This is a genomic window from Parendozoicomonas sp. 209JJ7-1, from assembly GCF_058147085.1.
The window spans coordinates 115,344-230,686 of the sequence record NZ_JBYVJU010000005.1 but is presented as its reverse complement, the minus strand read 5'-3'; the positions used below and the strand labels follow the sequence as shown (position 1 = coordinate 230,686).

At 50.5% G+C, this 115,343-nt stretch carries 102 protein-coding genes, 3 tRNA genes and 1 pseudogene (2 of these 106 cut by a window edge); 66 read left to right on the top strand and 40 right to left on the bottom strand.

Translation table 11 applies throughout. The features are described 5' to 3' along the window. From ACY2RQ_RS07250 to ACY2RQ_RS07235, 4 genes are all read left to right on the top strand, one after another. Nucleotides 1–198: the end of an NAD(P)-binding protein gene (locus ACY2RQ_RS07250; RefSeq protein ID WP_490112288.1), read on the top strand. It extends 1,749 nt beyond the left edge of the window; the window shows 198 of its 1,947 coding nt (coding positions 1,750–1,947); its start codon lies beyond the left edge, outside the window; it ends in the stop codon at nucleotides 196–198. A 21-nt stretch (nucleotides 199–219) separates the two neighbouring features. Then, nucleotides 220–2,211: an NAD(P)-binding protein gene (locus ACY2RQ_RS07245; protein ID WP_490112287.1), complete on the top strand. Its 1,992-nt coding sequence runs from the start codon at nucleotides 220–222 to the stop codon at nucleotides 2,209–2,211. A 146-nt stretch (nucleotides 2,212–2,357) separates the two neighbouring features. After that, a complete protein-coding gene (locus ACY2RQ_RS07240; RefSeq protein WP_490112286.1) occupies nucleotides 2,358–2,765 on the top strand; it encodes a DUF4345 family protein in 408 nt (135 codons plus the stop codon). A 52-nt stretch (nucleotides 2,766–2,817) separates the two neighbouring features. Next, nucleotides 2,818–3,702, top strand: coding sequence for an SDR family NAD(P)-dependent oxidoreductase (locus ACY2RQ_RS07235; protein ID WP_490112285.1), 885 nt, complete (start codon nucleotides 2,818–2,820; stop codon nucleotides 3,700–3,702). Between the two features lie 323 nt (nucleotides 3,703–4,025). Here ACY2RQ_RS07235 and ACY2RQ_RS07230 read toward each other — a convergent pair whose 3' ends face one another. Further along, on the bottom strand, nucleotides 4,026–4,667 hold the full coding sequence (locus tag ACY2RQ_RS07230; RefSeq protein WP_490112284.1) for a class I SAM-dependent methyltransferase: 642 nt from the start codon (nucleotides 4,665–4,667) through the stop codon (nucleotides 4,026–4,028). Nucleotides 4,668–4,899: 232 nt separating this feature from the next. Between ACY2RQ_RS07230 and ACY2RQ_RS07225 the strand changes: the two genes are divergently transcribed. The 3 genes from ACY2RQ_RS07225 (at nucleotide 4,900) to ACY2RQ_RS07215 (ending at nucleotide 7,772) form a co-directional block, all read left to right on the top strand. Beyond that, complete coding sequence (locus tag ACY2RQ_RS07225; RefSeq protein ID WP_490112283.1) at nucleotides 4,900–5,430, top strand: hypothetical protein; 531 nt, start codon at nucleotides 4,900–4,902, stop codon at nucleotides 5,428–5,430. A gap of 311 nt (nucleotides 5,431–5,741) precedes the next feature. Further along, complete coding sequence (locus tag ACY2RQ_RS07220) at nucleotides 5,742–6,107, top strand: diacylglycerol kinase (RefSeq protein WP_490112282.1); 366 nt, start codon at nucleotides 5,742–5,744, stop codon at nucleotides 6,105–6,107. Between the two features lie 9 nt (nucleotides 6,108–6,116). After that, entirely contained in the window at nucleotides 6,117–7,772 is a 1,656-nt protein-coding gene (locus ACY2RQ_RS07215) for a phosphoethanolamine transferase (protein ID WP_490112281.1), read from the top strand. A 399-nt stretch (nucleotides 7,773–8,171) separates the two neighbouring features. Here the strand turns inward: ACY2RQ_RS07215 and ACY2RQ_RS07210 are convergent, their stop codons facing one another. Continuing rightward, nucleotides 8,172–8,507, bottom strand: coding sequence for a hypothetical protein (locus tag ACY2RQ_RS07210; RefSeq protein WP_490112280.1), 336 nt, complete (start codon nucleotides 8,505–8,507; stop codon nucleotides 8,172–8,174). Nucleotides 8,508–8,846: 339 nt separating this feature from the next. Here ACY2RQ_RS07210 and ACY2RQ_RS07205 point away from each other — a divergent pair, with 339 nt between their 5' ends. Then, the gene (locus ACY2RQ_RS07205) at nucleotides 8,847–8,978 is read left to right on the top strand and encodes a terminase gpA endonuclease subunit (protein WP_490112307.1); all 132 of its coding nucleotides are present in this window, start codon (nucleotides 8,847–8,849) and stop codon (nucleotides 8,976–8,978) included. Nucleotides 8,979–8,997: 19 nt separating this feature from the next. On the opposite strand, the gene ACY2RQ_RS07200 is transcribed toward ACY2RQ_RS07205, so the two are convergent. Further along, nucleotides 8,998–9,861, bottom strand: coding sequence for an ankyrin repeat domain-containing protein (locus tag ACY2RQ_RS07200; protein WP_490112279.1), 864 nt, complete (start codon nucleotides 9,859–9,861; stop codon nucleotides 8,998–9,000). A 599-nt stretch (nucleotides 9,862–10,460) separates the two neighbouring features. Here ACY2RQ_RS07200 and ACY2RQ_RS07195 point away from each other — a divergent pair. Then, complete coding sequence (locus ACY2RQ_RS07195; RefSeq protein WP_490112306.1) at nucleotides 10,461–10,592, top strand: terminase gpA endonuclease subunit; 132 nt, start codon at nucleotides 10,461–10,463, stop codon at nucleotides 10,590–10,592. 19 nt (nucleotides 10,593–10,611) lie between these two features. Here ACY2RQ_RS07195 and ACY2RQ_RS07190 read toward each other — a convergent pair whose 3' ends face one another. Beyond that, nucleotides 10,612–11,859 carry an ankyrin repeat domain-containing protein gene (locus ACY2RQ_RS07190; protein ID WP_490112278.1) on the bottom strand — a complete coding sequence of 416 codons (1,248 nt, stop codon included), beginning with the start codon at nucleotides 11,857–11,859 and terminating at the stop codon, nucleotides 10,612–10,614. 43 nt (nucleotides 11,860–11,902) lie between these two features. On the opposite strand from ACY2RQ_RS07190, the gene ACY2RQ_RS07185 reads away from it, so the two are divergent. Both ACY2RQ_RS07185 and ACY2RQ_RS07180 read left to right on the top strand, forming a co-directional pair. Beyond that, on the top strand, nucleotides 11,903–12,043 hold the full coding sequence (locus ACY2RQ_RS07185) for a hypothetical protein (protein WP_490112277.1): 141 nt from the start codon (nucleotides 11,903–11,905) through the stop codon (nucleotides 12,041–12,043). Between the two features lie 32 nt (nucleotides 12,044–12,075). Next, the gene (locus ACY2RQ_RS07180; protein ID WP_490112276.1) at nucleotides 12,076–12,915 is read left to right on the top strand and encodes a hypothetical protein; all 840 of its coding nucleotides are present in this window, start codon (nucleotides 12,076–12,078) and stop codon (nucleotides 12,913–12,915) included. A 703-nt stretch (nucleotides 12,916–13,618) separates the two neighbouring features. Here ACY2RQ_RS07180 and ACY2RQ_RS07175 read toward each other — a convergent pair. Next, a complete protein-coding gene (locus tag ACY2RQ_RS07175) occupies nucleotides 13,619–15,679 on the bottom strand; it encodes a hypothetical protein (RefSeq protein ID WP_490112275.1) in 2,061 nt (686 codons plus the stop codon). A gap of 133 nt (nucleotides 15,680–15,812) precedes the next feature. Between ACY2RQ_RS07175 and ACY2RQ_RS07170 the strand changes: the two genes are divergently transcribed. The 11 genes and pseudogenes from ACY2RQ_RS07170 to ACY2RQ_RS07120 all read left to right on the top strand — a co-directional run bounded on the left by ACY2RQ_RS07170 (nucleotide 15,813) and on the right by ACY2RQ_RS07120 (nucleotide 28,596). Then, nucleotides 15,813–16,262, top strand: coding sequence for a ferritin-like domain-containing protein (locus ACY2RQ_RS07170; RefSeq protein WP_490112274.1), 450 nt, complete (start codon nucleotides 15,813–15,815; stop codon nucleotides 16,260–16,262). A gap of 1,267 nt (nucleotides 16,263–17,529) precedes the next feature. Continuing rightward, nucleotides 17,530–18,450, top strand: coding sequence for an AAA family ATPase (locus ACY2RQ_RS07165; protein ID WP_490112305.1), 921 nt, complete (start codon nucleotides 17,530–17,532; stop codon nucleotides 18,448–18,450). Between the two features lie 11 nt (nucleotides 18,451–18,461). After that, nucleotides 18,462–19,391, top strand: coding sequence for a DUF58 domain-containing protein (locus ACY2RQ_RS07160; protein WP_490112273.1), 930 nt, complete (start codon nucleotides 18,462–18,464; stop codon nucleotides 19,389–19,391). 2 nt (nucleotides 19,392–19,393) lie between these two features. Continuing rightward, complete coding sequence (locus tag ACY2RQ_RS07155; RefSeq protein ID WP_490112272.1) at nucleotides 19,394–19,870, top strand: DUF4381 domain-containing protein; 477 nt, start codon at nucleotides 19,394–19,396, stop codon at nucleotides 19,868–19,870. Next, entirely contained in the window at nucleotides 19,867–20,889 is a 1,023-nt protein-coding gene (locus ACY2RQ_RS07150) for a vWA domain-containing protein (protein WP_490112271.1), read from the top strand. Before ACY2RQ_RS07155 ends, ACY2RQ_RS07150 begins: the two co-directional genes overlap by 4 nt. After that, nucleotides 20,886–22,970, top strand: a complete 2,085-nt coding sequence (locus tag ACY2RQ_RS07145) for a vWA domain-containing protein (protein ID WP_490112270.1) — start codon at nucleotides 20,886–20,888, stop codon at nucleotides 22,968–22,970. Before ACY2RQ_RS07150 ends, ACY2RQ_RS07145 begins: the two co-directional genes overlap by 4 nt. Nucleotides 22,971–22,986: 16 nt before the next feature. Then, a pseudogene (locus ACY2RQ_RS07140) lies at nucleotides 22,987–23,595 on the top strand (BatD family protein); the annotation flags it as partial. A 39-nt stretch (nucleotides 23,596–23,634) separates the two neighbouring features. Beyond that, nucleotides 23,635–24,756 (top strand): hypothetical protein, encoded by a 1,122-nt coding sequence (locus ACY2RQ_RS07135; protein WP_490112308.1) that lies wholly within the window; start codon nucleotides 23,635–23,637, stop codon nucleotides 24,754–24,756. Between the two features lie 108 nt (nucleotides 24,757–24,864). Further along, the gene (locus ACY2RQ_RS07130) at nucleotides 24,865–25,389 is read left to right on the top strand and encodes an HdeD family acid-resistance protein (protein WP_490112269.1); all 525 of its coding nucleotides are present in this window, start codon (nucleotides 24,865–24,867) and stop codon (nucleotides 25,387–25,389) included. A 179-nt stretch (nucleotides 25,390–25,568) separates the two neighbouring features. Next, on the top strand, nucleotides 25,569–26,960 hold the full coding sequence (gad, locus tag ACY2RQ_RS07125) for a glutamate decarboxylase (RefSeq protein ID WP_490112268.1): 1,392 nt from the start codon (nucleotides 25,569–25,571) through the stop codon (nucleotides 26,958–26,960). Nucleotides 26,961–27,117: 157 nt separating this feature from the next. Further along, nucleotides 27,118–28,596, top strand: a complete 1,479-nt coding sequence (locus tag ACY2RQ_RS07120; RefSeq protein WP_490112267.1) for an amino acid permease — start codon at nucleotides 27,118–27,120, stop codon at nucleotides 28,594–28,596. A 111-nt stretch (nucleotides 28,597–28,707) separates the two neighbouring features. Here ACY2RQ_RS07120 and hemN read toward each other — a convergent pair whose 3' ends face one another. The 11 genes from hemN to ccoN form a co-directional block, all read right to left on the bottom strand. Then, a complete protein-coding gene (gene hemN / locus ACY2RQ_RS07115; RefSeq protein ID WP_490112266.1) occupies nucleotides 28,708–30,093 on the bottom strand; it encodes an oxygen-independent coproporphyrinogen III oxidase in 1,386 nt (461 codons plus the stop codon). Nucleotides 30,094–30,336: 243 nt separating this feature from the next. Beyond that, nucleotides 30,337–32,151: a hypothetical protein gene (locus ACY2RQ_RS07110; RefSeq protein ID WP_490112265.1), complete on the bottom strand. Its 1,815-nt coding sequence runs from the start codon at nucleotides 32,149–32,151 to the stop codon at nucleotides 30,337–30,339. A gap of 70 nt (nucleotides 32,152–32,221) precedes the next feature. Continuing rightward, nucleotides 32,222–33,022, bottom strand: coding sequence for a sulfite exporter TauE/SafE family protein (locus tag ACY2RQ_RS07105; protein WP_490112264.1), 801 nt, complete (start codon nucleotides 33,020–33,022; stop codon nucleotides 32,222–32,224). A 6-nt stretch (nucleotides 33,023–33,028) separates the two neighbouring features. Further along, nucleotides 33,029–33,199 carry a cbb3-type cytochrome oxidase assembly protein CcoS gene (gene ccoS, locus ACY2RQ_RS07100; RefSeq protein WP_490112263.1) on the bottom strand — a complete coding sequence of 57 codons (171 nt, stop codon included), beginning with the start codon at nucleotides 33,197–33,199 and terminating at the stop codon, nucleotides 33,029–33,031. Continuing rightward, nucleotides 33,196–35,670 (bottom strand): heavy metal translocating P-type ATPase, encoded by a 2,475-nt coding sequence (locus tag ACY2RQ_RS07095; RefSeq protein ID WP_490112262.1) that lies wholly within the window; start codon nucleotides 35,668–35,670, stop codon nucleotides 33,196–33,198. The genes ccoS and ACY2RQ_RS07095 overlap by 4 nt, the downstream gene beginning before the upstream one ends. A 4-nt stretch (nucleotides 35,671–35,674) precedes the next feature. Next, complete coding sequence (locus tag ACY2RQ_RS07090) at nucleotides 35,675–36,238, bottom strand: FixH family protein (RefSeq protein ID WP_490112261.1); 564 nt, start codon at nucleotides 36,236–36,238, stop codon at nucleotides 35,675–35,677. Between the two features lie 10 nt (nucleotides 36,239–36,248). Further along, nucleotides 36,249–37,646 carry a cytochrome c oxidase accessory protein CcoG gene (ccoG, locus tag ACY2RQ_RS07085; protein WP_490112260.1) on the bottom strand — a complete coding sequence of 466 codons (1,398 nt, stop codon included), beginning with the start codon at nucleotides 37,644–37,646 and terminating at the stop codon, nucleotides 36,249–36,251. A 122-nt stretch (nucleotides 37,647–37,768) separates the two neighbouring features. Then, entirely contained in the window at nucleotides 37,769–38,680 is a 912-nt protein-coding gene (ccoP, locus tag ACY2RQ_RS07080) for a cytochrome-c oxidase, cbb3-type subunit III (protein WP_490112259.1), read from the bottom strand. Further along, complete coding sequence (locus ACY2RQ_RS07075; RefSeq protein WP_490112258.1) at nucleotides 38,673–38,885, bottom strand: cbb3-type cytochrome oxidase subunit 3; 213 nt, start codon at nucleotides 38,883–38,885, stop codon at nucleotides 38,673–38,675. The genes ccoP and ACY2RQ_RS07075 overlap by 8 nt, the downstream gene beginning before the upstream one ends. Nucleotides 38,886–38,896: 11 nt before the next feature. Continuing rightward, nucleotides 38,897–39,505 (bottom strand): cytochrome-c oxidase, cbb3-type subunit II, encoded by a 609-nt coding sequence (ccoO, locus tag ACY2RQ_RS07070; protein WP_490112304.1) that lies wholly within the window; start codon nucleotides 39,503–39,505, stop codon nucleotides 38,897–38,899. Between the two features lie 15 nt (nucleotides 39,506–39,520). Further along, the gene (ccoN, locus tag ACY2RQ_RS07065) at nucleotides 39,521–40,942 is read right to left on the bottom strand and encodes a cytochrome-c oxidase, cbb3-type subunit I (protein WP_490112257.1); all 1,422 of its coding nucleotides are present in this window, start codon (nucleotides 40,940–40,942) and stop codon (nucleotides 39,521–39,523) included. A gap of 335 nt (nucleotides 40,943–41,277) precedes the next feature. On the opposite strand from ccoN, the gene ACY2RQ_RS07060 reads away from it, so the two are divergent. Continuing rightward, complete coding sequence (locus ACY2RQ_RS07060; RefSeq protein ID WP_490112256.1) at nucleotides 41,278–41,910, top strand: alpha/beta family hydrolase; 633 nt, start codon at nucleotides 41,278–41,280, stop codon at nucleotides 41,908–41,910. On the opposite strand, the gene ACY2RQ_RS07055 is transcribed toward ACY2RQ_RS07060, so the two are convergent. Further along, nucleotides 41,888–43,132: a protein kinase gene (locus ACY2RQ_RS07055; RefSeq protein ID WP_490112255.1), complete on the bottom strand. Its 1,245-nt coding sequence runs from the start codon at nucleotides 43,130–43,132 to the stop codon at nucleotides 41,888–41,890. The genes ACY2RQ_RS07060 and ACY2RQ_RS07055 overlap by 23 nt on opposite strands. A 156-nt stretch (nucleotides 43,133–43,288) precedes the next feature. Between ACY2RQ_RS07055 and rlmM the strand changes: the two genes are divergently transcribed. The 6 genes from rlmM (at nucleotide 43,289) to ACY2RQ_RS07025 (ending at nucleotide 49,425) form a co-directional block, all read left to right on the top strand. Next, complete coding sequence (gene rlmM, locus ACY2RQ_RS07050; RefSeq protein WP_490112254.1) at nucleotides 43,289–44,377, top strand: 23S rRNA (cytidine(2498)-2'-O)-methyltransferase RlmM; 1,089 nt, start codon at nucleotides 43,289–43,291, stop codon at nucleotides 44,375–44,377. Nucleotides 44,378–44,501: 124 nt separating this feature from the next. Next, entirely contained in the window at nucleotides 44,502–45,560 is a 1,059-nt protein-coding gene (locus ACY2RQ_RS07045; protein WP_490112253.1) for a hypothetical protein, read from the top strand. Continuing rightward, entirely contained in the window at nucleotides 45,554–46,966 is a 1,413-nt protein-coding gene (locus tag ACY2RQ_RS07040; protein ID WP_490112252.1) for a hypothetical protein, read from the top strand. The genes ACY2RQ_RS07045 and ACY2RQ_RS07040 overlap by 7 nt, the downstream gene beginning before the upstream one ends. Before the next feature lie 84 nt (nucleotides 46,967–47,050). Continuing rightward, nucleotides 47,051–47,503, top strand: a complete 453-nt coding sequence (locus tag ACY2RQ_RS07035) for a hypothetical protein (RefSeq protein ID WP_490112251.1) — start codon at nucleotides 47,051–47,053, stop codon at nucleotides 47,501–47,503. A 1-nt stretch (nucleotide 47,504) separates the two neighbouring features. Then, nucleotides 47,505–47,945, top strand: a complete 441-nt coding sequence (locus ACY2RQ_RS07030) for a DUF6160 family protein (protein WP_490112250.1) — start codon at nucleotides 47,505–47,507, stop codon at nucleotides 47,943–47,945. 133 nt (nucleotides 47,946–48,078) lie between these two features. Further along, nucleotides 48,079–49,425 (top strand): MATE family efflux transporter, encoded by a 1,347-nt coding sequence (locus tag ACY2RQ_RS07025; RefSeq protein WP_490112249.1) that lies wholly within the window; start codon nucleotides 48,079–48,081, stop codon nucleotides 49,423–49,425. Between the two features lie 24 nt (nucleotides 49,426–49,449). Here the strand turns inward: ACY2RQ_RS07025 and ACY2RQ_RS07020 are convergent, their stop codons facing one another. Next, nucleotides 49,450–49,731, bottom strand: coding sequence for an antibiotic biosynthesis monooxygenase family protein (locus ACY2RQ_RS07020; RefSeq protein ID WP_490112248.1), 282 nt, complete (start codon nucleotides 49,729–49,731; stop codon nucleotides 49,450–49,452). A gap of 109 nt (nucleotides 49,732–49,840) precedes the next feature. Between ACY2RQ_RS07020 and tusA the strand changes: the two genes are divergently transcribed. Then, nucleotides 49,841–50,083, top strand: a complete 243-nt coding sequence (tusA, locus tag ACY2RQ_RS07015; protein ID WP_490112247.1) for a sulfurtransferase TusA — start codon at nucleotides 49,841–49,843, stop codon at nucleotides 50,081–50,083. Between the two features lie 28 nt (nucleotides 50,084–50,111). Here tusA and ACY2RQ_RS07010 read toward each other — a convergent pair whose 3' ends face one another. Continuing rightward, the gene (locus ACY2RQ_RS07010) at nucleotides 50,112–50,855 is read right to left on the bottom strand and encodes a hypothetical protein (protein ID WP_490112246.1); all 744 of its coding nucleotides are present in this window, start codon (nucleotides 50,853–50,855) and stop codon (nucleotides 50,112–50,114) included. 472 nt (nucleotides 50,856–51,327) lie between these two features. On the opposite strand from ACY2RQ_RS07010, the gene ACY2RQ_RS07005 reads away from it, so the two are divergent. The 7 genes from ACY2RQ_RS07005 (at nucleotide 51,328) to ACY2RQ_RS06975 (ending at nucleotide 60,972) form a co-directional block, all read left to right on the top strand. Beyond that, on the top strand, nucleotides 51,328–51,633 hold the full coding sequence (locus ACY2RQ_RS07005; protein ID WP_490112245.1) for a DUF4345 family protein: 306 nt from the start codon (nucleotides 51,328–51,330) through the stop codon (nucleotides 51,631–51,633). 77 nt (nucleotides 51,634–51,710) lie between these two features. Then, nucleotides 51,711–52,625: an SDR family NAD(P)-dependent oxidoreductase gene (locus tag ACY2RQ_RS07000; protein ID WP_490112244.1), complete on the top strand. Its 915-nt coding sequence runs from the start codon at nucleotides 51,711–51,713 to the stop codon at nucleotides 52,623–52,625. A 123-nt stretch (nucleotides 52,626–52,748) separates the two neighbouring features. Continuing rightward, nucleotides 52,749–54,704 (top strand): FAD-dependent oxidoreductase, encoded by a 1,956-nt coding sequence (locus ACY2RQ_RS06995; protein ID WP_490112243.1) that lies wholly within the window; start codon nucleotides 52,749–52,751, stop codon nucleotides 54,702–54,704. A 66-nt stretch (nucleotides 54,705–54,770) separates the two neighbouring features. After that, nucleotides 54,771–56,747 (top strand): NAD(P)-binding protein, encoded by a 1,977-nt coding sequence (locus tag ACY2RQ_RS06990; protein ID WP_490112242.1) that lies wholly within the window; start codon nucleotides 54,771–54,773, stop codon nucleotides 56,745–56,747. A gap of 47 nt (nucleotides 56,748–56,794) precedes the next feature. Next, entirely contained in the window at nucleotides 56,795–57,637 is an 843-nt protein-coding gene (locus ACY2RQ_RS06985) for an SDR family NAD(P)-dependent oxidoreductase (protein WP_490112241.1), read from the top strand. 118 nt (nucleotides 57,638–57,755) lie between these two features. Beyond that, nucleotides 57,756–58,472 (top strand): Rossmann-fold NAD(P)-binding domain-containing protein, encoded by a 717-nt coding sequence (locus ACY2RQ_RS06980; RefSeq protein WP_490112240.1) that lies wholly within the window; start codon nucleotides 57,756–57,758, stop codon nucleotides 58,470–58,472. Nucleotides 58,473–58,839: 367 nt separating this feature from the next. Beyond that, entirely contained in the window at nucleotides 58,840–60,972 is a 2,133-nt protein-coding gene (locus ACY2RQ_RS06975) for a TonB-dependent receptor (RefSeq protein ID WP_490112239.1), read from the top strand. Between the two features lie 387 nt (nucleotides 60,973–61,359). Here the strand turns inward: ACY2RQ_RS06975 and ACY2RQ_RS06970 are convergent, their stop codons facing one another. Together ACY2RQ_RS06970 and ACY2RQ_RS06965 are read right to left on the bottom strand one after the other, a co-directional pair. Then, nucleotides 61,360–61,908, bottom strand: a complete 549-nt coding sequence (locus ACY2RQ_RS06970) for a TonB-dependent receptor domain-containing protein (protein ID WP_490112303.1) — start codon at nucleotides 61,906–61,908, stop codon at nucleotides 61,360–61,362. 177 nt (nucleotides 61,909–62,085) lie between these two features. Then, complete coding sequence (locus ACY2RQ_RS06965) at nucleotides 62,086–62,664, bottom strand: TetR family transcriptional regulator C-terminal domain-containing protein (protein ID WP_490112238.1); 579 nt, start codon at nucleotides 62,662–62,664, stop codon at nucleotides 62,086–62,088. 328 nt (nucleotides 62,665–62,992) lie between these two features. On the opposite strand from ACY2RQ_RS06965, the gene ACY2RQ_RS06960 reads away from it, so the two are divergent. The 5 genes from ACY2RQ_RS06960 to ACY2RQ_RS06940 all read left to right on the top strand — a co-directional run bounded on the left by ACY2RQ_RS06960 (nucleotide 62,993) and on the right by ACY2RQ_RS06940 (nucleotide 70,012). Continuing rightward, nucleotides 62,993–64,939, top strand: coding sequence for an NAD(P)/FAD-dependent oxidoreductase (locus ACY2RQ_RS06960; RefSeq protein WP_490112237.1), 1,947 nt, complete (start codon nucleotides 62,993–62,995; stop codon nucleotides 64,937–64,939). Nucleotides 64,940–65,057: 118 nt separating this feature from the next. Continuing rightward, nucleotides 65,058–65,471: a hypothetical protein gene (locus ACY2RQ_RS06955; RefSeq protein ID WP_490112236.1), complete on the top strand. Its 414-nt coding sequence runs from the start codon at nucleotides 65,058–65,060 to the stop codon at nucleotides 65,469–65,471. A gap of 56 nt (nucleotides 65,472–65,527) precedes the next feature. Then, entirely contained in the window at nucleotides 65,528–67,477 is a 1,950-nt protein-coding gene (locus ACY2RQ_RS06950; protein WP_490112235.1) for an NAD(P)/FAD-dependent oxidoreductase, read from the top strand. Between the two features lie 15 nt (nucleotides 67,478–67,492). Beyond that, nucleotides 67,493–69,448, top strand: a complete 1,956-nt coding sequence (locus ACY2RQ_RS06945; protein WP_490112234.1) for an NAD(P)-binding protein — start codon at nucleotides 67,493–67,495, stop codon at nucleotides 69,446–69,448. A 138-nt stretch (nucleotides 69,449–69,586) separates the two neighbouring features. Continuing rightward, on the top strand, nucleotides 69,587–70,012 hold the full coding sequence (locus ACY2RQ_RS06940) for a DUF805 domain-containing protein (protein WP_490112233.1): 426 nt from the start codon (nucleotides 69,587–69,589) through the stop codon (nucleotides 70,010–70,012). 134 nt (nucleotides 70,013–70,146) lie between these two features. On the opposite strand, the gene ACY2RQ_RS06935 is transcribed toward ACY2RQ_RS06940, so the two are convergent. Both ACY2RQ_RS06935 and ACY2RQ_RS06930 read right to left on the bottom strand, forming a co-directional pair. Beyond that, a complete protein-coding gene (locus ACY2RQ_RS06935; protein WP_490112232.1) occupies nucleotides 70,147–70,314 on the bottom strand; it encodes an SDR family NAD(P)-dependent oxidoreductase in 168 nt (55 codons plus the stop codon). 2 nt (nucleotides 70,315–70,316) lie between these two features. Next, a complete protein-coding gene (locus ACY2RQ_RS06930) occupies nucleotides 70,317–70,442 on the bottom strand; it encodes a CBU_0592 family membrane protein (protein WP_490112231.1) in 126 nt (41 codons plus the stop codon). Nucleotides 70,443–70,604: 162 nt separating this feature from the next. On the opposite strand from ACY2RQ_RS06930, the gene ACY2RQ_RS06925 reads away from it, so the two are divergent. Further along, nucleotides 70,605–71,828: a cytochrome P450 gene (locus ACY2RQ_RS06925; RefSeq protein WP_490112230.1), complete on the top strand. Its 1,224-nt coding sequence runs from the start codon at nucleotides 70,605–70,607 to the stop codon at nucleotides 71,826–71,828. Between the two features lie 114 nt (nucleotides 71,829–71,942). Next, nucleotides 71,943–72,815, top strand: a complete 873-nt coding sequence (locus ACY2RQ_RS06920; RefSeq protein ID WP_490112229.1) for a methyltransferase domain-containing protein — start codon at nucleotides 71,943–71,945, stop codon at nucleotides 72,813–72,815. A gap of 121 nt (nucleotides 72,816–72,936) precedes the next feature. On the opposite strand, the gene ACY2RQ_RS06915 is transcribed toward ACY2RQ_RS06920, so the two are convergent. From ACY2RQ_RS06915 to ACY2RQ_RS06875, 9 genes are all read right to left on the bottom strand, one after another. Beyond that, on the bottom strand, nucleotides 72,937–74,592 hold the full coding sequence (locus ACY2RQ_RS06915; protein ID WP_490112228.1) for an HAD family acid phosphatase: 1,656 nt from the start codon (nucleotides 74,590–74,592) through the stop codon (nucleotides 72,937–72,939). An 88-nt stretch (nucleotides 74,593–74,680) separates the two neighbouring features. After that, on the bottom strand, nucleotides 74,681–75,577 hold the full coding sequence (gene speB / locus ACY2RQ_RS06910; protein ID WP_490112227.1) for an agmatinase: 897 nt from the start codon (nucleotides 75,575–75,577) through the stop codon (nucleotides 74,681–74,683). A gap of 160 nt (nucleotides 75,578–75,737) precedes the next feature. After that, nucleotides 75,738–76,904 (bottom strand): carboxynorspermidine decarboxylase, encoded by a 1,167-nt coding sequence (gene nspC / locus ACY2RQ_RS06905; RefSeq protein ID WP_490112226.1) that lies wholly within the window; start codon nucleotides 76,902–76,904, stop codon nucleotides 75,738–75,740. A 146-nt stretch (nucleotides 76,905–77,050) separates the two neighbouring features. After that, nucleotides 77,051–78,247: a saccharopine dehydrogenase family protein gene (locus tag ACY2RQ_RS06900; protein ID WP_490112225.1), complete on the bottom strand. Its 1,197-nt coding sequence runs from the start codon at nucleotides 78,245–78,247 to the stop codon at nucleotides 77,051–77,053. 33 nt (nucleotides 78,248–78,280) lie between these two features. Further along, complete coding sequence (speA, locus tag ACY2RQ_RS06895; protein ID WP_490112224.1) at nucleotides 78,281–80,188, bottom strand: biosynthetic arginine decarboxylase; 1,908 nt, start codon at nucleotides 80,186–80,188, stop codon at nucleotides 78,281–78,283. Between the two features lie 225 nt (nucleotides 80,189–80,413). Then, nucleotides 80,414–81,154 carry a YciK family oxidoreductase gene (locus ACY2RQ_RS06890; RefSeq protein ID WP_490112223.1) on the bottom strand — a complete coding sequence of 247 codons (741 nt, stop codon included), beginning with the start codon at nucleotides 81,152–81,154 and terminating at the stop codon, nucleotides 80,414–80,416. Between the two features lie 23 nt (nucleotides 81,155–81,177). Then, nucleotides 81,178–81,888, bottom strand: a complete 711-nt coding sequence (locus ACY2RQ_RS06885) for an HAD family hydrolase (RefSeq protein ID WP_490112222.1) — start codon at nucleotides 81,886–81,888, stop codon at nucleotides 81,178–81,180. An 80-nt stretch (nucleotides 81,889–81,968) separates the two neighbouring features. Continuing rightward, nucleotides 81,969–82,739 carry a bifunctional 2-polyprenyl-6-hydroxyphenol methylase/3-demethylubiquinol 3-O-methyltransferase UbiG gene (gene ubiG / locus ACY2RQ_RS06880; RefSeq protein ID WP_490112221.1) on the bottom strand — a complete coding sequence of 257 codons (771 nt, stop codon included), beginning with the start codon at nucleotides 82,737–82,739 and terminating at the stop codon, nucleotides 81,969–81,971. Between the two features lie 9 nt (nucleotides 82,740–82,748). Then, complete coding sequence (locus tag ACY2RQ_RS06875) at nucleotides 82,749–84,098, bottom strand: TRZ/ATZ family hydrolase (RefSeq protein ID WP_490112220.1); 1,350 nt, start codon at nucleotides 84,096–84,098, stop codon at nucleotides 82,749–82,751. A gap of 186 nt (nucleotides 84,099–84,284) precedes the next feature. Between ACY2RQ_RS06875 and ACY2RQ_RS06870 the strand changes: the two genes are divergently transcribed. From ACY2RQ_RS06870 to nusG, 16 genes are all read left to right on the top strand, one after another. Then, nucleotides 84,285–85,208 (top strand): hypothetical protein, encoded by a 924-nt coding sequence (locus tag ACY2RQ_RS06870; RefSeq protein ID WP_490112219.1) that lies wholly within the window; start codon nucleotides 84,285–84,287, stop codon nucleotides 85,206–85,208. A 399-nt stretch (nucleotides 85,209–85,607) separates the two neighbouring features. Further along, nucleotides 85,608–88,226, top strand: a complete 2,619-nt coding sequence (gyrA, locus tag ACY2RQ_RS06865) for a DNA gyrase subunit A (RefSeq protein ID WP_490112218.1) — start codon at nucleotides 85,608–85,610, stop codon at nucleotides 88,224–88,226. Between the two features lie 243 nt (nucleotides 88,227–88,469). Continuing rightward, on the top strand, nucleotides 88,470–89,930 hold the full coding sequence (locus ACY2RQ_RS06860) for a hypothetical protein (RefSeq protein ID WP_490112217.1): 1,461 nt from the start codon (nucleotides 88,470–88,472) through the stop codon (nucleotides 89,928–89,930). A gap of 12 nt (nucleotides 89,931–89,942) precedes the next feature. Beyond that, nucleotides 89,943–91,535: a hypothetical protein gene (locus tag ACY2RQ_RS06855; RefSeq protein WP_490112216.1), complete on the top strand. Its 1,593-nt coding sequence runs from the start codon at nucleotides 89,943–89,945 to the stop codon at nucleotides 91,533–91,535. Nucleotides 91,536–91,626: 91 nt separating this feature from the next. Further along, nucleotides 91,627–92,091, top strand: a complete 465-nt coding sequence (gene bcp / locus ACY2RQ_RS06850) for a thioredoxin-dependent thiol peroxidase (RefSeq protein ID WP_490112215.1) — start codon at nucleotides 91,627–91,629, stop codon at nucleotides 92,089–92,091. Nucleotides 92,092–92,420: 329 nt separating this feature from the next. Next, nucleotides 92,421–93,503 carry a 3-phosphoserine/phosphohydroxythreonine transaminase gene (gene serC, locus ACY2RQ_RS06845; RefSeq protein ID WP_490112214.1) on the top strand — a complete coding sequence of 361 codons (1,083 nt, stop codon included), beginning with the start codon at nucleotides 92,421–92,423 and terminating at the stop codon, nucleotides 93,501–93,503. A 76-nt stretch (nucleotides 93,504–93,579) separates the two neighbouring features. Continuing rightward, the gene (gene pheA, locus ACY2RQ_RS06840; protein ID WP_490112213.1) at nucleotides 93,580–94,683 is read left to right on the top strand and encodes a prephenate dehydratase; all 1,104 of its coding nucleotides are present in this window, start codon (nucleotides 93,580–93,582) and stop codon (nucleotides 94,681–94,683) included. Nucleotides 94,684–94,693: 10 nt separating this feature from the next. Beyond that, entirely contained in the window at nucleotides 94,694–95,815 is a 1,122-nt protein-coding gene (gene hisC, locus ACY2RQ_RS06835) for a histidinol-phosphate transaminase (RefSeq protein ID WP_490112212.1), read from the top strand. After that, nucleotides 95,812–98,064, top strand: coding sequence for a bifunctional prephenate dehydrogenase/3-phosphoshikimate 1-carboxyvinyltransferase (locus ACY2RQ_RS06830; protein WP_490112211.1), 2,253 nt, complete (start codon nucleotides 95,812–95,814; stop codon nucleotides 98,062–98,064). Before hisC ends, ACY2RQ_RS06830 begins: the two co-directional genes overlap by 4 nt. Before the next feature lie 10 nt (nucleotides 98,065–98,074). Then, complete coding sequence (gene cmk, locus ACY2RQ_RS06825) at nucleotides 98,075–98,758, top strand: (d)CMP kinase (RefSeq protein WP_490112302.1); 684 nt, start codon at nucleotides 98,075–98,077, stop codon at nucleotides 98,756–98,758. 285 nt (nucleotides 98,759–99,043) lie between these two features. Then, nucleotides 99,044–100,723 carry a 30S ribosomal protein S1 gene (rpsA, locus tag ACY2RQ_RS06820; RefSeq protein WP_490112210.1) on the top strand — a complete coding sequence of 560 codons (1,680 nt, stop codon included), beginning with the start codon at nucleotides 99,044–99,046 and terminating at the stop codon, nucleotides 100,721–100,723. Between the two features lie 297 nt (nucleotides 100,724–101,020). Beyond that, nucleotides 101,021–101,332 (top strand): integration host factor subunit beta, encoded by a 312-nt coding sequence (gene ihfB / locus ACY2RQ_RS06815; protein WP_490112209.1) that lies wholly within the window; start codon nucleotides 101,021–101,023, stop codon nucleotides 101,330–101,332. A 68-nt stretch (nucleotides 101,333–101,400) separates the two neighbouring features. Then, nucleotides 101,401–101,724, top strand: a complete 324-nt coding sequence (locus ACY2RQ_RS06810; RefSeq protein ID WP_490112208.1) for a LapA family protein — start codon at nucleotides 101,401–101,403, stop codon at nucleotides 101,722–101,724. Further along, entirely contained in the window at nucleotides 101,725–102,900 is a 1,176-nt protein-coding gene (gene lapB, locus ACY2RQ_RS06805) for a lipopolysaccharide assembly protein LapB (RefSeq protein ID WP_490112207.1), read from the top strand. It begins immediately after the preceding gene. Between the two features lie 123 nt (nucleotides 102,901–103,023). Next, nucleotides 103,024–103,719: an orotidine-5'-phosphate decarboxylase gene (gene pyrF, locus ACY2RQ_RS06800; RefSeq protein WP_490112206.1), complete on the top strand. Its 696-nt coding sequence runs from the start codon at nucleotides 103,024–103,026 to the stop codon at nucleotides 103,717–103,719. A gap of 18 nt (nucleotides 103,720–103,737) precedes the next feature. Next, nucleotides 103,738–104,211, top strand: coding sequence for a transcription termination/antitermination protein NusG (nusG, locus tag ACY2RQ_RS06795; RefSeq protein WP_490112205.1), 474 nt, complete (start codon nucleotides 103,738–103,740; stop codon nucleotides 104,209–104,211). A 31-nt stretch (nucleotides 104,212–104,242) separates the two neighbouring features. Here the strand turns inward: nusG and uvrB are convergent, their stop codons facing one another. Next, nucleotides 104,243–106,261 (bottom strand): excinuclease ABC subunit UvrB, encoded by a 2,019-nt coding sequence (uvrB, locus tag ACY2RQ_RS06790; protein WP_490112204.1) that lies wholly within the window; start codon nucleotides 106,259–106,261, stop codon nucleotides 104,243–104,245. Between the two features lie 115 nt (nucleotides 106,262–106,376). Here uvrB and ACY2RQ_RS06785 point away from each other — a divergent pair, with 115 nt between their 5' ends. Continuing rightward, on the top strand, nucleotides 106,377–107,558 hold the full coding sequence (locus ACY2RQ_RS06785; RefSeq protein ID WP_490112203.1) for a pyridoxal phosphate-dependent aminotransferase: 1,182 nt from the start codon (nucleotides 106,377–106,379) through the stop codon (nucleotides 107,556–107,558). 110 nt (nucleotides 107,559–107,668) lie between these two features. Next, nucleotides 107,669–107,744 (top strand) — tRNA-Asn (locus ACY2RQ_RS06780). Between the two features lie 212 nt (nucleotides 107,745–107,956). Here the strand turns inward: ACY2RQ_RS06780 and ACY2RQ_RS06775 are convergent. After that, nucleotides 107,957–108,235, bottom strand: coding sequence for a ComEA family DNA-binding protein (locus ACY2RQ_RS06775; protein WP_490112202.1), 279 nt, complete (start codon nucleotides 108,233–108,235; stop codon nucleotides 107,957–107,959). Nucleotides 108,236–108,424: 189 nt separating this feature from the next. Here ACY2RQ_RS06775 and ACY2RQ_RS06770 point away from each other — a divergent pair. From ACY2RQ_RS06770 to ACY2RQ_RS06760, 3 genes are all read left to right on the top strand, one after another. After that, nucleotides 108,425–108,501 (top strand) — tRNA-Val (locus ACY2RQ_RS06770). Between the two features lie 20 nt (nucleotides 108,502–108,521). Then, nucleotides 108,522–108,598, top strand: a tRNA-Val gene (locus ACY2RQ_RS06765). 143 nt (nucleotides 108,599–108,741) lie between these two features. After that, nucleotides 108,742–108,999 (top strand): hypothetical protein, encoded by a 258-nt coding sequence (locus ACY2RQ_RS06760; protein WP_490112201.1) that lies wholly within the window; start codon nucleotides 108,742–108,744, stop codon nucleotides 108,997–108,999. A gap of 17 nt (nucleotides 109,000–109,016) precedes the next feature. On the opposite strand, the gene ACY2RQ_RS06755 is transcribed toward ACY2RQ_RS06760, so the two are convergent. Further along, nucleotides 109,017–109,832, bottom strand: a complete 816-nt coding sequence (locus tag ACY2RQ_RS06755) for a type 2 periplasmic-binding domain-containing protein (RefSeq protein WP_490112200.1) — start codon at nucleotides 109,830–109,832, stop codon at nucleotides 109,017–109,019. A gap of 356 nt (nucleotides 109,833–110,188) precedes the next feature. On the opposite strand from ACY2RQ_RS06755, the gene ACY2RQ_RS06750 reads away from it, so the two are divergent. Then, complete coding sequence (locus ACY2RQ_RS06750; protein WP_490112199.1) at nucleotides 110,189–111,211, top strand: DsbA family protein; 1,023 nt, start codon at nucleotides 110,189–110,191, stop codon at nucleotides 111,209–111,211. A gap of 110 nt (nucleotides 111,212–111,321) precedes the next feature. Here the strand turns inward: ACY2RQ_RS06750 and ACY2RQ_RS06745 are convergent, their stop codons facing one another. From ACY2RQ_RS06745 to ACY2RQ_RS06725, 5 genes are all read right to left on the bottom strand, one after another. Further along, entirely contained in the window at nucleotides 111,322–112,731 is a 1,410-nt protein-coding gene (locus ACY2RQ_RS06745) for a diacylglycerol kinase family protein (RefSeq protein ID WP_490112198.1), read from the bottom strand. A gap of 175 nt (nucleotides 112,732–112,906) precedes the next feature. Then, nucleotides 112,907–113,224, bottom strand: coding sequence for a pyrimidine/purine nucleoside phosphorylase (ppnP, locus tag ACY2RQ_RS06740; RefSeq protein WP_490112197.1), 318 nt, complete (start codon nucleotides 113,222–113,224; stop codon nucleotides 112,907–112,909). A gap of 212 nt (nucleotides 113,225–113,436) precedes the next feature. After that, nucleotides 113,437–114,369, bottom strand: a complete 933-nt coding sequence (locus ACY2RQ_RS06735; protein WP_490112196.1) for a 5-oxoprolinase subunit C family protein — start codon at nucleotides 114,367–114,369, stop codon at nucleotides 113,437–113,439. Further along, entirely contained in the window at nucleotides 114,366–115,067 is a 702-nt protein-coding gene (gene pxpB, locus ACY2RQ_RS06730; protein WP_490112195.1) for a 5-oxoprolinase subunit PxpB, read from the bottom strand. The genes ACY2RQ_RS06735 and pxpB overlap by 4 nt, the downstream gene beginning before the upstream one ends. Beyond that, nucleotides 115,064–115,343 carry the end of a 5-oxoprolinase subunit PxpA gene (locus ACY2RQ_RS06725; RefSeq protein WP_490112194.1) on the bottom strand. The gene runs 494 nt beyond the window's last position, so the window shows 280 of its 774 coding nt (coding positions 495–774); the start codon falls outside the window, past its right edge; the stop codon is at nucleotides 115,064–115,066. The genes pxpB and ACY2RQ_RS06725 overlap by 4 nt, the downstream gene beginning before the upstream one ends.

Genomic DNA, 115,343 nt, shown 5'->3' with positions numbered 1-115,343 from the left:
AACCGCTGGGCCCACGGTTGGGTGCTGCCTGATGAACCGATTGGTGCGGATTATGAAGAAGGTCAAAGCCCAATGGAAATTGGCCGTCGGCCTCTGGGACGGGTGGCTATTGCCAACTCTGACGCTGGGAGACTGGGCTTAGTGCAGGGCGCGGTGGATCAGGCCTGGCGGGCCATCTCTGAATTGCCCAAGAGTTAAGTAACAAGTAAAGGCAGCATTATGAACGAGACAGATAAAAAGCTGGGCATGGATCGGCAGATTTCCCGCCGGGATTTTGTTCACGGTTTGGGTAAAGCAGCTGGTCTGGCAGCCTTGGCGGGTTCTGGTGCGATCTCCCTCACAGGTTGCTCCTCAGAAAAACCTCATCCCGAAGGTTTATTGTCTGGCGGACCTATTCCTGTGCCCCGTACCCCGGAACAATATCCGCCCTTACGTCAGGGCCTGCGCGGTAGCCAGCCCGGGGTGGAAAAAATCGGCCATAAGATGGGCTGGGAGCGTTTTCGTGACTGGGGCAAACCCGAGATCAGCGAAGAATATGACCTGGTGATTGTCGGCGGCGGCGCCGGTGGTTTGTCGGCGGCCTATTTTTATCTGCAGAAAAAACCGGATGCCAAAATCCTGATTATCGAAAACCATGATGACTTCGGTGGTCATGCCCGCAGAAACGAGTTTGAGGCCAATGGTCGTATGTTTATGGCCCATGGCGGCAGTGCCAACTATATGCCATTGGAAGAGGGGCACAGTGATGCCTCCTACGACATGCTGTCCGATCTCGGTGTGGAAATGGAGATCTTTGAAGAAACCTATGATGAGGATTTCTTTGACCGTCATAATTTAAAGGCGATGTACTACTTCGATAAACAAGCCTATGGCGCAGACAAACTGGTCCATGGACATTCCCACAACTTTTTAAATCCGGCACCCTTTGACGAGAGTGTCAGCTTTGAAGAGTCCGTTGCGCAAATGCCTTTCTCTGCGCAAGGGAAAAAGGAATTGCTGAACCTCTATACCATGAGCGAAGACATGACGCCGGGCGGCATCTTCGCAGAATACGACTTCCTGAGCAGCATTACCTACCGTGATTTCCTAACCAAATACGGTGGTATTAGCGACCCTGAGCTACTGGAATGGCTGTGTAAAATGTCTGCAGGCACAGGTAATCCGGGTAGCATCTGGCCGGCCTCCCTGGCGTTGTTGATGGCACTGCCTGGTATGGGGGCGACCAGCTTTCGCTGGATTAAAGAAAAGCGCTTCCAGAAGCTGATTAAAATGGCAAAGATGCACACCCAGCACTTCCCTGATGGCAATGCCACCATTACCCGGTTGCTGGTGCGCCGCATGATTCCCCACTCGGCGATGATTGGCAGCGACAAAATGGAAGATATCGCCGTTGAACGCTTTGATTACACCAAAATGGATGTTGAGGGCACCCCTTTACGGCTTCGCTTGAACAGTACCGTGGTCAATGTTGAACACGACGGTGACCCTGAAACAGCCGACAGCGTGTTAGTGAGTTATGTGCGTGATGACGTGACCTACAGAGTAAAAGCTAAAGACTGTATTCTGGCCTGTTATCACCATGTGATTCCCCACATGTGGCATGAAATGCCAGAAGAACAGGCCGAAGCCATGCGCGATACGGTGAAGCTGCCAGTGATTAGCGCCAACGTGCTGCTGCGTAACTGGGAGCCTTGGTACAAAGCCGGTGTTGGTGGCACCTACCATGGCAGTGAGAGCAGTATTTTTGGGCCTTCGCATATTGAATTTCCAGTCAGCCTGGGTGAGTACAACGCCACCCAGCGCCCGGAAGATCCGACCACCTTGTTTATGATGGGCTTGCCGCCGACGGATTCCTCTCTGACCCAGCGAGAACACATGAAGCAGGCGCGCTATAAAATGCTGGCTTTAAGCCTGGAAGATGTAGAGCGGGATATTCGACAACACTTATCAGGCATGATGGGGCCTTATGGCTTTGATCCAGCGGAAGACATTCTTGGCATTACCGTCAATCGTTGGCCACACGGTTATGTTTATCCGGCCAGTGTGATTTTTGACGGTGAATTTCCCGAAGGGAAGATGCCCCATGAAATCGCCCGTAAAGGATTGGGTCGAATTGCCGTGGCTAATGTTGACGCTTTTGCCTTTCCTTCCATGCCTGGCTCAATTACTGAGTCCTTCCGTGCAGTTAACGAAGTACTAGGAAGCAACTAGCAACTTGTTATTCAAAAGCTTCCCAACCCCCAACAGTCAATGAGGTACTGCTCTGCCCATTTCATAGGCGGTCAGTTTTCAGCTTGGCAACAGGGGGTAACCGTTATGCGTAATAGTGTCACTAATTTAATAATTGGAGTCATTTGATGTATTCAAAAACCTTAAAAACTGTTCTTGGTGTTTATATCCTGTTTGGTTTGGCTGCTATTCCTCTCCTGTTTGGAGGGGATCTGTATGAGTGGAAACCGGGCATGGCCGACGTGCTGGACCCAGAAGCCTTTGCCCGGTTCAGCGACGAAGCACGTTATTACTATGGGATGGCTGCGGCACTGCCGTTCATCTTTTTCTGGGGAATTTTAAAGCCCCTGGCTCGCCAGGAAGTTCTGTACACTGCCTTTTTTGTCGGCTTTGTCGGTGGCCTGGGTCGCATGAGTTATATGAGCCTTGAGCACATGCTGGAAGCTTACAATTTGTTTGTTGCGTTTTTGCAAGTGGGAATGCCCGCCATTGGTGCCTGGGCGTTATATAAGCTGTCTGAACAAGAGGCTGCCTGAATAGGCATGGCAACTGAATAGTACTTCTTCAATGATCAGGGCCAAGGGGATTATGGGTAATAACGATTTTAACGGTAAAGTCGCGCTAGTCACGGGTAGCACCGATGGTATCGGTCAGGGGATTGCCCTGGAGCTGGCCAGGCGCGGTTGCACTATTCATGCGATGGGCCGTACTCCCAGCCGGGGTGAGGCGATGTTGCAGCAGTTGCAGGAAATCAGCCCGGATAAAGACCACAAGCTGTTCCTTCTGGATCTGTCTTCCATTGAAGACAATCGTAAATTCCTCAATGACTATGTTGCAGAATATAAGCGGTTGGATTACCTGATCATGGGGGCTAACTACTTTATCGAACCAACCCCTTCGGTGGATGGTATTGATCGGCTATTTGTCACCGGAGCTCTATCCAAGTATATGTTTGGTGTGCGGCTCAATCCGCTACTGGCGAATACACCAGGCTCACAGGTATTTTACGTTAGTAGCCTGTCTCCGGTGTTTCAGTTGGCGCCGATTGAGTACGATAAGCTGTCTAATCCAGATTACAACACTTACAAATCGATCCGTCAGGTTGGTTTGGCCTGTGCCTTGATGTGCCTGTTTTATCAGCAAAACAACATCACACCCGTGCCCCATACCTTCTTTAATCCTGGCATGGTGAAGACCAGGGTAATGCAGGAAAAAGATTGGTTCACCCGTTTCTGGACTTCGTTATTTATGCCTAAGTCGCCTGCGCAAATCGGTACCATCGTCGTCGACTATTTTATGGCGACACAACCCGAGGATGAGGCAGGAAAAAACTACTTTGTCCGCAAAGAGCACAAAATGCCGAAGATCATCGCCCAAGGTGAAGCCTTATACGATAAGTTTATTGTTTATGCCGAAAGTAAGACGGGTATAAAACTTAACGAGATGAACGCAAGTCAAAGTCCAGAGAGCTGAGTATGACTTATCTGAGTATTTTCTTTTTAGGAATTCTTGATATTTTTCTGCCGCTTCCCGTGATTGCTGCAATGGAATGGTGGTGGGTGTGCAGTTATGGACATTGATTTACTACATTGCCTTTATTACCGGTAGTGCGCTGATCGATTCCGCCTTAGCCTAAGCTGATTCAACAAAACAAAGAACAATATAAAAACTTAGGCCTTACGCATTGGCAGCATGTTCTGAAATCTGATAATCGGCAAAAATGATTGTTTTTCAGGGGTGAAAGATTTGTCGTGGTGGAAACTGGTGCCGGTTCGATAATTGATCGCCTGTCCTGATCAACGTTTTCTAACGAGTGTCAGGCCATCCGCTACCGGTAAAAGGCTGATGTCTACACGTTCATCCACCAGTAATTGTTGATTTATCGCCCTGATGGCAAGGGTATCCTCGTCTTGGCAGTCAGGGTGAATAACGTTACCGCCCCACAGAACATTATCGATGACGATTAAGCCGCCCCCGCGGATCAGTTTCAGGCAAAGTTCATAATACTCTTGATAGCTGGCTTTGTCGGCATCTATAAAGGCGAAGTCAAATGTCTCTTGCTGGTTATCGGAAAGCAGCTGCTCCAGCGTTTGCAGTGCGGGAGCCAAATGCAGGCTGATTTTTTCACTGACCCCTGCCTGCTGCCAGTAACGCCTGGCAATGTCGGTAAACTCCTGACTGATATCGCAAGCTATAACTTCCCCATTTTCTGGCAAAGCAAGGGCCACGGCCAGCGTGCTGTAACCGGTAAAAACACCAATTTCAAGTGTGCGGCGTGCGTTGATCAGTTTGACCAGGAAGCTTATAAACTGACCCTGCTCAGGGGGAATTTGCATGCGAGCTTCTGACATGCTCTGGGTTTCTTCTCGAAGTTGTTTTTGCACCTTCGTTTCCCGGAGCGAGTGATTCAAGAGATATTGGTGAAGTGCATTGGTCATAATGAGTTTCTGGGTGAGCATGGTCATATCCCGACGAAGATAGGGATTCCTAACCATAGTGAAGGCAGGATCAGAATAACAGCTGGCTGGCCCCTGCTATCTCAAAATCAACGGTCGGGTGGTATATAGCCTGACGGATATCGAACCCCATATGGGCTCTGTTCACAATAAATGTTAGTAGCATGAGCTACACTTCTCTCCACCGGTTTCTGTCGTATATGGAACCATCGTCATGCAGCAGACACAATTTGAAGAGTTTCTGACATCTCTCAACACATTATCCCCTGAACAGCTGACCTGTTTGCACAACACCTTGCCGCCATGCCCGAAGGGGCCAGAAAGTGCGAACCACAGCCGCCTTCTTGAACGGCTGAAATATTATTTTGATCAGCATCCACGCTGTCCCCATTGTTCCTGTGAATCCCGCAAAGGACAGCGGGGATTGGGTGAAGAAGCCCGTAAACGGGGAGGCCGATCGAGGCGTAAGAAAAAGCCTGCTAATAAAGCAGAGAAAGCCAAAGCCGTAAGAAAAGTGCCGGTTATGGTGGCCTGCGACCGCCAGGATCATGTGACGGATGCTGTTCTTGAACATGTCAGCAACGATGAACTCTTTACGCAACTTGCCGAACGGATTTTTCCGGGGAGCACGTTGTGCACGGATGCTCATATGTCCCATGAAAAACTGGCCGATCAGCTCAATGTTACGTTGAAAGAGAATTCTGTAAAAACTATCACAAGCTTTTTGCTGATGAAGATTCTTTAAAAGGTATTTTTACTCCAACCTCCAAAAAAGCTTGTTGAACAATTTTTATAGTACCTGGCGACTGGATGTAGTTAGCCGCCAAAGGCGTCTTATCTAGACAACATAACAAATAGAAACAAGCACACAAGAACAGTTATACAGCTAATCATTTCACAGAAACAGAAACACAAAACATACACAAGAAACACAAAATACACACAAGAAACACTAGGATACAAAAAACTGTAGAAACCGAAGACGACAGCGTCAGTTATAGTTATTTATAATCCCGGCCCCTGAATTCACAAACTAAAATACTAAACAAATCTCTTATGAAGCCAGGAAAAACAGGATTCACGCGTATCCTGCATGCAACAGGATATTCCTGGAAAGGCATTCAAGCAGCTTGGAAATATGAAGCCGCGTTTCGGCAGGAAATTCTTCTGCTTATTATTGGAATGACCGTTTCATTCCTCCTTCCCATCAATAGGTACGAAGCCCTGGCCCTTATTGCCTGCTTTTTACTTGTAATTATCACCGAACTATTAAACTCCGCTATAGAAGCTGTTGTCGACAGGGTTGGCAGCGAATGGAATGAGTTAAGTGGCCGGGCCAAAGACATGGGTTCCGCTGCAGTTTCGGTATCTATAATCCTCGCTATATTTACCTGGCTTACAATTCTCGGTAATTTATTCTAATGGTGCTGTATGTATAAGTTTGGCAATAAGATTTTTAATAATAAGCTTTTTAATAAGAAATACACTTATGCAACCGTAACACTTTTACTTGCACTCTATTACACATTTGTTTTTAACTTTCCCGTTCTGTGGAAAATTAAAGAAATTCTTGAAGGTCTGGAAGCCTACAGCCTGGCTTTTGCCATATCCCTTCCATTCTTTTTCTTCTTCTTTCTCAGTTTTATTTTTAATCTGTTTACCTGGCCTTATATAACCAAGCCGATTTTTATTTTCCTTATTATAACAAGCAGTATGGTTCTCTATGCCACCGTCAACTATGGCATTTATTTTGACAGCGGTATGATTGAAAACATTGCTGAAACCAACAGCAGTGAAGCCACATCCTATATAAGCCTTTACTCTATCAGCTGGATTCTATTGGCCGGTGGTATTCCCTCACTCTTGCTGCTAAAGACTAATTTAACCATAGGAAAAAGCTTTCCACGTTTTCTGCTGGCCAAACTGGGAATTGCTGTACTGTCCATAGGCGGCATCCTGGTAATTGCCTCCTTTAGTCTGAAAGACTACTCCTCAATAGGACGCAATAACTCCTATTTAAGGAAGATGATGATTCCCACTCAGTATATGAATAGCGGAATCAAGTACATTAATGCCACCTATCTGACAACTCCACCGGCTTATAAAAAAATCGGTGAAGATGCTGTCGTAGAAAAGAGAAACCCTGCAACCAAACCAACACTCTTTGTTTTTGTTCTGGGTGAAACCGCTCGTGCACAGAACTACCAGTTAATGGGCTACTCAAGGCCGACTAACCCATTCACTGAGCAATACGATATAGTGCCATTCCAGTACGTAACCTCCTGCGGCACGGCAACAGCGCTCTCTGTCCCCTGTATGTTTTCACAACTGCCAAAAAGTGACTACGACAAGCAGACAGCCAATAACCAGGACAACTTCCTGGATATTATGAAACGGGCAGGCATCTCTCTGCTATGGCTGGAAAATGATGGCGGTGATAAGGGTGTTGCACGAAACATAAAGAACATTGAAATCAACCATCATGAGAAGAATGAGTTCTGCAATGGTAATACCTGCTACGATATGGCTTTATTGCAGGGCTTTGACGAAAATGTACAAAGCATGAAAGGTGATAAACTGATTGCCCTTCACCTGATTGGCAGTCATGGCCCAACCTATTTCCAGCGCTATCCAAAAGAGATGGAGGCATTTACTCCTGCCTGTGATCGGAGTGATATAGAGAACTGCAGTAATGAGCTGATTACCAACACTTACGATAACACCATCCGCTATACGGATTATGTTCTGTCAGAAGTGATCAAAAAGCTGAAAGCTTATGAAGGCAAGTACAATGTTGGCCTGTTCTATATCTCCGATCATGGTGAATCCCTGGGAGAAAATGGCCTGTATCTTCATGGTATGCCCTATAAGCTGGCTCCAGAACATCAAACCAATATTCCAATGATCACCTGGTTCTCCAAAGGGTTCGCCCAGCAGAAAAATATTGATATGCAGTGCCTGAGGAAAGCGGCTGCAACGCAGCAATACTCCCAGGATAATTTGTTCCATTCCATGCTGGGCATTATGGATATCAAGACAAGCGCCAAAGATCCAGATCTGGATATATTCAACGCCTGCAGACAGTAAACTCGCCTCTGTCTATGGGCTATGGGAACACCTCGACTTTTGCTGTTGGGGTGTTCCCGCAATAAAGTCCAGAACTTCACCGTTCCAGCAAATCCTTTCGAAACAATCAATAATCGCGGATGAGATGTGCGTTTGCTGTCATAAATTAGCATATGTACAGCTCCATCATCAGCCCGTGGTACTGTGCGGCTGTATTTTCGGCCAAGAATCCGAAACTTGTGAGCTCCGGCTTTAAGAGGCAGTTCCACCCGATACTGGTTTTTACCGAGAAACGTAAACTCATGAGATTCAATCAGACTGCCGGTCAGCTTCAACCGTTTATGTCTGGGTTTGCCCGGCCGCCCATCTTTTAACAGCTTTTCTAATCGAGCCATTTCCTTACGGGCATAGGCAATGGTTTCACGATCCAGCGCATCTCAGGCTGTGCTCGGCCATACGCAGGGACAGTTCCGCCCGCTCACTGCCCTTACCCGTCAACTGTTTCTGCCGGGCTTGCTGATACAGGGTTTCAGCCGCTCTCAGGCGCTGCCGGTCAGGATCGAATTTTTCCTGGACGCGAATGCGCTTGTACTGGTAGGCATGATGTTCATTCTCCAGCACTTCCAGTTCTGAGAGATGGTTTTCCATGGCTTGCTGATAACGGTCAAGGGCATCCTGTTCCTGCACCAGGCTTGCAGATAAAACCGCAGATAAACAGAACCCCGCAGGTGCGGGGTTCAGATTCTCGGTCAGCATTTTGTTCTTCTTATTATTTTTCTTATTCTTTTTTCTTATTGTTGTTCTGTTTGTTGTTTTTCTAATTGCCTTTGAATCTTGTTACTCGGGTCCTACTCTTGGGGAAGTTTTTCTTGTAACCCGTCTGGCAAGATTCTCTTCCGGAATCTTTTGCCTGTTTGCACTCTGTCTATTGCAGGCGGTGTGCCAGAAACCCTGTTTCCTTTGATACCAGGGTCTGCAGCCGAATCCGGAATGGTTCCGTTATCAGAACACTGTTACATAGATCACAAAGTGCTACCGCAGGTGTTACACGTCAGGTGTAGCAGGTAACACACGTGCGTACCAAGTCAGGCAGGAATTCCCCTGGACATCACTCTGAATGAAACATTATGCCCATGGCCGGTTGAAACCCTCACCTGCGGGGTGGATGTTCAGGATGACCGGATTGCGTTTGAAGTGGTGGGCTGGGGCGCGGGAGAGGAGAGCTGACCGTGGCACCAGCCGTAAATCAGCGATGCTTACCGTGAAGTGTCAGCCGTTTCATTAACGATATTAATCCATTTGGGAGACTGGATCTGGATATAGAATCAACTATCGGATCAAAGCAGCTCGTAGAGTGACATTCTTTTTCTACCATCAGTTTTCTTTCCAATTTCCACTGGTTTGCAGATAATTTCAAAAGATCGATGATTGACTGGTAAGAATCATATCTTTCAGGGTTGGATATTCTCAGGAAGGGCTGACCCTGTCTGGCTGCTGTCCGAGGGCTTTTACTGAAAACATAACCAAAGCGCCATTTTATTGTTGGATCAGCCCCGGCTTCTATAAGAACCTTGACCACATCGGCATGCCCATTCAGGCTGGCTATATACAGAGACGTTACGCCCTCATCTGTGATTTGGTTAAGATCTGCATTACCCTTGATAAGATAATCCACCACCTCAGCGTGCCCATTCTGACTGGCCCTATATAGAGCCGTTGTACCATTATCTGCGGCCTGGCTAACATTTGCGCCAGCCTTGATAAGGAGACTTACCACCTCAAAATGGCCTTCCTGAGCCGAAACAGAAAGACCTGATAACTTATTCCCGGTTCGGCCACTAATAAATTCCTCGTTTGGGTTAAAGTTTTCCTGCGCTAACCAATATTCTGCAATATCAACACGCCCTTGCCGACAAGCGGCCAGGAACTGGTGTTCCCGGTACTTCTGTTCGAAAGCAGGTTCATCATCCCAGTCTGGAGCGTTCTTCCACCCCGCCTGAGCAGGCAGAGCGACACAGAGGCTGAGAAAAAACCAGAGGCTGAGAAAAAACCAGAGGCTGAGAAAAAATAGTGCATAGGAAAATACACCTTGTGCATGGTTTTTTTTCATAGACCTCCACTCCTCTATGCATACTGAAAAAGGACAGAAGGTATGGCCATTAACAAAGAAAAAAACAAGTTATTTGAATCCCAAAGGCTCTCCGACGAGGACGGCGGCTGGGCCAAGAGGCGCGACTGGACTATGAGGAGCTGGAAGAGACTCTGAAAGCGCTGATGACACACTCCAGATAAAACCGCAGATAAACAAAACCCCGCAGATGCGGGGTTCAGATTCTCGGTCAGCGTTTTGTTCTTCTTATTATTTTTCTTATTCTTTTTTCTTATTGTTGTTCTGTTTGTTGTTCTGTTTGTTGTTTTTCTAATTGCCTTTGAATCTTGTTACTCGGGTCCTGCTCTTGGGGAAGCTTTTCTTGTAACCCGTCTGGCAAGATTCTCTTCCGGAATCTTTTGCCTGTTTGCACTCTGTCTATTGCAGGCGGTGTGCCAGAAATCCTGTTTCCTTTGATACCAGGGTCTGCAGCCGAATCCGGAATGGTTCCGTTATCAGAACACTGTTACATAGATCACAAAGTGCTACCCCAAGTGTTACTGAAAACGTTACACGGCACCTGTAGCAGGTAACACACGTGCGTACCAAATCAGGCAGGAATTCCCCTGGACATCACTCTGAATGAAACATTATGCCCATTGCTTGCTGAAACCCTTACCTGGAGGGTGGATGTTCAGGATGACCGGATTGCGTTTGAAGTGGTGGGCTGGGGCGCGGGAGAGGAGAGCTGACCGTGGCACCAGCCGTAAATCAGCGATGCTTACCGTGAAGTGTCAGCCGTTTCATTAACGATATTAATCCATTTGGGAGACTGGATCTGGATATAGAATCAACTATCGGATCAAAGCAGCTCGTAGAGTGACATTCTTTTTCTGCTATCAGTTTCCTTTCCAATTTCCACTGGTTTGCAGATGATTTCAAAAGATCGATGATTGTCTGGTAAGAATCATATTTTGCAGGGTTGAGTGTTCTCAGGAAGGGCTGGCCTAGCCTGGCTGCTGTCCTAGGGCTTTTACTGAAACCATAACCATAGTGCAATTTCATTGTTGGATCAGTCCCGGCCTCAACAAGTATGCGGACGACCTCGGCATGGCCATTCTGACTGGCCTGGAACAGAGGTGTGGCTCCGTTCCAGGTTTGATTCAGATCAACCCCATCGGCAGCAAGAAGACGCCTGAGCACCTCGATATGACCGTTATTACTGGCCATGAGCAGAGGTGTGGCTCTGTCATTGCGGGCCTGATTCACATCAACCCCGGCATCAACAAGTATGCGAACGACCTCGGCATGGCCCTTCTGAGCGGCTATAAACAGAGGCGTTACACCAGTAGTCTTGGCTTGATTCAGATCAGCCCCACCTTTAACAAGTGCATCAACAAGTATTTGAACGACCTCGAGATGGCCATTCTGACTGGCCTGGAACAGAGGTGTGGCTCCGTTCCAGGTTTGATTCAAATCAGCCCCGGCAGCAACAAGTATGCGAACGGCATCAGCATGGCCATTCTGACTGGCCTGGAACAGAGGTGTGGCTCCCTTCCAGGTTTGATTCATATCAGCCCCGGCATCAACAAGTATGCGGACGATCTCGGTATGACCATTCTGACTGGCCAGGAACAGAGGTGTGGCTCCCTTCAAGGTTTGATTCACATCAACCCCACCGGCATCAACGAGTATATGAACGACCTCAGAATGACCACAATTAACCGCCATATACAGACCTGATCTCTTTTCCTTGCTTGCGCCGCTGACAAACTCCTCACTGGGGTTAAAACCCTCCTGAGCCAACCAGTATTTCACAATATCAACACGCCCTTTCCGACAGGCGGCCAGGAACTGGTGCTCTTGAGGGTATGTCTGATTGAAATCAGGCTCCCCTTCCCAATCTGGCGCACCCCTCCAGTCGGCTCTCCCAAGCCCGGCCTGCATCAAAAGAACCGCCAACAAACCGAGGAAAAATAGCGCATAGGAACATGCAGCCTGTGAACCAACTCTTTTCATAGCACTCCTCTTCACCACACTTATGTTAAAAGGGACAGAAGGTATGGCCATCAATCAGGAAAATATCAAGTTGTTCGAATCCCAAAGGCTCTCCGGCGAAGACGGCGGCCGGGCCACCGGTGATGTGGTGGATGGGCAGGTGAACAATCTGTTTCGGGGCAATAGCATGACTATTCTCAGCTGATTTCCTGAAGCTATCTTTCTGTGAGGCAGAACATGTTTGGGAAGAAAGCGACTGCTGTATTACTCCTTGTTTTTATTTATTTTTTTATTATATCTGCGCAGGCAGGTATTCAGCCCACTGACCTGGATGGCCATCCTGTCCCTGAAGGTCGGCCGCTGGTCATCAGTACCGACTGGTCATACCGGACATGGGTAAAATATTTTCCGGTGATGAAGGAAGACGCAAACCTTGTAGGATTCCTTAACATACTGGCCATCGATAAGTCCCATGGTAACGAGGTACTGATGAACCCGGAAAGTTCTGATGAAATCAACGCGGAAAAGTCATCTATTCGAAGGACCAGGGCTCAGATCGAACTTATAACAAGGGGTGATAATCCTCTGTCATTCAATGGCAGAGTAGTGATTGATGCCCACGGGGATGAGAGTGGCTCAATTACCATGGGCATAGATGGTGAGCCCCTGAAGTATGGAGGAAAAGAGTTCGGTAACCTTCTGGGGCAATTTATAAAAGACGCAGGGCTGAAAGTCAGCAGACTGGACTTTATGACCTGCCATGGAAAAGCCGTTTCCGATGGTGTCAAGAGAGGCCTGGAAGAGCAGCAAATTTCAGATATTTCCGTCAGGGCCTTTAATACAGAAAAGATTGTGGCCCCCAATGCTGAAGCCACGGAGGAAGGCATTTATATCCGCAATCTGAGAATCCCCAACGAAGCAACTGGGGATGACTACGTGGGTTCAGTCAGTGATTTTATCGTCCGGGGAACACTTCCGGAGGGTATGCCCGAAGAGCTGTTTATTGATGCAAAATTGGGAACCCCTGCGACGGTTCAGAACCCCCCGGCTGATACCAGCAGGCAATGTTCAGATTGAAGGAATCAAGAGGAATAAAGAGGAATAAAAGGGTCGGAGTAAATAAAAAGGTAAAGACGGGGTAAATCTTGCTTGAATCCAGCTTCAAGTGCACTCACTTCCATCAATGCCGAACGTAAGAATGGTGATCCGGAAATCACCATCTATAGCCACAGGGACACTCACCGGAATTGAGCTTTCTCATATGCTGCGAAAAGGTCAATATCCAGATTAAGAATCAACGACGCCGTGGGAGTATTTTCACTCCCTAACACCTGTCAGGGCAATGGTATTTATCAAGACAGTCTTGTTTGCACCTGGCGACACAGGGTCCATCAATAGCTGATTTTCCAGAATGGTAATGTGTTGTGCACTGGCCAACACAGCCATCCTGACATTTTGTGCATTGTGTATGGTTACAGTCGTCTGTTTCCGTTGAGGTTTCTACCCAGTCATAAGCAGAAACAACAGAAGCCGATAGGAACAGGTAAAACAGGGAGTGTTTTAAAACGGTCATGATATTCACCACTGTTTATCATAGCGGCAGTAGTTTAGCCATCGTGAGGTTTGGAGTACTGGATATTCTGGCGAGGAAACGATGGCATCTGGTTTTCAGGACGCAGTACTGATTGGCTTTGTATGAAAAAATCCCGCTGTAGATAGCAGCAGCGGGGTTTTTGTAAATAACTCTGAGTTATTTTCAGGTGCTCAAGAATTCAGATGCTCAAGAGTATTGAATTGTGCCTTTGACCAGATCCTGGCGCAGAATATCAAAGGCTATACACTCACCACTGCCGCCAAAGCGAGCCTTTTCATATGCAGCAACAACCGAGTGAAGATTTTTCCTGTCCACATCTGCCTGCGCTGTTTTTATCTGGGTGTAATCGGTTTGCAGGCCGGTTTGAGTAATGGTTTTGCCAAGATCGCCCTTGGGGGCGTTGATCATATAATTGTTTGCATCTGACACTTCTGCCTGGGAACCGAATACAACCTTGAGAGGATTTTTCCGCAGATGTTCTCCCCGGGTGAAGTAGGCTGACTCCAGGGAGACTTTGCCGACTTCTTCCATTGATACGGGCTGGTAGCCGGCAAAACCGGCGGTACGCATTTTCCGGCTGGGGTCTATCAGGGCGTCGCCTTCTGCATCCATGCCGGCGATAAGGGCGGCTATACGAGTTTGATTATCAAGATACACCTGATCCACTTCTCCCCGTGATGCCTGCCTGTTCAGGAAATTGATAAACTCCTGCATATTGCGGGTGTGTACGGAGCCCATTTTCGGGTCATGATGTTTCATGGCTTCCCCCAGACCGTGGATGGCGGGCGCGACAATCAGGTCGTATCCTGCGAGCAGGGCACCCCGGGGTGAGATTACAGTATCAAAGCCAAGGCTGGAGCCTAAGCCAACGGTCGCGCCGGTGGTGGATGAGAAGGATATTCGATCCAGTGTGGCTCTGGCTTTTATGGAACCTTCTATTCCCACACCGGCACTGAAAGACTCCTGGGCCTGCAGGCTGATAATACTAATATGCCGGGAAGGGTGGTTGAGGCTCAGGGTTTGGTTGGAGCCGACTTGAAAGCCTGCCAGAGCCTGGCCGCCAATATCCATGCCGAAGCCTTTGCCGTTCAGGAAAACCTTCAGTTCTCCACTGGCCTTGGCACCGGCCATAAGGTCGCCTGTGAGTTCGATATCCATTGTCTGGCCAAAGGTGACGCCGGCTTTGCCTGACATTTTTACCGCCACCTCCACTTCTCCTTCCAGGCTGGCTTTGGCGATATTGAAAGATCCAGAGGTACTTTTATTATCGCTTGCAAGATCGGTAGTGGTTTTTCCCGCGAATCCCGTGGTTGCCGTACCGCTGGCAGAGCCTCCGGCTCTGGCGGTTGCGCTGCCCTGGAGGTGGCCTTCTATCAGTTTGAATTTATCTCCCATAAGCCTGCGCATGTATTCTGTTTTGACTTTGCAGGTGCGGACAATTTCGTAATCAAACTCTGCGCTGGCTTTGGTCTCCGCCCCCAGGCCAAAGTTTGCGGCAGCCACCAGCTTATCGGCCCTGGCCTGGGCATCGGCTGTTGCCTCGGCGCTGGCGGTGGCCATAACAGCGGCTTTAACCTGATGTTCAAAACCGCCGAATGTGGTTTTTCGGCCGCTGTCATAACTGAGATTGATGGCTGCTGAAGCGTTGGCTGAGGCACTGGCTTTTACGCCTGCGTCTGCGCGACCGGCACTGGCTGTCGCAGTTTTTTCCACTTCTGCGGAACGGTTAACCGGGGAGCGTTTCTGGTTGCCCCGGTATTTGCAGACCAGAAGTTGCGCTGAGGCGGCGAGAACTTCGCACTGGAGTCGGGAAACTGTGAGTTCGGTAATGGTGTTGACCTTCAGCAGTTTGTCCTGCTTGAGAATGCGCATGAGTTCGAGCTTGTCTTTCAGTATCCTGCGAATTCTGCTGTTTTGAATAAGTCTGCCTACACGCTGCTGCTCTGCCAGTGTTGGGTGATAGACATCGATATGTTCGGGGAAGTGGGTTTTGGCGGCGAGCATCATGATGATCCACTTTTTGTGGGCCATGATTTTCTGTTCGTCTACTGTCTGCAGGTCGGCTTCCAGTGCCGTATATAGAGTGTCGATGGCCTCTTGCCAGTGTTCCACGCGAGTTTCCCTCAAATAATGCCAACTGGCCATGCTTTTGGCCCAAACATCCACCAGAGCGGTGAATTCGGTATCCGGAATGCTCAGTACACCGGATGGATATTTCTCAGGGTTTATGACTTCAGAAAAGCGCATGGGCGTCTCCTGGCAGGGGCTGTTATCCGTATGTTTAGCAGTCCTTTCAGGGTTTTGTTCAAAGGGCCTGGTTTGTTTGGCTGTCTATACTCCGATCGCTTGATGAGGAATTATAAATACAGGAGCATTAACGATGTCCAATAAAGAAGCCCTTGTGGCTAAGCTGAATGAAATACTGGAGCACGAACTGGCCGGTGTTGTGCGCTATACCCATTACTCATTTATGGTGTTTGGTTATAGTCGTATACCTATTGTCGGCTGGCTTCGCAGCGCAGCCAACGAAACCCTTGCCCATGCCCATGAAGCGGGAGAGATGGTGACTCACTTGGGAGAGCATCCGTCCCTTGGGATAGGGGAACTGCTGGAAACTTCCCAGCACGATATTCACGATATTATGCAGGAGTCTCTTGCTTTTGAGCGGAGTGGGGTGGTTCTTTATTATGAGCTTTTGGAGCTGGCTAAGAAGGAGGGTTCCGTTCTTTTGGAGGAGTATGCATTGCGGCTGATTACTGAAGAGGAAACCCATATTGGGGATATTGATAAGATGCTGCGGAAGCCTGGGGATATTGCCAGCGTTGTTTGATGTGTGGGAGTAAAAAGTGACTCTGTCTATTCTTCAATTGTCGTGAGGATAGGCAGTTTGGTTGGCAATTGGCATGTTTCAGGGATCTGAAGCATGCCCCCTGTATTAATGGCCGCCTCTGACGGCCAGGTGGATGCTGTTATGTTATGGGGACTGAAAGCCTATACCGGAAAAAGAGATTTACCATTCTAGTGATTGAATATGCAATGCCCATATGGCTCTGCAATGTCTTCTCCTGGAGGAATGTCTTTAGGATGTACATTCTCCTGATCCCCGATACTTTCACATGATGGTGCCCACAGTGCACCTATAAAATTATCACCACTATCATCGTATACATTGGCACAGTCCCGTCCCCAGTCAGCATTCTTGCACAATTGATATACATGGCCTTTGTTATCTTTTGCACAAACCCAGTTCCAGGGTTGGTGGCATGCATACCATGAATATGACAAGAGAGAATATGATGCTAGCACTCCGAGCAATCCAGCTTTGAAAATGACAGTTTTCATTTACCCACCTGTTTTATTGAATATGAAGCAATAACATTAAAAGCAGGTAGATATTAATCGTTTTTCTTAGGGTATTTTAGGTTCTTAAGTTATTAGAATAGCTTTGGTTTTAAACATCTAGAATAACGCCTGTACCAGCCAGCTAAGCTGATAGGCGATCAAAACAAAAATGGAGAAGAGTCATGAGATTTTCCACTGATTCGCACTCTTATTGCTGAAGTATCTATCTCCATACCAGAGTGTTATTTGTCTGCATCATCAATCAGCAGGGTGAACACTCTTCATCAGAAGGTCATTGTATCCTGCGGCTTTACTGGCACTGGGCGAAGCCTGTAAGGCCATTGCACCTAAGGGCAATGGCTAAGACAGCTGTTCCCGGGGCGAGCCGATAAAGTAGCGAACATCTGTACCTCGAATAGTCCCCAGAACATTCTTAAATACGCCAAGTTTAATTTCTTTTAAAGTTGGCGTAAGGCTCAGGAAAAGTGGCAGGAATAGCATCAGTTATCAGGAAGAAAGAGAGATAAAGAGATCTAACCCGGATATTTCATAAATTGCCCCGACGCGATTTTCGGGGCAATTTATGAAATATCCGGGCTAAACCAAAATTCTTTTTCCAGTGCTGTTATCCCTTTCTGTTCTTATTCACTGAATCATCGGGTATCAAAATGACTCAAGAGACTGTTTTGCGCCAACCCGTACCAGATACCTGCGCCAGCTCTGCCAATACACTGGTCAGTTACCTGCAAAAGCATATGAACGCGCGTATTGTCGGCCAGAAAGACTTTGTCGACCGCCTGCTTCTGGCACTGTTCGCCGATGGTCATATCCTTCTTGAGGGTGCCCCCGGTCTGGCCAAGACCAAGGCCGTCAATGCCCTGGCCGAAACCATTGACTGTGACGCACGACGGATTCAGTTTACCCCGGACCTGCTGCCCAGCGATCTGACTGGTACCAATATCTACCGTCAGGAGCAGCAGAGTTTCGCGTTCCAGAAAGGCCCGCTGTTTAACAGCCTGGTGCTGGCCGACGAGATCAACCGCGCCCCGGCCAAGGTGCAGTCCGCCCTGCTGGAGTCCATGGCCGAGCGGCAGATTTCGGTAGGTGGGGAAACCTACAAGCTGCCCGACCTGTTTATGGTGATGGCCACCCAGAACCCCATTGAGCAGGAAGGCACCTACCCGCTGCCGGAAGCCCAGCTCGACCGCTTCCTGCTGCATGTCAATATCCGGTATCCCAGCGCGGAAGCCGAGCGGGAAATCCTGCGTATTGTTCACGGCGAGGCTCAGGGCGAAGTATCCCGGCCTGAACGCATTATCCGTACCCAGGATATTCTTGCCGCTCGCCAGCAGGCCCTGAAAACCTACTCCTCCGACGCTCTGCTGGAATACATTATCCAGCTGGTGCAGGCGACCCGCCATCCAGAGCGCTACGGCGAGGATATAGCCGGCGCTATCGCCTATGGTGCAAGCCCCCGCAGCACCATCGCCCTGGACCGCTGCTCCCGTGTCCATGCCTGGATGAAGGGCGCGGATTTTGTTACTCCCCAGGATGTTCAGGTGATCGCCCATGACGTGTTACGACACCGTATTCTGCTCAGTTTTGAAGCGGAAGCCGACGGCACCACCGCGGATGACATTATCAGCACCCTGATTGATCGTATCCCGGTTAGTTAAGAGGGCGTCGTATGATTCAGACAGCAGAATATGCGTCGGGCATAGAGATCAGCAAGTCTGCGCTGATCCATGCCCGTCCTCCCAGAAATGTCACTGGGTTCGCGCCCGCTGGCCCGGTGCAGACCCATATGTGGGGCAACAACCTGTCGTTTTTTCTGGGCCAGGGGATGGAGTATGCCGAATCCCGTATCTACCAGCCGGGGGATGATATCAAGAATATCGACTGGTCAGTTACGGCCAGAACCGGCCAGGCTCATACCAAACTGTTTCAGGCAGAGCGTGAGCGGCCAGTTTATATCCTGCTTGACCTCCGTCGTATGATGCAGTTCGGCTCACGGGTTCGGTTCAAGTCTCATCTGGCCGCGGAAATCGCCGCCAAGCTGGCCTGGGTCGCCCATGATGGTGGTGACCGAATTGGCGGAATCCTTCTGACCAGGGGCAGTCTCAACAGTTACCGGGCAGCCCGGACACGGCGTTCGGTGCTGCGTTTTCTGGATGATATTGCCGGGGGCACGGCTATCGATCACCCTGTCGCTGACGAGTCATCTCTGGTTCAGGGGCTGCGCCGGCTGCGCAAGGTGTGTCGCCCCGGAAGTTTGGTTTTCACAATTACTGACTTTCACGATTTTGATACGGAAGCGGAACGGGAATTAAAGCACCTGTCAGCCCACACCCATGTCACCAATATCGCTGTGGTTGATGAGCTGGACAGAGTCCTGCCGGTTTCCGGCGGGCGAATCAGCAACGGCAGCGATCTGGTGTCCCTGAAAGAGCTGCATCCCCGTTTTCTTGAACAGTACAGCGCCGCCTATCAGGAGCGTCGGACACAGCTATACAAACTTTGTCGTCAGAACCGCATGGTGCTGCATCATATCATGACCGGAGAGGATCCGGATTCTCTGCTGAATCCCCGCAACCACAACGGCAGGAGGGCACGCTGAGTATGCCTCTCAGTCCAGATCTTAAGTCTCAGCTCACCGCATTACACGATATCTCACTACCAGAACAGGTGTCATGGTGGCCCTTTGCTCCGGGGTGGTGGGTGCTTATGGCCGTCCTGTTCCTGCTTTCGGTTGGTCTGGTTATTTACCGAAGAAAAGCGGCCAGAAGCCTGAAAGGACTGGCTTTGAAAGAGTTGCATGAACTGTGTAGCCACCAGGCTGACCTCAGCAGTCGCGATCTGGGTGAACGCCTGTCCATACTGCTGCACCGTGTGGTCCTGCAACTTGACGCGGACAAGATCGGTCTGCTCAGCGGCCAGCAGTGGGTGGATTATCTCACCACTGGGGCATATGGCATGCCCGCTGATATTGCCACCTTTATTGCTCAGGCACCCTATCAGCCCACGGAATGTGACAGTTCACCCAGCCATCAAAAAATGCTTGAAGTGACTGAACAGTGGATAAGGAGGCACACATGATAACGTTTCTGTGGCCGCTGGCATTTCTGTTACTGCCGGTTCCCTTTCTGGCCCGTCGACTTCTGCAACCCGTTGACGCGACAACCTCGGGGGCCCTGAAGGTGCCTTTTTTTGATTATTTCAAAAACCACCAGAGTGGCCAGGCAGGACAGAGCCTCTCCCGGGGCTTTCTGCTGCTTGCTTCCCTGATCTGGGCGCTGCTGGTAATCGCCCTGGCGCGACCAGCCTTTGTCGGCCCACAAACGTCGCTGCCCAGCAAAGGGCGGGACCTGATGATGGCGATTGACCTGTCCGGCTCCATGGCTGAACAGGATCTGACCCTGACCGGCCAGCTCGCAACCCGCCTGGAAGTGGTGAAACAGGCCGCGGATGACTTTATTAACCGCCGCAAGGGAGACCGGGTCGGGCTGATCCTGTTTTCTGACCGGGCCTACCTGCAGGCACCTCTGACCTACGACCGCAATGTTGTGCGCAATCTGTTAAACCAGGCCCAGGTCGGGCTGACTGGCCAGAGAACCGCGATTGGTGACGCTGTCGCTGTGGCGATCAAACGGCTGAAAGAGCGCCCGGACGACAGCCGGGTACTGATTCTTCTGACCGACGGGGTTAACAATGACGGTGTTATGAACCCTATCAAGGCCGCGGAACTGGCTAAAAAGCTGGGTATTCGTATCTATACCATCGGTGTTGGTGCCAATGCGGTGGCTGTAAATACGCCCTTTGGCCAGCGGTTGGTCAACCCGTCCCAAGATCTGGATGAAGCGACTCTCAAGCAGATGGCACGCCTGACCGGCGGGCAATACTTTCGGGCCACCGATGTCCAGAAGCTGGCCGCCATCTACCAGGATATCAACAAACTGGAACCAGTCACCGGTGACCCAGTGTATGTACGTCCGGAAATTGCCCTCTACTTCTGGCCCGCAGGTGCGGCACTGCTGCTGATGGCGGTACTGGCAGGTCTGGTCGCTCTACGTGGAGCGGATCAGCGGGGATGGTTCGCCCGGGGGGAAGCGCTATGAACCCAATGATCGATAACTTTCACTTCCTGAGACCGGAATGGCTCTGGGCCCTGATTCCGGCTCTGCTGCTGGTCAGTGTTTCCTGGCGCAAACTTGGCAGCCATTCAGAAGATCAGTGGAACCGTTATATTGACCCGCATCTGCTGCCTTACATGACCCATGCCAGCAGTTCGTCTGATCAGGCGACAAGTTCTTTCCGGCGAGCACTTGGTCTGCTTGTCGGACTTTTAAGCGTCTGCAGTCTGATATTTGCCCTGGCCGGGCCGGTATGGGAAAAGACGTCCACGCCCTCCTATCAGGGAGGAGAGCCGACAGTGGTAGTGCTCAGCCTGGTTCAGTCCATGAACGCTGATGATATTAAACCCAGCCGCCTGAAAAGCGCAATTCACAAACTGCAGGATATTCTTCAGAAAACTCAGGGCGATGACCGGGCGCTGGTGATTTACTCCGATGTTCCTTTTGTCGCCACACCCCTGACCCGTGACCGCCATGTGATTCAGCAGATGTTGCCGGAGCTGTCCACAGGCTTGATGCCGGCACTGGGCGACCGCCTTGACCTGGCTATTAATGAGGCCACGGGCCTTCTGGGCCGGGCCGGATTTCACCGCGGGCGTATTATTGTCCTGACCGACAGCGCCGGCAGTGATCCCAAAGCGGCTGTGGCATCGGCCCGTCAGGCCCGTCAGCTGGGTTATACCCTGTCAGTACTGGCCATCGGCAGCGAGCAGGGCGCTTTCCTGCAAACTGATAGTGGGCGTCTGATCCATCAAAATGGAAAAACCGTCAAGGTCAAGCTGGATAAACTCCGGCTGGAACAGCTGGCCAGAGAGGGTGGTGGCAAGCTGGCACTGATGACGGCGGACGATACCGACCTGGACAGGCTGCTACCCAGGGAACCTTCCCCTCAAGGTCAACAGACCCTGAGTTCCATCAAGGCGGACCGCTGGGTTGACCAGGGTTACTGGCTGCTGATTATTCCGGTACTGCTGCTGCCTTTGCTGTTTCGTCGCGGTCTGGTGTTCGCACTTATGCTCACCCTCAGCGGCTGGATGCTACCCCACGACCAGACGCTGGCGGCCAGCACCGTCGAACAGAAAGCAGAACAGCCAGAGCCTGCGGCAGAAACAGCACTGGAAAATTACTGGCACAACCTCTGGCAAACAGAAGACCAGCAGGGGCAGGACGCTTTTCAGGCCGGCGACTTTGACCGCGCCAAGCGGAAGTTTGCTTCCCCATCCTGGAAAGCGGCCTCTCAATATCGTGCCGGCAACTATCAGGAAGCCGCGAACAGTTATAAGCAACTGGGTGATACCGCGAACGATTACAACCTGGGTAACGCTCTGGCCAGATCGGGTGATCTGGAGGGAGCCCTGGAGGCGTACGACAGTTTCCTTAAGCAGCAGCCGAACAACGCTGATGCCCGTTTTAACCGTGATCTGGTTGCCAAACTGCTCAAGCAGCAACAAAAGAAAAAACAGCAACAAAAAAATAAGCAATCAGGCCAGCAGCAGAACCAGCAGTCCGGTCAGAATGGGCAGCAGAACAAGTCTGGCGATCAACAGAAGCAGCAGTCCGGTCAGAACGGGCAGCAGAACAAGTCTGGCGATCAGCAGAAGCAGCAGTCCGGTCAGAACGGGCAGCAGAACAAGTCTGGCGACCAGCAGAAGCAGCAAGCTGGTCAGAATGGGCAGCAGAACAAGTCTGGCGATCAACAGAAGCAGCAGTCCGGTCAGAACGGGCAGCAGAATAAGTCTGGCGACCAGCAGAAACAGCAGTCCGGTCAGAACGGGCAGCAGAACAAGTCTACTCAGCAACAGACGCCTGAACAGGCGGCAGGTTCCCTGTCAGCAGGTAAGGCGGATAAAGACCAGAACGTCTTCTCCAAATTAATGTCATCAATATTAAAGGGGAATGGTGAGCATAAGCCGAAAGAGAAGGCGTCAGGTTCTCGTTCAGACAAGAAAAAAACTCCCCTGGATCAAGCCACAGAGCAACAATTGCGTCGTGTATCTGATGATCCGACCGGTTTGCTGCGGGCTCGTATTCAGCAGCACTACCTGCAACTGCGGGCAGAGCAATAATTAAGGAGGGCAGAATATGATGTTAAAAAAATTTAAGATGTTATTAGCAGCCGTCCTGTCAGCGCTGCTGTTTGGGCAATCAGCATTGGCAGCGGGGTTGTTAGCCGAAATAAACGCCGATACAGTGAGTGTTGGTGATACATTTCAGTTGACTCTGACCACCGCTGGCCCGGATGCCGAAGCCCCTGACCTGACGCCGCTGGGAGAGAACTTCAAAATACTGGGTACCTCCCAGTCCCTGCGGACCAGTATTATTAATGGACGACGAAGCTCCAGTAAAAGCTGGGTTATTACCCTGACCCCCAAAGCCCAGGGCCAGTTGGTCATGCCGGCGATTTCCGCGGGCAGTGTCAGCAGTCAGCCGCTGGAAATCAAGGCTGTAGCGGCCAGTGACCTTCCCAAGGCAACGGGTCATAGTGGTGTTTCTATCACAGCAGAGGCCAGGCCGGGCAAGCATTATCTCTATCAGGAAATACCGGTTACGGTCAAAATTGATACGGTTGAGCCTATCCGGCAGGCTTCCATTATTGCGCCAGAGAGTAAGGATTTTGAACTGAGTCAGGTGGGGGAAGATAAGAGATCCCAGCAGGTGATTCAGGGAGAAACCCACCAGATCATTACCAGACACTATATTTTACGGCCTCAGAAAAGTGGAAGACTCTCATTGCCCCCTTTTATTCTGCAAGGTGAGGTAGTGACGGATAGACGTCAGCGCTCCGTATTCGATAATTTCCCTTTCTCGTTTCCATCAATGGGTACTTTTGAGGGTTCGCCCTTTCGCGTGAGAACCGATGAGCTTGGTTTTGATATTTATGCTGATCCCCATGGGGGACAAAACAGTTGGTTTTTACCTGCTCAAAAGGTTAAAGTTGAGGCTCACTGGGAGCCTGCTCAACCCACATTTAAGGTTGGAGAACCGGTTACGCGCACAATAAAACTAATCGCTCTGGGCGTTCAGAAAAATCAACTGCCTGCATTGTCGTTTACTAAAACGGATGGAGTAAAGATTTATGTCGACAGCAGTTCAACAGATCAACGGCAAACCAGCCAAGGGACTGTTGCCCTGCGCGAAACTCTTATTTCAGTTGTACCAATCCGTAGTGGCAATATTGTTCTTCCCCCGGTCAGGGTTAACTGGCTGGATACCAGTACCGGGACTCAAAAGGTAGCAATACTGCCCGAAGAAACAATCCATGTTGAAGGGGTTGCTGCACCGGCTGTAGAAGGCAGTCCGGCAATTAGCCAGGCACAGACCCCGGTTCCCGGACAATCACCGGAGGCAGCCCTTGCAAAAATCAAAGACCGGTCAAAGTTTTTCTGGCTGGGGATGGCGCTGGTTCTTCTGATGGTTGCCGGAATAATACTGAAATTCCTTAATTATTTCCGTAAAACCAAGGTTGAAAACAAGCAAAATAAAATGCCGCTGTCTTCTTTTAATACTGCTTTTAATAAAGCGGCATCTATCAGAGAGTGCGATGGAAAAGAAAAACAGCAACAGTTGGAAGATGCCATTCACAGGGGGCAAGCAAAGCCAGTTTATGATGCTTTGCTGGCCTGGCTGAGAAGCTGCGATGATAAAGAAGCGAATGCCATATTCGCTGATGACCTGGCTAACTTGGAGACTTATCTTTTTGCCAGGAAGAATGAAAAGGGGAAATACGAATCAAAAGTACTGAAGGATCATCTTTACCAATACCTCTTGAAGAACAAGAGGAATACGAATCTGGAAACTGGACTTGATCCACTTTACTTCCAGGAACCTGTACACTCTACCGCTCATAATTAGCGGTGTGAATTATTAATTGTTGTGCGTGTTGAGTTGCTCTTGTGAATGTTTTCACTGTGGAAGTAACCTGATTTGAGTTTTTAAATGTTTTTGAATGGGATCTAATAAATGAAAGTTTATAATTATTGGTTGTTGGCGGGTTTTTTGGCTTTCCTGGGTGGATTAATATCTATAATGCATCCGTTTTTTACATCTATGGTTATTGAGCAGGTTCTAGGCGTTGCATTTATACTTTCCAGTTTGATTAGTTTGTTCTCGCAAACTTCTCCCCAGGGAGGAAACAGATTCTGGAGTGTCGCTATGAACTTATTTACTCTTGCCATGGGGGGGTTATTTATTATATATCCCGTACAGGGAGTACTTGCTCTTAGTATGGTTATCACAGCCCTTCTTATGGGGTCTGGTATTGCACAAATCATAATTGCATTAAGCCATCGGGAAAATAAAGCGTTTGGTATCATACTGGTGTCAGGTATTATTTCTATTCTGCTTGCTGTCTCCGTTTTGTCCGGTTATCCAGCAACGACAGAAAGTATTTTGGGTATTATTTTTGCCATTGAATTATTGACCAATGGTCTTGGCTTGATGTCTTACTCGTTTGTTTTGAGAAAACAAATGCATGCGCAGGCTTGATAGAAGCCTTGTCGCAATTAAATTTTTATTTAAAGCAGTGATAGAAAAGCTGGTATTTCTTTAAGGCCAGATGGTCAGTTTTTTCCTGCTTATCGCTTTCCCCCCATAGCCCGGTTATTGATAATGAAAAAAGAATTTTTTCGAAAGCCGGGTTCTATCTTCAATCTGGAGTATATTTCATGCCCTGTCATGATAAAGATACAGTCCGCGATAAAATCAGTGATGATATTTATGCATCAAGCAGCCTGTCTGTGGCCATACCGAAGTATCGTATGCCTGAAAATGAACAGATTGCTGAACATGCCTTTCAGGTGATTCATGATGAACTGATGCTTGATGGCAACTCACGCCAAAACCTTGCCACCTTTTGCCAGACCTGGCTGGACGATAATGTGCATCGCATCATGGATGAATGTATTGATAAAAACATGATCGACAAGGATGAATATCCCCAGACCGCAGAGATTGAAGCACGTTGCGTTCATATGCTGGCTGACCTGTGGAACTCACCGGAAGCCACCAACACCATGGGCTGTTCCACCACAGGCTCCAGCGAAGCGGCCATGCTGGGGGGGCTGGCAATGAAGTGGCGCTGGCGGGAAAAAATGAGAGCCCAGGGTAAGCCAACTGACAAACCAAACCTTGTCACTGGTCCTGTCCAGGTGTGCTGGCATAAATTTGCCCGTTACTGGGATATTGAGCTGCGTGAAATTCCCATGGAAGGCGACCGCCTGCTGATGACCCCGGAAGAGGTGCTCAAGCGCTGCGATGAAAATACTATCGGCGTGGTACCAACCCTGGGCGTGACCTTTACCTGCCAGTATGAACCGGTGCAGGAAGTGTGCGCGGCGCTTGACCGCCTGCAGGAAGAGACCGGCCTGGATATTCCGGTGCATGTGGATGGTGCCAGTGGTGCGTTCCTGGCTCCCTTTGTTGACCCGGACCTGGTCTGGGATTTCCGCCTGCCGCGGGTGAAATCCATCAACGCCTCCGGGCACAAATTCGGTCTGGCACCTCTGGGCGTGGGCTGGATAATCTGGCGTGACAAGATTGACCTGCCCGATGACCTGGTTTTCAATGTCAATTACCTGGGCGGCAATATGCCCACCTTCGCCCTGAACTTCTCCCGCTCCGGCGGCCAGATTATCGCCCAGTACTATAACTTCCTGCGCCTGGGCAAGGAAGGCTATCGTCGTATTCATCAGGCCTGTTATGACACTGCCGCCTATCTGGCTGAGGAAATTGAAAAAATCGGGCTGTTTGATGTGATCTACAAGGGTGAAGGCGGTATTCCCGCTATCAGCTGGTCCCTGAAAGAGGAAGCCAGCAAGAACTTCAACCTCTATGACCTGTCCGACCGAATTCGCAGCCGTGGCTGGCAGATTGCGGCCTACTCCATGCCGAATCGTGAAGACCTGGTGATTATGCGCATTCTGGTACGTCATGGTTTCAGCCGGGATATGGGCAACCTGATGATCAACGACCTTAAGCGTTGTGTTAACTATTTTGAGCGTCATCCTGTTGTTAACCAGAGTAATGAACAGGATTCAGGCAGTTTCAAGCACAGTTAATTGCTTATCCTGAAAATTAATTATTGAAGTTACGCACTCAGGAAGATTTGCAGCTGCGTAACTTCAATGATTCATCATTTCAAATGTCATGTGTGCTGGACACGCGGAATGAGCCATTTTTTTCAATAAAATAAATCCCGAAATACAGGAAAAAATAATGCAAAGCTCCATGGAACTGGGGGATGACAGTCCAGTTAAGCAAGGCTCCAACAAACTGACAGTTATACCGTTGATATTTATTACCGCAGCATTGTTCATGACGTTGCGAAATATGCCGGCGATGGCTGAAACCGGTATGCATATGGTTATATTTAATATCATAACGGTTTTTGCGTTTCTTATTCCGGCAGCGCTGGTGTCAGCTGAGCTTGCAACGGGCTGGCCTTCCAATGGTGTTTATAGCTGGGTCGAGGCTGCATTCGGTAATAAGTTAGGTTTCCTTGCTGTTTGGTTGCAATGGGTGCAGAGTATTTTTGGTGTAACCAGCATTCTGGCTTATGTCGGTGGTTCTTTAGCCTATGTGTTTGCCCCGGAACTTGGTAATAACAAATATTTTATTGCAGTGACTATAATTGCTATCTACTGGCTGGCTACCTTAATGAATTTTAAAGGAGCCAAGAGGTCTGGGATGATCTCCAGTGTTGCTCTTGTCGTGGGTGTGATCACACCAACACTTCTTTTAATTGGAGGCAGTGCCTGGTATCTGTTGCAAGGCAATCCAATACAGGTGGATTATCAATTAACGTCCAGGAATTTCCTGCCATCTTTGACTGATACGAAAGACTTACTGTTATTTTTGAGTTTTGTTTTCGGCTTTGTCGGTATTGAGGTGTCAGCCAGCCATGCAAGAAATGTCGTGAACCCGCAGAGAAATTATCCCATTGCCTTATTTTCTGCGGCGATTATTGGGTTTGTCCTGACTTTGCTGGGAGGGCTGGCCATTGCAGGAGTTGTTCCTGTTGACCAGATTAATTCAATTAATGGTGCAACGCAGGCCTTTTCCATTTTGCTGCATCATTATGAGATGACCTGGGTGATTCCTGTGATTGCCTTTTTAATTGCCATGGGAGCTGCAGGACAGGTCAGCACATGGGTAGTTGGCCCTATTAAAGGTCTGTGGGCAGCGGGTGTTGATGGAAACCTGCCGTCATTTTTCCAAAAAACCAATGACAACGATGTACCTGTCAGATTGCTGCTGGCGCAGGCTACGCTGATTTCTGCAATTGGTCTGATATTTTTAACGACAAGCGACGTCAATGCTGTCTTTTTGATACTGACTTCCATTGCCATAGTGCTTTATGCGCTGATGTACATTCTTATGTTCATGGCGGCGATTCGTTTACGCTATTCACACCCTGAAGTTAAACGTGCTTATAAGGTGCCTGGTGGAACGGCTGGCATGTGGGTGGTCAGCCTCATTGGTGGTATTTGCATCTTTGCATGTCTTTTGATTGGATTTATTCCGCCTGAGCCGAATCCGTGGGGTTTCTGGAATTTTGAAGCTGCGTTGGTGCTGGTTTGTGTTGCTTCTGTGCTAACGGCCTGTTTTTTCCTTAAGAAAAATCGTTCGAGTAAGTTAAAACCCAGCTCGGATATTTCATCTGACTCTGATACTTCCCAAAGTATGGCAGGATGATAGTGTCAATAACTTTGGAAAATCCGGGGTTTCCTAAAATCTAAACAGTCCCTGGCAGAAAATCCAGGTGGTGATACGGTGCCACCTGGATGATTGTTTTTCCCTTATTGATCAGATAATCCTGGAAAAAAGCGGCGTTTTCTGAGCAGAAGGCAGATACTGGTCAAACACCATACAAATATTGCGAATCAATAAACGGCCCCTGGGCAGGATCTGTATATGGTCGTGATCAATAGTCAGTAGCTGATCTTCCGCCATTTTTTTTAAGGCCACCATCTCTTCCGGGAAATGCTCGGTAAAGCGCACTCCCCAGTTGGCTTCCAGCGTATAAAAATTCAGATGAAAATCACAGATCAGTCGGCGGATGATATGAGAGCGCAGTTGGTCTTCGGCATTGCTCTGCATACCTTTGGCGATAGGCAGGCGTCCGGCCTCTATCGCGCTGACATAGCTTTCCATATCCGTATGGTTCTGGGAACAGGTATCGCCTATCTGACTGATGGACGACACACCCATACCAATAAGATCACAGTGCCCGTGGGTGGTGTAGCCCTGGAAGTTGCGGTGCAGATAACCTTCCTCCTGGGCAATGGCCAGGTCGTCGTCCGGCAGGGCAAAGTGATCCATACCAATGTACACATAACCGGCTTCCAGCAAACGCTGGGTGGTGGCTTCCATGATCCGCAGCTTCTCTTCCGGTGTCGGGAGGTCTTCTGAACGGATACGGCGCTGGGGCATAAATCTGTGGGGCAGGTGGGCGTAGTTAAACACCGACAGCCTGTCCGGGCGCAGCTCTATGACTTTGTTCACGGTTTTCATAAAACTGTCGCGGGTCTGCAGGGGCAGGCCGTAGATCAGGTCTATGTTGATGGAGCGGAAACTCATGGCATGGGCCGCGTCCAGCACATTCTCGGTAACCGACCGGGGCTGGATACGGTTAACGGCAGCCTGCACCTTCGGGTCAAAGTCCTGAACCCCCAGGCTGATGCGGTTAAAACCGAGGTTTCTCAAGTGGCCCATCATGCTCCAGTCCACTTCCCGGGGGTCAATCTCCAGGGAATAATCCGCGAACTCTCCGAAGCTCAGGTGAAAGTGTTTGTCTGCGGCTTCCATCAGCTGCTGGATCTGCGCTTCATTCAGGAACGTGGGCGTACCCCCTCCAAGGTGCAGTTGCTCAACCAGGCCCCGGTGGCCAAGCAGTTCGGCGTGCATGGCCATTTCCTGGCACAGTAAATCTACGTAAGGCTGGGCCTGCTCCCTGCGTTTGGTCACAATCTTGTTGCAGCCGCAGTAGTAGCAGACGGTATTGCAGAAGGGGATATGAAAGTACAGCGATAGTGGTTTTCTCTGCTGCCCGCTCAGTTTCTCGGCGCAGTGGAAAGTCTCTGGATTAAACTCACTGTTGAACTGTACGGCTGTAGGGTAAGAGGTGTACCTTGGCCCTGGCCGGTCATATCGTTGAAGTAATCCGGAATCCCAGATCAGTGAGTTAGTCATGGTTATACCCTGCAATCAAAATGCTGCAATGTTGTTTTTGTTGAACACTTTAGATGGTAAATAAAAACAAGTGCCTGCATACAATACTGATTGACAGTCTACTTGTTTGTAGTGGTTTGATGTTGACGTGCATCAATGGCAGGTGGGATTTTCCAGTACGCGGTTAATCTTACCAGTTCTGGCTGCTGGAATATATTAATGTTTTCCAGGCGGATATTCTTTTTCCCATATGGACGCTAGGCGCTATTGGTTGTTCAGGCGAACCGGGAAAACCTGCATATCCGGCCCGTTCTGCCGGGTCGGGGGGAAGGAATGGGTTGAGCAGCTTCTTTTCAGGTATTGGAATATATCTTTCAGGGTCTGGAAAAAGGTGACCCCTTCCGCACTGACTGGTGCCAGCGCGTCTTTAAGGGGCGATTGGTGTGTACTCCGGCAACAGATTGTTGCCATTGACAGGGTTAACAGACTCAGGCTGTAACCGATATTGGCCGGAATTCTGATAATCGGAATTGTGCCATAAACGCCGGTACTCAAGGTGGCGAGGGTTCCTGTGGCCAGCCCCGCAGCGGCGACTGGCCAGGCTGCTCCATTGAATATCAGAGATGTTGTCAGCCCTGCAGCCAGTGTGCCGCTGACGCCCAGTCGCAGCCATGGATTATGGGCAAATCCGAGGGAGTGGTCGGTGATTTTTCTCAGGGTTGCAGGGGGCCATAGCCGGGTAGCCTGTTGCCGGTTGATAGCCAGATAGTATGCCCGCCTATCTTCAATGCTCTGTTCAGCTGCATCGGCTGTCTGTTGCAGGGAGGCCGCGTATGCAGAATCAAACATTCGGGACGCTGTCATCCGGGTCACCCCTGTGGCATGGCGGAGAGTCAGGCGGTGACCGTGGGTTTCTCTGAATTTATGGCTGAAACGGCATTCCGGACAATGAACGACCCGCTCCCGGCACTGATGCCCTGCAACGACATTGGTGTCACAGTTAAAGCAGTGGTGTGTTTCAGCCGGGCAGCTATGCAGGTGAGAGGGTAAATCCTCCAGCTTCAATATCTGTTGGCAGCCGCTGTGGGTGCCCTGCATATCATGGTTTGGACAGCGTATTTTCAGTGACATCTGGCGTTTTCTAAAAGTTGGCTGCTGGCTGTGGATGGCAGGAATATGGGCATCCTGGTCCAGTGGGTCACCACATTGCTGGCAATACTGGTCAAGGACATCCCCGAGAGCTTCATTCAGGCAACCCCGGCAATAGAGGGCGTTGCAGTCCGGGTCGTCCCGGTGCAGGGCAAAGACCGGGTCCCGGGCGCAGCTGTAGTGGCAATCCGGGTAACTGCAGCGCAGTTTCTGGTCAAAATATTCCCGGGACTCTGCATCGGCAGGTTCAACCAGATAAGAACGATCGGGTTTGTCGGATTGCTTAATAGTGATACTGAGCTGGTAACGGTTATCTGTCCGTCTCTGGCTGGACTCTTCCGTTACTGGCGGGCATTTATTTGCATCCCCTGAACTGCCATCACCACGGTTGCCTTTGCGGTGGCCAGAAGTACGATTTGTCTGTACTGAGTCTGATGCCCTGGAACTGTCTGCCTTTTGCTTTGACGGATGCGCTCTTTTTCCGCCTCCTCCCCGGGCCATGGAGATAATTCCAAATGGCAGGACTTTCAGCTGTTGTTCCCCATCGGCAGAGATTGCCTGGTCAAGAATTGCGGGGTAGTGCAGGGATATATCGGGCTGTTCAAGCCGAAAAGTCTCCAGTAACTCTGTGTTTTCAGAGTCTTCCAGAATAAAAAAGCCTTCCACCTGGGTGGCCAGACTTAAAAAAGCCTGTTGCTCATCAGTCAGGTCATTAGTGAGCCGTTTTATCTCTGGGAAATCTGTAACAGAGGAAGTTATCTCGGCTTCAGGCTTTTGTGCTGAGAGCAGCTGGTAGAGAACCAGGGGTGTAAGCTGGTTTTTCAGGGGAAGATCACAATACGTGCCCACAGAAAGTAATAAAAAAGAAGAAAAGAGCAGGCCAGAGAACAGATAAAATAGAATCCTGGAGCGGTGTGGCCTGTCCTTCAAAGTTGTACTCCCGCATTCTTAATTTGAAGCAAAGAGGCGGGAGTATGGATCAGATAAAAGATTTTTCCTGTTAATGGCCCATTTGAGAGTGATCCATTGCCGAGTGATCGACAGGAGCTTTGTCCATATTTTCATGATCCATCTGCCCGCCATGCATCTGATGGGGCTGGCCGGAGAAGTCCAGCTTCATCATTACCCACATCTGGTGGGGGCCGGGAATGGTCCACAGACCGAAAAGGATAACCAGAATACCGGCGGCGGAACGGAACACCTTGCTTTGCAGCAGGGCCATCATTTGTCGGGCTAACAGCCCTGTGGCCAGCAGAACCGGCAGTGTGCCCAGGCCAAAGGCCAGCATTAAAGAGGCTGATTGAACGGCGCTGGTACTGGCGGCAGCCCAGATCAGTGTACTGTACACCAGCCCACAGGGCAGCCAGCCCCAGACCGCGCCAACACCTATAGCTTTCACCGGACTGTCGATGGGCAGCATGGCTGATGCCCTGGGCTGAATTCTGCGCCAGAGCTTATGGCCAATCTGTTCCAGGGCTGTTAATCCACGCCACCATCCAGCCAGATACAGGCCCATGCACACCAGCATAATGCCGGCCAGCACTCTGAGCGCGACGCTGAATTCCTTGCTGAAGCCACCAAGGAACCAGCCCAGGGTGCCCATTAAAAAGCCGATCAGGGTGTAACTGAAAATACGGCCAATATTGTAACCCAGCAGTATGCCCAGGCTGTTCAGGCTCCAGCGGTTGTCGGCACGGCCAAGGCTGAGGGCGGACATAATGCCTCCACACATGCCTACGCAGTGGCCGCCCCCAAGCAGGCCAAGTAAAAACGCTGCGGAGAGACTCAGTGATTCAGTCATAAATAATTAAGAGTCCTTATGGTTCTTTTTAAAGGTCGGTGGGTCATCAAAAAGAATGCTGTGGGCCGGCCCCTCCAGATCATCAAACTGGCCGTTATCCACGGCCCAGAAAAAGATGACAACAGCGACCACAATCAGGATAACCGCCAGTGGAATCAGAATATAAAGACTGGTCATGGTGTTACCTCCTGTACAGGCTCTTGTGCAAGCTCCTGTGATGGCCGGGGAACGGTTGCTTTCGATGTATCTGCACCGGACAGTCGCAGAGCATTGCCAACAACCACCAGTGAGCTGAGGGACATGCCGATCACCGCCATCCAGGGCGCCAGCCAGCCGGACGCTGCCAGAGGCAACACTAAAAGGTTATACCCCAGAGCCCAGCCCATATTCTGACGAATAATGGCGCGGGTTCTGGAAGACTGATCGATGGCTTCCGGCAGTCTTTGCAGGTCACCCGCCAGCAACAGTGCATCGGCATGGGTACGGGCCAGATCGGATGCGGTATTCATGGCTATGGACAGATCCGCCGCCGCGAGGACCGGAATATCATTGATACCATCGCCGATCATCAACACTCGTGCGCCCTGGTTTTGCAACTGGCGCACATGTTCCAGCTTGTCGTCCGGTGTCGCCTGTCCACGGCCTTCCGTGATGCCAAGTTCACCGGCCACACGGTTAACCACCCCCTGGCTGTCACCGCTGAGCAGTTCAACATGCAGTCCCCGTTTGTGGAGATCTGCAACAACCGTTTTCGCTTCGGAGCGGATGGTATCATCCAGGCCAAACCAGGCCAGTGGCATTTTGTCGCGGCTCAGCAGCAGCCACTGACCGTCGTTATCGGGTGATGAAATGGCCGTGTCCGGACTGGCAAAGGATGCTTTACCTATACGCCAGATCTGTCCTCGAATAACCCCTTCCAGCCCTTCGCCGGTGATATTGCGAATATCTTCAGCGGTTGTCGCTGTTGAAGGGAAAGCCCGGGCTATCGGATGTTCCGAATGGGCTTCCAGGGCCGCGGCAAAGTCGGCCAACTGCGCTTTGGAATAATCGCCATTCAAAATACGAATATCCCGCAGGGAGAGTTCACCTTTGGTCAGTGTGCCGGTTTTATCGAATACCACATGGGTAATCTGGGGCAGACCTTCCAGTACTCGGCTGCGGCTGATAAGCAGTCCCCGTGACTGAAGAAAGCCGGTGACCGCCGTTAATGCTGTGGGTGTGGCCAGTGATAAAGCACAGGGGCAGGTGGCCACCAGAACGGAAAGCACAATCCACATGGCACTATCGGGTGCATGCTGCAGCCAGTAACCATACACGACGGCAGCTGAAAGTAGCACGGCGCAGACAAAAATACCGGCTACCCTGTCCGCCTGCCTGGCAATAGCGGGTTTATCCCCCTGGGCCTGTTCCAAAAGTCTGGAAATGGCCGAGAGACGGGTGTTCTGGCCGGTACGGGTAACGGTAATATCCAGGGTGTTTTCAGTATTAATTGTTCCCGCAGTGACAGCGCTTCCCGGCAGCTTTGTTACGGGGAGATGTTCCCCGGTTAATGTGGCTTCATCCACGCTGCTCTGGCCGGCAATCACTGTCCCGTCCGCGGGAATACTGTCCCCGGGCAGTATGCGAATACTGTCATGCACCTGAAGGTCACCGGGAGCAACCCGTTCCGTTTCCCCAGACGCTTTAATGCGCAGACAGCTTTCCGGCAGTAGCTGGTTCAGGCTGCGGGAGGTGCGGCTGGTGCGATGGCGGGCCCGCATTTCCAGATAGCGTCCAGCCAGGAGGAAGAAGGTAAACATGCTGACGGAATCGAAATAGACTTCCCCAGTTCCCTGCCAGGTTCCCCAGAGACTGGCCAGATAAGCCCCGCCTATAGCAATGGAAACAGGGACATCCATACCTGGATGACGGTTTTTCAGATCACGCCAGGCGGCGGAAAAGAACGGACGGGCAGCATAAAAGACAACAGGTGTCGCTACCAGGGCGCTGACCCAGCGCAGCAGGTCTCTGTACTGGGCTTCCATATCCTGCATGGCCCCGGCATACAAAGCCACGGCATACATCATCACCTGCATGGTGCCGATACCGGCTATGGCCAGACGACGGATAAACTGTTTGTTCTCTTTTTCCAGAAGAGCCGTCTGCTGCTCCTGGCGCCAGGGGTGGGCCCGGTAGCCGATAGCGACCACGGCCAGCATCAGCTCGCTGATTTTTGTCTGTTCCGGGTTCCAGATGATGGTGGCTGTATGCTGGCTGAGATTCACGGTGACACTGTCCACCCCTTCAAGGGCAGACAGATGGTGCTCCAGCAGCCAGATACAGGCAGAACAGGTAATACCTTCAATCAGCAGCCGTGATTCACGACGGTTGTCTGATGACGAGTCTGAAGGCAGCTCCCGGGTAAAGGCGGCCTGCAGGTCGTCCCGGTCGTACAGTTCATACTCGGCTTTCAGTACCGAGCTGACATCCGCCTGCTGGGCCGGTTCGGTTCGGTAACGGTAGTAGTTGTCGAGGCCGCCGGCGCTGATGGCTGTCGCAACAGCCTGGCATCCGGGGCAGCACATGGAACGTTCTTCCCCATCAATGGTGGCATGAAAATGTACCGAGCCATTGATGGGCAGGTGGCAGTGGAAACAGCTCTCTCCCATCGACTTACTCTTTAGAAGCTTTGGTTGCTGACAACTCGATGATTTCTCCTGGCTGGAAACTGGCTTCCCGGTTAATACGCCAGCCACTGATGTAACCCTGTTCAGGCACTATTTCATCCAGGGTTTCCAACTGCAGGTAATGGCGTCCTTCAGGAATAGTTGCCAGCTGGCCCCGGTACAGGGTCTCACTGGAAGGGGTCTGAATCAGGGCAACAATCTGGTTCTCTTTACCTTTGGCGGCAGGATTCAGACGCAGACGCAGCTGCTGGGGCCAGCTCTCAGGTGTTCCGGACATGCGGACCTGCAGTCTGTTGGCTTCAGGTTGAATGGTCAGGCTGGCGGCCATATTCCTATCCCGGGCGCGACGGTCACGGCTAAGATCCTGATTAATGGCTTTACCCACTTTGTAATAGTCATCCACCACCACATCGTCGGCGTTTTTAATAGACACCACCAGCTGAAAGGTGCCCCAGATCACGGTTACGGCAATGACCCCGACGATATACCAGGCCCAGGGTTCCTGGTGCCAGCGGGTAAAGGGTTCTTTGGATTCTGTGGTCAGGTTCATGGACTCTTCCTCATGGAGCGCTGCTTGGCGACAGGAATCGACTTTCCGCGGTGGCTGATAAACCGTCAGGGGCAGCGCTGGTCACATGGAAAGTGATAGTAGTATTAGCCCCGGCTAACTGTGCAGGGGGAACTGACAGACGCAGGGGCAGGCTGGTGGGCTGGCCCGGTTCGGCCGTGACCCGGGTGGTGCCGTGAAGAGTGGCACCGTTAAGGCCGGAGAAAGAGATGTTAAATGTCTCCGGTTGCTGGCTTTTATTTACCAGTTTCAGGGTGTAAATATTTTCAATATCACCGTTATTGTTGGTGATATAGAGGCTCTGGCGATCCCTGAGCACTTCCAGTTCAACAAGCGTCCGTGTGGCAAGGGTGTAGACAAACATGCCGGATATTAAACACAGAGCGACAAAATAACCAACCAGGCGTGGGCGCAGCAGATGTGCTTTCTGCCCTTCGATGGCGTTTTCACTGGTGTAGGAAATCAGATTCTTTTCGTAACCCATCTTATCCATAATGCCGTTACAGGCATCGACACAGGCGCCACAGCTGATGCACTCGTACTGCAGGCCATCGCGGATATCAATGCCGGTGGGGCAGACATGGACACAAAGCTGGCAGTCGATACAGTCACCAAGTCCGACGTCTTTCGGGTTTGCGCTGCGTTTGCGGGGGCCACGGGTTTCGCCACGGGTGTTGTCGTAATGAACTGTCAGGGTGTCTTTGTCGTACATAACACTCTGGAAGCGGGCATAGGGGCACATATAGATACACACCTGTTCCCGCAGCCAGCCGGCATTACCATAGGTGGCGAGAGTAAAGAAACCCACCCAGAACACCGACCAGGGCCCGGCATTGAAATTCAGCAGGTCGGAGATCAGTTCCCGAATCGGGGTAAAGTAACCGGCAAAGGTAATGGCTACAGCCAGACTGATAGCCAGCCAGATCAGATGTTTGACCAGTTTGCGCAGGAATTTCTCTGCACTCATGGGGGCCTTATCCAGGCGCATACGTTTGTTGCGGTCACCTTCTGTGATCTTCTCTGCCCACATAAATACCCAGGTAAATACGCTCTGGGGGCAGGTGTAGCCACACCAGACACGACCGGCCAGAACAGTCAGGAAGAACAGGCCGAAGGCACAGATAATCAGCATCCAGGACAGCAGGATAAAGTCCTGGGGGAGAAAGGTGAAATTGAAAATATGAAACTGTCGTGTAGGAAGATCCCAGAGTATGGCCTGTCGATCTCCCCAGTTTAGCCAGACGGTGCCGAAGTAAATGATAAATAAAAGGCTTCCACCGTATATTCGCAGGTTACGGTAAAAGCCGGCAAAAGCACGGGTATAGATTTTCTCCTGGCTCTGGTAGAGGTTGACCGTTTCAATAATGTCCGGTTCGTTGCGCTGGCTCATGGCTTTGCCTTTCGCTGCCAGGGGTTCAATAGCCCTGAATAAAAATTTAAAACTTGGAGTGGGTGGAGCAAAAACGGGTGTTCAAAGTACAGACAGCCCTTACAGGGCTGTCTGTGTCGTGCTTACTTCTGCTCAGAGTCCTCTTGGGACAGGCTGTAAACATAAGCGGATACAAGGTGGACTTTCTCTTTGCCGAGCACATCTTTCCAGGCCGGCATTACGCCGTTTCTGCCTTTGCGGATGGTGTATTCCACCTGGGCCTGGCTGCTGCCATAGAGCCAGGTGTTGTCGGTCAGGTTGGGTGCACCGAACATCTTGTTGCCTTTGCCGTCCTGGCCGTGGCACAGGGCACAGGAGGCGATAAATGCATCTTTACCGGCTGCCAGGGACTCTTTAGAGGCTTTTACTTCCAGACCACTAAGGCTGCGCACATAGGAGGCAACATTACGGACACCTTTCTCACCCAGAATCGGACCCCAGGCGGGCATCTGGCCACTGCGGCCATCCATAACCGTGGTTTCGATGTCAGCGGCGCTGCCGCCCCACAGCCAGGCATGGTCAGTCAGGTTGGGGAAGCCAAAGGTACCGCCAGCATCACTGCCGTGACACAGGGCGCAGTTGTTCAGGAAGATACGCTTACCCATAGCCAGGGCTTTGGGGTTTTCCTGCAGCTCCTCAATGCTCTTCGCAGCGTACTGCTCGAACAGGGGCTGGAACTGACGGGCGTGTTTTTCCTGATCGGCTTTCAGTTCGCCAACGGATGTCCAGCCCAGAATGCCGTCAAACCTGCTGGGCCAGATGCCGGGATAAAGCACCAGGTACACAGCAGAGAACAGCAAAGTACCGATAAACAGCCCGATCCACCACATGGGCATGGGGTTGTCGTACTCACTGATACCGTCGAACTCATGGCCCACGGTTTCTTCGGTGGACTCTTTACGCTGGATTTTCCAGGTGGAAAACAGCACGAAGATAATTAAGCCCAGGCAGGCCAGGGTCAGCAGCAGAACCCAATCACTCCAAAAATCAGACATGTGCTGACTCCTTCTTGTTATTGCTGGCTACGCTAGTGCTGTTGTTATGGGCAGCAGCCAGAGGCTCGTCCTGAAAAGGCAGGTTAGCGGCCTCATCAAAGTCTTTACGTTTACGGTCGCTGTAGGCCCAGAGGGTGATGCCGATAAATGCCAGCATACACAGGGCGGTAGCCAGACCACGCAGGGTGTTGATATCCAGTTCCATAGTCACCGTCCTCAGCGCTTTTCGGTCAGCACGGTGCCGAGATTCTGCAGATAAGCGACCAGGGCATCCATTTCAGTTTTTCCCCGCACGGCATCAGTGGCACCGGCGATATCTTCATCGGTATAAGGCACGCCGAGAGTCCGCAGAGCTTCCAGCTTATTGGGCGTTACGGTGCTATCCACCAGGTTTTCATTCAGGTGGGGGTAGGCCGGCATAATGGAAGCGGGCACCACATCCTGAGGTTTGTACAGGTGAGCGCGGTGCCATTCGTCGGAGTAACGACCGCCCACACGGGCCAGGTCAGGACCGGTACGCTTGGAACCCCACAGGAACGGGTAGTCGTATACAGACTCACCGGCGACGGAGTAGTGGCCATAGCGTTCCACTTCTGCACGCAGGGGGCGAATCATCTGAGAGTGACAGCCAACGCAGCCTTCCTTGATGTAAACGTCACGGCCTTCCAGTTGCAGTGCGGTATACGGCTTCAGTCCTTCAACAGGCTCAGTGGTCTGCTTGAGGTTGAACAGGGGGACGATCTCTACCAGTGCGCCAAAGCTGATGGCGAACAGAACCAGGACGATCATCAGGCCGATGTTTTTTTCTACTATTTCGTGTTTCAGCATGTTGTTATTCCCTTACGCCATTTTCGCGGCAGCAGTCATCTCTTCGGGCTTGGATACCCGAACGGTCTGCCAGACGTTGTAAAGCATGACGAACATACCGGTGACGAAGAAGCCACCACCAATCAGACGAACGATGTAACCGGTAGAACTGGCCTGTACAGATTCAATAAAGCTGTATTGAAGAGTGCCGTCAGCGTTGGTTGCCTGCCACATCAGACCCTGGGTAATACCGTTTACCCACAGGGCAACGATGTACAAAACCGTACCGATAGTGGCCAGCCAGAAGTGAGTGTTAATCAGGCTGGTGCTGTACATGCCGTCACGGGCAAAGACTTTCGGAATCAGGTGGTAAAGGGCACCGATGGTGACCATGGCTACCCAGCCGAGAGCGCCGGAGTGTACATGGCCGATGGTCCAGTCAGTGTAATGAGAGAGAGCATTCACTGTCTTGATCGCCATCATCGGGCCTTCAAAGGTAGACATGCCGTAGAAGGACAGGGATACCACAAGGAACCGCAGGATCGGGTCAGTGCGTAGTTTGTGCCAAGCGCCGGAGAGGGTCATAACACCGTTGATCATGCCGCCCCAGGAAGGTGCCAGCAGAATCAGGGACATCACCATACCCAGGCTTTGGGCCCAGTCGGGCAGAGCTGTGTAGTGCAGGTGGTGGGGACCGGCCCAGATGTAGATGGCGATCAGTGCCCAGAAGTGCACGATGGACAGGCGATAGGAGTAAACCGGACGCTCAGCCTGCTTGGGCACGAAGTAGTACATAATGCCCAGGAAACCGGCGGTCAGGAAGAAGCCTACAGCGTTATGGCCGTACCACCACTGGATCATCGCATCCATAGCGCCTGCGTAGGCGGAATAGGACTTGAAGGCGGTCACCGGGATTTCCGCGTTGTTAACGATATGCAGAACGGCAACGGTGAGAATGAAAGCGCCGAAGAACCAGTTAGCCACATAAATGTGCTTGGTCTTGCGCTTCATGATGGTGCCGAAGAAGACGATGGCATACACCACCCAGACCACAGTGATAAGAATATCAATGGGCCATTCCAGTTCGGCGTACTCTTTGGAGGAGGTGAAGCCCATCGGCAGGGTGATGGCCGCAAGCACGATCACCAGGTTCCATCCCCAGAAGGTGAAGGACGCCAGGGCATCAGACACGAGGCGCGCCTGGCAGGTACGCTGTACGACGTAGTAAGAGGTCGCGAACAGGGCGGAACCACCGAAAGCGAAAATTACTGCATTGGTATGAAGAGGCCTCAGGCGACCGAAGGTCAGGTAAGGTTCAAAATTCAGTTCAGGCCAGACCATTTGCGCGGCTATAAATACCCCGACGCTCATTCCGACAATCCCCCAAATCACCGTCATTACGGCAAACTGGCGAACCACTTTGTAGTTGTAATGTGTGTCCGTTGCGTTGCTCATCTCGCGATCCACGATTGCGGTTATACGTATAAACCGACGCAAGTATGCAAAAGGCGAAATAAGGCATCCATGACATAGATCAATGGTTGATCGTTTTATGGGCACTTTTGATCTTTATTAGCATAACTATTGCGCCGATCTATGGCTTGTGGAGCATACTACCGTTATTGCTTTTATTGTGTGGTGTGCGGACGGGCAACCGAGAGGGGTTACCGCCGGCTCCTATGGCGGGGCAATCATAACAGAATACAGACGTCTTTACGCAAGTAATCGGTGGTGTTGAAGGGCTGTTAAGGTCAGTATACGGACGCAGACAGACAGAACGCAGGACTTTAATGGATAAATATCTCTGGAATCGTGCAGGTGATGAACAGGCTCTGCTGATTCTCGCCCATGGTGCCGGTGCGCCTATGGACAGCCCGTTTATGGACGACATCACCAGCCTTCTGAATAAGCAGAGTGTGAGTGTTGTTCGTTTTGAGTTTCCGTATATGGCTGAACGACGGATTAATGGTAAAAAGCGCCCGCCCAATACTGCAAAAATATTGCTGGAAACCTGGCGAGAGGTGATTGCTGATATTGTGCCGAAAGCGGGTAAGTGTCCGGTTTATATTGGTGGAAAATCCATGGGCGGGCGTATGGCCACGATGGTTGTTGCTGAAGGGAAGGATATTGAAGGCATAAAGGGGGTGGTGTGTCTTGGCTATCCGTTTTATGCCACCGGCAAGCAGGTCAAGCCTCGCATCAGTCACCTGAAAGAGCTTTCAACCCCTTTGCTGGTGATACAGGGGGAGAGGGATACGATGGGAAGCAGGGAGATCGTGTCTGAATACACCTTGTCACCTGCTGTGAAAATTCACTGGTTGGCAGATGGGAATCATGACCTTAAGCCAAGGAATGTATCAGGGTTAATCCATCAGCAGCATTTGGAAACCGCCGCAAAAATTACTGCGGAATGGGTCGGTTAAAATGCCATGAAACCTTGTCGTGAAAATCATGGAGCAGGAGTTCTATAGAAGGTCTGTATTCAGGTTCATGGGACAGACAAACCTGAATAAGATTTCTGTATTCTTCTGCAACACCTGATTCTGACGCGAGAGAGTGGTCAGTGGTATTGGCTCCGGGAATGGTAAGAAAACTACGGAGCGTACAGCCAGGAGAAAGGGGATATACAAAATGGAGGCATGCCGGATCATTACACTGATGAAGCTGGCAGGTCGGGTGGTTGGTCCATAGCTGTGCCCGGAAGTAGCCGCTTATCAGGCCGTGCAACAAGACTCCCCAGGCAAAAATATCACTGCTTTTGGTCACGCAGAGGGCAAAATACTGCTCCGGTGCCTGCGCCAGATGGTTGATGGTCAGGGGCGGGTGGATGATACGCACAGCTGCCTTTCCGGCAATGGTTTCCGGAATAATAGTAATGCACGGGTTGCTCTCGCCGCTTCTGAGGGTTTTTCCGAAATCAGCGATGACGCCCTTTCCGTTATCGTCCAGAACAATATTGCGAGCGTATATATCCCGATGCACCAAGCCCAGGTGGTGAAGATACTTTATGCCCTCTGCAACACCAAGGCAGATAATTAACCGTTGTTCAAGGTTAAGGGGGCGCTGGCCGGAACGTATGGCAGCCATTCTTGCAAGCAGATTTTCCCTGGCCCTGGGCAGGAGAAGGCAGCAGGTGGCTGAGGCCCGGCTGATGGCAATGCCAAGGCAGGGAAGAATGTTGGGGTGTTGCAGGTGCAGGTGAAGATAAGCTTCCTGCTCAAGTTCCCGGCATTGAAGGGGGGTCTTATACCGGTTTGTTTTGATAACAAATGCGTTGGCCAGAGAGTGGCTGCTCACTGGCACTGGGAAGATGTTCCCGAAGCTTCCCTGATACTCAGGATAGGAAATATAACCGCTGGTAATACCCCTGATTGACTGGGACAGCATTTTACAAGCATCAGCCTCATTCACCGGGCCGATACCCCGGGCATAAATAGATATGGGGCCATAGGCAGGTGTTGGCAGAAGAGGCGCAGGCTGGGGCATCTGAACGCGAACCGGAACGAACACTGGAACAAGAACTCGGGGGACAATAGCCCGGACAAGAGCTGGAACGTGAGCCTGGGCCTGAGCAGGCGTAAGTTCACCGGTGACCGGATGCCTGTAGAAGCCAGGGGGCACATTGTAAGAGTTGGGAGTGGCCATAAGCGCCTCTTGAAAGAGTATTCGCTTTTATTCCCAGATTTTATTGGATAAGGCACTGACAAGAGGGTTAGATTCGCTGTATCCGTATTGTTTAAGGGCTTTGGTGTTCTGGTCGCTCCTCACATACAATAGCGGCCATTTTTCAGGGGTATTGCCATGAATGCGCTTTCCCGTACGCACCTGGTTATGTTCTGTCGCCCCGGTTTTGAGCCGGACCTGGCGGGAGAAATTCAGGATAAAGCTGCCGGTGTCGGTATTTATGGCTATGTAAAAACCAGAAAAAACAGCGGTTTTGCGGTCTATATCACCCAGGAACCCAATGGTGCCTGGGTCTTGATGCAGAAGCTGCGGTTTGAGCAGATGATTTTTGTCCGACAGTGGTTTGCTGCGTTACCCCTTGTTGAAAATATGCCGGTATCTGACCGCATTACGCCACTGCTGGAGGCTTTCCGTGAAGGGGAGCTTCCCCGTTGTGGTGAGCTGGTGGTGGAAACGGCGGATACCAATGAAGCCAAAGAGCTTTCCGTATTCTGCCGCAAGTTTTCCAACCCTCTGCGTCAGGCTTTGCGTAAAACAGATCTGCTGACCAAGAAAGGAAACCCTTCTGCTCCCCGATTACATCTCTTAATGCTGGATTCCACGTCCGGTTATCTCGGAATATCTGATACCCGAAATAGCAGTCCCTGGCCCGGTGGCATTCTGCGGCTGAAATTCCCCAAGGCGGCTCCCAGCCGTTCCACTTTGAAACTGGAAGAAGCATTCCACATATTTATACCTGCGGCAGAGTGGGATGAAAGGCTGGCTCCGGCCATGAAAGGTGTAGACCTTGGCGCGGCTCCCGGAGGCTGGACCTGGCAGCTCACTAATCGCTCCATGATGGTGACCGCTGTGGATAATGGCCCTATGCAGAAGGAGCTGATGGAAACCGGACAGGTGGACCATAAGGAAGAGGATGCCTTCCTGTTTAAACCCGCTAAGCCTGTGGACTGGATGGTGTGTGATATCGTTGATAAACCCGCCCGCTCCGCAGAACTTATGGCCAAATGGCTGGCCAGTGGCTGGTGCCGGGAAACCATTTTTAATTTAAAGCTTCCCATGAAACAGCGCTGGCTGGCGGTGCAGGAGGCACTGGCGATGATTGAGGAGATATGCGCTGAACGGGGTGTTCAGGTACAGCTGCGTTGCAAGCAGTTATTCCATGACCGGGAAGAGGTGACGGTTCATGGATGTCGTATTGGTCAATGATTTTATTGTGGTAAAGCCCCGATAATCCTGAAAGCTGGCTGAATTCCCGTGCTTGTATCGCTGCAGGTGCAGGGATATAGTCGATGAAAAGAATGCAGAATAACAATAAAAATCAGGTGTTTTTATGGACAAGACCCACCCTTTTCCTGCCTCTGTCCGCGCTGTTGCAGCTTTTTTTGTGTGCCTGGTTTTTTCTCCTTTTCTGTCTGCCCTCGAAATCATGGAAGATGATGAGCTTGGTGATGTGACCGGGCAGGCTGTTATTAATATGGCGACAGATAAGATAGATAATATCCGCTTTACCCGGGTTAATCTGGGGGTTGATATTAAAACCCAGTTAAATGTCGATAAGTTGGCCTTGGGGACTCGAGTTCGCGATGGCCAGCAGGGTTCTGATATTGATATCGATAATCTGGCATTGGGTTATATCAGCAATAATGGTAATGGTGAGATAGTGCCTTTCCAGATAAGAAACCCTTATCTGGAGTTCGCTTATGAGGGAGAGGAAATTGTTGGTTTACGCATGGGTTTTGGCGAAGCCAAAGGTATGCTGTCGGGTGATATCAATAAGTTAACAGGGGATGTAAAAGTTGGTATCCACGGCACCATGAGACAAATTAGGGATGCTGTTGGAGGTGATGCCCCCTTCCTGGTAAGGGTTGCAGCAACTATTGCCGGTGGTGCCAATATGACCGCAGAGGCAGAACTGGTAGACAATAACGGTAATGCTCGGAATGTGCGTGCCAGCCGGGTAGGTATTCCAAACGGCCAAGGATTGGAAACGGATAATGGTTTATTGGCTGGTCTGGGTGGTTTACTTGGAATATTAAAATCTAATAACTGTCATGCCGCGGGGCTCAGCAGTTGTTTTGATTTGACCAAGTACCGTTCACTTCCCGTTGGCAATGTTGCTATTGCTGATAACCCAAATACGGAGCAGATTGAAGGCGCGGCCAGGGGGATGTTTATTGCCCTTGGCCATCAGAACTTTGCCTGGAGAGATCTCGATACCGGTGGTGTTGTCAATACTCCAGTTGGTGCTTTTCTGAACCTGCCGAAATACAGAGATGCTCAGGGCAATTTACGGGCCCCTGTGAATGTTAATTTTACCCAGGTATTCCAGGGTATTGAACGCCTTGCCACTTGCTTTCAGAACAGCGGCACAGGAGCAACAGGATGTTGAGGCATGGAATTGTCTTTGGTGGTTTCCTGGTAGTCATATTGTCTTCTGTAAGTCATGCTGAAATGGAATCTTTGGATGATGACGACCTGGCCGATTTAAGTGGTTCTGGTATAGGTCTGGTGCTCGAAGATTTCAGCTTTGATGGATCAGGAGGCCAACTTTCAGTAGGAGGAATTAATGATACTTCAGGCAACCCTATTGGAGTATCTGTTTCGCGGCTATATATCAAAGGGAAGGGGAGTAACAAAGGTGCCAATAGCACTCAACATAATCTTGGAACCCTGAATAACCCTTTTGAAATTGATATTATTCCTGGCTCAGATATCAATTCCATTGCGAATGACAGAACTGTCCTACAGATAAGCTCTCCTGTGTTTTCGGGGGAGAATCCCACCACAGTAATAAATGATGTAAAAGCAGGTTACACTGCCTTAGGCTCGATTCTTGGTACGCTCAGTCAATTGCAGGGAGAACTGGACACTTTAAGAAATCAACTGGCGGCTGCACCATCTACAAAAGTGCGGCTGATTAATGAAAGAAACACACTGCAGCAGCAACATCAGGCTAAGGTGCAGGAGTATAACAACCTTCCATTGTGGAAAAGAATTGGGTGTGGGTTATATTCAGACTGTCGTCGTATTCGCAGTGAGCGGAATCAATTGGCTCAGAATGTCCAGAATAAAAATGCTGAAATTACGGTTCAAGATGGCTATTTAGCCAATAATCCAGGGCGGATCACTAATAAACAGGGCCAGGTGAATACGGAAGAACAGAATGTGGCTGGTGCTCGTGCACAGCAGTTAAATGTGATTAATGGTATAAGGAGTCGCTTTTCAAATCATGCTGATGGTGCTGATGTGGGGGTCAGTTTCAACTATCGGGTGCAGGATAGTGACGGGTCCAGAACTGATTACCACAATTACGATATAACAGGGCTAAGTTCCCATGGTTCTTCATTTCGTTTGTGGGTTAATGAACGCGAGGGGAAGAGCTTCCTTGATGGCGAGTTAGACCTCCAGCTTTATGTGAAAACTCTTGACTTAACAAGCTGCAATTTCTCTGCTCCTAACTGTGATACAGTTCAGGAACAAGGAGCTTTCACATATTATTTTTCAGATTTGTTTTTTGATCTGAATCTGGGGTATGGCAATTCTCAGCCGTTAGAGTTTTCTATCACGCCAGGAGGCCATGTGAATATCAGGCTTCGTAAAGTCACTAAAGCGAATGCAGCTGATTATTATTCAAATGCTAAAAAATCTAATATTTATATTGGCAATCTCACTCATGGTGGTGTTCGGTCTGCTAACGGCGGACTACCCACTGGAACCAGTAGTCTTGACTTAGGCTCCGGTGAATTGACCGGCATTCGTATTCAGTACCTTGATGTAACAACCCACGATATCTAGGAGGCAGGTATGCTAATAACAAGAATACTGCTGTCCACATTTACTTTTCTTCTTTCCTTATCTTCGGCTGCAGAACTTGTGCCTTTGGATGATCAATCTTTGTCTGTCAGTACGGCTCAGGGAGTTACTCTTTCTGTTCAGGTTGATATTAACAAGAACGGTGGACCTTTGTGGCGTGAAAACCCTAATGGAACTTGCCCTGTAAATGGTGGCCAATGCGGTGCCCGGGTAGCCATTCAGGGGGATGAAGGCAGCGGCTGGCTGATTCTGGATATTCTCCAGGGCAGCCTGGCAATTGGTAGCTATGCGGATTCTGACCCCATGGTGGTTTCTGTTGTACCGAAAACTGTGGGCTCGACAACGAAAGATGTGCTGAGCTTTGAGTATAACGGCAAGCTGAAGTACGACAATTTCCAGTTTGTTGTAGCTTCCTCCTCCCAGGCTGCACCGGGGGCAGGCCAGCGAGATTTGATAAGTTTGAACTGGAATGGCTCCAGTGAATTAACCGGTCGTCTATTGCTTTTCCCAACGGACTGAGATGATGAAAATACGTTATCAATTATTGTCTTTATTGTTCAGCTTTTCCGGGCTGGTCAATGCTGAGCTGCAGAGGCTGGACGATGAGCAGCTGAATGATGTCAGCGGCCAGGCGGGTGTCACTGTCGAATTCTCCAGTAAAATATTGAAAGACGGTAATAATATTCGCTGGACCAGTAACGACGGCGGCAATAATTATATTGAATTCAGCAATATCCATACGGATGACGGTACCAGTGGTGCAGGAAATCAGGGCATTAACAGTACTATGAAAGTGGATGTTTTTGAGCGTAACGGTAAAAGCTATCTGGCTTTGGACCGGGTAACAGAAGCCCGAAAGCTAACCATTGATGCGGTTAAACTCGGTGGCAAAACCGCCCTCCACTCCGTACAGGTTTTTAACCCCAGCATTCGCACCCAGGTAGAGATCGGCGCGCAGTAATTTCTCAATCTAAGCAGTCTGTTGTCTGGCAATAGTCTGTTTCCGCGTAAATACCCAGACCTTTACCTGTGCCCTGGTGGCAAAAAGCCCGGTAGAATTCGCCTTCTTTTTTACCTCTGCCAGGGAACGACCCTTGCCATCACGATCGACGCTTTCAAAAAGCAAAACCAATCGTCAGGTCTGGCAGTTTGCCTGGCCGGTTATTATTTCCAATATCACTGTGCCCCTGCTTGGGCTGGTGGATTCAGCGGTTCTTGGCCGTCTACCTTCCCCTGTTTATCTGGGAGCTGTAGCCGTCGGTGGCAGCCTGTTCAGTTTTATTTTCTGGGCCTTTGGTTTCCTGAGAATGGGAACCACCGGGCAGGTATCCCAGGCTTATGGCCGTAATGATGGTCAGTCTTTGAAGGATATTCTGGTGCAGTCCCTGGCGCTGGCCGCTGGGCTGGGTGTTGTGCTGGTCGTGCTTGGCGGGCCAATACTGGAACTGGTGCTACCGTTCTTTAAGCCCGGGCCGGATGTTGCTCCTGAAGTTTATAACTATTTCCTGGTGCGTATCTGGTCGGCACCGGCGACACTGGCCAACTATGCAGTGCTGGGCTGGCTGCTGGGTCGGCAGATTGCCAAGGCATCTTTAGTGCTGCTGGTTTTCCAGAACAGTTTGAATATTGTGCTCAACCTGGTGTTTGTTCTTGGTTTGGGAATGGCTGTAAAAGGGGTGGCTCTGGCAACGGTGATTGCTGAGTACGCCAGCCTGTTTGTTGGCCTGTGGCTGTGCCGCCGTTATCTGCAGGGGGTGTCTGGCCAGATGCGTTTTTGGGGAGCGCTGCATATATCCTCTATATCTTTTCTGCTTGTGGTTAACCGGCAGTTGTTTGTTCGCAGCCTTTGTCTGTTGTTTACCATGTCCATGTTTACCGCCTGGGGCGCACGACAGGGAGACACTGTTCTGGCGGCCAATGCCTTGCTGTTGAACTTTGTTTTCCTCACAAGCAGTGCCCTGGATGGTTTTGCCTTTGCCGCTGAAGCGCTGGTGGGTAAAGCGGTTGGCGCGATGGATACCCGGGAGATTCGTCGTGTGCTGAAAGCAACGCTGGTATGTTCTCTGGTTATGTGCGGGGGAATCAGTCTGCTGTATGTTTTTTTAGGTCAAAGCCTGCTGGCCTTTATGACCGATATCGAAGGGTTGGCTGAGATGGCGGGGGAATACCTGCCATGGTTGGTAGTTATGCCTTTGGTGGGCGTGTTGTCTTTCTGGCTGGATGGGGTGTTTATTGGGCTGAACCGCACCGGGCTGATGCAGAATATTATGGCAATGTCCACGTTTATGGTGTTTATTCCCCTGCTGTATATGATGAGAGACTTTGGAAATCACGGCCTCTGGCTGGCCTTTACAGTATTTACCATTGCCCGCAGCAGTGGCATGCTGATGTCGTTTCTCCCGATATACCGGCGTATTCGCAGAGATCAGGTCTTTTTATAAGGCTGGCGTAAAGGGAGCGGTCTGTTATCGGGCCAGAATAGTGATCATTTCTTCATGGTCAAGCAGAGGATCTATGCAGGAGTGGAGCTGGCGGCGGTTCTCGGAGCACAGCCACTGGTTCCAGCAGTGGGTGTTGTCCCACAGGCTGACCGTGACCCGGTGGTGGGAGTCCTGGATGTCCTTGAGGGTTTCGCTGCCGAGAAAGCCCGGAGCCTTCTCAATCAGCGCCGCAGTGTCCCTAAGGCAGTGGTCATAGTGTTGTTCGAGACCCTGGGCGACTACGCGGTCGATAATTACCTTGATCATGGGGCTGGTTCCTGTCACCGTGCTGGAGTGATTGTTTAATTATTTTCGCCTGATTCCTGAATGATTTAAGGTTTTTTTCAGGCGAGCGTTTCTACAGGCAGTTATGACTATGAGCTACACAGTTTCCCGAACCCTTGATACTTGCGGTCTGACCTGCCCGGAGCCGGTTATGTTGCTGCACAAGGCCGTGCGGGAAATGGCCGGGGGGGATATTGTGGAAGTGATTGCCACTGACCCGTCCACCGGCCGGGATATTCCCAAATTCTGCAACTTTCTCAGCCATGAACTACTGGTGAGTGAAGAGCGGGATGACCGCTTTTACTACCATATCCGCAAAGGTGAAGCGGCCTGACAGACCCCTTTCTCACTGGTCAAGCAGCTCACTGGTCAAGCAATCGGGAAAAGGCTGCCATGGCCTCAGGGTCGCCGGACTTGATTTTGTTGGCGATCACATGGTGGAAAAAATACTTAAAACTGTTGTCCTGTTGCACCGGGTAGAGACAGCTGTCTCCGGTCAGCACCGGGGTGTCGTTGATTTTCTCATTATCGGCAATCATCGCCTGGATGGTGCCGTCATCCAGTAACCGCCAGCTGGTGACCTGGGTCAGGGTGATGGACTTGAAGGCATTTTCAGAGAGAACCGCATGGGTGCCGATATTGTCCGGAATCTCCTGGATAATACGGGGTTCCTGCCCGTCAGAATGACTATCGACTTTCTCGTATTCCGAATCCTGAAAATAAGAAACTGCGCCTTCCAGTTCTACTACTTTATGGGCTGGAGGTTCGTAGAACAGCCGTTCCATCCGGCTGTCAAAATAGCCTTCCCAGCGACCGTTTAAAGGGTCGTTCAGATTACGGGCGGGAACCAGACGACTGAGCCAGGGCACCATGGCTTCAATCTCACCGTTCTGGCGAAGGGCCCAGCACAGGATTTTCATGCTGAATATCTTGTCTTTATTGGCGTCGTTGCTGTACAGCATTTCAAGACCATCCAGCTCTGGCGAGAGCCGGACAATACGATTGTTGTTCACATCCCTGACGACTTTACGGGTGAAAATATCAACGACATTGTCCTGACCTGCCGTTGTTGAAAAATTACCGTTTTCGTTGCTCTTTTCTGCCATGTCACATCCTTGTGAACATTTCGCAATATTTAAAGATGGATGTTTAGTGACCAGTTTTCAACCTGGCAGGCTCTGTAGAGGTGTTATCGGCGGAGATAACGGGTTTTAGAGGGGGTAAGTCAACATGGAAAAGCCTTTCCCCCGACAGCGGATTAATTTTCTTCTTGCGGCTGTTCACTGGACTCAAAGTTGGGGCATGAGAGTGTTTCTTTTTTTTTAAAATGATGGTTCAATAAAGAAAAGAGAGTGATTGGTACCATCTTGGCAGAGTGCTAAGTGGTCATCCTCGGGATGAGCGTTCCAGCAAGGTGTGGAATCTCAGGGTATTAATAAAAATAAAAACTGTCTTGGGAAGGAACTACTCGCTGTGTATCAAAAGATTTTGAAGACAATTCTGGGGATGAACATTCTGTTCGGATTTCTTGCTATTCCCATGCTGTTTTCCAGTGATCTTTATCAATGGCAGAAGGGGATGGCTGATGTTCTTGATCCTCAAGCTTTTGCTCTTTTCAGTGCTGAGGTTCGCTTCTTTTATGGTTTGTCGGCAGCGATGCCGTTTTTGTTTCTATGGGGATTTATCAAGCCAAAAGAAAGGCAGGAGTTGTTATATGCGCTTTTCTTTATGACTGTGGTTGCCGGGCTGGGTCGGATAAGCTACATGAGCCTGGCCGAGTTTCTTGAGGCATACAACTTGTTTATTGCGTTTCTTCAGTTGGTTCTTCCCATTGTCGCGGCATGGGCTCTGTACAGAATTCAGCCTGAGCCGGCATGCTCCTGATGACTGGGGGCTGTCCTTCTTGAAAGGGTTAACTGGTAGGGATTTCTGAGTAATTTTCAAACCTAATAAAAAGAACAATGACGAATAATCTTAACAATAAAGTGGCCCTGATTACCGGAAGTACTGATGGTATTGGCTTTGGAATAGCTCTCGCGCTTGCGAAAAGAGGCTGCACAATACATCTGCTTGGGCGCACGCTGAGCCGTGGAAAAAAAGCACTGGAGAAAATAGTTGCAGCCTGTCCGGGCCAAAGTCATAAGTTGTTTATGGTGGATTTGTCATCAATAGAGGCAAGCAAGAAATTCCTTGACGAATATGTTCAAAACTATGGTGTTATCGACTACCTGATTTTGAACGCCAATTATTTCCCGGATACGGTGGCTACATCAGTGGATGGCATTGATGAATTGTTTGTTGCCGGTGCGTTGTCCAAATATATGTTTATCTCCAGGTTGTCCTTTTTATTGAAAAATGCCGATAACCCGCGTGTTTTACATGTTGGCGCCCTGTCACCGGCTTTTATGCTCAGGCCGGTTAACTACAGAAAGCTGACAACACCTGATTACAATACCTATCTCTCAATCCGTCAGGTGGGCTTAAGTTGTGGATTGATGTGTTATTTCTTTAAGCAGAAAAACATCACCCCGATTCCCCATACCTTTTATAACCCCGGCATGGTGAGAACCCGGAAAATGCGGGAAAGCCACTGGTTTACCCAGTTCTGGACGGGGCTGTTCAGACCGATTTCCCCGGAGAAAGCCGGTGAGGATGTTGCAGAGCTTTTTGCTATGACCAGCCCGCAAGAAGAGGCAGGCAAGTTCTATATGCGTCATAAGCAGGAGAAGGTGGAAAAGATTATTGCCAATGGTGAAGCACTCTATGACGAGTTTATTAGTTATGCAGAGCGGACCACGGGCATTCCTCTGTTCCCTCCGCATCACAAGCAAAACAATGCTGATTCGTACTCTCAGCGAGAGGTGTCAAACGTTTAACTGTTTATAGATGCAGAAAGGTGAGCCATCAGCCCTTAATGAGATTTTTCATTCAGGTAAATAAGGTGTTCGCCCATTGCGCTTTTTAGTAGCTAGTAGCGTAAGTTTTAGGGGATGGGATTTATGACAACAAAGTATTCAGATATTACTCGTCGGCAGTTCCTGAATGGCGTGGCTGTATCTGTGGCCGGAGCTGCCCTAGCTACCAGTGCCAGCCCGATGGCTCTTGGTTCCGTATCCAGGCCGGGTACGGGGCGTTCGGGAGCGCCTATCCGTTATCCTCGCAGCAGTGCAACCTACCCGCCATTACGGCAGGGAATGCGCGGCAGTCATGATGGTGCTAACACCTACGCTCACCAGATGGCTCTTGAGGGCCGGAGTAACTGGGGAAATGCTGCTGAACCGGACCCGGATACCTATGATCTGGTGATTGTGGGTGCGGGTGTCAGTGGTCTGGCGTCGGCCTATTTTTATCTCCAGAGGTTTCCCGACGCACGCATACTGCTGTTGGAAAACCATGATGAGTTTGGCGGTCATACGCGGCGCAATGAGTTTGAACTGGACGGCCGCCTTTATATGGCGAACGGCGGCAGTCAGCTACTGGTGAAGTCTCCCTTTAACAGTGACCCGTTTGAAGATCTGATCGCGGATCTGGGCATTGATTACGATATATTTGAAGATAAAGCCTATGACCATGGTTTCTTTAAACGATATGGGTTAAGCCAGGCTTTCCACTTCGATAAGGACACCTATGGGGTCAATAAAACGGTGCCCGGAAATACCGGCATCTTTATGCAGTACCCCTTTGTTAAAGAGGCTTTTGAAGGGCAGACTGTTTCCCAGATGCCTTTCTCGGATAAGGCCAAACGGGAGCTGCTGGCTCTTTATCAAATGGATGAAGACAAGCTTCCCGGTTGGCTGCTCAGTGATGTTGAGCAGCTGATGACCATGTCCTACGACCAGTTTCTGACCAAATATGGCGGTATTACCCAGCCAGAACTCTTGCACTGGCTTAATGCCGGCGCGTCTTTTACCGGGCAGTTTGGTGATGTGGCCCCGGCCATATCCCAGGTTGGACTGGGCATGCCTGGCATTGGTGCAACCAGTTTACGCTTTCTTGGAAAGGGGCGGGTCAATCATCTGATTCAGGATTTTGCTAATCCAATTCAGCAGTTCCCCGATGGCAATCACACTGTTGCCCGGTTGCTGGTGCGGAAGCTTATGCCCCACATATCCAATGGCGGGAAAACAGTAGAAGACAGCATTACGGCACCTTTTGACTACAGCAAGCTGGATATGGCGGATTCACGTGTACGGGTTCGTCTGAACAGTACTGTGGTTAATGTTGCCCATGAAGGCGATCCGAAAACGGCAAAAACCGTAGCGCTGACTTATATCCGTGATGGACGCACCGAGCGCGTCAAAGCCAAACATTGTGTGCTGGGTTGCTGGAATATGGTGATTCCCCATATCTGGAAAGAGATTCCTTCCGAGCAATCACAGGCCATGCGCAACATCATCAAGGCCCCCCAGCTGGCAACCAATGTATTTCTACGACAATGGAATCCTATTAAGAAAGCCGGTATCGGCGCGGCTTTCAGTGCGGGAACCCTGCACTCCCATATGCTGGCGACACTGCCCATCAGTATGGGGGAGTATGCCTGCACTCAAGGGCCGGACGATCCTATGGTAGTTAGTATGCTGGCCACCATGCCCGGCTATGGTGATCTGGACCCTCTTAACCGGGCAAAAACCGGTCGCTACCAGTTATTGGGAACCTCCTTTGATTCCATAGAACAGGACGCCCGCAAGCTTCTGACGGGTGTTTACGGTGAATATGGCTTTGATGCTGATCGGGATATTGCCGGTATCACCGTTAACCGCTGGTCCCATGGTTGGGTATTGCCTGAAGATCCCATGATGGGAGGCCCTGAATATGAGGACGGCCAGAGTCCGGTAGAGATAGGCAGAAGACCCCTGGGACGTATTTCTATCGCTAATTCTGATGCTGGTCGCCTGGGGCTGGTTCAGGGAGCGGTGGATCAGGCATGGCGGGCCGTTACAGAACTGCCCGATTAACCATCGGCATTCAGAAACATTAGGCTTCTGTCACGAATAACAAGAATAACGGGTGCGAGCTGTATTATGAGTACTGAAGATAAGAAACTGGGGATGGACTGTGATATCACCCGCCGTGATTTTATTCATGGCCTGGGAAAGGCGGCGGGGCTGGCCGCGCTTTCCGGGAGCGTGATAGGTTCGCCTCTTGTCTCAGCGTCCACGTCGTCTATTTCGGCACCTCTGTCCGGTGGTCCCATTCATTTTCCCAGAACGCCAGAAGCCTATCCTCCCCTTCGGCAGGGGCTCCGTGGCAGTCATCCCGGTGCTGAAAAAGTCGGACACCAGATGGGCTGGCAGGGCCGCCGGGACTGGGGAGAGCCGGAAGAGCTGGAAGGCGAATATGACCTGGTGGTCGTTGGTGGTGGGGCGGGTGGCCTGTCTGCCGCACATTTTTACCTCAAGAAGAATCCCGACGCCCGTATTCTGATTATCGAGAACCATGATGACTTTGGTGGTCATGCCCGCCGTAATGAATTTGTCGTCAATGGTCGTACTTTTATCGGCCATGGTGGAAGCCAGAATTATATTCCCATGGAAGTGGGACACAGTGATGCCTCCTATCAGTTGCTGGAGGACATTGGCATTGATCTCGATATTTTTGAAGAGGCCTATGATCAGGACTTTTATGATCGCCACAAGCTGAAAGCTGCCTACTACTTCGACAAACAAACCTATGGGGTCGATAAGCTGGTTCCTGGTCACTCCTTTAATATTCTGTTTCCGGTTCCACTGGAGGATGTCAGTTTTGAGGAATCAGTCGCTCGGATGCCTTTTTCCGATGCCTCCAAACGGGAGCTGTTAAATCTTTACAAAATGAGTGAAGACAAAACGCCGGGGAGTATTTTCTCGGAGTATGATTTTCTGGAAAGTATCACCTACAGAGATTTCCTGACCCAGTATGGCGGTATCACTCAGCCCGAACTGTTGGACTGGCTGTCAAAAGCCTCTGCCGGCGGTGGCGCATGGGGTGATACCTGGCCAGCTTCATTAGGGTTGTTGTTAGGGCTTCCGGGGCTGGGAGCGACAAGCTTTAACCTTTTGAAAGAAAAACGTTATGGCAAGCTCGCCCGTATGGTGGATTATATCCATCATTTCCCTGACGGTAATGCCACCATACCACGACTGCTGGTGCGCAAGCTGATTCCTGAGTCCTCCATGAAGGGCGGAACCCGGATGGAAGATATCATTACCGACAGTTTTGATTACAGCAAACTGGACTTGCCCGAGGCCCAGGTGAAACTCAGGTTAAACAGCACTGTCGTCAATGTCCGTCATGATGGTGATCCGCAAACGGCTGACAGTGTTTATGTCAGTTATGTGCGCGGGGATGTGACCGAAAAGGTGAAGGCGAAACACTGCATACTTGCCTGCTGGCACCATGTGATTCCCCATCTCTGGCATGAAATGCCAAAAGCTCAGTCTGACGCCATGCGCAGCACAATAAAAATGCCGATAATGACGGCCAACGTCATGCTAAGGAACTGGAAGCCCTGGGAAAAGGCCGGTATTGGCGGAACCTACCATGGCGGTAACAGTCTGTTTGGTTATTCGCATATAGATTTCCCGGTGAGCATGGGGGACTATAACTTCACCCAGCGCCCTGAAGATCCCACTACCCTGTTTATGGCAGGAAACACGCGCGGCAGTGGTGAAGCCACTCAGCGTAATCGTATGAAAACAGCCCGGTATGAAATGTTCGGATTATCCTTTGAAACTATAGAGCGGGACATTCGTCAACACCTGACAGGCATGATGGCTCCCTATGGTTTTGATCCGGTTAAAGACATCCTGGGTATTACTGTCAACCGATGGCCCCATGGTTATGTATATCCGGCCAGCAAAATCTTTGACCCCAAATATCCCGAAGGCAAGATGCCCCATGAAATCGCAAGAAAAGGGCTTGGACGTGTGGCCGTAGCCAATGTTGACGCGATGGCATTTCCCTCTATGCCTGGCTCAATCACAGAGTCTTATCGCGCGGTCACTGAGCTGACAGGTTAGTCAAACAGACAAGTATTCCAAACTATAAAGAAAGTACAGAGCGAAAAATGACACAAGTTGCATTGATAACAGGCGCTACCGATGGCATCGGAAGAGAGACGGCGCTGGAACTGGCTAAAAATGGCTATACCGTTCATGTTCTGGGCAGAAACCGGCAGCGTGGGGAAGAGGTTTTGCAAAAGCTCAAAGCGATTTCCCCTGAAAATGAACACAAGTTATTTATCAGGGATCTGGCAACGATAGAGGCGAATAACGAATTTCTGGATCACTATCTGGAAACCTGTGATCAGCTTGATCTGCTGATGCTCAATGCTTTTGTGGCTCCCAAAGAGTTCGTACTGACTCAAGATAATGTTGAGATGATTTTTGCAGTTGGTTGTCTTTCTCGATATATATTCTCTGTCAGGCTCAGCCATCTCCTTGCCAAATCCCAAAATCCGAGGGTTATCCATATGGGAACCACAACGGTGGTGACCCATAAGCTGACCTATGATACTCCTGATGCCAAAAGCTACAGTCGAATGGGCGCTATCAACCAATGTTATACCGCTGACGCCTTGATGGCGTATTTCCTGAACCGGAAAGGCGCTACCAAAATCCCCCATGTGCTGATGGATCCCGGTGTGGTTGATACCCGGCAGGTTAAAGAGCTGAACAAGTTCATGCGTCTGCTGGCTCATATGATGGGTTTGATCAAGCCTGAAGAGGCGGGCAGAAGGTTGGCCTGTCATATTCTCGATACCACCCCGAAAGATGTTGAAGGTAAACATTTCAAGCTGGAGAAAGAAAAATCATATAAAAACAAAATCTCTCAAGCTGAACATATTTATGAGGGGGTGATGGAATACTGTGAGCGAAAAACAGATATAAAAATCAAGAATATGGTCTGACAGAGTGGTTCTGGCGTAGATGGGGAATTGAATAACATCAATATTTTCGTGATAAGCGACTGCGCCAAGACACCTGCAAGAACAAGAGCAATAAGAACAACAAGAGTAAGGAATAGCTATGACTGAAGAAAGCGTGAAAGGTTCGGCTCCTGCCGATGGTAAGACTGCATGGATAATTGGGGCCAGCGGCCTGGCGGGAAGGGGAGTGCTTCAGGCTTTGCTGGATTCTCCGTTCTATAGCCTTATTATTACGATTGGTCGTCGTAATCTGGATATCAGCCACCCCAAGTTACGCCAGGTGAAAGTGGACTTTGATCATCTGAGTGATGGGTTGGAAGGATTGCCAGCCCCTGATCATGCTCTCTCTGCTCTTGGCTACAGATTTACCAGCAATAAGGAACTCTCCGACAAAAATGCAGAGGCCATTTTCAAGGTTGATCTGGAATATGTCTCCAGGTTTGCGGATGCGGCCAAGCAGGCCGGTGCGAAAAGCTTTGGTCTTGTCTCTGTTGTCAGCCCTACCGAAAATTCTAAGTATGCGACGGGCAGAGCGAAGTTCCAGATTGAAAAATATCTGAGTGGTCTTGGCTTTGATTCCCTGCACTTTATGAGGCCTTCGTTTATTAAAGGTGTTGATGACAGGCATCTGACTCAGCGAATTGTCGTCGCTCTGGCTTCATTTGTTGATCCTCTCCTGGTTGGCAGGGCAAAAAACTTCCGCACCATCGATCCAGAGGTTATTGGAAAGTCCATGATTGCCTGTATGGAAGAAAGCAAGCCGGGAGTGTCAATTCACCATGTCTGTGACATGAAGAAAATAGCCAGCAGTTTATAGAATGACTGCATCATCTGGCCTGGTCGGTGTTTCTTTCAGGTTTCCTTGCCTGGTCAGATTCTTTATGGGCTGGGTGTTAATTCAGGCTGGCCTGGTTTTCTAAGGTAAAAGGGATTTAAAGAATGGAATAGCATGGTTCTGTTCTTGAGGGTTAATATCAGTTACTTTATTATCGAATGGAACAATAAAAAAGAGGTGTTCGACATCAAAAATCAAACTTAATGAACTTGTCTCTGGAATTGGTTCAAACAGAACGAAAAGAACCAGTTTTATGATTCGCACACCCAAGCGTGGAATGTTGGTTTACAAAAAAGAGAATAAAAATAAAATGAAAACAAAAATAAACCATTCAAGAGTCTCAGGGAGGATGCTCTCTTCTGCAGCGGTTATCGCCTCTGTATTAAGTGCATCTCCTGCTTACAGTGCAGTACTCGAAGAAGTCATAGTGACAGCCCAGAAACGGGAGCAGGGGCTGCAGGATGTCCCTCTGGCGATTACCGCTATCGGTGAAGAGGAGTTGGCGGAAGGGGGTACCGTCGATTTTACTGATTTTTATACGCAGGTACCGGGTTTAACCGGGGCGCAGGGGTTTGAACAGCTGGAAAACCTCCGTATCCGGGGGCTGGGTTCAACGGCATTTGGTCTGGGTATTGACCCGTCTATCGGCTATTTCGTCGATGGCTTCTACCAGAGTCGTGATGGTGTCTCCGGTACCATGTTTGACCTGGAGCGGATTGAGGTGATTAATGGCCCGACAGCATCGCTGTTTGGACACTCCACTATTGCCGGAGCCATTTCTGCGACCACCAAAAAGCCCCATGATGAGTTTGCTGGCCGCGTTGGTGCACGCCTTGGCTCATTTAAAAGCCAGGAATACGAAGCAATGCTTAACCTGCCATTGTCGGACAATTTTTTCCTGCGTATGGCCGGTGTCTATAATACCAATGCCCCTTATATCAAGAATATCAATCCTGTCGGACAGGATGCCCGTGGGCAGGAAAATCATGCTTACCGGGTAAGCCTGAGATATTTGAGTGATAATGATCGTCTTGATGTGAACCTTTCTCACGAGAGGCAGAAGAAAACAAATGATGGCCAGGGCACTGCTTCAAGGGTAACTCAGGCTCAACTGGATGAAAGAGTTGCTGAGGGATATCCACCAGTACCGCCTTTTACCTTGCCAGGTGAGTTCGAAGTTGCTTATGGCGGTGGTAAATTCCAAGGGGTGAAATCTTTCTTTGATAAAGAGTGGAATGAAACCCGGTTAACGGTTGATTACGATCTGAGTGACACGTTGACTTTAACATCATCAACGGCTTATCGGGACTTTAAGCTCGACAATGTTGAAATCGGTGGCGCTATTCCAAAAATTTCTGAGACACCCACCTTTCAGAACCGGGATGCCAAATTATTCCAGCAGGATCTGAGAACCCTCTATGAGCCAGATAGTGGCATGGTGCTGGTAACGGGCGTCTCTTATTCTCTGGAAAAGATTGACGCTTTCCGTGATATCAAAGCGGATGGTCTGTTCACTGCCAATGATAATACCGCAAACGTTGATATTAAATTTCAAAGCTATGCGGCTTACACTGATCTGACATTGCCGCTGTCAGATGTATTGACCTTAACAACCGGACTGCGTTACTCCCGTGTTAAGAAAAAGGTTGACCTTGATGTTATTAATGCGGATCCCAGTGGTTTTATCTATAGACGGGCAGGCAAGTTCTCGGCCAAAGATAGCTGGGATAATCTGTCCGGTCGTCTGGCGCTTGACTATGACCTGACCGATGATATCACTGTCTATGCTTCCTACGCACAGGGCTGGAAGTCGGGTGCGTTTGACGAGGGTTCTCAGCTGCCTTCGGGTCTGCCCCAGAAACTGGATGAGGAAACCAGTGACAGTTTTGAGCTGGGGATGAAATCCTACTGGCTGGATAATAGCCTGTTGCTTAATCTGACTGCGTACCACTTCAAGTTTGATGGCCTTCAGTCAGTCTCTTTCGATCAGAGCTTGCGTGTTATCAGAACCTATAGTATCGATAAGGTGAAAGGTTCCGGTCTGGAAGTGGCCTCAAAATACCTGATTGATGATAACTGGAGCGTAGGTGGTACTCTGGGCTATCTGAAGAATAAGGTAGTAAAAGAAGATAACCCCCTTGTTGCTGTGGAAGGGTTACCCCTTGGGCGTGCACCCAAGTGGCAGGGGTCGGCGTTTGTTCGCTATGATACACCCATCTTCAACGGCGATGGCTATATGAAACTCGGTTATACCTATGTTGGATCGCAGTACACCGAGGCGACAAAAGCCAGGCATGAAATTCCAAGTCAGAAGCTGGTGAACCTGCGTGCGGGTTATAACAGTGCCGATGGCAAGTGGGGTTTATTTGCCGCAGTGGAAAACGTACTGAACAGGTACAACTATAACGACTCCAGCGTAGGAGATCAGACTGAACCTGGTCGCCCCCGCTGGGTAAAGGTCGGGGCTCATTATAACTTCTGATCCCGAAGTGGCGGGTCAGTTTTATTAAACTGACCCGATTTCAGAGTATCTGTCTGTTGTAAGTCCTCGAAAACGGCGGCCTTCCCCAAAAGGGAGCTGCCGTTTTTTATGGTCACACCACAGCCTTGAATCTCGCAAGGTTTTTGTTTCCAGAGATAGACACCGTTTGAATGTGATTTCAGTCGTCAGTTCGGAAGGACTGCTGAGGTACAAAACGTTCACCGGAAAGCTTGATCAATATGCTGTAAGTGGGACTGCTCAATAAAGTTGGCTGGCCTCAAATGGCCCGGCGGAAAACAAACTTTTCCGCCGGGCAAGACACCTGCCCAAAACTGCCATCAATCATCCGGGTTGCTGCATGGTTGGTGTCAACTGGCAGTTAAAGTGCTAGAAATTGTATCTCAGCCCCATCTTGATCAGACGCGGCTGGCCCGGAGAGGTTTTGGCACCACCAAAGAATTGAGCCTTTGAATAGTAATTGGCCCTGTTCATCAGGTTGGTAACAGAAGCATAGAGGCTCCAGACCTGATCTTCGGTAGTATAACCAGCGTGCAGGTTAACCAGCTTGGCTGCCCCCACTTTGGAATAGTTGTTATTCTGCATGCCGACGAAGAAACTGTCGCTGTAGCTGTAGTCGAGATTGACGTAGGTGTTACCACCAAAGGCCGGAGTCTCGTAGCGCACAAAGGCGGAACCCTGCCACTCGGGGGTTCGGCTTAACGGTCGACCCTCGTCGGCTACAGCTGGGTCTGTCTTTGTAATCTCGTTGTTCAAATAGCCCAGGGTTGCACCTACGCTCCAGTTTTCGTCGATCAGGTAGCGAGATAGCATTTCGAAACCGGAACCTTTCACCTCGGGGATAGACGCCGCACGACCATTAACGGTAGTTTCATTGCGTAACTGGCGGGCTTTCCGTGAGGCTCGGCTGGGTGCTATATACTCCCCCGGTCATTTTCATACCCATTGTCAACTGGAAGGAAACTTATCGGTTGGCGACTATAAGGCACCCCAGAGTCCGGATGAGCCCATCGTTTTCACCATGATAGGGATTCCGAAAGTTACGGGTGGAGATCCTGGCCCGCGAGTCCGCGCCAAAGCCGGGCGGGCTGATGTTTAAGTCTCAATTCTGGCCAGATGGGTTTTGAGTGCAGAGGCTATGCGGTCTTTGTGCCACATCTCTGAACCCTGCATTACGTAGAAGTTCAGGCCTTCTGTAATGGCGAGCAGCAGCCTGGCTTCATTTTCCAGATCAAGCCCGTCTTTCAGCTTTCCGTCTGCTTCCGCCTTACGCAGCATTTTCAGCATAAACTCCAGGGTGGTGGCCATATACTGCTGGCTGATACTCTTTATCCTGTCACAGCTGTTGACTCTTGACTGGCATGCTGTCCATACCTTCCAGAAAAACTGTATTTCGGGTGTATAGGGCAGACAGGACATTAAATAATCAAACAGGCTGATTTCTGAATCAGGATAACTCAGTGTTTCTGCGATCTGAGTAATCATTCCTTCCAGGGCAGCGTAAATAACCTCGTCCTTGGAATCATAATAATAAGTCACAGTACCTGTAGAGAAATTGGCCCGCACCGCAACATCCTTAAGGCGAAGTTCCTCAATGCCGACTTCAGCAATAACTTCAGCTGCGGCTTTGGCTAATAAAGCCCGACGCTCATTATGGTCAACAATTTTGGGCATTTGCACTCTCTTTTGGTTATGCCAGCGATGAAAAGAAAAGAAACAGGGTATTATATTTTTATGTGGCAGTTCAGTGAAATCAGCCTTCAGGATCTCACTGAGGCTGCTTCAGTTAAAAATATTGGTAATGTTCATGAACAGTTATCCCATGAATAGATAAAAAGAAGCACATTGTGCCGGAACATGGTCAATGACTGGAATCTACAGAGTCGTTGAGGGTCTTTCTTTTTAAAAATAATGGTTCCATAAAATAAAGTCTACGTATAATATTGCAGGTGTTGCCCTGGCCTGTTGGCAATTTGTGGTGTCAGGGGGTACGGAGACTCAAATGAAAAATAATAATTCCAAGCCGAAAATCACCCGACGACAGTTTGTAAATGGCATAGCTGTTTCGCTGGCCGGAACAGCTTTGGCAGGAAAGGCTGTTTCAGCCAATGTGTTCGCTTCAGTTCCTGGTTCTGTTACCTCTGGCGCGCCTGTACGACACAAGCGTACAGGTGCCAATTATCCTCCTTTACGACAAGGCTTTCGTGGTGCCCATGATGGGGCCAATGCTGTTGCGCACCAGATGGCATTTGAAGGACGTACAGACTGGGGAACGCCAGATGATGTTGATGGTATGTACGACCTTGTGGTCGTGGGAGCGGGGCTGAGTGGCCTGGCGTCAGCTTACTTCTATCGAAAAAAACATCCGGACGCTAAAATTTTACTGATTGATAACCATGATGATTTTGGCGGCCATGCCAAGCGCAATGAGTTTGAGCTTGATGGGCGTATGTATCTTGGTTCCGGCGGCAGTAAAGGCATAGTGCCGTTTATGGTCAGCGATGCCATGGAAGAGCTGCTGGAGGATATTGGCAGCGGTCTGGATCAGCTCAAAGACTCGGGCGCTTTTGATGAGGGTTTTTATGACCGCAATGGTCTGCGTCAGACCATGTACTTTGATAAGAAAACCTATGGGCGGGAGGCATTGGTTGAAGGCAATAATCCAGTGTTCCTCAATGTCCCGCTATCGAAGAAATCCAAAGCGCAGATCGTCTCCCAAACGCCATTCTCCGACGCTGCCAGGGCTGAGTTGCTGAACCTGTATCAGCTGGATGAAGACAAGACACCGGGTTCGATTTTCAGTGAGTTCAATGTTCTCAATAAGATTACTTATGAGCAGCTTTTAACGGACTACTGTGGCATTACTCAGCCGGAATTGGCTGAGTGGTTAAGGGGATTTACCGCGCCTGCGGGGCTGTGGGGAGACAGCAACCCAGCCATGCAGGCTCTGTTGCTGGATGCTCCTGGTATTGGTGGTACCAGTTTTCGTCTGATGCGGGATGAACGACTCAGCAAATTGATGCGCAAGTTTCTGGATGTACTGGGCTATCCCGATGGTAATGCCTCCATCGCGCGCCTGCTGGTGCGGAAAATGATGCCGCAGGTCGCGGCAACAGGGCGTTCCATGAACGACATTCTCACCGCCGATTTTGACTATTCCAGGCTGGATCTCTCTGAGAGCAATGTTCGTATACGACTGAACAGTACTGTTGTGAACGTTGAGCACAATGGGGAGCCAGAAACGGCTGAGTCTGTTTCTGTGACTTATGTTCGCGGTAATAAAGCCGAGCGTGTTCGGGCCAAACATGTAGTTATGGCATGCTGGCACTCGGTGATTCCCTATATCTGGTCTGAGCCGTCTGCAGAGCAGTCGGACGCTCAGAGAAAGTCGCTCAAGCTGCCTGCGGGATTCACCAATATTCTGCTGCGCAACTGGAGACCGTTCAAAAAAGCCGGTGTGGGAGCTGTTTATAGCCCCAGCTATATGCATACTCACTATATGCTTGATGTCCCCTACAATTATGACGACTACAAAGCGCCAGCCAATCCCGATGAACCGGCTGTGCTGTTTATGTGGTATTGCCCGCGGGGTTCAGGCTCGCCGGACCCGCGCAATCGAGCGAAAACCGCACGTTATGAGATGCTAGGCACCTCCTATGAGCAGATGGAGGCCAATATAAGGGAGCAGCTTACTAACTCCCTTGGCCCCTACGGCTTTGATTTTGACAGGGATGTGGCGGCTATCACTATCAATCGCTGGCCCCACGGTTACACCTCACCACCCAGTACGGTTTTTGATCCTGAATATGCTGAGGGAGAAGCGCCTAACGAAATTGCCCGCCGCCCTCTGGGGCGTATTGCTGTCGCCAATGTGGATTCTGGTGATTTCCCGTTAATGAATGGCGCGATTGAACATGGCTGGCGAGCGGTCAACGAGCTGATTGAATAACAGTCGCTAAAGACCAATGGGTCTTTCAGTGGTGAGTATGGCACAATCTGGGCATCGGCAAACTGTTCCAGTAAACCTGCAGAATCATAATAAAAACACAATCAAGCGTAGGTACACAATGACGTTAATCAGCATTTTCTTTTTAGGCTTTCTGGAATTGAGCCTGTCCTTTCCCGTTATCATTGCCTCGGATGGCTCAATTGAAGTGGCTTTCCTGATCGTTGCTATTGCCGGCTCACTGGGGAGCCTGGCCTTTGTGTTTTTATCTCAGCCTATAAGGCGCTGGGTAATGAATAAATACGGTATGGAGAGCTCCATTATTAAGCGAACGGAAAAGTTTATGACCCAGTATGGGGCTATGGGCGTAGGCTTGTTATCACCGATGATTCTTGGTCATGCATTGACGGCTATTGCTGCTGTGATTCTCGGGGCACCGCCGAAAAAGCTGGCTGTCTGGATGGTGGTTGGCGTGTGGTTCTGGACCTTCGTTTACTACCTGATGTTTGTTATGGGTGGAAGTCTGATTGATTAATCTTTTTTCCTTCGGGTCAGCGTTACTGGCGTTTCTTCCTGAAGATGGAGTGGGGAATGAAGGATAAAGAATTAGGAATGGGGAGTCCCATTACCCGACGCGACTTTATTAATGGTGTCGGTGTGGCTGCTGCCGGCGTTGGCCTGGGCAGTGGGCTGTTGGGTTCTCTTGCTAATGCCGCAAGTATCGGTTCTGGACAGTCAGGTGCCGCTATTGTTGATTCAGGTTCAGCGGCAGATTATCCACCACTGCGACAGGGTATACGTGGAAGCCATGATGGCTCCTTTGATGTTGCCCATAAGATGGCCCGTGAAGGGCATCGGGACTGGGGCACCCCTGTAGAAGCTGATGCTGATATCTATGATCTGGTGGTTGTAGGAGGCGGTCTCAGTGGTCTGTCTGCGGCCCATTTTTATCTCAAGCAAAAGCCTGATGCCCGCATCCTGATTGTTGATAACCATGATGATTTTGGCGGTCATGCCCGCCGCAATGAGTGGCATCTGGATGGTCGAATGTATCAGGCCGCTGCCGGCAGTTATGCCATAGTGCCACTGCCATCCAACGATGTAATGGATGAGTTGATTGAAGATCTGAGTATTGATCTGGATGTTTTTGATGACGGTGCCTATGACCGTGGTTTTTATGACCGCCACGGATTACGACAAACCTGTTTTTTCGATAAAAAGAACTATGGCGTCGATAAACTGGTGCCTGCCAATGGCGGGAGTGTCTTTACCTATATCCCCCTGAGTAAGGTTCCCTTTGAGCAGTCAGTAAAACAAATGCCTTTTTCTGAGCAGGGAAAAAAACAGCTGCTGGCTCTCTACCAGATGGATGAGGACAAGACACCTGGCGGTATTTTCAGTGAGTTTGAACAGCTCTCGAAAATGAATTACCAGTCTTTCCTGACTGAATATGGCGGGATCACCGATCCGAAAGTACTGGAGTGGCTGTATGGTTTCACCGCTCCTTCGGGCGTCTGGGGGGATGTTGGCTCGGCACTCGCGCCGATGATGCAGGGGCTGCCTGGTTTGGGCGCGACCAGTTACCGCTGGTTAAAGAATGAGCGTATTGCCAAGCTCCAGCGTTATTTTGCCGAGATCATCAATCACTTCCCGGATGGTAATGGTGCCGTAGCCCGTATGCTGGTGCGCAAAATGATTCCCTCGGTCTCCAATGGCGGCACTTCCATGATGGATATTGTGACCGCGCCGTTTGATTACAGCCAGCTGGATAAAGTCGGCTCTCCTGTACGAGTACGTTTGAACAGTACTGTCGTGAATGTGCAACACAATGGTGATCCGAAAACCGCAGACAGTGTCTCCGTGACCTATGTTCGCAATGGCGTCACTGAGCGGGTTAAAGCCCGTCACACTGTGCTGGCCTGCTGGAATATGGCTATTCCCCATTTATGGCATGAAATTCCCGATGCTCAGGCTGCAGCGTTACGGCAGACCATGAAAGTGCCACAGTTGGCCACCAATGTTTTGCTGCGCAACTGGCACCCCTGGAAGAAGGCCGGTGTTGGTGCGGTTTACAGTCCGAGCTATCTCCATACTCACGCCATGATTGACTCACCGGTAAGTCTTGGAAAATACCGTTACAGTCGAGGGCCGGATGAACCAGTGGTCCTGCAAATGGGGGGAGCTCCGAGAGGTTTTGGGGAAAAGACTGTTAGAAACCGTTGCCGAACAGGTCGGTATGAATTGCTGGCCACTTCTTTTAACGATATTGAAAGAAATATTCGTCAGCAACTGACCGACATTATGGGGCCTTATGGCTTTGACCCCGCCAGGGATATTGCTGGTATTACCTGCAACCGCTGGTCCCATGGGTTTGTACTGAATCCTCTGTTTGATCCCCAGGCTCCCGAAGGTGAACCACACGTCATTGGTCGCCAAACCCTGGGGCGTGTGGCTATAGCCAATGCGGATGCAGGTGCGATGTCTTTATTGCAAATGTCTGCCGAGCAGGCTTATCGTGCGGTGAATGAGCTGTTGAGCTGAAGAACAGGTAGAAAAATGAACGATAAAGAACTGGGTATGGGGAGAAATATCTCCCGCCGTGATTTTCTCAATGGTGCCGCGATAGCGACAGCGGGCACCATGCTGGGATCAACTGCACTCAGCTCAGGTGTACTTGCTGGTGTTCAAGGCTCTGGAGGTTCCGGACGTTCCGGTGCAGCTATTAATTATAAGAGAACAGCAGCCAACTATCCGCCGCTGCGACAGGGGATTCGTGGTAATCACGACGGAGCCTTTGATGTTGCCCATAAAATGGGCCTTGAAGGTTTTCGTGGCTGGGGAGAAGCGAATGAGCCGGACGCGGATATCTATGACCTGGTGGTTGTGGGTGGTGGTATCAGCGGTCTGGCTTCGGCGCACTTTTATCTGAAAGAGAAGCCCAATGCGCGCATTCTTATTCTGGATAACCATGATGATTTCGGTGGCCATGCCCGTCGCGTTGAGTTTGAACTGGATGGCCGCACTTATCTGGGGTCTGGCGGCAGTGCGTCTGTGGTACCGTATCCCACAAGTAGCATTCTGGATGAGTTAATCGAAGATCTGGCCATCGATCTCGATACCTTTGATGACAAGGCCTATGACCATGGTTTTTACCAGCGTCATGGCCTGCAGCCTGCTTACTTCTTTGATAAGAAAACCTATGGAGTTAACAAACTGATTCCAGGCAATTCCGGTTTTCTGCTGAACCTGCCTTTTTCTGAGATGCCTTTTAAAGAGTCGGTGGCAAGAATGCCCTTCTCTGATAAGGGTAAGAAGGAGCTGCTGGCCCTGTACCAAATGAGTGAAGATAAAACACCCGGTGGCATTTTCAGCGAACTGGATGTGCTGACATCCATGAGTTATGAGCAGTTCCTGACCCAGTATGGCGGTATTACCCAGCGTGAAGTGATTGACTGGCTTGGCGGTTTGACATCCTTCTCCGGGGTTTGGGGGGAGGCTATTGCTGCGCTGGTTCCGTCTGTTTATGGTGGTCCTGGCCTTGGGGCAACCAGCTTCCGCTGGATGAAAAATGACAGGATTCTGAAGCTGATGAGGCGGTTTGCCTCAGTGATTAACCATTTTCCGGATGGCAATGGGTCTATTGCCCGAATGATGGTGCGTCGAATGATTCCGGCGGCCTCCAATGGTGGCCATACCATGGAAGATATTGTTACGGCTCCCTTTGACTACAGCCAGCTGGATCGGGCTGATTCACCGGTGCGGTTACGGTTGGGGAGTACGGCGGTCAAGGTTGAGCACAATGGTGACCCGCGAACCGCCGAAAGCGTATCGGTGACGTATGTTCGCAATGGCGTTACGGAAAAGGTGAAAGCGCGCCATACCGTTCTGGCATGCTGGAACCGCATTATTCCCCATATCTGGAATGAAATTCCCCAGAAACAGTCGGAAGCCCTGTCGCTAACCCTGAAGGCTCCGGTTCTTTATAGCAATGTACTGTTGCGCAACTGGCGTCCCTGGAAAAAAGCCGGTGTCGGCGGTGCCTATAGTCCCAACTATCGCCATGCCCAGTTGATTCTCGATCTTCCGGTAAGTCTGGGAGGGTACAACTACAGCCAGGGGCCTGACGATCCGATTGTTCTGCAAATGGCCGGAGCCCCCAGAGGATACGGTGAAAAAACGGTGAGGAACCGCTGTAAAACCGGACGCTACGAGTTGCTGGCTACCTCCTTTACTGATATTGAGCGGGATATTCGCCAGCAGCTGACAGATATGATGGACCCCTATGGTTTTGACCCGGCGAAGGATATTGCCGGTATCACAGCGAATCGCTGGTCCCACAGTTTTGTTATTTCTTCGATGTTCGATCCGGAATATCCCGAGGGTGAGCCCCATGTTGTTGGCCGGAAAACCCTGGGGCGTATCGCTATTGCCAACTCTGATGCCGCGAACCTGTCGTTATTGCAGGGGGCGACCGAACAGGCTCACCGGGCGGTGAGCGAGCTTATCGGTTAAAAAGGGTTGGGCTTTGGCAAGGGGGCAGATGTTGCCTCTTTGCTGGCGAGTCTTGAAATATGGTGTACACGGCGATGGTTGTTTTTGCATCAGGGCCCAGCAATATAAAAATGCCCAGGTGGCAGGAGTAAAAAGAGTATGAGTTTTTTTAGAAAATTATTCAGTGTCCCCTACAACTCGTTTATGCATTATTTTGTCGCGCCATTGATTCGGCCGGCGGACTTCAAGGGAAGAAGCACGCGTACAGAATTCTGGATGTTTATGTTCTGGTTCACGGTAATTTTTATTCCCAGTGGCATTATTGATGAGTTTATTGGCATAGAAGTTTTTGGGATGGGAATTCTGGATTACACCATCGTGATGGTGCTGCTGATTCATGAATTCAGTATTGCAGCGGAAAGACTTCACGATATTGGCAAGAGTGGCTGGTGGACACTGTTGATCTTGGTACCGGTGATTGGCTTTCTTATCCTGGTGGTGATGTTCTGTCTGCCCAGTGAGCCTGGTGAGAATAAATACGGGAAGTCAAAGATCAGAAACAACGCAAAGGCTGTCACGGCCTGACAATAACTCAAGCCATGGGTGGCTGCTGGTGATTGCTGAAGAAGGCGTGTTCAGCTCTTCAGCATCATCAGCCCTCTGAACTGAGGCAGTAAAAATGAACACGGGCTTAAGTTACTTCTGTCAGCTCATATTTCTTAGGACTCCAACACATCAGCAATTGAGTTCAATTCACTGAGTAAAGTATTTCCCCGTTTTTTATTTCTTCCAGTTGCATGAATGATAAAATCAGCCCTGGCAAGCTGCAAAGCAATTGCTCTACCAATGCCATCTGTTGCTCCAGTTATAAGAGCTATTTTATTCATTGCTACACCTTTTCATTTTCGGTTCGGTAATAACGCACCACCCCCACTAACGAAGCCGCTATCCAGAACACCTCAATCACCACACTGGCCAGATTGAAATTGAAGCACAGGCTGATCAGTAGCAGCACTGCGCCTTACTGCCCTGCACTCAGTTTGAGTTCCATGATGAGGGCAAGTGGATTATATGATGAACAGCGCAGTAAAGTGACTCAGAAAATCAGGGATTTCATCCAGCAGAATTAGTTTTTCTGGCTATCTTTAGAGTTTCAAAATTGTTTGGATAATTGATCGTGTCTGGTGATAAACATTCATGGCTGACGCCAGAATACCTGCAGGAACCCCTGCTTATGTACCGCCGCATGCATGCTGAAGGTTCTCTTTATTTTGATAAGCAGAAGAATTTCTGGGTGGCCTGTGGTTTTGATGTGGTGTCAGAAGTCCTGCGCCACCCGGATATCAGTTCAAGTAAGGAAGGGCTGCCATCCCTCCAGCACACGGGGACATCCCGGGAGAAGATGAACGCCGTGGCCGGGAGTTATTCTCCTTCCATGCTTGAGCTTGATCCTCCAGAGCATACCCGGCTCAGGAAAATGGCGACTCCTTTGATGAAGCAGGACAGAATTGCCGGCTGGAAGCCTATGGTGACCAAGGTGTTTGATGGTCTTCTTGAACCGTTTATGGATAAGAAAACCTGCGATTTTGTCCATGATATATGCCAGAGCTATCCCTGTGAGGTTATCTGTGAGCTGTTTAATATACCCCGGGAGCGTCGCGGTAAATATCAGGAGAATGCACAAAAGGCTGTGAGCTTTATCGGGCAGAAGGTCGGAGGGCATAGCCCTGCCCAGGCGGCTGAGTGTATAGCGGCTCTGATAGCCTGCCGGGATTATCTGAAATCCCTGATTGAGCAGCGCTGCAGTACACCGGGTGATGACTTGCTCAGTGAACTTTCCCGATATGTGAATGCCGGAGATTCTGACTCCCGGGAGATGGGACTTCTGGCCAATTTGATTATGACAGCCGGCCATGTCACCACCATCGATCTCTTGCCTAATGGTGTGTATCAACTGTTGTCCCACCCTGATCAGTGGCAGCTGCTTGTGAATGATCCGCAAAAGTGGGTTGTGTCTGCGGTTGAGGAAATTCTTCGGTATGACACATCTGTTCCTTTTGTATTTAGAAAAGCAACCAAAGATATACGGATAAACAGCGTCAACATTCAGGAGGGCAGTTTTATTGCCGTTGGCCTGGCCGCAGCCAATCATGATCCGGCTGTTATGGATGACCCGGATATGTTTGATATTACCAGGGAGCACATTAAACATGTGTCTTTTGCCCAGGGTCCCCATGTCTGCCTGGGAGCTCATCTTGCGAGGCTGGAGATGCAGGTGGCTTTGCAGACGCTGGCAGAAAAATTTCCGGCGTTATCATTTGCGGAAGAGGCTGAGCCTTATATGAAAACCGAGACATTTATGTTCAAAGGGTTCCATGCGCTGCCGCTTGTGCTGCAGTGATTGCAGATATAATGAATGTCTGTGGTTTTGAAGAAAAAGGTGTTTCTGAATCAGGCTGGCGGAATTATGGATACCTGCCATTCTTGGCGTTTTTAAAAAAATGGAAACAACGCTATGTCTGTTAGTATACGATTGGCCAGGCTGGTTATGGTTTTGTTTGCAGGTTTGGGAGCTGGTGTCTGGGCCGATTCAGGAAGTGAATCCGGAAAAAATCTGCAGGCATTTCTGGATGGTCATCAATACACAGTGAATGGAATCCAGCGTTATGAACAGATATTCGGTAAAGACTTTATCAGTACCGGTGGATTGGAAACCACTCAGGAATTTATTGGGCTTTTAAATCTGAAAGCAGGGGAACGGGTACTGGATGTTGGCTCCGGAGCCGGTGGCAGCGCTTTTTATATGAACCGTTATTTTGGTGTTTTTGTTGAAGGGGTTGATCTCTCCCATAATATGGTGAAACAGGCACGACAGCGTGCCGATGAATTGGGGCTTTCACCAGCTTTTTCCCTGATTGATGTTATGACCGTGGAATATCCGGCCCACAGTTTTGATGTGATTTACAGCAGGGATACGCTTTTACATATTGCGGACAAACCTGCGTTGTTTAAAAAGTTCAAAACCTGGTTAAAACCGGGTGGGCGTCTGTTGATTTCCGACTACTGTGTTGGAGAGAAGGTATTCACTAAAGAATTTCGCAATTATCTGGCTGACAGGCAGTATCAACTGGTAACTGTTGAAAACTATGGAAAACTACTGGAAGAAGCCGGGTTTGAAAATGTCCGGGCAGAAAACAGAACGGGCCAGTTTATTGATGTTTTGAACCGGGAATTGAAAGCTTTTGAACAGAAGAAAGAAATCTTTTTACAAACCTTTTCAGAAAAGGATTACCGGGATATTGCTGAAGGCTGGAGCGCGAAGTTAGAACGTTGTACCAGTGGTCTTCAACAGTGGGGATTGTTTCAGGCTGTTAACCCGGAAGTCTGATAAAAACTGAAGCCAGCTTCTGTGAACAGCTTCTGTGAACAGGAAGCTGGCTTTTGGTTTTAGAGCCTGTTCACAATCTTATCGTGGAAAGGGAAAGATCATGAACAGACTCTTAGAGATTTTACTGGATGATGATTGATTTAGCGTTGGTTTTCTCTGGCCTCCAGCGGTAAATATTCTGTATCAATGCCCTGGTTCTTTGCTCCAGGGGAACATCCTGCCATTTCTCTCCATGCCATTTATGCAGCATGGGCTTGAGCCAGCCACGAATATGTAATGGATAGGGCAACAGAAAGGCTGTTCGACCCAAGGTCTTTAATTTCCCTGATGGCGCTGCGTCAGCTGGTTGTTCCAGGTCTTCTTCGCTGATTTCCAGGTCATCCAGCCTGTCCCCCAGCATCTGCACAACATTAACAGTTTGGCCTGTGACCACTCCTGTGCGGATGGCGTGAAATCTGTGTCTTTTGTGACAGTCTTCCTGATGGCAGAAATCCCCATACATCAACAGGTGTTGTTGGTCGGGAACTGGGAAACCGGCCTGTTGCAGAGCGTGGAGTGTTGCTGTTCGTATGTCCTGCCTGTGGGGCATACCGGAATCGCGGTTGGTGACATAAAAAAATTCTATGCCTTTTTCGGCGGCGAGGGTTACATATTCGAGGGCGCCGGGAACAGGCTCAGCAGGAGTGGCAGATATAACCCAGTGATGAAACAGGGGCAGAACATCTAGATTATGGGCGTACCGATAAAGAGTTGCGGAGAAGCTGGCCAGTTTTAGCAGGGTGCCATCAATATCAATAATAATGGCGTCTCCCTCTGTGGTTTTCTGTGCCTTTAAGTTCTCACTGGCCCGGTTAAATATCTGTCGGGTGATATAGGGATATTCTGCTGACTGATCTACCCATTTAAGAATTTGTCCCGAAGCCCTTCGGTTATGTAGTGGCTGGTTTTCAACCTGGAGGTTGGCTGGTGGCAGATAGTCACCCTGTATTTTTCTGATATGTTGTTTCCTTTGCCGTAATTCTTCATCGGGGGAGTGTGGGCATGAACCATGGGTAAGGCACTCCCAGCTTCCGTAAACGGTATTGGTCAGCAACAGGGCGTTTTTCCCGGGTAGTGATGGATGTTGCTCTATCCAGAGACGCTGGTTATGTTGATTAACAGGTACCTTGAACCCAAGGTCCGCGAATTTATCACCCAGTGTCAAAATCAGGCGGCGACTGTCTATTCCCCATTCATTAATAATTAAGGATTTTTGAAAGCCAGCGCTGATTTTTACATGCTCCTTATCCACACCGGGAACACCGATTTTTCTTAACAGTCGTACGGTGTCGTCAAAAACATCCAGTTCAGGAACCCTGGCTGTCAGGTAGAGTATCTCCACCCCTTGATTATGGGCGTGTCGTAGAAAAGCTGGTGCTCCGGGTTTGATAATAGGAAGTTGCTCGTGCCACCAGACCCGGTCAAGCGCGTCGGTTAGAGTGTTACTGGTATTTAAAAAACCAGCATAGTAAGAGGTGGCATCCACCAGGGTATCATCAATATCTGTTACCAGAGCGGGGCGGGGGGCACTCAAACCTTGTTTTTCAAGTTCCCGATCCAGGGTATCTGTTGCCATATTAAAGGTTTGCCAGGACAGGGCTTTGCTCTCGTTTGATGATTGTTGCCAGAGCAGGGCCAGGGTGAGTTCATCGTAAGCATCCTTCCAGGTGGCAGCTATCGTCTGAAAAGAAAGAAGTAACAGAATAAATAAAAGGATTTTGGGCTGAGGTTTTGTCATACCAGGCTCTCCTGAAATTAATGGAGGCCAAAGGGTAGATGGTCGTTGAGAAATTGCCCGGTGGTATGGAGCCGGGCAGAAAGGAGTGTTAAGGATGGGAGTGGCGCTGCATAATGCCCATCATTTTATAAGTCAGCAGGGCGGCGGAAAATTCGTAGGCATGAAAACCTTTTATGGGAGCGAATTCCATAATATCGAAGCCGATGACTTGCCGCTGGTGAGCGACGGATTCAAACAGTGACAGAGTCTGGTACCAGCCCAGTCCACCGGGGACCGGTGTGCCTGTGGAGGGAAAGACGGAAGGGTCCATACCGTCGATATCAAGTGTAAAAAAGACTTTTTCAGGAAAGTCGTCGGGCAGTTCAATAGTTAGAATATTCTGTGGTACCAGAATATCCGCGTCCAGATGGTGGACTCCACAATTCTGGCGGGTCTGTACTTCTTCGTGGCAGAAGGCACGGATACCCAGCTGGAACAGAGGAATACCTTTATCCAATACGCGTTTCATAACAGAGGCGTGGCTGTAAGGGTTGTCTTCGTAGGCTTCCCGTAAATCGGCGTGGGCATCGATCTGTACAACACCGAAGTCTGTTTCTCCGGCGGCCAGCAGACCTTTGATTACTCCATAGGTGACGGTGTGTTCTCCCCCCAGGGCGATGGGGAATTTACCATCCTCAACAATTTTCTGTGTCGCGGCTGCGATATTTTCAATTATCTGTGGTGCGTCACCATCCATGGAAACCGGGGGGTGGGTATAGATGCCCTGTTCACTGGGTGTGCTTTTGCCATCCCAGGTTTCCAGTTGCCAGGAGGCTTCGAGAATGGCTGCAGGACCTTTGGCAGTGCCGCCACCGTAGGAGACCGACTCTTCATAAGGTACTGGAAGTATATGGAAGCGGGCGTCTTCCGGTTTAGGGTGGGTAAATTCAGAACCCAGGAAAACCGGGTAACCGGGAGCTGCCAGTTGATCGAATTCGTTCATCATTATTCTCTTTTAGGCGTGTCTCGAAGGGAGGGAACTCTGTTTTCCGCCCCGCAGGGCTGTCCTGCCCTGTGGGGCTATCAGGCCATCCTTGGCCTTTGAAAATAGAGTTCCTTCCCTTCGATAATCATTTCCGGGTTTTCATCACCAAAGTTGCGGGTGATTATGACAACCGTTCCTTAAAATCCTGATAACCGAATGTCTTTATAAGTTTTATTTGATCCGTTTCAGAATTCCAGATTGCAATAGACGGTAAATTAATACCGTTAAAGGTGCTGGTCTTCACCATGGTGTAATGGGACATATCATCAAAAATCAGCCGTTGGCCAATAGTCAAAGGCTGAACAAAACTGTAATCCCCCATCACATCACCGGCCAGGCAGGTTTGTCCACCTAAACGATAAGAGTGTGGTTTTTCTCCGGCCTCTCCTGCGTCAAAGATCTCCGCCCGATAGGGCATCTCCAGAATATCCGGTATATGGCAGGTGGCGGATGTATCCAGAATGGCAAGATCCATAGAGTTATGGGTGATATCCAGAACTTCGCTCACCAGTACGCCGGTGCGGATAGCAATAGCTTCACCGGGTTCCAGGTAAACCTGCACCTGATATTTTTTCTGGAATGCCTGAATGCGGGCAATCAGTCCATCCACGTCATAATCGGGATGGGTGATATGGTGGCCGCCGCCGAAATTAACCCATTCCAGTGAAGGAAGGATATCCCCGAACTGCTGTTCAACAGTGGCCAGTGTTCTGTCTAAAGGCTCAAAACCCTGCTCGCACAAAGTATGAAAGTGCAGACCGGAAATACCGGTTAAATCCTGACCGTTGAACTCATCCCGAACAATACCCAGTCGTGAACCGGGGGCGCAGGGATCATAAATGGGGGTAGTGCCTTCCGAATGCAGGGGATTAATGCGAAGGCCAAAGTGAAGTTCCGGACGCTGTGTCTTTGCCTGCCGAATCAGTGGCTGAAAACGCTGCCATTGGCCAAAGGAATTAAACATTACATGATTGGAAATCTGCAGAACCTCCCGCAAATCCCTTTCCGTATAAGCAGCGCTGAATGTATGGACTTCGCCTTTAAATTCTTCAGCTCCCAGGCGAGCTTCATGCAGACCACTGGCGCAGGTGCCGGAGAGATATTTTCCAATTAACGGAGCCAGGCTGAACATGGAAAAGGCTTTTAGTGCCAGCAACACTTTTGCGCCGCTTTCCTGTTGCACTTGACTCAGGATTTTCAGGTTGTTCTCAACCGCAACCTCATCCACCACAAAACAGGGGGAAGGTACTCTGCTCGAATCAAACTTTTTGAAAGTTTGGCTGTTCACATTCGTTGTTCTTCTGAAGTTGGCACGGTGACTGATAAGCCAGGGTTCGGTTTACTCTTTCAAACGCCAGGGATGAAATGCTTTATGGGTACTGGCGTTTGAAAGAGTAAACCGAATCCTGACGATGGAACTCAGTTTTTTAAAGCTTAAACCAGATCAAAGCCTGGCTCTTCAATGACCTTCCAGGGGAGTCCGTATTTGTTCATATCTTCCATAAAGGGATCAGGATCAAGCTGTTCCATATTCCATACGCCCGGTTTCATCCATTTGCCTTCCACCATCATTTTGGCACCAATCATGGCCGGAACACCGGTGGTGTAGGAAATCGCCTGGGACTGTACTTCTTTATAACAGTCCTGGTGATCTTTTACCTGATACACATACACAGTCTTTTGCTCACCATCTTTCACACCCTGCACAACACAACCAATACAGGTCTTACCCTTGGTACGGGGCCCCAGGGTAGAAGGGTCAGGCAGCAGCTGCTTCAGGAACTGAATCGGGACAATCTCAACACCATTGAAGTTGACCGGCTCAATACCCGTCATCCCTACATTGCCCAGCACCTCCAGATGCTTCAGGTAGCTGTCACCAAAACTCATCCAGAACTGTGCCTTCTTGATAGAGGGATAATGCCTGGTCAGAGATTCCAGTTCTTCGTGGTACATCCGGTAAATATTGTACTCACCCACGCCATCCGGGCAGGTGAAAGACTGCTTCAGGGACATGGCCGGAGTCGTGACAAAACCATCATCTTCCCAGTGACGACACTCAGCAGTTACCTCACGAATATTAATTTCCGGGTTAAAGTTGGTGGCAAAAGGATAGCCATGGTCTCCGCCGTTTACATCAATAATATCCAGGGTGTGGATTTCATCAAAGTAATGCTTGGCTGCGTAAGCGGTAAACATATTGGTGGCACCGGGATCAAAGCCGGAACCCAGCAGCGCCATCAGCCCGGCTTTTTCAAACTTCTCCTGGTAAGCCCACTGCCACTTGTATTCAAACCTGGCCGTATCCAGGGGCTCATAGTTCGCCGTATCCATATAGTGGACACCTGTCTCCAGGCAGGCATCCATAATGGTCAAATCCTGGTAGGGCAGGGCGACATTAATCACCATAAAGGGTTTAATACGGTTAATCAGCGCCACCAGTTCCGGCACATTGTCTGCATCCACCTGGGCAGTCTCTATCGGGCGGCTTAATTGCTCGGCGATGGACTTGCACTTGGATTCTGTGCGGCTGGCCAGAACAATCTCATTAAAAATCTCGGGAAGCTGGGCGCACTTGTGAGCCACCACCTGGCCGACGCCGCCGGCTCCGATAATCAACACTTTTGCCATGTTGCTGTTCTCAATCTATAAAAATATGGACGTTTACTTTTCGTAGTAGGTATAGCCGTTCAGGCTGTCATTAAAGGTATGAATCATCTGCTGCCGTTCCCGGGCACTGATACGACCTTCTTTTACGGCTTTCTCAGCCGTATTCCGGAAATTCACCTGTATCTTTTTCGGATCATATTCCACATAACTGAGTACGTCAGAAATGGTGTCCCCGTGGATTTCCTTGGTGAAGTCATAAGTTCCGTCACTGTTCAGGCGTACGCTGACCACGTTGGTATCCCCAAACAGGTTGTGCAGATCCCCCAGAATTTCCTGGTAAGCGCCTACCAGGAATACCCCCATATAATACTCTTCCCCCGATTTCAGACTGTGGAGGGGGAGTACCGGTGCGGACCCTTCCCGGGAATCAATAAACCGGTCAATCTTGCCATCGCAGTCGCAGGTGATATCCGCCAGAACCGCCTGGCGATCCGGTTCTTCATTCAGGCGATGAACGGGAATGATGGGGAACAGCTGGTTAATGGCCCAGATATCCGGCAGAGACTGGAACAGGCTGAAGTTGCCGTAGTAAATATCCGCCAGGGAGATTTTTAAGCCTTCCAGGTCCGAAGGGATGCGTTCCATATCATCCAGCATGGCTGCGATACGGTGCAGCACATCAAGGAACAGGTTGTCAGCCACGGAACGGGTACGCAGGCTGATCTGTCCCCGTTTAAATAACTCTCGCACTTCCTGGCGGTAGAAATGGGCATCGTTGTAACACTCCTGGGCCCGTTCCGGCGTCAGGTAGGTGAAAATCTCCCGCATCTGCTGCAATTGGGGATGCTCATCGGGCTGAGGAGCAAGATCTGTTGCGGGTTCAAAGGTGGTGACATCAAGAATATTAAACAGCAGCACCGAAGAGTAGGCGACAGTGGCTCGTCCCGACTCAGTAATAATGGCCGGGTGATCAATATTGTAACTGTCGAAGGTGGATTTCAGGGTATCGACAATATCTTCGCAGTATTCTTCCAGGGAGTAGTTGCGGCTCTGGTCGTCGTTGCTGTTGGCACCGGTGTAATCCACCGCCAGACCGCCCCCCAGGTCGATATGGCTCATGGCTGCGCCTTCTCTGGCAAGGTCGGCGTAGTAACGACAGGCTTCGATAATACCGCTGCGAATATCCCGGATATTGGGAATCTGTGAACCCAGATGGCAGTGCAGCAGCTGCAGGCAGTGGAGCATATTCTCCTGCTTTAACAGGTCGACGGCATCAATCAGTTGGGTGCTGGTCAGGCCGAAGACACTGCGGTCGCCGCTGGTGGAGTTCCAGTGACCGCTGACCTGGGTGGTCATCTTTGCCCGGACACCAATTCTGGGTTCGATATTCAGAGCTTTGCTGCGTTCGATAATAATGGGCAGCTCGGCCGGGGTTTCCACCACAAAGAAACAGTCGTAACCCAGCTTGATGGCATTCAGGCCCAGTTCAATAAACTCGGTATCTTTGTAACCATTGCAGATAATCAGGCTGCCGGGTTCCTGCAGGGTGGCCAGAACCGCAATCATTTCCGGCTTGCTGCCCACTTCAAAACCATGCTTATAACGGGCCCCAAAGTCGGCTATCTCTTCAACAACCTGGGCCTGCTGGTTGACCTTGATGGGATAAACCCCGCGATAGAGGTTGTTATAACCAACAACCTCTATCGCTTTTTTAAAGGCGTTATTCAGGCGGAAAAGCTGGGCATCAAGAATGTTCTCAATGCGCAGGAGCACGGGCATCTGCATATCCCGCTCATTCATGCCTTCAATAATATCCAGCAGGGGAACCTGGGTGTTCAGGGTTTTGGCGGTGACGTTGCCGGCCGGGTTCAGGCCAAAATAGTCATTGCCCCAGCGATGGATGCCGTAAAGCTCGGCGGCTTTTTCGGTGTTCCATTCAGTTGTTGGATCTTTCTGTTCCAAATAGGTGATCTCCGGGCAGAAAGTGGTTCATTGTTCATATCGGTGCGGTTTGGTGTTCTGTTGGCCGCAGTAAGGGAGCGCAATTCTGCGATAAAACACAGCCAAGTGCCAACAGCAAAACAGGAAAAATACAGGTACTTCTCCGCCCTGCAATGAGGAATAATTTCACTGCAGGGAAGGGTATCAGTGTTTTTTTGATGATCGTGGTTACCTGGTGGAGGTTTTTTACTGGGCTTTCAGGGTCTGCCCGTTGATATCACTGCTGTCACGGCCCATCAGGTAAAGGTAGAGGGGCATAATATCTTCCGGGGTTTTCAGGTTTTCCGGGTCTTCGGCAGGATAGGCGGCAGCACGCATACCCGTACGGGTTGCACCGGGATTGATGGCGTTGGAGCGTACTTTGCTGAGGCCGTCTTCTTCATCTGCCAGTACCTGCATCAGCCCTTCGGTGGCAAACTTTGACACACTGTAGGCTCCCCAGTAGGCCCGACCCTGGCTGCCGACGCTGGAGCTGGTGAAAATAACCGAAGCTTCAGGTGCCTGGCGCAACAGGGGCAGCAATTCCCGGGTCAGCAGAAATTCCGCGTTAACGTTCACCTGCATGACTTTCTGCCAGGTTTCCGGATTGTACTGAAACAGGGGGCCGAGGCGACCCAGCAGGCTGGCGTTGTGGAGCAGGCCGTCGAGGCGCCCGAACTCCTGTTCAATGGTGTCCGCTACCGTTTCGTAGTCGTGGGGGCCTGCGCCCTCCAGGTTCATGGGGACAATGGCTGGCTGGGGATGTCCGGCCTGCTCTATTTCGTCGTAAACCTTTTCCAGCTTTTCTGTGGTGCGCCCCAGCAAAAGCACTGTCGCGCCATGGCGGGCATAAGTTTTGGCGGCTACCCGGCCAATACCGTCACCGGCACCGGTCACCAAAATAACCCGCCCTTCCAGCAGGTTGTCGGGAGCCTGGTATTCGAACATGCTCAGTTTCCTTTTATTGTCTGTTAATCTGGCAGGCACCAGTCGCTGTCATCCAGCCATTCAAGCAACCCCAGGGGAGATTCAATATTATGGTCTGCCCGCCAGCTGTTTGGGTCAATATCCGGAGATATAAAACCGTACAGGGCCGTAACGGTAGTCATTCCGGCGTCCTGGCCGGCCTGGATATCCCGTTCATGGTCACCTACGTAAACACAGGCAGAGGCGTCGCAGGCCAGTTGTTCTGAAGACAGCCACAGGGCTTCCGGATGCGGCTTGGCGTGGCTGACATCATCGGGGCATACCAGTACGCTGCAGCGCTGGCTCAGGTCCAGCTGCTCCAGCAGGGGTTCGGTCAGGCCCCGGGGCTTGTTGGTGACAATGCCCCAGGGAATATCCCGGGATTCAATAGCTGCCAGCAAGGTATCAATACCGTCGAACAGCCGGGCGCGGGTGTCCCGGTCTGGGTTGGCGGTATGGGTTTCATAGAAAGCCAGCAGGTGCTGGCGCTTATTATCAAAACCGGGCTGGCCTGGTTTCAGGTCATAGCCCAGGGTGATCAGGCCTCGAGAGCCATTGGACACGTTATCGCGAATCGTGTCCGGGGGAAGCTGTGGCTGGTCATCTTCCCGCAGCATGGTGTTCAGGATATGGACAAAATCATCTGAAGTGTCTAGCAGGGTGCCATCCAGATCAAACAGGATGGCCTGAATATATCGTCCCGAACTGTCTTCCATTTTATAGTTACCGGTGGTTTGTCTTGCAGAAATTGTTTCTTCAGGGTGAAAACCGTTTTCACCCTGAAGAAAAGTCCTTTTTATCCTTTTGGCGAATCTTCGGCAAGACTGGTATGCATGAGATAGTTCACATCCAGATCCCGTTCCTTCAGCCAGTAACGCTTGGTCAGCGGGTTATAGAGCATGCCGGTACTGTGTTCAACAGTTAACCCGGCCTGACGACAGTAGCCTGCCATTTCGTGGGGACGGATAAACTTTTTAAAGTCGTGGGTGCCCTTGGGCAGGATGTTGAGAATATATTCCGCGCCGGCAATGGCAAACAGCCAGGCTTTGGGATTGCGGTTAATGGTGGAGAAAAACACCTGCCCGCCGGGTTTGACCAGCCTGGCGCAGGCGGCAATCACCTTGGCCGGGTCAGGTACATGTTCCAGCATTTCCAGGCAGGTGACCACATCAAAGCTGGCAGGCTGTTCTTCCGCCAGCTGCTCGGCGGTCACCTGCCGGTAATTGACTTCAACACCACTTTCCAAACCGTGAAGGCGGGCCACGGCCAGAGGTGCTTCACCCATATCAATACCGGTGACACTGGCACCCCGGCGAGCCATGGATTCACTGAGAATGCCGCCGCCGCAGCCTACATCCAGCACGGTTTTGCCGGCCAGACCAGAGCGCTGATCTATGTAGTCCAGGCGCAGTGGGTTGATCTGGTGCAGGGGAGCGAACTCGCTGTTCTCATCCCACCATCGGCTGGCCAGGGCCTCGAACTTGGCAACTTCAGCGTGGTCAACATTCTTATATGAATCAGAGCCGGATGAATCAGTGCCCTGTGGGGCGCGGTGTTGCTCGGTCATTGTTGTTGGTTATCCCTGACGACTTGCGGATATACGTTGCTGCCACTCACTGGCCCGTTGCTTGATGAAGGTGTCATCCAGGGTTGTGAGATGGCGGTCTTCCATCAGCATTTTGCCATTAACCCAGACGTGGGTGAACTGGTTGCGGCTGGCAGTATAAATCAACTGAGAGACAGGATTGTACAGGGGCAGGTTCTCCAGATCATTCATGGCGATAGCGGAGATATCTGCCAGCTTGCCCACTTCCAGGCTGCCGGTCTGGTCTTCAATGCCCATGGCCCGGGCACCGTTAATAGTGGCGGCTTCCAATGCTCCCCAGGCACTGAGGGCGGTGGCATCCTGGCCTACGGCCTTGGCCAGCAGGGATGCGGTGCGGGTTTCGCTGAGCATATCCAGATCGTTGTTGCTGGCGCAGCCATCTGTGCCAATAGCGACATTTATACCGGCTTGTTGCAACCGGGCAATGGGACTGAAGCCACTGGCCAGTTTCAGGTTGGATTCCGGGCAGTGCAGGATGCTGCAACCGTTCTGGGCGATCAGTTGAATTTCCGCTTCATTCAACTGGGTCATATGGGTGCATTGCAGGCGGGGGGAGAGAAATCCGAGATCAGCTAAACGACGGAGTGGGCGCATACCGTCTCTGGCCACAGCGTCGGTAATTTCCTGGGCGCTTTCGTGGATATGCATCTGGATATTTACATCCAATTGTTCGGCCAGTGTCGTAATTTCTTTCAGGGGCTCATCACTGACGGAGTAGGGGGCATGGGGGCCGAAACCGACAATAATGCTGTCGTGGTTGCGGAACTTGTCCACCACCTCCAGGCCTTTATAAATGTAGTTTGCCGCATCCTTGGCCCAGTTGGTGGGAAAGTCCAGCACCGGAAATACCAGCTGGCAGCGCATGCCGGCTTCCAGTGCGGCGTGGCCGGCAGCGTCCGGATAAAAATAGTTATCGCTGAAAGTGGTGGTACCACTGCGGATCATTTCCGCCATAGCCAGGCGGGTACCGTCGTATACAAAGTCTTCGTTTACAAACTGGCCTTCTACCGGCCAGATATGGTCGCTCAGCCACTCCAGAACCGGCAGGTCGTCTGCCAGCCCGCGGAACAGGGACATGGCAGCATGGCCGTGGGCATTAATAAAGCCGGGCAGAATGGCATGCTGTTTCAGGTTGTATTCCTTATCTGCAGTGAAGGCTTTTCTGACCTCTTCTGTTGGCGTAATAGCGACAATAGTGCCATCGTGCACGGCCACAGAGTGATTTTTCAAAATATCCTGACTGCCGTTGACAGGAATAATCCAGCCGCCGTGGATCAGTGTGTCCACGGACTGGGGGGCATTGCTATGGGAAATGCTCATTAACGTTGTCCATTCATCGGGCTCGGGCAAGTATACCTGAATGGTAGAAAAAACAGGTCGTTGCTGATGCTGATTGTCTGAAACCGGAGCGTCCTCTATTTTGTCACTGTTTTGTCAGGACATGCTGTACTTGGCAGTCTGGCAAGCTGCTTCCTTCGCCCGCAAGGGGTGTGTATGAAAGTGTGTATGAATCATTTGTATTTTCTGATGTTTTTGTGGCTGGGGGCAGTGTCTTTGTCAGCCTGTGGGGGCGTTCCCCTGCCTGATTATTTTGGAAATAACACAACAGGTAAGGTTCCCTTGATGATAACGTGTGGGGACCAGGGAGAAAGGGTTTTCTCGGACAGGCTGATGAGAGAATATGCCAGTTATTTCGGTTTTTTTGATTATGATGTCTTAAATCGGTCAGGCTGGAGTAGGCCCTACAGGTACTCGCTTCCCCACGAGTCCCGGAGGGCGCGGAGCAGGCTTGGTTGGCGTGCCTATAGAAGGTCTCTGACAATGAAAACTATTGGCCAGATTCAGCATAGTGATCCTGAAATTCATCTTGATTTGTTTAATGAAACCAATTTTGACGGAAGGGTTTTTATACTCGCTGACTTCATAGGCGAGGAGAACGCAATGGCTATGACTTATTATTCCTGGCAGACAGTTGAGGATAGCCATACGCCTGTAAGGTTAAGGTGGCGGATTGGAACCCCGGAAGATGTTGCAAAGGCATGCGGCAAGTTTTTGGTCGAGAATGGGATGAAGGTCAATAAAGTTGTGTTGCTTGGAATCAATACTGCTGATGCCGGCCACGTATTTTTTACAAGCCTTCAGGGTGAGGGGGTAAAAAATTTTGATCTGGTGACCTATCGGGGCGCTGTAAGGTTACAGAGTATAAAAAGTTCAGATTCTATACTCATGATCTTTAATCAAAAGGGAGATGAGGTGACGACGGAAGATATAAAAAAAGGGTTTACCTTGCCGGACTATTTTGTCAAAGGGAAACCACTGCCTTTGGAAAAAGTCATGTACACAGATGGTGTTCCTGATCGGGCTATTCCACCGGGGATAGATGAAAAGACCCGGTTTGTCACAGAGGATGTTTGCGAAACTGAGTTATAGGCTTCAGGCCCAACGGGGCTGGTACAGCCAGACTCTTATAACCCTACACTGGAGCCAGGCCAGATTCGGTTACTCCGCCCGTCCCAGGTCTTTGGCAGAGCAACCCAAACCCTGGCCTTGCTGTGTATTTGGGCTTGGCGGCACCAGGCAGTGCCGGAATCGCGTCTGTGTGGTATGATCGTTTCCTTTAATATTTTTTCTTTATGTCTGATTTGTAACTGGCAGGGTGACATCAGCCATCCCTGCCTGAGACTGGCTTTGCAGCTTGTCCGGAACTGAGGTCTTTCTGAGCCTGAATGTTCAGGGAAGAGCGAGAAATGAGAACTTCAGCTCCGGGTTGTGTTAAGCGTTGCACGGCCACCGGATTGGAACAGGCTTTCTAAGGATCTTTGGGCACTTATGGTAGACACTGCGAACGAAATCCTGCCGGTTAATATCGAAGACGAACTCAAGCAGTCATATCTTGACTATGCAATGAGCGTTATCGTAGGCCGGGCACTGCCGGACGTGCGCGACGGACTCAAGCCGGTACACCGGCGTGTACTCTTCGCCATGAACGAGCTATCCAACGACTGGAACAAACCTTATAAAAAGTCGGCCCGTATTGTCGGTGATGTTATCGGTAAATATCACCCTCACGGTGATTCCGCGGTGTATGACACTATCGTCCGAATGGCTCAGGATTTCTCCCTGCGCTACCCGCTGGTAGATGGCCAGGGTAACTTCGGTTCTATCGATGGTGACTCCGCCGCCGCCATGCGTTACACCGAAATCCGCATGGACAAGCTCAGCCATGAGCTGCTGGCGGATCTGGACAAGGAAACTGTGGATTATGTGCCCAACTATGACGGCACCGAGCAGATTCCTGAAGTCCTGCCCACCCGGGTTCCCAATCTGCTGGTAAACGGTGGTGCCGGTATCGCCGTGGGTATGGCTACCAATATTCCGCCCCATAACCTGACTGAAGTTGTGAACGGCTGTCTGCATGTGCTGGATAATCCGGATGCCTCAGTTGATGAGTTGATGGAATTTATTCCCGGCCCGGACTTCCCCACATCGGCAATTATCAACGGCAAGGCCGGTATTCTGCAGGCCTATCGCACCGGTCGCGGTCGTATCTGGATTCGCTCCCGGGCGGAAGTGCTTCCAGATCCCAAGAAAAATCGTGAAATCATTGTTATTCACGAACTCCCGTATCAGGTGAATAAAGCCCGGTTGATTGAAAAGATCGCCGAGCTGGTCAAAGAGAAAAAGATTGAAGGCATCACCGAAATCCGGGATGAGTCCGATAAGGACGGTCTGCGGGTGGTAATCGAGCTGCGTCGCGGCGAAGTTGGTGAGGTTGTGCTGAACAATCTCTACGCCCAGACACAGCTGGAAACCGTATTCGGTATCAATATGGTGGCCCTGGTGGACGGACGTCCCCAGACCCTTAACCTCAAGCAGATGCTGGAGGCATTTGTTCGCCACCGTCGTGAGGTTGTCACCCGTCGTACGGTTTACGAACTGCGCAAGGCCCGTGAACGCGGGCATATGCTTGAAGGTCTGGCGGTTGCTCTGTCCAATATTGACCCGGTGATTGAAGCCATCAAGAAGTCCCAGAATGCCGCGGAAGCCAAAGAGAAACTGATGGCCCAGGCCTGGGATGCCGGCCTGGTGTTGAGCATGCTGGAAAAGGCCGGCAGTGATTCCTGCCGTCCCGATGACCTGTCTTCTGCCTTCGGTATTGATGGTGACAAGTATCGTCTGTCACCCCAGCAGGCTCAGTCTATTCTGGATATGCGTCTGCAGAAGCTGACGGGTCTTGAACACGAGAAGATTCTGACTGAATATCGTGACCTTCTGGAGAAAATTGCTGAGCTGGCATTGATTCTGGCAGATTCGGAGCGCCTGTTGGTTGTTATCCGCGAAGAGCTGCAGAAGGTGGTGGAAGAGTATGGCGACGAACGTCGTACAGAAATTATCTCCTCCCGCCGTGACCTGACCGTTGAAGATCTGATCACTGAAGAAGATATGGTGGTGACTCTGTCCCGCAGCGGTTATGCCAAGACTGTTCCCCTGAGTGAATATCAGGCCCAGAAGCGGGGTGGTAAGGGCAAGAGTTCCGGTACCCTGAAAGAAGAAGATTGCGTTGAGCATATGCTGGTGGCCAACACCCATACCCAGCTGCTGCTGTTCTCCAGTAAGGGCAAGGTGTACTGGCGCAAGGTCTATGAAATTCCGGTGGCTTCACGAACGGCCCGCGGTCGCCCGATTATCAATATCCTGCCTCTGGACGAAGGCGAAACCATCGCGGCGATGCTGCCGGTGGCCGAGTACAGCGAAGACAAGCATGTGGTGTTTGCCACCGCCCGTGGTACCGTGAAGAAGACTGCCCTGCAGGCTTACTCCCGTCCACTGTCGTCTGGTATCCGCGCCATCAACCTGGTGGAAGGTGATGAGCTGATCGGCGTCTCCCTGTGTGAATCCGGACAGGAAATCATGCTGTTCAGTGATGCTGGTAAGGTTGTACGCTTTACTGAAGATCTGGTGCGTCCCATGGGTCGTGTTTCCACCGGTGTACGGGGTATCAAGCTGCAGGATGGACAGGAAGTGGTCTCCCTGATTGTGCCCAGAGAGGGTGATCCGGTACTGACCGCCACGGCTAACGGCTTTGGTAAGCGTACCGATCTGGCAGAATATCCCACCAAGGGACGTGCTACCCAGGGCGTGCTGTCCATCAAGGTGACCGAACGTAATGGTGTGGTGATAGGTGCAGTACAGGTCAGTGATGATGATGACATTATCCTTATTTCTGACCAGGGGACCCTGGTACGGACCCGTGCTTCAGAAGTGTCGATGGTAGGCCGTAATACTCAGGGCGTGCGTCTGATCCGGGTTTCCGAAGGTGAACAGCTGGTCGCTCTTGAGCGGGTTGAAGAGCCCGAAGAGGAAGAGATTGCGGAAGTGGTTGAAGGTGCTGAGGACAATATTTCCAGCGTTGAGGGTTCTGCCGAGGGAGAGCAGGCGCAAGAGTAAACCCGCCTGATTCGCCTCTTGAAAGAACGCCGGCTGTGATACGTCGGCGTTTTTTTATGGCTGATTTCGCTAGAAAGTAATCATTATTCTGTCAAATTAAATGTGTATTTTTCTTAGAAAATTTATGCATTTTTTCGCTGTTACAAAATTCTTTTCATGAACTGAACTTTTCCCGGAACTAACAGGGACGACTTGTGTCCGAGTGGCTGACAATTATCTGTTGTTGCCTATCTGGAGTCAGTCATGAGGTTTTCTGTTTCAGCTCTTTCAACATTGGCTGCGGCTGTTTTGGTTGCCAATCTCTCCCAGGCGAGTGAGCCTGAGTTTGCCCCCTCGTCTCAAGAGTCCCGCTCATTTATTGAGCAGGGTTTGAGTGACCATGGGCGTATACAGCTGCAGTTGCAGGACCTGTCCCGGCTGGAGTCTGAGTCCCTGGCGGTGTTGCGTGAGCGGGATCAGCGGGCTCACGAGTTTCTGTTCTCAGCCCTGGAAACCCTTCATGGCGGGTTTCGGGATTTGTCCCAGTCCATGCAAACCCTGCAGGAGTTATCAGACCGGTCGGTGACCGGTTCGGTGTCTGTGCCGGAGTTTCTGGCGGCTGTACGGTCTGGCAGCCAGATGATCAGCTTTCTGGAGGACCATATTGCCGGGTTAACTCTTTTTCCCGGGTTGCGCAGCGAGGCCCGTGAAGAGTTATCCGGAATCATTCAGATAGATGCGTTGAAAACACACTACCAGCAACAGCTGGCGGATCAAAAGGGGCAGGCGAGTCGCATGTCCTTTCGGTTAACGCTGCCGAGCGGTGAATTTATGGAGCAGCAGGGTATCGATACTCAGCAGCTTCGTGGTCGACAGTTGCTGAGTGCCTCCCGAATCAATGAGATGCAACAACAGCTGTTGCGCAAGAAGGTAATGTTGACCCGGGAACGTAACATTATCGATCAGAGTATTAATGCCTTTACCCAAAAAGCCCTGCAGGGCTTTGTTGAGGTGTTTGGCTCCTCTGAGCGTTATCGTACCAGTGCCGATGATGCTGGTCGCATGAATGCTTCCCGGGCTCTGGAGGAGGCGTTCTGGGCGCGGTTTTATATTCGTGCAGTCTACGGCATCAAGATCGGCAGTATTCCGGTGCACTATGCCAAACAGATTTTTAATGCCGATTACCTGTTCAGCAGTATGAGTGTGGGTGTAATGCCGTTATGGGAAGAGGGCCATTTGATTTCTGCCCTGAATCAGGCAACAGAAGCTCAGGCGACACTGTCCGAACAGCGGCAGGCGCTGAGTTCCAGGCTCAGACAGTTCAGTGTCTGGATCACCGGCAGCAAAAGTGAGGAGAAGGCCAAGCAATTTATTGTTGATCTGGTGCGTATGGACTTAGAGCAGGAACTGGCTCTTGGACGCAGTGGAGGTCTGCGACAGGTGCGGGCGGCTTACCGTAAACACTATTTCACCTCTGAAAGTGATAAAGAGTTCTATAGGGCCAAGGCCAGAACGGTATTTGGTGGTGCAGAGGGTGATGATCTGGAAGCCGATGTGGGTGTTGTTGAGGCGGGAACTCTGAAAGGTGTTATCGGTCAGTGTTTGAGCGTGCTGGAACAGATGGAAGTGCGTCTTGATGAAGCCCGCAGGCTGCAGGATTCTCTGGAGCTGCTGGTAGGAGAGAATCAGACTGTAAAGCGTCGTAAGAACAGGGCGGATATTTAAGCGGATTCGGTTATGAAAACGACTCTTATAGTCCGTCTGTTGGCTGGTTTGGCTGCTGCTCTGGGAGTAGCGGCCAAAGGCTATGATAATTTCTGCTGGACCAGTTCCTGTCCAGCTTCCAGGCCCAGCCTGTACTGCGATGGCAAGGCGATACCGGCAAGTAAAACCCGGAACTTTGTCCGGGAAGAGTTACGGTGTGACAGCGGTAGTCATACCACTTCCAGAGAGCCTGTGCTCTTCAATGAGGAGCAGTGGCGGGATTTGCATAATACTGATCCCGCTGCTGCACGAAAAATGCTGCGCGATCTGCCGGTTCCCCAGTGGCAGGCGAAGATCTCCTATCAATCCTACCTGCACTGGTCCTGGGAGGACTGTCAGCTGGTGACCAGTTATGACTGCGGCTCTGACACCGTGTGTTCCACACGTACCAGGGACGATGGTAAAGAAGAAGAGGTCTGCCGCGAAACTCCCAGGACTTGTTATTTGGATGTTGTCGTTTATGAAAGTGAACCTTGCAGTCATGAAGCCATGACCGTGGATGTGCAGTTTCTGCAGGCCGACCCTGAACAGACCGATTATCCTCCACGCCTTGCTAATGGTTATGACCTGCTACCTGGGGAGACTGAGGGTGTCACTGTGAGCAATGGTGTTGGCTTGTTGCACTCTGCAAAGCTCTCCCCGGCACTGACGTTTGCTGAGCAGCGTAACGATTACCGGGTCGAGCCTATGGATAGCGCAGGTTATGACGCCGGTCGACTGCAGTGTCTGCAACACAGTAATTACCATATCGGTTTTACCCTTCAGCCGGAAAAGCGCATTCGTTCCCGTTCGGGGAATGGTTTTTCCCTGCCGGTGGGATTTGATGGCACACGGATTGATCCCCTGGTCTGGAGTGGGGCGGCTGGTAAGAGTGGGCGGTGGTATAACCAGGCTTATCCGGTTGGACTGAAGGTGCAGGACTATTCTGCCAGCAGTCTGCAGGAGTTTGCCCAGGATGCCGGTGATATGTTTAAAAATATGGTTGTGCGGGTGCAGCTTCACGATAAGTCCTGGCTGGCCTGGCCTTTTGCCCGCAATACCATTTATATAAAGGAAGGAGAGGGGGTTGCTCAAACTCTGAATGCGCTCTCAGATAATCAAAAGGTGCGACGTTCTCGGTTGTGGGAGCTTAAGCTGGCTTCCGATGCCAGTAACCCGATGAAAAACCTGTACCGGAACTATGTGCCCTGGTTCGTCTATTATCCGGCACGTCTGCTCTTTCCGGCGGAATCCCTGAGTTACGAAAACCAGCTCAGTCCGGGGCGGGATTATCGGTTGAGTATGCAGGTCTATCAGCGGGGAATGTCCATTTACCACCAGGCCTGTGAGGATGACCCTGATAGCTGGGATTGCCGCATTCTTGGTGGCTGGGGCTGGCTTAACCCCAACCGCTATGAGTGGGGCTATTACTCCGACAAGAGTCTGGATGTTAATTTCTCCACGTCAGAGGATGTTAATCAGCGAAGTTACTGGCCCATGTTCTGGAGTGCGGTCGGACAACTGGATAAGTTCGCTTTGGCAGGGCTGGTGGCAGTCGGGGCTTATCGTTTATTAAGAAAAGGTTAAGAAAGGGCTGAGTTGTTTCTGTGGCTTATTTTTTATTTCGAGATTTGCTTATAATTCAGTCTCGCATTTATAGGAGTCATTGAGGGATATTATGATTGAGACCCTGAAGGCCGGAGACAAAGCACCGCAGTTCACCCTGAAAAACCAGGATGGGGAAGATGTCAGCCTGGCGGATTTTGCCGGTAGCAAGGTGCTGGTGTATTTCTATCCCAAGGCCATGACCCCTGGTTGTATCACCCAGGCCTGCAGTCTGACTGAGGTGCGCCCGCAGCTGGATAACCTGGGTGTGACTGTACTGGGCCTGAGCCCTGACCCGGTCAAGAAGCTGAAGAATTTCGAGCAGAAGAAAGCACTGAAGATTACTCTTCTGTCTGATGAAGACCATGCCATCGCTGACCAGTTTGGTGTCTGGGGCGAGAAGAAGTTTATGGGGCGGGTTTTTGATGGAATCCATCGTATCAGCTTTCTGGTGGATGAAAACGGCGTGATCGAGCATGTGTTTAACAAATTCAAAACCAAAGATCACCATGAAGTTGTATTGAACTACTTCCAGTAAGTGGTCATTTTTACAGTCCTTCTGGCAGGGTTGTTCATGATGAGTCAAGCCCTCTGCCGGGTAACGGCAGAGGGCTTGATTGTTTTGGGCGGGTTTTTAAGGAATAGCTCTGTCTGTCGTCTTTGAGGTTTTCTGTAGTTGTTTTTTCTGATAAAAGTCCTCCCCCACATGAATATATACCGTATCGCCATTTCGCGGTTTTCGTTACAATATGCGGCCAGTTGCGTCCTTCTGGAGCAAATCTGCCGATCAATACTGATTGTGCCGGGCGGTTTATAGGGTGCATGGGTAAAAGCAATTAACCACAAAAGAAGTGATTCCGGAGTACCATGGCTAGAGCGCATAACTTCTGTGCGGGGCCGGCAGCCCTGCCGCAGGAAGTCCTGAAACAGGCCTGTGATGAGATGCTGGACTGGCAGAGTCGTGGCCTGTCGGTAATGGAAACCAGTCACCGTAACCCTGAGTTTATGGCTGTAGCCCAGGAAGCCGAGAAGGATTTCCGTGATCTGATGGCGGTTCCTGACAATTACCGGGTGCTGTTTATGCAGGGCGGTGCCACCTCCCAGTTTGCCATGATTCCCCTGAATCTGCTCAATAGCTCAGGCAAGGCGGATTACATCAATACTGGCCACTGGTCTACCAAGGCGATCAAGGAAGGCCAGCGTTTTAGTGAGGTGAATGTTGCCGCATCCAGTGAAGAGAGTAACTTCTCCAGCATTCCGGAGCGCAGCCACTGGAACCTGGACCCGGACGCTTCCTATGTGCACTACACCCCCAATGAAACCATTGGCGGTGTGGAATTTCCGGATATCCCTGATGTGGGCGATGTGCCTCTGGTGGCGGATATGTCTTCCAATATTCTCTCTCGGCCGATAGATGTCAGCCGTTTCGGTATGATCTATGCCGGCGCCCAGAAGAATATCGGGCCGGCGGGTCTGACCCTGGTGATTATTCGGGATGACCTGCTGGGCCAGGCATCTGATATCTGCCCGACCCTGATGAACTACCAGAATGTGGCGGATCATGACTCCATGCTCAACACTCCGCCGACCTTTGGCTGGTATCTGGCAGGGTTGGTCTTCAAATGGCTGAAGCGTCAGGGTGGTCTTGAAGCTATGGAAGTGGTCAACCGTCGCAAGGCTGGCAAGCTGTACGATTTTATCGATAGCAGCCCGTTCTACAGCAGCCCGGTGGATGTCCGCTATCGCTCCATTATGAATGTGCCCTTCCGTCTGCAGGATGATGAACTCAACAAGACTTTCCTGGCAGAAGCCGCCAAAGAGCAGCTTCTGAACCTGAAGGGCCATCGTGTGGTCGGTGGTATGCGGGCCAGTATATACAATGCCGTGCGGGAAGAGTCCGTGGATGCGCTGGTGGCATTTATGGCGGAATTTGAGCGCCGTTATGGCTGATTTTTCCTCAAGCTAATAACTTGGGGATAGTCATGGAAAACACGATTCACCTGCGTTAACAAAGGTTTCGGAGACTATGGGTAACGAGGATAAACAGACCGGGACTGCGCTGACGGGGCTGCGTGATCGCATTGACGCGATCGATACCTCCATCATGAAGCTGATCAGCGAGCGGGCGGGCGTGGCCCAGGACGTGGCGAACGTAAAACAGGCTGCTGGTCAGGAGGCTGTGTATTACCGCCCTGAGCGGGAGGCGCAGGTGCTGCGGGCCATTATGGAGAAGAATGACGGCCCTCTGGGTGACGAAGAGATGGCCCGGCTGTTTCGGGAGATTATGTCCGCCTGCCTGGCTCTGGAAGAACCGGTGCGGGTGGCATTCCTGGGGCCGGAAGGCACCTTTACCCAGCAGGCGGGCCTGAAACATTTCGGCCATTCCGCCGTGTGTGTGCCTATGCACGCCATCGACGAGGTGTTCCGGGAAGTAGATGCCGGCGCGGTGAATTACGGCGTGGTGCCGGTTGAGAATTCCTCTGAGGGTGTGGTGACCCACACCCTGGACAGTTTTGTAAACTCCTCCCTGCAGATTTGTGGTGAGGTGGTATTACGGATTCACCATCATATGCTGGTGGGTGAAAATACCCGTCAGGACAAGATTACCCGGGTTTATTCCCATGCCCAGTCCCTGGCCCAGTGTCGTAAGTGGCTGGATGCCCACTGGCCGATGGTGGAGAAGGTTGCTGTCAGCAGTAATGCCGAAGCTGCCCGTCGTATCAAGGGGGAGTGGAATGCTGCGGCTATTGCCGGGGATATGGCCGCAGATCTCTACGACCTGGAGAAAATGGCCGAAAAGATTGAAGACGAACCGGATAACTCCACCCGCTTTCTGATTATTGGTAACCAGCAGGTGCCCCCCAGTGGTCAGGATAAAACGTCGATCGTCGTCTCCATGCGCAACAAGCCCGGCAGCCTGCATCGCTTGCTGGCACCGTTTCATTGTTACGATATCGACCTGACCCGTATTGAAACCAGGCCGTCCAGCAGTGGTACCTGGAATTATGTGTTCTTTATTGATTTTGCCGGCCATCGGGATGAGCCCAGGGTGAAATCTGTGCTGCGGGAGATCGAAGAACTGGCCTCTGAGCTGAAGATTCTTGGTTCCTACCCGATAGGTGTGCTTTAGGAGTGAATGGGTGAGTTGTGATTTTATTGCCCGGGCTGCCACCGGGGTGGGCAGTCTGAGTCCTTATCAGCCAGGGAAGCCCGTAGCTGAACTGGCCCGTGAACTGGCCTTGGATGAAAAACATATTGTTAAGCTGGCCAGTAACGAAAACCCTTTGGGGCCGTCGTCTATGGCCCTGCAGGCGATTAATGATGAGTTGAAAGAGCTGGCCCGTTATCCCGATGGTAATGGTTTCCTGTTAAAACAGGCTTTGTCGGAAAAGCTGGATGTTGCTCCCGAAACGATTACCCTGGGTAATGGTTCTAACGATGTGCTGGATTTGATTGTCCGGGGCTGGGTTATGCCCGGAGATGAAGTGGTTTTCTCCGAGCATGCCTTTGCGGTCTATCCCATCTCTACCCTGGCGGCCAGCGGAAAGCCCGTGGCCGTACCAGCGGTGGCTTATGGCCATGATCTGAATGCCATGGCGGAAGCTATTACGTATAAGACTCGTGTCGTTTTTATTGCCAACCCCAATAACCCGACCGGTACCTGGTTGAACCGTGACGCTGTGTCAGGATTTCTGGAAAAGATACCTGAAAATGTTCTGGTAGTGCTGGATGAAGCCTACTGCGAATATATTGATAACCCTGAATATCCCAATGGTCTGCAATGGCTGGACAGTTATCCGAATCTGATTGTTACTCGGACCTTCTCTAAAATTTACGGATTGGCTGGTCTGCGGATTGGTTACTGTGTGTCGTCTGTTGATGTGGCTGATATTCTGAACCGGGTGCGTCAGCCTTTTAATGCTAACAGCGCGGCTCTGGCTGCAGCGGTGGCTGTCCTGAATGATGATGACTATGTTCAGCGCAGTCGAAAATTGAACAGTCAGGGACTGAAGCAGCTCGAAGAAGGCTTAACTGCTCTTGAGTTGTCGTTTATTCCTTCCCTGGGTAATTTTATCACCTTTGATACCGGCCGCAGTGGTGAAGCTGTTTTTCAGGCTTTGCTCCATAAAGGCGTTATTGTGCGCCCGGTCACCGGTTATGGCCTGCCCCGCCATTTACGGGTTTCTGTGGGAACACGGATAGAGAACGATGCGTTCCTGAAAGCCTTACCTGAAGCTCTGGCAGAGGTTGCGCCAGAATGAGTGCTGTCAACCAGAACTGGCCGGTACTTTCCCGTGCCAAGGTGCTTGTTGTCGGCCTGGGTCTTATAGGTGGCTCTCTGGCGGCGGCATTAACCTTTCGCAGGGTTTGTCAGGAGGTCATTGCCTTTGACCGGGATGAGCAGTCTCTGATTCTGGCCGGAGAGCGAGGAATTATTGATTCTTCCGCAACCTCCCTCGCTGAAGGTGTCGCCCGGGCAGATATTATTGTTCTGGCGGTGCCCGTATTGGTGATGTCGGCCCTGGTACGGGATGTTGCCCGGCTTGATCTGTCCGGCAAAGTGATTACTGATGTGGGCAGCTGCAAGCAGGATGTGGTTGCTGTGGCCCGGGAATGTTTTGGCGAGGCTCTGGCTGGTTTTGTTCCTGGGCACCCCATTGCCGGTTCCGAAAAGAGTGGTGTCAGTGCGGCCCGTGCCGACCTTTATGAAGCCCATAAAGTAATTGTCACTTCTTTGCCGGAAAACAGCGTGGGAGCTGTCCGCCTGACCCGGGAAATGTGGGAGCGGGTAGGTGCTATCGTTCTGGATATGGATGTGGGGCACCATGACCATGTTCTGGCCCGTACCAGTCATCTTCCCCATCTGCTCGCCTTCTCCCTGGTGGATACACTGGCCGGCGATCCTGATCGCCAGGAAATCTTTCGTTATGCCGCTGGTGGCTTTCGGGACTTTACCCGTATCGCTGCCAGTGACCCGACCATGTGGCATGATGTTTTTGTCGCTAACCGGGATGCGCTGCTCTCCGCCCTGGATGAGTTTTCCCAGGGTTTGAAAGCCATGTACGCTGCTGTAGAACAGGGCGACAGTCAGGCGATGATTGGTGTGATTAATCGCGCCAAGTCTGCCCGCGAACATTTCACCCGAATACTGGAAAACCAGTCATACCTTAAATCTATGAGCACTGATTCTGTCGTTTATAACGCTCGTCCGGGCGGTTCTGTTACCGGCACCCTGCGTGTTCCGGGAGATAAATCCATTTCCCACCGTTCCATTATGCTGGGTGCCCTGGCCAATGGTGTAACCGAGGTGTCCGGATTCCTGGAAGGGGAAGACGCTCTGGCCACATTGCAGGCATTCCGTGATATGGGGGTTGTGATTGAAGGTCCCCAGGATGGCAAAGTCACCATATATGGTGTCGGTCTGCATGGTCTGCAGGCGCCTCCCGGGCCTCTGTATCTGGGTAATGCCGGAACCGCCATGCGTCTGATGGCTGGCCTGATGGCGTCCCAGAATTTTGATGTCACCCTGACCGGGGATGAGTCTCTCTCCCGTCGTCCCATGGGTCGTGTAGTAAGACCTCTGATGCAGATGGGGGCGGAGATCGAAACCTCTGAAGGTGGACGTCCTCCGCTGGTTATTCGTGGTGGCCAGTCGTTGTCCGGTATTCATTATGATATGCCTATGGCTTCCGCTCAGGTAAAATCCTGCCTGCTGCTGGCGGGGCTCTACGCGGAGGGTGAAACCTCTGTTCGTGAACCGGGCATTACCCGTGACCATACGGAGCGTATGCTGTCCGGGCTTGGTTGTGCCGTGTCCCGCAAGGATGGTCTTGTGTCTGTGCAGGGTGGTGGTGAACTTACTGCCGTAGAAAAGATTGAGGTGCCTGCGGATATTTCCTCGGCGGCCTTTTTCCTGGTGGCGGGTTCTATCGCGCCAAACTCCGATTTGCTGCTGACCCATGTGGGTATTAACCCGACCCGGACGGGTATCATTGATATCCTTCAGCTGATGGGTGCAGATATTACCCTGAGTAGTCAGCGGGAAGTGGGTGGTGAGCCAGTGGCTGACATTCGGGTACGCTCCGCGCAGCTGAAAGGTATCGAAATTCCTGAACATCTGGTGCCTCTGGCTATTGATGAATTCCCGGTTCTGTTTGTTGCAGCTGCCTGTGCTGAAGGTGATACAGTGCTCAAGGGTGCGGAAGAACTCAGAGTGAAAGAGAGTGATCGTATACAGTCTATGGCTGATGGCCTGAACGCCCTGGGTATTCAGGCCCAGGCTCTGCCGGACGGTATGCTTGTTCCCGGCTCAATCGAAGCCGGTGTGTTCGGTGGTGGCACTGTACACAGTCATGGTGATCACCGTATCGCCATGGCCTTTGCTGTTGCATCCCTGCGGGCCAGGGATGAAATACGTATTCTGGATTGCGCCAATGTGGCGACATCCTTCCCCAATTTTGTAGATCTGGCTCACTCTGTGGGGCTGAATCTGGAACAGATGGAAAGCTGAAACAACAGTGATTGATAGCAAGGTACCGGTCGTCACCATTGACGGACCGGGTGGATCAGGTAAAGGAACTGTAGCCGGCCTGCTGGCCCGGGAGCTGGGCTGGCATTTGCTCGACAGTGGTGCTCTCTATCGTCTGACGGCGCTGGCTGCTATTAATCATGGCGTCGCGCTGGATGACGAAGAGTCCCTGCATGTGCTGGCCGCACATCTGGATGTGCAGTTTGACGTTGCTGAAAGCGGTGAGACCAATATCGTACTGGAGGGTGAGCACGTGGAAACGGCCATTCGCCAGGAAGAAGTAGGTCTCAGCGCCTCCAAAATCGCTGCACTACCTGCCGTTCGCGATGCGCTTTTGTCCCGTCAGCGGGCATTTGCCGAGACTCCCGGGTTGGTGGCTGACGGCCGGGATATGGGAACGGTGGTCTTTACCGAGGCTCCTCTGAAGATATACCTGACCGCCTCAGCGAAAGAACGTGCCCGCCGGCGGTTCCTGCAGTTGCAACAGCAGGGCGTGGATGTTAGCCTTGACCGCCTTTTGGCGGATATTCAGGCAAGGGATGAGCGGGATAGCAGTCGCGTTGTCGCACCCATGAAGCCTGCGGATGATGCAATCGTACTGGACAGCACTAAACTGACCATCCAGGAAGTGTTGGGTCAGGTGCTCGACGAAATGCGCAGTCGGGGCATTATATGAAAGCGGATTTTGGTATCTGACCAAGAAAACAAATGGCAACAGAATAGATAAATTGTCACCGGATCTGATTTATTCAGGTTCGGGTGTTGTAATGAATTCCGGTTTTGTACCGGCTAACAGTGGAACAGCAGCCATGTTAACTGAGCCGTAAGGTTCAGGGGACGAAAGCCAGCGCAGGTTGCTCTCCCAACATTGTTTGACCACGCAGGCTGGTGGCGTGGAGTAAATATACTGTATTACCACCGGGTTCCTGGTGCTCTTTTGCAGTATTACACAGGATTTAGAATGACTGACAGCTTTGCTGAACTCTTTGAAGAGAGCCTGAAAGAAATCGAAATGAAGCCCGGTTCCATCATTGATGGTCTCGTGGTCGATATCGACGGTGATTGGGTTATCGTTCACGCGGGTCTGAAATCTGAAGGCGTTATCCCCGCCGAGCAGTTCCGTGATGACAATGGCGAAATGGCCATCCAGATTGGCGACACTGTACAGGTTGCCCTGGATGCAGTAGAAGACGGTTTCGGTGAAACCCGTCTGTCCCGTGAGAAGGCCAAGCGCGCTGAAGCATGGACTGGTCTGGAGTCTGCATTCGCTTCCGAAGAAATCGTCAAGGGTGTTATCAGCGGCAAGGTCAAGGGTGGCTTCACTGTTGATGTCAACACCATCCGCGCGTTCCTGCCCGGTTCTCTGGTTGATGTGCGTCCGGTTCGCGATACTGCGCACCTGGAAGGCAAAGAGCTGGACTTCAAAGTTATCAAGCTGGACCAGAAACGCAACAACGTTGTTGTTTCCCGTCGTGCGGTTCTGGAAGCTGAAAACTCCGCTGAGCGTGAGCAGCTGCTGGAATCCCTGCAGGAAGGTCTGGAAATCAAGGGTATCGTTAAGAACCTGACCGACTACGGCGCGTTCGTAGATCTGGGCGGTGTTGACGGTCTGCTGCACATCACCGATATGGCCTGGAAGCGTATCAAGCATCCGAGCGAAATCGTGAATGTTGGTGACGAGATCAACGTTAAGGTTCTGAAGTTTGACCGCGATCGCAATCGTGTATCCCTGGGGCTGAAGCAGCTGGGCGAAGATCCCTGGGTTGCTATCAAGGCACGCTTCCCCGAAGGCACCAAGGTCACCGGGCACGTAACCAACCTGACTGACTACGGCTGCTTCGTTGAGCTGGAAGAAGGCGTTGAAGGTCTGGTACATGTTTCCGAAATGGACTGGACCAACAAGAACATTCACCCGAGCAAGGTTGTTAACCAGGGTGATGAAGTTGAAGTTATGGTTCTGGATATCGACGAAGAGCGTCGGCGTATCTCTCTGGGGGTTAAGCAGTGTAAGCAGAATCCCTGGGAAGAGTTTGCTTCCAGCAGCAACAAGAGTGACGTCCTCAAGGGAACCATCAAGTCCATCACTGATTTCGGTATCTTCATCGGTCTGCCCGGCGGTATCGACGGCCTGGTTCACCTGTCCGATATCAGCTGGAACGAAACTGGCGAAGACGCTGTACGTAACTACAAGAAGGGCGAGGAAGTTGAAGCGGTTATCCTGTCCATCGACGCGGAGCGTGAGCGTATCTCCCTGGGTATCAAGCAGCTGCAGAACGATCCGTTCGCAAACTGGGTTGACGCAAACCAGAAGGGTACTATCGTAACCGGTACCGTGAAAGAAGTGACTGCCAAGGCTGCTGTTATCACCCTGGCCGAAGAAGTTGAAGGTACTCTGAAAGCTTCTGAAATCAGCCGTGACCGTGTTGAAGACGCGACCACTCTGCTGAAAGCCGGTGAAGAAGTTGAAGCCAAGATCGTTAGCGTTGACCGTAAGAACCGCGTGATCAGCCTGTCCATCAAGGCCAAAGACGAAGCCGACGAAAAAGTGGCTATGAAAGAACTGCGTACCAAGCAGGACGTTGAAGTTGGTGGTCCGACCACCATCGGCGACCTGATCAAGGCGCAGATGGAAAACAAGTAAAACTGTTTTCACTATTACCGTCGGTGTTTTCACTATTACCGTCTGAATAGAGGGTGGTAATATACCAAAGGCCGCAGGTATCCTTTTTGAGGATTCCTGCGGTTTTTTATGTCTGCCTTTTGGGTGGAACAGGAGGTTTTGTATGTTCTATCAAGAGGTTGCAGCTATCGTCGCTTGATTCCTTACAGCAGATTAGCTAATTTGGGGCTTCAGTGCCCGAAATAGCCGTTCGGGTATTGTTTTGAAGGACTTATTTTAATAGGGACGCTTTCCTGCTAAGGCAGAAGGGGGCAGGTGATGACCCGATCGGAACTGATCGAACGGATAGCCGAGCGGCAAGGTCAGCTGGCATTCAGGGATGTAGAGCTGGCGGTAAAAGCTATTATTGAAGATTTATCCAGCGTGCTGGCTTCCGGGCACCGTATAGAGATCAGGGGATTTGGCAGCTTTTCCCTGCATTTCCGTTCCCCCCGTGTTGGCCGTAACCCGAAAACCGGTGACGCCGTTGACCTGACCGGGAAATATGTTCCCCATTTCAAGCCTGGTAAAGAACTCCGTGAGCGGGTCAATGAGTCGTTACTGGCTGGTAACCGTTTGCGTAATCGATAACAGATCCCGGATTCTTCCCTGTTCCTGGTGGAAGGCGTTGGTTAAAACCTTTTCTGAAATATGCTGATATGCTGACCGGACTGCGTAAATTTGTGCAGATAATGGGATACGTCCTGTTATGTGCTGTTTTGATTGTTTCATTTGCTGGCTTGATGCTGGCTAACACGGCTTCTGTTTCCGTTGGGTTTTGGAGCTGGACCACTGATCCACTGCCTTTCTCTCTTGTATTATTCCTCGTCTTTTTTCTTGGTGCCTTGCTGGGGTTGGCTATCTGCCTGCTGTCTATGTTCCGGTTGACCCTGCGCAACCGCAGTCTGCAACGGAAACTGAAAAGACGTGATGCCGAGCTGCAGAAGTTGCGGGTCAGCGCCTTGCGGGGGCTGTCTTCCTGAATGCTTGATATTGCGATCTTTATCCTGATTCTTGTTTCTCTCGGTATCGGCTTTTTCATAGGCCGGGCGGAGAGGAGACGCAGGATGTCCCGTGTCGAAACCGATGCTTTGTCCAGTGAATACTTTGTGGGCCTGAATTATTTGCTGAATGAGCAGACCGATGAAGCGATTGAGAGCTTTATTCGGGCGCTGGAGGTTAACAGTGATACGGTGGAAACATTTGTTGTGCTTGGACGGCTGTTTCGCCAGCGGGGGGAGCTGGATAAAGCGATTCAGGCTCACCAGGATCTTCTGGCCCGTCCAAGCCTGACCCGTGAACAGATGCTGAATGTGCAGCTGGAGCTGGCCAGGGATTATATTAAGGCGGGTCTGTTTGACCGTGCCGAGGCGCTGCTGGAAGATATTGTTCGCCAGAGCTGGCCTGGCTGGAAAGAGGCATTTAATGCCCTGCTTTCGGTTTATGAGACTGAAAAAGAGTGGGGACAGGCGATTGAACTGGTAGACCGGCTACGGGGTTCTCTTGCGGAAGAGTATTCGTTTCGTTTGTCCCACTATTATTGCGAGTTGGCAGAAAAGAGTATCAAGCATGGTGGTGCTTTGGTTGTCAGAAAATATCTCAGACAGGCTGAGCAATCCCATCGTAATAACGTCAGAGTGTCCCTGCTCCAGGGGACGTCTGAGTTGCAGGCAGGGAATTACCGGGATGCCATAAGATCCCTGGAGCGTATTGTTCATCAGGATCATCGCTTCGTTTCCGAAAGTCTTCCCTTGCTGGAGCAGTGTTACCGTCATCTTCGGTCGGCGAGGGGATTGACTTCCTATCTCGGACGCTGTTTAAAAGACTATCCTTCATCGGCTGTGGTGATGGCATCCGCCCGGCAAATAGCTCAACAGCAGGGTGAAAAAGAGGCTGGCCGTTTTGTGGCTGAACAGATTATCCGTCGTCCGTCTCTGAAGGGGCTGAATGCACTGATTGATATTCATCTGCAGATGTCTGAAGGCCGGGCCCGGCAGAATCTGGTGTTGTTAAGGGATTTGACGGGGCGTCTAGAGGATTCCCGCCCTGTGTACCGCTGTGGCCATTGTGGCTTTGATGGCAAGGAGCTTTACTGGTATTGCCCGAAGTGCCATAACTGGGGCACAGTGGCTCCAATTATGGGGTTGGAAGGGGGGTAGCGGGATGGCGCTCTGAAACAGGGTTTCGTGTCATTTCTGAGCATCTTTCTTTATACTTCGCGTCCGGATGTATATCGAATTGTCACACCGAAAGCTCATTTCGACGAACTCAGGAAACCGTTTATGGCCTCTAACAGTCCCCTCATTGTTGCATTGGATTACCCTGCTGCAGACCAAGCCCTGGCCATGGCTGACAGGCTGGATCCGGCCCTGTGCAGGGTAAAGGTGGGGAAGGAGTTGTTTACATCATCAGGTCCGGATGTTGTTGAGCAGCTTCAGACAAAAGGCTTTGATGTTTTCCTTGATCTCAAGTTCCACGATATTCCCAATACTACCAGTAAGGCTGTAGAGGCTGCGGCACGTCTGGGTGTGTGGATGGTGAATGTGCATGCCAGTGGTGGCCGGAGAATGATGGAGGCTTGCCGTAATGTGCTTGATGCCCGCACTGGTCGTCAGCCGCTGCTGATTGCTGTGACTGTTTTGACCAGTATGGGTGAAGAGGATCTTCAGGAGTTGGGAATTCCTTCTGCTCAGAGGCATGTTATGAAACTGGCATCTCTAGCAAAAGAAAGTGGTATGGATGGTGTGGTCTGCTCGGCCCAGGAAGCTTCCATGCTGAACTCTTCCCTTGGCCCGCAATTTGCCCTGATAACACCTGGCATACGGCCTGCGGGCTCTGATAAGTGTGACCACCGTCGTATTGTAACGCCGGAGCAGGCCATGGATAATGGCAGTGACTATTTAGTTATAGGCCGTCCGGTAACTCAGGCAGAGGACCCGGTTGCGACGCTACACGATATAATAACAACTCTGCAGTAATCGCAGTTGGTGGTACTTATGGATGAGTGGTTCGTGCTAAAAGCCCGTCCGCGGCAAGAGTTGCGTGCGGTAGATAATCTTGAGAACCAGGATTTTGAGGCATACTGCCCTATGTTGATATGCAGAAGGCGAAAACCAGAACCGCTTTTTCCTGGCTACATTTTCCTTCGTGACGACAGTCTTGAAGGTGGTCGGCGTTGGGACAGGGTGCGCTCTACCCGAGGCGTGTCCGGATTTGTGAAATTTGGTGACTGGCATGCACGGATTTCTGAAGAGTTTATTCAGAGCTTGTTAAGCCATGAAAATATTGTCACTAAACATAAATACTCTCAGTTTGAGAAAGGGCAGTCAGTTGTACTTGTTGATGGCCCGTTCAAAGGCTTTGAGGCGGTTTATCAGTGCGACAGGGGAGAGGAGCGCTGTATTGTTTTAATTAATATTCTCAATAGTCAGCGCCCGGTGAAAGCTAAATTGGAGGATGTAAGGACCTAACACTGCTTGATGTTCTTCAATTGCGCACATTTTATGATGTGCGCAATTCTTCTCTGAGTTTTTCTATCTCATCCCGTGTTTTCGCCGCTTCCTCGAACTCCAGGTTGCGGGCGTGGGTATACATTTGTTTTTCCAGCTTTTTAATGGTTTTGGCGATTTCGTCTGGTGAGTGCGTCGTTGTCGCTTTGTATTCCCCGCGGGTTTCTGCCGCTTTCTGTTTTAGTCTTCCGCTGCGACCGGGAACAGCACCTTCCATAATATCGGTGATATTTTTGCTGATGCTCTTCGGTGTGATTTTGTGTTTCTTGTTGAAGTCCTGTTGTTTCTTTCTGCGGCGTTCTGTTTCGTCGATGGCCCGCTGCATTGAGCCGGTGATATTGTCGGCATAGAGAATGGCTTTGCCATTAAGGTTTCGAGCGGCTCGGCCAATGGTCTGGATCAGTGACCGTTCGCTGCGCAGAAAGCCTTCCTTGTCGGCATCCAGTATGGCTACAAGAGAGACTTCCGGCATATCCAGGCCTTCCCGCAGCAGGTTGATGCCCACCAGAACATCAAAGACCCCAAGGCGCAGATCCCGGATAATCTCCACCCGCTCCACTGTATCAATATCGGAGTGGAGATAGCGTACTCGTACGCCATTTTCATGGAGGTACTCGGTTAAATCTTCCGACATACGTTTGGTCAGGGTGGTGACCAGAACCCTGTCGCCTTTTGATGTGCGCTCCTGGATTTCATTCATCAGGTCATCAACCTGGGTGGTGGCCGGGCGAACTTCGATTTCCGGGTCTACAAGACCTGTGGGGCGTACAACTTGCTCGGCGACCTGGTCCTGATGTTCCGCTTCGTAGGGGCCGGGAGTCGCTGAGATGAAAATGGTCTGCGGCCGTTTGTTTTCCCACTCCTCAAACATCATGGGCCGGTTGTCCAGGGCTGATGGCAACCGAAAGCCATAGCTGACCAGTGTCTCCTTGCGCGACCTGTCTCCTTTGTACATGGCACCCACCTGGGGCACAGTGACATGGGATTCGTCTATCAGCAGCAGGGCATTATCCGGCAGATAATCGAACAGTGTTGGTGGTGGATGTCCCGGTTCGCGACCAGAGAGGTAGCGTGAGTAGTTTTCAATACCTGTGCAGTAACCCAGCTCCAGCATCATTTCGATATCAAAGCGTGTACGCTGCTCCAGACGCTGGGCTTCCACCAGTTTATCGTTATCCCGCAGGAATTTAAGGCGCTCATCCAGTTCGAGCTTGATAGCGTCAACCGCATCCAGAATGGTTTGCCGCGGAGTCACATAGTGGGATTTTGGATAGATGGTCACCCGGGGAACCTTGCGCAGTACTTCGCCGGTTAACGGGTCAAACCAGCTGATGGTTTCCAGTTCCTCATCAAACAACTCCAGTCGTACAGCTTCTTTCTCTGATTCCGCCGGGAAAATATCAATCACATCCCCCCGTACCCGGTAAGTGGCCCGCTTCAGTTCCATATCATTGCGGGTGTATTGAAGCTCTGCCAGGCGGCGCAGAACACCCCGCTGATCTATTCTGTCTCCTCTATCGAGGTGCATCATCATTTTCAGGTAGGACTTGGGGTCGCCCAGGCCATAGATGGATGAGACTGTTGCAATGATGATGGCATCTTCCCGTTCCAGCAGTGCCTTGGTGGCAGAAAGCCGCATCTGCTCAATATGTTCGTTAATGGATGCGTCTTTTTCTATAAATGTATCTGATGACGGAACATAAGCCTCGGGCTGGTAGTAGTCGTAGTAGGAAACAAAATACTCCACGGAGTTTTTTGGGAAGAATCCTTTAAACTCACCATAGAGCTGTGCCGCCAGGGTTTTGTTGGGGGCCATGATCAGGGTGGGGCGCTGAAGGCTGGCGATAACGTGGGCGGCGGTAAATGTTTTGCCGGAACCGGTTACACCGAGAAGTGTCTGGCAGGCAAGGCCCGACAGAGCACCATTGACAAGGGTTTTGATGGCGCCGGGCTGGTCTCCGGCGGGTTTAAACGGTGAAACCACCTCGAGAGAGGGTGAACTCTGGGTCATCGGGTTCCTGCTGCAGTCATGGTGGGGTATCATACATCAGTTTGCATGGAGCCTTCAGCGAAATAAAGCCTTCAGCGAAATAAAGTCATCCACGGATTTCAAGGGGAGATAAGAAGTGGCAGAACAACTTTCCCAGCGAGTGCAGGCGGTCAAGCCTTCACCTACACTGGCCGTGACCACACGTGCTGCAGAATTACGAGCATCCGGGAAAGATATTATCGGCCTCGGTGCAGGTGAGCCGGATTTTGATACTCCGAACCATATTAAAGAGGCGGCCATTGCAGCGATTCATGCTGGTCAGACTAAATACACGGCCGTGGATGGCACGCCGTCGCTGAAGCAGGCGATTATTGGCAAGTTTAAGCGAGATAATAATCTGGATTACAAACCGTCACAGATTTTGGTGTCTGCCGGTGGTAAACACAGTTTCTTTAATATGGCGCTGGCGCTGTTGAACCCCGGTGATGAGGTGGTGATTCCTGCCCCTTACTGGGTGTCTTATCCGGATATGGTGCGTATTGCTGAAGGTGTGCCGGTGATTGTTGAAACGGGTGCTGAGCAGCGCTTCAAAATTACAGCTTCCCAGTTGCGCGAAGCATTGACTGAGAAAACCCGTCTGTTTGTATTGAACAGTCCGTCTAACCCCACAGGGATGGCTTATACCAAGGCTGAGCTTAAGGCTCTGGGTGAGGTGCTGCTGGAATACCCCAATGTGATGGTGGCGACCGATGATATGTATGAGCATATCCTCTGGGGGGATGAGCCTTTTGCCAATATCGTTAATGTTTGCCCTGGGCTGTATGACCGCGCGGTGGTGATGAATGGAGTCTCCAAGGCTTACTCCATGACCGGTTGGCGCATTGGTTATGTGGGTGGACCTGAGTGGCTGGTAAAGAGCATGAAGAAGATCCAGTCTCAGAGTACTTCCAACCCTTGTTCCATTGCTCAGGCTGCTGCGGAAGCAGCGCTTAATGGTTCCCAAGAGTGTGTGAAGGAGATGGTCTCCGTATTTAAAGAGCGTCATGACCATGTGCTTAAGCGGTTGAATACTCTGCCGGGTGTCAGCACCCTTCCGGCGGATGGTGCCTTTTACAGCTTTCCCGATTTTTCTGACGCGATGAAAAAGGCTGGTTATGAGTCTGATGTCGATTACGCAGAAGCGCTGCTGGGCGCGGGTATTGCTCTGGTACCTGGCTCAGCCTTTGGCACTCCAGGGTATATGAGGCTGTCCTTTGCCACCAGTTTGGAAAACCTTGATAAGGCGATTGATCGTCTGGAAGCTTTCCTGGCGAAGTAAACCTGTAAGGGTACGGTCAGCAGGCTTTCTCTTCTGGCCTTTATTTCTTCATCTATGATATTGACCATCAATGTGTGGATTAGTAAACTGCGCCACACTTTAATGGTGATTCCCCGATAGCTCAGTTGGTAGAGCAAATGACTGTTAATCATTGGGTCGCTGGTTCGAGTCCAGCTCGGGGAGCCAGATTTTTTATGCCCTCGTTTCCTCATTAACCATTCTGAATGGTTCTTATTTCTATATTACTGAATATTTTCCAGTATCACGATTTAGTGAGGTTATGTGCATTAAGTAGGATTTTATTGGCTCTTGATTGTTTGAGACGATGCCTCAGGTGGTAATAATTCTATAGAAATGAAAAAGCCACCTTTGCAGGCGGCTTTTGTCTGAAAGGAAGATTATTCTGTTGTTAGAATAGTACGATTAGCTTCGATGATCTGTAAACCAATTCCGCGTACTTTGGTCATTTCTTCAGGTGTTTTGAAATTTCCATGTTCTTTGCGGTAATCAACAATTTTCTGGGCTGTTTTTGCGCCTACGTATTTTAATTCTTTATCCAGGGTTTCTGCGCTTGCTGTATTGATATTCACTTTCTGGGGCTGTGATTCAGATGCCCAGGCTGGTGAAAGGATTAAAACAGAGGAAATAAATACTGTTGATAGTAACTTCTTAAGCATACTCGTGTACTCCGGTATTGGGTGTTCATTTCAAGGTGTAGTCAATCGATTACCTGGTCGCAATAGTGAGGCCATATAGAGGGAAATGCTGGCAAAGAATTGACGCAGAGGGTAATCTGCCAGGGTGAAAATAGCTGTAGGGGGTTGTGTTTTGGCGCTTCCGACGGTATCTTACGCGGCGTCATTTGCAGACGGTTAGCTCAGCTGGTTAGAGCGTTGCCTTGACATGGCAGAGGTCGCTGGTTCGACTCCAGTACCGTCTACCAAAAGGAAGTTAAAAAATTTTAGGCGGTTAGCTCAGCTGGTTAGAGCGTTGCCTTGACATGGCAGAGGTCGCTGGTTCGACTCCAGTACCGCCTACCAATAAAAACCTGCCTCCATAGGAGGTGGGTTTTTTGCTTTTAAAGGAAATAACAAGAAATCTCAAAGAGGGTTTGGCTATATAAAGATGTTGTCCATTCTTCCTCTGCCTACAATAAGGCAAAGGGGTCGATTTGGAACAGAGTATGAGCAAGGAAACACAAAGAATTCTTGATGGAATTGAAGCTTTGTATCCCGCAGACTCAGCATGTGGACGTACAGCTTTTATTGGCCAGGTATTACTGAATAATGCGCTGGAGAATACCTATTACAACTGGCGTGACCTGCCTTTAAATGTTTTGTCCCGCTATCTTGCGATTTGTGAAGATTATGAAAAAAAGATGGCAACCGGCCCTTCAGGGGGGAGAACCCTCAACACCTTGCCCACTTATCTGAAGCATTGATTGCGAGCTTCTTTGGCCTACTTCTTCTTATCCCTTTTTTTTAGCTGATAATTCATCCATTTATACAGACTGTCATTAATTATCTGTTCTGCCTGTCCTGATTTCTTTAGATCCCGCAACGATTCCGTAATAGCCTGCTTAGGGATGTTGCAGTTTGTGTTGCGTGAGATAGCCGCATGTAAGGGAATATTCTGACTGGTCAGGGGGATTTTCCGAAACTGGCCTTCAAGATTAAGGAGGGAAACAAAAAGGTCATCCTGAATGGTGGGATAGATGGTGTAATCAACGCGGCCAATGGACAGCATTTTCAGGGCAAGATTTGGCGTAAATGTGCGGATCAGAGCTTTTGGATGTGAATCAGGAGCAAAGACGTTCTTGATAGAAAGTTCTCCGGGCATGGCACCTTTCAGGTTGGCGAGGTCTTCCCAGCTGGCTGGGTTTATAGTGCTGTTACGCCGTACCAGAACCGTCAGACTGTGGTTGTAAAGGGGTTCGTCGATAAAGTCTGCGTATTGGCTGGTACTGTCGTCATTAGGAATGCCCAGGGCCAGATGTATGCGTCCTTCTTTAAGGGATTTCAAGACGCGCCTGTAACCGCCAACATGGTCTGTGACAATTTTAATGCCCTGCTTTTCAAGGGCAGTCTGCAGTAAGTCTCTGGCCGCCCCGTGAATCTCAATATAATCACTCCAGACAGCGGGAGGAAAATCCGGTGGGCCTGATAGAATGATAGATTTGCAGTCCGTGGTTTGTGCGTTTGTGGCGATGGACAAGGCGGTGGCCAGAATCACTTGGCGTGTCCAGTTACGATAACTGCTTTTCATTGTGGTCATGTGTTTCTGTTGTCCTGACCGGACAGTAAGGATATTCTCGATGTACTGAGTGGTAAATACAATTTTATGTAGTTGTCAGGTTTTATCAGTATGGATTTTACGGATTCTGTTATTCGACAGTTGCCCGATGGTTTAAAGGTAGAGTGTCAGAGAACTGGGGAATAAGCCCGAATTAATAATTCTGGTATCTGATGTACTGCCTGTTTCCAAAGGGCGTTTCATCGGGGCTGTCTGAATGGTGATGTTGTGATGAAAGGGTTTGTATAGAATTGTACGAATTTTGCTCTGTGGGTTGACCCGAGGAGCCCGACTGCCTAGGATTTTCAGGAATAAATACAAAACAGTGAAACATTCCTATGAATCTACGTGTGCTAATCGCATTGGCTTTTGGTGTTGTCCTCGGTGTGGGATTAACATATGCCCTTTATATGCAGGGTGACAACACTTCTTCCGGGGAGGTTGTGCTGTCTCTGCTGGGAAAAGACTACACAGTGAATGACTTGCCTCCCGCCGCAGGCCGTGCTCTTTATGAAGTGGATAAAGATGCCTGGAGTAGGAAACGTGAGATTCTGGCCAGCTCTGCCGGTGAAATCTTTGTTCAGGATAAAGTGCAGGCTAGCGGCAAAAGTCGGGAAGATGTGCTTATGGAGGTGCTGGATCTGAATACGCCTTCAGACGAGGACGTGCAGCGCTTTTATGATGAGAACAAGGAGCGTATTCCTGTACCTTTTGAAGAGGTTAAAGATCGTATAAGTAACTTCCTTATCAGCCAGGATATGCAGGCTAAACGTGCAAAACTGACCGAGCGGCTGCGCAGTGAAATGGGTATGAAGGTGACCCTTATTGAACCTGAAGCACCTTTGACAGTGATCGATATCAGCGGTTTCCCCTTTAAAGGCAATAAGGACGCGAAAGTCACAGTGGTGAAATTTGCCGATTATCAGTGCCCCCATTGTGCCCATGCCGCTGAAACTATGGATAAGCTGATGGAAAGTGTGGGCGATAAGGTCAAGCTGGTGTATATGGATTTTCCCATTAATAGTACCGGTATTTCCCGTGAAGTGGCTCTGGGTGCTGTCTGCGCAGACGAGCAGGGTCGTTTCTGGGATTACAATAAAGCGGCTTATGCCCAGCAATCTGCTTTGAATGATGAATCCAGGGTAAACCTGGCTCAACAGTTAGAGTTGGATATGGATGCTTTTAATACCTGTCTCGCATCTGATCGTCCGGAAAAGAAAGTGGCCCGTGCGGAATCTGAAGCGGAGCGTCTGGGGTTAACCGGAACCCCGGCTTTCTTTGTAAATGGTAAGGTTTTGCAGCCTGCGGACCTGGGTGAAGGCCTGGCTGAGGCAGTACGTAAGGCCGCAGGTATTCAGTAATCCGATTGAAATATTGAATGATTGAATGGGAGACTCAGGTCTCCTGTTTTTTATTGTCCTTCTTGATGTTTTTAAATAGTGCCTGTTCTGCATCATTTTGTGCTTACAATTCAGGTTCTGGCGGGAACACTTTCCAATGCCACCATACGAATCGGGTGAGACCAGCTCTTGATGTGATAGGAGTGGGCCGTGACGGCCTCACTATCGACGGTAAAAGCTTTATCTTCATCCCTTTCATCAACTTTGGTAATTCTTACCGCAGTTACAGGTTCACTGCTGACTGTTCTTTCATACAATGAGCCAGGTCTGCCAAGGCCGGTAAGCATTTGAAATCTGTCTTTTAGATCTGGGAGTTCTCGCTCTTTTACAGACTGAAATATAAATTCAGGCTTATTCGAGTGGGCGGTTGGGGAAAGGGGATAGCCAAAACCTTCAAGAGGGAGATTAAAGGCAGCCACCAGATGATACCCCTGAAAAGCAGTATTTTCCGTTGAAGGTGCGTCTCTGCCTGGCTCTCCGGTGGTTTCTACTTTGTATCTGTAGGCTGGGGGAGACACGACAAATGAAAAGGCTTGACTTGCCATAGCTGCAGTTTTGTTTTTCCCCCTTGCTTCTGCTGCTGTGCCTGTAAGATCCATATCCCGAATAAAAGCTCCATCAGAGCCATTTATAGCTAGCCTTTGTTCAGTGATTTCTCCTCTAGGGTTTTCACTGATGCAGAGCAGTGGATAAATATCCTGGCGGATATTTCTGCGGACGGCCTGCAGGAAGGAGTAAGTGGCATAATCCGAAGCGCGGGGAGCTTTCAGGCTCAGGGATGCGGCAACCCCATGGGAACCGCCAATGGGAATAGTGCCGACAGTGATACTCCGCTGCTCTTTTCCATTATTGGTACAGCCGTTGATAATAGCCTGAATAGTGCCATCACCACCGACAGCCAGGTAGATAGGTTGTTGCGGCAGCCGGGAAAGTTCATGTTGTTTTTCCTGCAGATAGGCAATGGTTGTATCGTTATTTTCAGTAATATAAGTCTCCAGAACAGTCATGCCAGCGGCTTTGAGTGTGCGCTCACTCTTGTGCCAGATTTCTTCACCTTTTCTCTTGCCTTTTGCAGGGTTGACGACAGCGATAACCTGATGTTCTTTAAGCCCTTCGGGATTGCTATAGAGGCTTTGCAGCAGGGATGATCTGGCCGATGTGAGGTCGTCAGGGGTGGCAAATGCAATGGACTGTTCGTTCAGTCTCATTTTTTCATTCTCCCCTGAAAAGTAGAGCAGTGCTGAAATTGTTGGCGCGGTTTGGCCGGGTGGTGCCAGGCCAACAACCCGGGAATCAGCGATGGATATAAGCTCTTGCTGTTTGTCACTGCGTGCTGTCAGCCGTCCTTCATTCAGGTGAAATATACAGTCCACCTGTTCTACGGTGCGTTTACTAAACCTGCCCCACTGTTTCTTATTCAGAATCAGGGTCGCTCGAAAACTGACAGGAGGGGAGTCTTGTACATATGCACTGACTGACATGGTCACTGTTCTCCTCAGAAGAATAGAAAAGGACATTAAGAGGCAGTCGCTTTGGTTACAGTGACGAAAAAGTTAGGAGTGCTTAACAATAAACAAGGACTGACCGTTTTCATTACCGTAAGCTCCAGATATGTTACCGGGGCTTACGACAGGGTTAGGCAACGCTGCCTAAGTATTAATTATCGAGATAGGAGCAGCAATAATCAGTCAGGGTCAGTACCCGAATATTAAACTCAGCATTGGTCGGCACTTCAAAGCTTTCCCCGCTATTCACCTTCAGCCATTCAAAGGATTCCGGCAACAGCACTTCTACAGAGCCGCTGGTAATTTCCATCAGCTCTTTTTTAGAGGTATCAAACTTGTAGGAGCCAGGCATCATAATGCCCAGAGTTTTGATTTCACCATTGGGGAAGGTTATAGCACGGCTGGTGACATTGCCATCAAAGTAAACATTAGCGGCTTTGGCTATGGTGACATTTTCAAACTGGCTCATATGGTAACTTCATGATTGTTGTTGAGTATTGGCAGGCAAGCATACCCTCTTGTTTCGGTCAGTCAATTGTCAGACCGTAGAAAGTCCCGGCTTCCATTAACCAAGGCAGTGCAACGGTTTATCTGCTTAATCACCGGGGATACAGAATGACTCCCGGTTTATTCCGGGAGGCTTATCTGTAAAGGCTTGCTGACTGAATTTTTGGGCAGAATTCATTGTCCAAAGAAAGTTTCAAAGGCCAGCCACCTTTTCCTGGCTTTGTCCGAAGAGAGGGGAATAAAATGAATCCGGTCACCCGGGCGGCGTTGGGCCAGAGCACTGATATCTTCCCGGATAATGCACCCGAATTTTGGGTAACCGCCGATGGTCTGCCGGTCCCTGAGCAGAATCAGAGGTTGGCCGCTTCCAGGAATCTGCACTGCGCCGGCTGCGATGCCTTCTGAAGGGCGATCCGGAAGAGTGTGGCTGAGATCAGGGCCTTCAAGCTGGCACCCCATACGGTTGGAGCGCTGGCTGATCTGAAATTCTCCGGAGTACAGTTGGTTTTTTATCCGGCTGGGAAACTCGTCATGCTGATAGCTTTCGATAATATGCAGATTAAGATCTTCCCGGTAATTCGGAATATAACGAACGGGTGTCTGCCGTATCAAGGCGGGAGCTTTTTCAGCATTGAGGCAGGGAATAAAGTCATCGGTTTGCAAGGGATCACCATGTAAACCGCCCAGGCGATTACGTACGACAGTGGAAGTGCTGTTCAGCTGGGGTTTGATATCAATACCACCGGCAATGGCAAGGTAAGTGAATACTCCCGTACGTGCGCCGCTGAACTGCAGAATATCTCCATCAGACAGTATATGAGTGCACCAGTTCTCCGCCTTTCTATCATTGATGGTGGCGGCCATATCCGCACCGGTAAGGGCAATGGTTATTTTTCCCCGGGCCTGCAGAGCAAGCTGCCCCAGAATAATTTCAACCACGGTGTCGTTAATGGAATTCCCCACAAGGTAATTGGCCCAGCGACTGGCCAATTCATCAGCAGCGCCCCCCTGGCTCAGACCAAGGTAACCAGCGCCCTTACGACCACTGTCCTGAATCAGGGTCTGGAAACCCGGTTGAATCACAGATAACCCACTGACTTCACTCATAACTGACTGCTGTGACTCCGGTTTTGTTTCAGGGCCTGAAACTCTTTTCTATTGATTGGAGTAAAACGAACACGATCGCCTACCTGAAAAGGCGACATTGGCTGTCTGGACGGATTAAATAACTGGAGGGGACAGTTGCCGATAATCTGCCAGCCCCCCGGGGACGTGTCCGGATAAACAGCCGTCTGCATACCAGCAATGCCAATACTGCCAGCAGCAACTTCTGCCCTGGGCCTGGCGTGGCGGGGCAGGACGATTTTCTCATTAATATTGCCAAGAAAGGCAAAACCCGGTGCGAAGCCTATGGCACACACCCTGTATTCGCGGTCGGAATGGAGAGAGATAAATTCTTTTTCATCTATCCCTGTTGTGGTCAGGGCCTGTTCCAGATCCGGTGCCAGCTCAGGGTGATAACAGGCGGGCAGTTCTATCAGTTTTCCAATGTCGCTTATTTGCGTGCTGCGTTCAGAATTGATAATTGCCTGAATTTTCTGGCTGACAGCACTATAGCTGGTGGTGAGAAGATCAAACTGGATAAATACGGATATATAAGAGGGGATGACTTCCACAAGATTCAGTTCGGGTTCTGTCCTGATTTTCTGACTTATAAATCCAATAAAAACCGACAGTTCCGGATCTGGTTTTCTGGCCAGGTAGATAATCAGCGTGTCCTCAGAAACCGGTTGTATATCTATCATGAGAGAAGCAGTTTCCGAAGCTGGTGAATAATGGCCATGGATTCCGGGTTGTCCCCATGAACACAGAGGGTGTCTGCCTTCAGGGAAAGCTCTTTGCCCTCAACAGTCATTAAGGAGCCTTGTTCCTGCAGTTGCCTGACCTGTTGACAGATTTGTTTCGGATCATGGAACACAGCGCCGGGCTGTGAGCGGGCAACAAGTTGCCCGGCATTGTTATAGGCGCGGTCGGCGAAGGCTTCAAAAAGAAGTGGGACATTATGTTCACTGGCGAGGGTT

What these genes read in the sequence shown, in the direction of transcription:
- ACY2RQ_RS07245 (WP_490112287.1), top strand. Translation starts at nt 220, where the DNA reads ATGAACGAGACAGATAAAAAGCTGGGCATGGATCGGCAGATTTCCCGC.
- ACY2RQ_RS07240 (WP_490112286.1), top strand. Translation starts at nt 2,358, where the DNA reads ATGTATTCAAAAACCTTAAAAACTGTTCTTGGTGTTTATATCCTGTTT.
- ACY2RQ_RS07235 (WP_490112285.1), top strand. Translation starts at nt 2,818, where the DNA reads ATGGGTAATAACGATTTTAACGGTAAAGTCGCGCTAGTCACGGGTAGC.
- ACY2RQ_RS07230 (WP_490112284.1), bottom strand. Translation starts at nt 4,667, where the DNA reads ATGACCAATGCACTTCACCAATATCTCTTGAATCACTCGCTCCGGGAA.
- ACY2RQ_RS07225 (WP_490112283.1), top strand. Translation starts at nt 4,900, where the DNA reads ATGCAGCAGACACAATTTGAAGAGTTTCTGACATCTCTCAACACATTA.
- ACY2RQ_RS07220 (WP_490112282.1), top strand. Translation starts at nt 5,742, where the DNA reads ATGAAGCCAGGAAAAACAGGATTCACGCGTATCCTGCATGCAACAGGA.
- ACY2RQ_RS07215 (WP_490112281.1), top strand. Translation starts at nt 6,117, where the DNA reads ATGTATAAGTTTGGCAATAAGATTTTTAATAATAAGCTTTTTAATAAG.
- ACY2RQ_RS07210 (WP_490112280.1), bottom strand. Translation starts at nt 8,507, where the DNA reads ATGCTGACCGAGAATCTGAACCCCGCACCTGCGGGGTTCTGTTTATCT.
- ACY2RQ_RS07200 (WP_490112279.1), bottom strand. Translation starts at nt 9,861, where the DNA reads ATGAAAAAAAACCATGCACAAGGTGTATTTTCCTATGCACTATTTTTT.
- ACY2RQ_RS07190 (WP_490112278.1), bottom strand. Translation starts at nt 11,859, where the DNA reads ATGAAAAGAGTTGGTTCACAGGCTGCATGTTCCTATGCGCTATTTTTC.
- ACY2RQ_RS07185 (WP_490112277.1), top strand. Translation starts at nt 11,903, where the DNA reads ATGGCCATCAATCAGGAAAATATCAAGTTGTTCGAATCCCAAAGGCTC.
- ACY2RQ_RS07180 (WP_490112276.1), top strand. Translation starts at nt 12,076, where the DNA reads ATGTTTGGGAAGAAAGCGACTGCTGTATTACTCCTTGTTTTTATTTAT.
- ACY2RQ_RS07175 (WP_490112275.1), bottom strand. Translation starts at nt 15,679, where the DNA reads ATGCGCTTTTCTGAAGTCATAAACCCTGAGAAATATCCATCCGGTGTA.
- ACY2RQ_RS07170 (WP_490112274.1), top strand. Translation starts at nt 15,813, where the DNA reads ATGTCCAATAAAGAAGCCCTTGTGGCTAAGCTGAATGAAATACTGGAG.
- ACY2RQ_RS07165 (WP_490112305.1), top strand. Translation starts at nt 17,530, where the DNA reads ATGAACGCGCGTATTGTCGGCCAGAAAGACTTTGTCGACCGCCTGCTT.
- ACY2RQ_RS07160 (WP_490112273.1), top strand. Translation starts at nt 18,462, where the DNA reads ATGATTCAGACAGCAGAATATGCGTCGGGCATAGAGATCAGCAAGTCT.
- ACY2RQ_RS07155 (WP_490112272.1), top strand. Translation starts at nt 19,394, where the DNA reads ATGCCTCTCAGTCCAGATCTTAAGTCTCAGCTCACCGCATTACACGAT.
- ACY2RQ_RS07150 (WP_490112271.1), top strand. Translation starts at nt 19,867, where the DNA reads ATGATAACGTTTCTGTGGCCGCTGGCATTTCTGTTACTGCCGGTTCCC.
- ACY2RQ_RS07145 (WP_490112270.1), top strand. Translation starts at nt 20,886, where the DNA reads ATGAACCCAATGATCGATAACTTTCACTTCCTGAGACCGGAATGGCTC.
- ACY2RQ_RS07130 (WP_490112269.1), top strand. Translation starts at nt 24,865, where the DNA reads ATGAAAGTTTATAATTATTGGTTGTTGGCGGGTTTTTTGGCTTTCCTG.
- gad (WP_490112268.1), top strand. Translation starts at nt 25,569, where the DNA reads ATGCCCTGTCATGATAAAGATACAGTCCGCGATAAAATCAGTGATGAT.
- ACY2RQ_RS07120 (WP_490112267.1), top strand. Translation starts at nt 27,118, where the DNA reads ATGCAAAGCTCCATGGAACTGGGGGATGACAGTCCAGTTAAGCAAGGC.
- hemN (WP_490112266.1), bottom strand. Translation starts at nt 30,093, where the DNA reads ATGACTAACTCACTGATCTGGGATTCCGGATTACTTCAACGATATGAC.
- ACY2RQ_RS07105 (WP_490112264.1), bottom strand. Translation starts at nt 33,022, where the DNA reads ATGACTGAATCACTGAGTCTCTCCGCAGCGTTTTTACTTGGCCTGCTT.
- ccoS (WP_490112263.1), bottom strand. Translation starts at nt 33,199, where the DNA reads ATGACCAGTCTTTATATTCTGATTCCACTGGCGGTTATCCTGATTGTG.
- ACY2RQ_RS07095 (WP_490112262.1), bottom strand. Translation starts at nt 35,670, where the DNA reads ATGGGAGAGAGCTGTTTCCACTGCCACCTGCCCATCAATGGCTCGGTA.
- ACY2RQ_RS07090 (WP_490112261.1), bottom strand. Translation starts at nt 36,238, where the DNA reads ATGAACCTGACCACAGAATCCAAAGAACCCTTTACCCGCTGGCACCAG.
- ccoG (WP_490112260.1), bottom strand. Translation starts at nt 37,646, where the DNA reads ATGAGCCAGCGCAACGAACCGGACATTATTGAAACGGTCAACCTCTAC.
- ccoP (WP_490112259.1), bottom strand. Translation starts at nt 38,680, where the DNA reads ATGTCTGATTTTTGGAGTGATTGGGTTCTGCTGCTGACCCTGGCCTGC.
- ACY2RQ_RS07075 (WP_490112258.1), bottom strand. Translation starts at nt 38,885, where the DNA reads ATGGAACTGGATATCAACACCCTGCGTGGTCTGGCTACCGCCCTGTGT.
- ccoN (WP_490112257.1), bottom strand. Translation starts at nt 40,942, where the DNA reads ATGAGCAACGCAACGGACACACATTACAACTACAAAGTGGTTCGCCAG.
- ACY2RQ_RS07060 (WP_490112256.1), top strand. Translation starts at nt 41,278, where the DNA reads ATGGATAAATATCTCTGGAATCGTGCAGGTGATGAACAGGCTCTGCTG.
- ACY2RQ_RS07055 (WP_490112255.1), bottom strand. Translation starts at nt 43,132, where the DNA reads ATGGCCACTCCCAACTCTTACAATGTGCCCCCTGGCTTCTACAGGCAT.
- rlmM (WP_490112254.1), top strand. Translation starts at nt 43,289, where the DNA reads ATGAATGCGCTTTCCCGTACGCACCTGGTTATGTTCTGTCGCCCCGGT.
- ACY2RQ_RS07045 (WP_490112253.1), top strand. Translation starts at nt 44,502, where the DNA reads ATGGACAAGACCCACCCTTTTCCTGCCTCTGTCCGCGCTGTTGCAGCT.
- ACY2RQ_RS07040 (WP_490112252.1), top strand. Translation starts at nt 45,554, where the DNA reads ATGTTGAGGCATGGAATTGTCTTTGGTGGTTTCCTGGTAGTCATATTG.
- ACY2RQ_RS07030 (WP_490112250.1), top strand. Translation starts at nt 47,505, where the DNA reads ATGATGAAAATACGTTATCAATTATTGTCTTTATTGTTCAGCTTTTCC.
- ACY2RQ_RS07020 (WP_490112248.1), bottom strand. Translation starts at nt 49,731, where the DNA reads ATGATCAAGGTAATTATCGACCGCGTAGTCGCCCAGGGTCTCGAACAA.
- tusA (WP_490112247.1), top strand. Translation starts at nt 49,841, where the DNA reads ATGAGCTACACAGTTTCCCGAACCCTTGATACTTGCGGTCTGACCTGC.
- ACY2RQ_RS07010 (WP_490112246.1), bottom strand. Translation starts at nt 50,855, where the DNA reads ATGGCAGAAAAGAGCAACGAAAACGGTAATTTTTCAACAACGGCAGGT.
- ACY2RQ_RS07005 (WP_490112245.1), top strand. Translation starts at nt 51,328, where the DNA reads ATGGCTGATGTTCTTGATCCTCAAGCTTTTGCTCTTTTCAGTGCTGAG.
- ACY2RQ_RS07000 (WP_490112244.1), top strand. Translation starts at nt 51,711, where the DNA reads ATGACGAATAATCTTAACAATAAAGTGGCCCTGATTACCGGAAGTACT.
- ACY2RQ_RS06995 (WP_490112243.1), top strand. Translation starts at nt 52,749, where the DNA reads ATGACAACAAAGTATTCAGATATTACTCGTCGGCAGTTCCTGAATGGC.
- ACY2RQ_RS06990 (WP_490112242.1), top strand. Translation starts at nt 54,771, where the DNA reads ATGAGTACTGAAGATAAGAAACTGGGGATGGACTGTGATATCACCCGC.
- ACY2RQ_RS06985 (WP_490112241.1), top strand. Translation starts at nt 56,795, where the DNA reads ATGACACAAGTTGCATTGATAACAGGCGCTACCGATGGCATCGGAAGA.
- ACY2RQ_RS06980 (WP_490112240.1), top strand. Translation starts at nt 57,756, where the DNA reads ATGACTGAAGAAAGCGTGAAAGGTTCGGCTCCTGCCGATGGTAAGACT.
- ACY2RQ_RS06975 (WP_490112239.1), top strand. Translation starts at nt 58,840, where the DNA reads ATGCTCTCTTCTGCAGCGGTTATCGCCTCTGTATTAAGTGCATCTCCT.
- ACY2RQ_RS06965 (WP_490112238.1), bottom strand. Translation starts at nt 62,664, where the DNA reads ATGCCCAAAATTGTTGACCATAATGAGCGTCGGGCTTTATTAGCCAAA.
- ACY2RQ_RS06960 (WP_490112237.1), top strand. Translation starts at nt 62,993, where the DNA reads ATGAAAAATAATAATTCCAAGCCGAAAATCACCCGACGACAGTTTGTA.
- ACY2RQ_RS06955 (WP_490112236.1), top strand. Translation starts at nt 65,058, where the DNA reads ATGACGTTAATCAGCATTTTCTTTTTAGGCTTTCTGGAATTGAGCCTG.
- ACY2RQ_RS06950 (WP_490112235.1), top strand. Translation starts at nt 65,528, where the DNA reads ATGAAGGATAAAGAATTAGGAATGGGGAGTCCCATTACCCGACGCGAC.
- ACY2RQ_RS06945 (WP_490112234.1), top strand. Translation starts at nt 67,493, where the DNA reads ATGAACGATAAAGAACTGGGTATGGGGAGAAATATCTCCCGCCGTGAT.
- ACY2RQ_RS06940 (WP_490112233.1), top strand. Translation starts at nt 69,587, where the DNA reads ATGAGTTTTTTTAGAAAATTATTCAGTGTCCCCTACAACTCGTTTATG.
- ACY2RQ_RS06935 (WP_490112232.1), bottom strand. Translation starts at nt 70,314, where the DNA reads ATGAATAAAATAGCTCTTATAACTGGAGCAACAGATGGCATTGGTAGA.
- ACY2RQ_RS06920 (WP_490112229.1), top strand. Translation starts at nt 71,943, where the DNA reads ATGTCTGTTAGTATACGATTGGCCAGGCTGGTTATGGTTTTGTTTGCA.
- ACY2RQ_RS06915 (WP_490112228.1), bottom strand. Translation starts at nt 74,592, where the DNA reads ATGACAAAACCTCAGCCCAAAATCCTTTTATTTATTCTGTTACTTCTT.
- speB (WP_490112227.1), bottom strand. Translation starts at nt 75,577, where the DNA reads ATGATGAACGAATTCGATCAACTGGCAGCTCCCGGTTACCCGGTTTTC.
- ACY2RQ_RS06900 (WP_490112225.1), bottom strand. Translation starts at nt 78,247, where the DNA reads ATGGCAAAAGTGTTGATTATCGGAGCCGGCGGCGTCGGCCAGGTGGTG.
- ACY2RQ_RS06890 (WP_490112223.1), bottom strand. Translation starts at nt 81,154, where the DNA reads ATGTTCGAATACCAGGCTCCCGACAACCTGCTGGAAGGGCGGGTTATT.
- ACY2RQ_RS06885 (WP_490112222.1), bottom strand. Translation starts at nt 81,888, where the DNA reads ATGGAAGACAGTTCGGGACGATATATTCAGGCCATCCTGTTTGATCTG.
- ubiG (WP_490112221.1), bottom strand. Translation starts at nt 82,739, where the DNA reads ATGACCGAGCAACACCGCGCCCCACAGGGCACTGATTCATCCGGCTCT.
- ACY2RQ_RS06875 (WP_490112220.1), bottom strand. Translation starts at nt 84,098, where the DNA reads ATGAGCATTTCCCATAGCAATGCCCCCCAGTCCGTGGACACACTGATC.
- ACY2RQ_RS06870 (WP_490112219.1), top strand. Translation starts at nt 84,285, where the DNA reads ATGAATCATTTGTATTTTCTGATGTTTTTGTGGCTGGGGGCAGTGTCT.
- gyrA (WP_490112218.1), top strand. Translation starts at nt 85,608, where the DNA reads ATGGTAGACACTGCGAACGAAATCCTGCCGGTTAATATCGAAGACGAA.
- ACY2RQ_RS06860 (WP_490112217.1), top strand. Translation starts at nt 88,470, where the DNA reads ATGAGGTTTTCTGTTTCAGCTCTTTCAACATTGGCTGCGGCTGTTTTG.
- ACY2RQ_RS06855 (WP_490112216.1), top strand. Translation starts at nt 89,943, where the DNA reads ATGAAAACGACTCTTATAGTCCGTCTGTTGGCTGGTTTGGCTGCTGCT.
- bcp (WP_490112215.1), top strand. Translation starts at nt 91,627, where the DNA reads ATGATTGAGACCCTGAAGGCCGGAGACAAAGCACCGCAGTTCACCCTG.
- serC (WP_490112214.1), top strand. Translation starts at nt 92,421, where the DNA reads ATGGCTAGAGCGCATAACTTCTGTGCGGGGCCGGCAGCCCTGCCGCAG.
- pheA (WP_490112213.1), top strand. Translation starts at nt 93,580, where the DNA reads ATGGGTAACGAGGATAAACAGACCGGGACTGCGCTGACGGGGCTGCGT.
- ACY2RQ_RS06830 (WP_490112211.1), top strand. Translation starts at nt 95,812, where the DNA reads ATGAGTGCTGTCAACCAGAACTGGCCGGTACTTTCCCGTGCCAAGGTG.
- rpsA (WP_490112210.1), top strand. Translation starts at nt 99,044, where the DNA reads ATGACTGACAGCTTTGCTGAACTCTTTGAAGAGAGCCTGAAAGAAATC.
- ihfB (WP_490112209.1), top strand. Translation starts at nt 101,021, where the DNA reads ATGACCCGATCGGAACTGATCGAACGGATAGCCGAGCGGCAAGGTCAG.
- ACY2RQ_RS06810 (WP_490112208.1), top strand. Translation starts at nt 101,401, where the DNA reads ATGCTGACCGGACTGCGTAAATTTGTGCAGATAATGGGATACGTCCTG.
- lapB (WP_490112207.1), top strand. Translation starts at nt 101,725, where the DNA reads ATGCTTGATATTGCGATCTTTATCCTGATTCTTGTTTCTCTCGGTATC.
- pyrF (WP_490112206.1), top strand. Translation starts at nt 103,024, where the DNA reads ATGGCCTCTAACAGTCCCCTCATTGTTGCATTGGATTACCCTGCTGCA.
- nusG (WP_490112205.1), top strand. Translation starts at nt 103,738, where the DNA reads ATGGATGAGTGGTTCGTGCTAAAAGCCCGTCCGCGGCAAGAGTTGCGT.
- uvrB (WP_490112204.1), bottom strand. Translation starts at nt 106,261, where the DNA reads ATGACCCAGAGTTCACCCTCTCTCGAGGTGGTTTCACCGTTTAAACCC.
- ACY2RQ_RS06775 (WP_490112202.1), bottom strand. Translation starts at nt 108,235, where the DNA reads ATGCTTAAGAAGTTACTATCAACAGTATTTATTTCCTCTGTTTTAATC.
- ACY2RQ_RS06760 (WP_490112201.1), top strand. Translation starts at nt 108,742, where the DNA reads ATGAGCAAGGAAACACAAAGAATTCTTGATGGAATTGAAGCTTTGTAT.
- ACY2RQ_RS06755 (WP_490112200.1), bottom strand. Translation starts at nt 109,832, where the DNA reads ATGACCACAATGAAAAGCAGTTATCGTAACTGGACACGCCAAGTGATT.
- ACY2RQ_RS06750 (WP_490112199.1), top strand. Translation starts at nt 110,189, where the DNA reads ATGAATCTACGTGTGCTAATCGCATTGGCTTTTGGTGTTGTCCTCGGT.
- ACY2RQ_RS06745 (WP_490112198.1), bottom strand. Translation starts at nt 112,731, where the DNA reads ATGTCAGTCAGTGCATATGTACAAGACTCCCCTCCTGTCAGTTTTCGA.
- ppnP (WP_490112197.1), bottom strand. Translation starts at nt 113,224, where the DNA reads ATGAGCCAGTTTGAAAATGTCACCATAGCCAAAGCCGCTAATGTTTAC.
- ACY2RQ_RS06735 (WP_490112196.1), bottom strand. Translation starts at nt 114,369, where the DNA reads ATGAGTGAAGTCAGTGGGTTATCTGTGATTCAACCGGGTTTCCAGACC.
- pxpB (WP_490112195.1), bottom strand. Translation starts at nt 115,067, where the DNA reads ATGATAGATATACAACCGGTTTCTGAGGACACGCTGATTATCTACCTG.